We start from the raw sequence: 115,343 nt of genomic DNA, 5'->3' as shown, positions 1-115,343 counted from the left end.
ACCACGTCGTAGCCGTGCTCCCGGGGCGGGGCGAAGCCGAACTCCCGCTCCAGGGCGTCCAGCAGGTCCTTGCCGGGCCGCTCGAAGATGCCCATCGTGCGGTCGCCCTGCACGTTGGAGTGCCCGCGCACCGGGCACACCCCGGCGCCCGGGCGGCCGACGTTGCCGCGCAGCAGCAGGAAGTTCACCACCTCGCGGATGGTGGGCACGGCGTGCTTGTGCTGCGTGAGGCCCATGGCCCAGCAGACCACGGTCCGCCGGGACTCCAGCACCATCCGCAGTGCCTGCTCGATCGCGGAGCGCGTGAGGCCCGTCGCGGCCAGCGTCTCCGCCCAGTCGGCGGCGCGCGCGGCCTTCGCGAACTCGTCGTAGCCGTGCGTGTACGCCTGGACGAACTCCTCGTCGACCGCGCCCTCGGTCTCGATGATCAGCTTGTTCAGCAGCCGGAAGAGGGCCTGGTCGCCGCCGAGGCGGATCTGCAGGAAGAGATCGGTGAGCGCGGCGCCCCTGGTGAGGCCCTTCGGCGTCTGGGGGTTCTTGAAGCGCTCCAGGCCCGCCTCCGGCAGCGGGTTGACCGTGATGATCCGTGCGCCGCCCGCCTTGGCCTTCTCCAGCGCGGAGAGCATCCGGGGGTGGTTGGTGCCCGGATTCTGCCCGGCGACGATGATCAGATCCGCCTTGTACAGGTCCTCCAGCAGCACGCTGCCCTTGCCGACGCCCAGCGTCTCGCTGAGGGCCGAGCCCGAGGACTCGTGGCACATGTTGGAGCAGTCCGGCAGGTTGTTCGTGCCGAACTCCCGGACGAAGAGCTGGTAGAGGAACGCGGCCTCGTTGCTGGTGCGGCCCGAGGTGTAGAAGACCGCCTCGTCGGGGGAGGAGAGCGCCGCCAGCTCCTCGGCGACGATGTCGAAGGCGCGCTCCCAGGACACCGGCTCGTACCGCTCGGCGCCCTCCGCCAGGTACATGGGCCGGGTGAGGCGGCCCTGCTGGCCCAGCCAGTAGCCGCTGCGGGTGGCGAGGTCCCCGACCGGGTGCGCGGCGAAGAACTCCGGCGTCACACGGCGCAGCGTCGCCTCCTCGGCGACCGCCTTCGCGCCGTTCTCGCAGAACTCCGCGGTGTGCCGGTGCTCCGGCTCCGGCCAGGCACAGCCCGGGCAGTCGAAGCCGTCCTTCTGGTTCACCCGCAGCAGGGTGAGCGCGGTGCGGCGCACGCCCATCTGCTGCTGCGCCATCCGCAGTGAGTGCTTGATGGCGGGCAGGCCCGCGGCGGCGTGCTGCGGCTGAGCGACCTCGGGGGCGTCCTGAACCGGATCGCCCTTGGGCGGCTTACTGGCCATCTGGGGTCCCTTTCGAGCGTGTACGGCGCACCGTGGGTGCACCTTTGATCGTGCCACGGGGCACTGACGTGCCGGTGCGGCGGACCCCCCCGGGCCCCCGCTTCCGGTACGCCGCGGGCGGCGGCCGCGCCCCTGCCGGGGCGGGCGGAGCCGGGGTGGCCCGGAGTGTCAGTGGTCCGTGGCAGGATCGGACTCGTGGCAGAGAAAGCATCGAAGAAGAGCAAGAAGCCGACCGAGACGTCGTCCGGCCAGGCGGCCGAGCGGACCCGCCCCCGTCTGATGCTCATGGACGGGCACTCCCTGGCCTACCGTGCGTTCTTCGCGCTGCCCGCGGAGAACTTCACCACGGTCACCGGCCAGCCGACGAACGCGATCTACGGCTTCGCCTCGATGCTGGCGAACACTCTCCGTGACGAGGCGCCCACCCATTTCGCCGTGGCCTTCGACGTCTCCCGCAAGACCTGGCGCTCGCAGGAGTTCGCGGAGTACAAGGCGAACCGCACCACGAGCCCCGACGAGTTCAAGGGCCAGGTCGAGCTGATCGGCGAGCTGCTCGACGCGATGCGCGCGGAGCGCTTCGCGATCGAGGGCTTCGAGGCGGACGACGTCATCGCCACCCTCGCCACCCAGGCCGAAGCGGCCGGCTTCGAGGTCCTGATCGTCACCGGCGACCGCGACTCGTTCCAGCTGATCAGCGAGCACACGACCGTCCTGTACCCCACGAAGGGCGTCTCCGAGCTCACCCGCTACACGCCCGAGAAGCTCGCCGAGAAGTACGGGCTCACACCCTCGCAGTACCCCGACTTCGCCGCCCTGCGTGGCGACCCTTCGGACAACCTCCCGGGCATCCCGGGCGTCGGCGAGAAGACCGCCGCCAAGTGGATCAACCAGTTCGGCTCGTTCGCCGAGTTGGTGGAGCGCGTCGAGGAGGTCAAGGGCAAGGCCGGGCAGAACCTCCGTGACCACCTGGAGGCCGTCAAGCTCAACCGCCGCCTCACGGAGCTCAGCCGCACCGTCGAGCTTCCCAAGACCGTCGCCGACCTGGAGCGCGCCGCCTACGACCGCAAGGCCGTGGCGATGGTCCTGGACACCCTGGAGATCCGCAATCCCTCGCTGCGCGAGCGGCTGCTCGCCGTCGACCCGGGTGCCGAGGAGGCCGAGGCCGCCCCGCCCGCCGAGGGCATCGAGCTGGACGGCTCGGTGCTCGCCTCCGGTGAGCTGGCCCCCTGGCTCGCCGAGCACGGCAACGCCGTCCTGGGCCTGGCCACCGTCGACACCTGGCAGCTCGGCACGGGTGCGGTCGCCGAGGTCGCGCTGGCCGCCGCCGGCGGCGCCGCGGCCTGGTTCGACCCCGCCCAGCTCGACGAGGCCGACGAGAACGCCTTCGCGCACTGGCTCGCCGACCCCGGCAAGCCCAAGGTGCTGCATGACGCCAAGGGCGCCATGCGGGTCTTCGCGGAGCACGGCTGGCGGATCGAGGGCGTCAGCATGGACACCGCCCTGGCCGCCTACCTCGTCAAGCCCGGCCGTCGCACCTTCGCCCTCGACGCCCTGTCCCTGGAGTACCTCGGCCGGGAGCTGGTGCCCGCCGCCGAGGCCGAGGGCCAGCTCGCCTTCGGCACCGACGACCACGCCGAGGCCGAGGCCCTGATGGTGCAGGCGCGCACCATCCTCGACCTGGGCACCGCCTTCGGCGACCGCCTCAAGGAGGTGGGCGCCGCCGGCCTGCTCACGGACATCGAGCTGCCCACCTCGGCCCTGCTGGCCCGCATGGAGCGGCACGGCATCGCCGCGGACCGCCCCCACCTGGAGGCCATGGAGCAGACCTTCGCGGCGGCCGTGCAGCAGGCCGTGAAGGAGGCGCACGCCTCCGTCGGCCACGAGTTCAACCTCGGCTCGCCCAAGCAGCTCCAGGAAGTGCTCTTCGGCGAGCTGGCCCTGCCGAAGACGAAGAAGACCAAGACCGGGTACACCACCGACGCCGACGCGCTCGCGTGGCTGGCCGCCCAGACCGACCACGAGCTGCCGGTCATCATGCTGCGCCACCGCGAGCAGGCCCGGCTGCGGGTCACCGTCGAGGGCCTGCTCAAGTGCATCGCGGCGGACGGCCGCATCCACACCACCTTCAGCCAGACCGTCGCGGCGACCGGCCGCCTGTCGTCCACCGACCCCAATCTGCAGAACGTCCCCGTCCGGCTGGACGAGGGCCGCGCCATCCGCCGCGGATTCGTCGTCGGTGAGGGCTTCGAGTCGCTGATGACCGCGGACTACAGCCAGATCGAGCTGCGCGTCATGGCCCACCTCTCCGAGGACGAGGGCCTCATCGAGGCGTTCACCTCCGGCGAGGACCTGCACTCCACCGTCGCCTCGCAGGTGTTCGGCGTGGCCACCACCGAGGTCGACGCGGAGATGCGCCGCAAGATCAAGGCGATGTCGTACGGCCTGGCGTACGGCCTGTCCGCCTTCGGCCTGTCCCAGCAGCTGGGGATCGACGCGGCCGAGGCCCGCGCGCTGATGGAGACCTACTTCGAGCGCTTCGGCGGCGTGCGGGACTACCTGCGCCGCGCGGTCGACGAGGCCCGTGCCACCGGATACACGGAGACGATGCTCGGCCGCCGCCGTTACCTCCCCGACCTCAACAGCGACAACCGCCAGCGCCGTGAGATGGCCGAGCGCATGGCGCTCAACGCCCCCATCCAGGGCACCGCCGCGGACATCGTCAAGATCGCGATGCTGAAGGTGGACGGCGCGCTGACGGAGGCCGGGCTGAAGTCCCGCATGCTGCTCCAGGTCCACGACGAGGTGGTCCTGGAGATCGCGCCCGGTGAGCGGGACGCGGCGGAGGAGATCGTCCGCCGCGAGATGTCCTCCGCAGTCGCCCTGCGGGCCCCCCTGGACGTCTCCGTCGGCGTCGGCCCCACCTGGGAGTCGGCGGCCCACTGAGCCCTGCCCCGGCAGGGGCGTGGGGAACTGCGCGACATGCCACGACGGACGGGTTGGGTCGTCACCGTCCTGAGGGGCCGTTCCGGTTGTGCCCGGGGCCTGGGTGGGTGGTTGGTTGTGCGCGCGGTTCTTCGCGCCCCGCTTCCGGGGCGAATCCTCGCTTCGAAGGAGCGGGGAACTGCGCGACCCGCCACCGCCCACCGCACCGCCGCCCACAAGCCGAACCACCGCCCGCGGCAAAACCCTCCGCACTCTGACATGCGAGTGCCGCGCATGTAGGCAACTGGTGAAATTCGGGCACGAACGGCTGCCCGCACACAGGAAGTTGCCGTAGGGTCACGAGGGCTGACCGTGCGGGGGAGCGCACGGCAGGACGACCACCGATGGAGGGGTGCACGGAATGGCGGCGCATTTCGGCAGGAGGCTTCGCAGGGGAGCGGCCACCACCGCTGTGGCTGCGGCCGCAGTGGCGGCCCTCTCCGCGTCCCAGGCCCCCAGCCTGACCGACGACGCCCACCACGGCCAGACCTCGGAGTCCACCACGCCCCCTGACGGCTCGTCGGCGACGGGCGACTCCCCGTACTACACGGATCTGCCGCCGCTCAACAGCCCCACGCCGCCCCCCTCCACGGACCACCCGCCCGCCACGGGCAGCCCCGAGGCCGGCATACCCGCCACCGTCCTGGACGCCTACAAGAAGGCCGCCGCGGCGATGCGGTCGTCACAGCCCGGCTGCAACATCCCCTGGGAGCTGCTCGCCGCGATCGGCAAGGTGGAGTCCGGCCAGGCACGCGGCGGCAGGGTCGACGCGAACGGCACCACCCTCAGCCCCATCCTGGGCCCGGTGCTCAACGGCAACGGCTTCGCCGAGATCACCGACACCGACGACGGCGCGCTCGACGGCGACGCCGTCCACGACCGCGCGGTCGGCCCGATGCAGTTCATACCCTCCACCTGGAACCAGGGCGGCCCCGACCACACCGGCTGGGGCGCCGACGGCAACGGCGACGGCAAGAAGGACCCCAACAACGTCTACGACGCCGCACTCGCCGCGGGCCGCTACCTCTGCGCGGGCGGCCGCGACCTGGCGAACACCGCCGACCTCCACCGGGCGATCCTCGCCTACAACCACTCGCAGGACTACCTGAACACCGTCCTGTCCTGGTACGAGTACTACCGCAAGGGCACGCACGAGGTCCCGGACGGCACCGGCGTCCCGCCCGGCGACCGCAGCGACCACACACCGGACACCTCCACCCCGCCTGCCGACGACACCCCGAGCAAGCCCGAAGAGCCGAGCAAGCCGAGCAAGCCGAGCAAGCCGAGTCCCCCCAGCACACCCGACAAGCCCGGTGGCGCGGACGACGGCACCTCTCCTGGCCCGACGGACCCCGCCACCCAGGACCCCGGCGGGGACACGGGCGACCAGACGCCCACCGACACTGTCACCCACATCGAGAACGCCGGCACGGGGACGCTCTCCGCCACCGCGGGCGACACCTTCGCCCAGCGCATCAAGGCACGTACCGAGAACGGCCAGAACAACCCGGTGAGCCGGGTACGGGTGCGCTTCACCCTCGTCGGTGACACGGACACCACCTTCGACGGCGGCGAGACCGTCGCCACCGTGCAAACCGACGCCAACGGCATCGCCACCGCGCCCGCCCTGAAGGCAGGCCAGCAGGCCGGTGACTTCATCGTGCGCGCCACCGTCGTCGGACGCGCGGTGCCCGCCCTGGACTTCAAGGCCACCGTCACCGAGCGCCAGGCCGACAAACTCACGAGGACCAGTGACACCGACCTGATCTGCACGCCCGGCGGCACCTTCGAGGACGACGTGCAGGTCAAGGCCACCTACAAGGGGGCCGTGGCACCGGGCGTCGCCGCGACCGCGACCCTCATCAAGTCCTCGCCCCTGCCGGACGAGATCGACAAGGGCCCCTACTTCGAGGACGACGCCGGCAAGCCGATCCGGGCCCTGAAGGACCTCAAGACCGACGAGAACGGCCTGCTGAAGCTCCCCAAGCTGCACGCCGACGACACCACCGGCACCTTCGTCCTCCGCATCACCACGACCGGCGGCGCCACCCTCGACATCCAGCTGACCGTCCAGCAGGCGGACGACCAGCCCCCGCAGCAGTCGGGCGGCGGCTCGGGCGCTTAGGGGCTCAGCGCCCGGGGGAGACGGCCCTCGCCTTGGAGGCCACGGCCCGCACCTGTGCGGAGGCGCGGCGCGGGTGCGGTGCCGGTGCGGAGGCGCGGCGCGGGTGCGGTGCCGTGCGGGTGGTGCCGCGCCCGTGCGGGTGCGGCGCCGTGCGCGGGACATCGGGTGGCCGTCGGGGGATGGCACGGGGTGGCAGTAACGAGGTGGCAGTCGCGTTCCGGTGTGTGAACGCGTGGGGTACGTCGGGCACGCCCGGGTGCGTCCGGAGCAGCGTGATCCGGCGCGTTCAGCCGCGCGCCCGCGCATTGGTGTGCCGGGTCGGCTCCGCATGCGTCGGATCCTCCGGCCACGGATGTTTCGGATAGCGCCCGCGCAACTCCGCCCGTACCGCCCGGTACCCCTCCCGCCAGAAGGACGTCAGGTCCGCGGTGACCGCCGCGGGCCGGCCCGCCGGCGACAGCAGGTGCACCAGTACCGGCACCCCGGCGATCACCGGCGTCCTGGCCAGGCCGAACATCTCCTGGAGCTTCACCGCGAGCACCGGCTGCCGCGGATCCGTGTAGTCGACCCGGATCCGGGACCCGGTCGGCACCACGAGGCGTTCCGGGGCCAGCTCGTCCAGCCGGGCCGCCTCGCCGGACGCCCAGGGCAGCAGCCGTCGCAGGCACGCGCCGGCGTCGATCCGGCCCAGGTCGGCCCGGCGCCGCGCCCGGCCGAGCTCGGGTTCCAGCCACTCACCGGCCCGCGCGAGCAGCGCCTCGTCCGACACATCGGGCCACGCACCGCTCACCGGCACCGGCCCCGCACCGGTGCCCGGGGCGTCCCCCTCCGGCGGTGAACCGCCCGCCACGCGCGCGTGTGGAACGTCGTCCGCCACGCGTGCGTGCCCCCCGCCGGGACGCCCTTCGCCGTCCTCCCGCGCCGCCGAGCGATGGTGCAGAAAGGCCAGCCGCATACGCAGCTCCCGCGCCTCGCGCGTCCAGTGCAGCAGGTCCAGGCCCTCCTGGGCCAGGCCCGTCAGGAGCGCCGAGCGCAGCAGCTCGGGCGCGGGGTCGCGCAGTGGGCGGGCGGCCAGTTCGACGGCGCCCAGCCGGTCGACCCGGCGGGCCACCACGTCGCCGTCCGCCCAGCGGACCTCCTCGGCCGCCCGGTGCAGGGCCGAGGCCGCGCGCCGCGCGGTGTCCTCGCCGACCGGCGCGGCGAGCCGCACGCGCGCGTGTGCCCGGGCCACGGGCCGGTCCGCCACGGCCACCGCGAGCCACGGGACGCCCCGCAGCGCCGAGCCATCCGCCGGCTCCGCCCCGGTGCCGGACACCATCAGGTAGGTGCCGTCGCCCCGGTCCCGCGCCAGCCGTTCGGGAAACGCCAGCCCCACGACGAGCCCGGCGGCCCGATCGTCCCCGATCTCCTGCCCGGGCGCGTCACCGCGGCCGTCCGCACGCCCGCGGCCCACGGGCGCGTCGTTCCCACGCCCGCGGGCCCCGCCCTGGTCGGCCCCGCGCCTGCGGCCCCCGGTCGGAACGCCCCCGGGTTCTGGCGGGTGGGCCCGGCCGTCGTCCCGGGGTCCCGCGGCGCCCGCTCGGTCGCCCCGGGGCCCGTCCCCGTCCCGGGCGCCCACGGCGTCGTACGCCTCGCCTCCCGGCCTCGTGCCGGCGTCCCGCAGCGCTCCCCGCGCCGCCGTGGCCAGCCGGTCCGCCTCCCGGCGCCACCGGGCGGCATAGCCGTCCCCGGACGCCTCCCGGCCGTGCCGGGCCGCCCGCCAGGCCGCCGTCAGGTCGTCCCCATAGGCGCGCGGCGGCTCCTCGCTCAGCAGCGCGACGATCTCCGCCGCGCGCCGTACGCCGACCTCGCGCGCCCCGTCCAGCAGGGCGCGGGCCAGCCGGGGATGAACCCCGATCCGGGCCATCCGGGCGCCGCGCTCGGTCGCCCGACCCCCGTCGCCGACCGCGCCGAGGGCCCTCAGAGCCTCCTGGGCCGCCGCCAGGGCGCCCGCGGGAGGCGGGTCGAGCAGTGCGAGGCCCGTGGCGCCGGGATCGCCCCAGCACGCCGCCTGCAGCGCGAACGCGGTCAGGTCCGCGACCTTGATCTCCGGTGCGGGGAACCGCGGCAGCCGGCCGTGCTCCGCCTCCGCCCAGGAGCGGTACACCGCCCCGGGCCCCTCGCGGCCCGCGCGCCCCGCCCGCTGGCGCGCCGAGGCCTGCGAGGCGCGCACCGTGGTGAGCGCGCTCAGCCCGCGCGCGTGGTCGGTGCGCGGCTCCCTGGCGAGCCCCGAATCCACCACGATCCTTACCCCCGGCACCGTCAGGCTCGACTCCGCCACCGACGTGGCCAGCACCACCCGCCGTCCGGCACCGCCCGCGAGCACCGCGTCCTGGACCGCCGCCGGAGAACGTCCGTGCACCTGGAGCACCTCGGTCCCGGGCAGCTCGCCCAGCAGCCCCGCCACCCGGCCGATCTCCCCGACGCCCGGCAGGAAGCAGAGCACGTCCCCGTCCCGCTCCGCGAGCGCCCTGCGCACCACCGTCGCCACATGCGCCAGCAGCGCCGGATCCACCCGCATGCCGTGCGGCGGCCGCACCGGCCCCCGGGGCGGCGCCCACACCACGTCCACGGGATGCGGGTCCCCGTCCGCCGTGAGCACCGGCGCGCCGCCCAGCAGCTCCGCCCAGCCCTCCGCGTCGGTCGTCGCGGACGCGGCCACCAGGTGCAGCTCCGGGCGGAGCGCCGCCCGCACGTCCAGCAGGAACGCGGCCACCGTATCCGCGTCCAGGTGTCGCTCGTGGCACTCGTCGAGCACCACCGCGTCGACGCCGGACAGCTCCTGGTCGCGCTGGAGGCGCTGCATCAGCACACCGGTCGTGACGACCTCCACGCGCGTGTGCGGCCCGATGACGCGCTCCCCGCGCACCGCGAACCCCACACTCCCGCCGGTCCGCTCCCCGAGCAGCCACGCCATCCGCCGCGCCGCGGCACGGGCCGCGATACGGCGCGGCTCGGCGACCACCACCCGCCGCGGCGGGGCACCGTCCCCCAGCAGCCCGGCCAGCGCCAGCGGCACCAGAGTGGTCTTGCCGGTACCCGGCGGCGCACACAGAACAGCGGCACCGGGCCCGTCCAGAGCGGCCCGCAACGAAGGCAGCACTTCACGGACGGGCAGCCGCTCCAGAGCCTCGACTCGCATCACACCCCCAGTCTCCCGAACGACCCCAAGGCCACCCCACCCCCACCCGGCTGCGGGGTGGGTCACGCCGGTAGGGGCGCGGGGACCTGCGCGACGAGCCACGGCGAGTGGGTGAGCCTGCGATGCTCCCGCAGGGGGCACCCCTGGTCAGTGGGGCGCCGATGGGCGGTTGGCGCTGCGGGGTGGGTCACGCCGGGGGAGGGGCGCGGGGACCTGCGCGACGAGCCACGGCGAGCGGGTGAGCCTGCGACGCTCCTCAGGGGGCACCCCTGAACAGCCACAGCCCCACGAACGCGGCGCGCGACACGCACCCCGGCCCCGCTCCCCGCCGACCGGAACGGCCGCCGGGCCCCCGGCGGCCGCCCTCAGCGCTCACACACGAATATCGCCGTCCCCGGAATCAGATTCCCCCGCAGCGGCGACCACCCGCCCCACTCCTGGCCGTTCCACGCCGGCCACTCCGGCTCCACCAGGTCCACCAGCTTGAACCCGGCGCCGACCACGTCCCGCACCCGGTCACCGAGCGTCCTGTGGTGCTCGACGTAGACCGCACGGCCGGCGTCGTCCTGTTCCACGTACGGCGTCCGGTCGAAGTAGGACGCGCTGACGGACAGGCCCTCGGGCCCCGGCTCGTCCGGGAAGGCCCAGCGGATCGGGTGCGTGACCGAGAAGACGAACCGGCCGCCGGGCCGCAGCACCCTGTGCACCTCCGCGAGCACCCGCACCGGCTCCGCCACGAACGGCAGCGCCCCGTACGCCGAGCACGCCAGGTCGAAGGAGCCGTCCGCGAAGGGCAGCGCCGCGGCGTCCGCCTGCACCAGGCGCACCCCACCGCCGGAGCCGCCGGACGCGCCGGACGCCCCGGGCATCGTGTCCGCGAGCCGCAGCGCGTGCTGGAGCTGCCGGTGCGAGAGGTCCAGGGCGACGGGCCGCGCACCCTGCGCGGCCAGCCACCGCGAGCACTGGGCGGCGCCGGCGCCCACTTCGAGCACCCGGCGGCCCGCCAGCTCCGCCACCGGGCCCAGCAGCCCGGCCTCGGCCTCGTCGAGACCCTCGGGACCCCAGACGAACCGGTCGTCGCCGAGGAACGCACCGTGGTCGCGCTGGTACTCGTCGGCGTTCCGGTCCCACCAGCCGCGGTTGGCCCGGCTGCTCTCCGCGGCCGAGGCGGACCGGCGGGTGGCCTCCGGCTCCGTCTCGGACTCCGTCCCGGCCGGCCACGGCCCGGGTCCCCATGAGCCGGATGGCCCGGAATCGCCCCTCGGAGAGGGGTCCGCGGGTCCCGTCAGATCGCGCTCTTGGATGATCGGCTCCATCGTCGTATTCTCCGGTCGAGCCCGCTGCCGGTCCCGCCGCGCGACCCGCCGGGGCGGCGCCCTTCGGCGCGCCGCGCGACCCGTGTGGCCTGAGGCAACAGGATGTGTGCCGGGTATGTGGCGATCCGCCCCGGGTATGCCTCTTCGTGCATTGACCCTGTCCGGCTGCCCCCGTATGCTACAAGTTGCGCTGCGGGCCTGCGCGCCTCAGACAGAGCAGGCTGCGCTCGCATCTGTTGTATGTCCCCTCGGTTGTCGAGGCGCATTCTGGCTCTTCCGGTTCCCGGCGACCCGGCAGGGAGACGGGATCCGCGCCTCCTAAGCTGTCCGGCTTCTTCAGAGCGAAACGGGCTCCCGGCGCAAAGCAGTACCTACGACTTCAATGTCCGTACCGGAGCCCTTTCCCACATGACGAGCAGCACCGAGACCACCGCCACCACCCCGCAGGTAGCGGTCAACGACATCGGTAACGAGGAAGCCTTCCTCGCCGCGATCGACGAGACGATCAAGTACTTCAACGACGGCGACATCGTCGACGGCGTCATCGTGAAGGTCGACCGGGACGAGGTCCTGCTCGACATCGGCTACAAGACCGAGGGCGTCATCCCGTCCCGCGAACTCTCGATCAAGCACGACGTCGACCCGAACGAGGTCGTCGCCGTGGGCGACGAGATCGAGGCACTTGTCCTCCAGAAGGAGGACAAGGAAGGGCGCCTGATCCTCTCGAAGAAGCGCGCCCAGTACGAGCGTGCCTGGGGCACCATCGAGAAGATCAAGGAAGAGGACGGGATCGTCACCGGTACCGTCATCGAGGTCGTCAAGGGTGGTCTCATCCTCGACATCGGCCTCCGCGGCTTCCTGCCGGCCTCCCTGGTCGAGATGCGCCGAGTCCGAGACCTGCAGCCCTACGTGGGCAAGGAGCTCGAGGCCAAGATCATCGAGCTCGACAAGAACCGCAACAACGTCGTCCTCTCCCGCCGTGCCTGGCTGGAGCAGACCCAGTCCGAGGTGCGCCAGACCTTCCTCACCACCCTCCAGAAGGGTCAGGTGCGGTCCGGTGTGGTCTCGTCGATCGTCAACTTCGGTGCCTTCGTGGACCTGGGCGGCGTCGACGGCCTGGTGCACGTCTCCGAGCTGTCCTGGAAGCACATCGACCACCCGTCCGAGGTCGTCGAGGTCGGCCAGGAGGTCACGGTCGAGGTCCTGGACGTCGACATGGACCGCGAGCGCGTCTCCCTGTCGCTGAAGGCGACCCAGGAAGACCCGTGGCAGCAGTTCGCCCGGACCCACCAGATCGGGCAGGTCGTCCCCGGCAAGGTCACCAAGCTGGTGCCGTTCGGTGCGTTCGTCCGCGTGGACGAGGGCATCGAGGGCCTGGTCCACATCTCCGAGCTGGCCGAGCGCCACGTGGAGATCCCGGAGCAGGTCGTCCAGGTCAACGACGAGATCTTCGTCAAGGTCATCGACATCGACCTGGAGCGCCGCCGCATCAGCCTCTCGCTGAAGCAGGCCAACGAGTCCTTCGGCGCCGACCCGGCCTCGGTCGAGTTCGACCCGACGCTCTACGGCATGGCCGCGTCCTACGACGACCAGGGGAACTACATCTACCCCGAGGGCTTCGACCCGGAGACGAACGACTGGCTGCCCGGCTACGAGCAGCAGCGTGAGGCCTGGGAGACGCAGTACGCCGAGGCCCAGCAGCGCTTCGAGCAGCACCAGGCGCAGGTCATCAAGTCCCGCGAGGCGGACGCGCAGGCCGCGGCCGAGGGCGGCGAGCAGTCCGCTCCGGCTTCGTCCGGCGGTTCCTACTCCTCGGAGTCGCAGGACAACTCCGGCGCGCTCGCGTCGGACGAGGCCCTTGCCGCGCTCCGCGAGAAGCTGGCCGGAGGCCAGAGCTGATCTCCCCCAGAGGGGGTACCGTCAGCCGCTGGATCTGAGCTGATACGGACAACCGTGCGCTGGGGCCCGCATCCGACCGGGATGCGGGCCCCAGCGCTTCGCTGTGTGGTGCCGCGTGCGGCGACAGCCCGCGCTCCCGGCGGGTCCCGGACGGGCACTCCGGTGGTCAGTCCGTCATGTCGATGTTCGTCAGGCCGTTGCCGCCCGTCACCGTGTTGCTGCCGTAGACCGTGGTCCGGCAGTCGTCGCTCTGGTTGGTGACGTCGATCGCGAGCCGGTCGGTGCCGGAGGCACCCGTCAGGTCGGAGGCGTTGCCGCGGAACACCGTGCCGCAGCCCCAGCCGTCCTGCTGGCTGTGGGTCTGGTAGCCGTCGTTCGTGGTGTGCGTGCCCTTGTTGTTCTCGACGAGGACGTCGTCGCCCTTGACGTCGACCCAGGAGTCGTCGTAATTCGCGCCGGTCAGGCCGCTGCCGTCGAAGGTGTTGCCGGACACCACCGCACCCGTCGTGCCCTCCTTGATGTCGACGTTCTCGCCGCCCACCCCGGGGCCGATGGTGTTGTCCAGGATCTGCACGCGGTCGCTCTTGTCGTCCAGCGTGTTGGCCGTGCCCACGTAGACGCCCTCGCCCATGCCCCGGCCGTCGTGGCCGGTGTCGTAGATCTTCGAGTTCCTGATGACGCCGTCACTGCTCGAATCGCGGAAGTGGACGCCCTCCATGTCGAGGTCGTGCACCGTCACCGAGTCGATGACGACGCCCTGGGCGGAGTCGATCACGATGCCCTTCTGGCCGCCCGTGACGGTGATCCCCTCGACCGTCCAGTGCGAGGCGCCGCTCAGGTGCAGCCCGTAGCCGCCGCCCGCGGTCAGCACCGCCTTGGCGGAGCCGGTGAGGGTGATCGGCGCAGCCGGCGTGCCCGCCGCGCTGGTCTTGAAGTTTCCGGTGTACGTGCCGTCCGCCAGGTGGATCGTGTCACCCGGCGAGGCGTCGCCGAGCGCCGTCTTCAGCTCGGCGGCCGTGGTGACCTCGATGGTCGCTGCCGTCCGGTCCGCAGCGGCGGCGAGCGCCACGGGGGCGCCCGCCGCGGTGGCCGTGGCGAGGGCGGTGACGAGCGGCAGGAGCAGCTTTCGGGTGCGCATGTACGTGGCCTTCCCGTCTGCGTTCTCGTGGGGGATCGATGGGCGGAGCAGGGTCCCATGGGCCGTCGGGGACCGGTCCGCCTCCTGGAGAGGCTGTTCTTGTACGTGAAAACTGAGCGTATGCGTGAACCCGGGTGGTGGTGACCGCATGGGTGTTGCATGTTCGCGTCAAGATCTGGACCGGACGGAGCGCACTCCGTCTGCCGCGCCGGGGAATGCCCCGGCGGCGCCGTGCGTTCGGTAGGGCAGATACGAGGAGGAGCAGTCATCGTGCTTGATCCGCAGGGTTTGTACACGTGGGAGCCGAAGGGCCTGGCCGTCGTCGACATGGCCCTCGCCCAGGAATCGGCCGGGCTGGTCATGCTGTACCACTTCGACGGCTACATCGATGCGGGTGAGACGGGCGCCCAGATCGTCGAGCGCCTCCTCGACTCCCTGCCCCACCAGATCGTCGCCCGTTTCGACCACGACCGCCTGGTGGACTACCGCGCCCGGCGGCCCCTCCTGACGTTCCGTCGGGACCAGTGGACCGACTACGAGGTGCCCACCCTCGACGTGCGCCTCGTGCAGGACGCCACCGGAGCGCCGTTCCTGCTGCTCTCCGGCCCCGAGCCGGACGTCGAGTGGGAGCGCTTCGCCGCGGCCGTCGAGCAGATCGTGGAGCGCCTCGGCGTCCGCCTCGCGGTGAACTTCCACGGCATCCCGATGGGCGTCCCGCACACCCGCCCCGTCGGCCTCACGCCGCACGGCAACCGCACGGAGCTCGTCCCCGGCCACCGCAGCCCCTTCGACGAGGCCCAGGTTCCCGGCAGCGCCGAAGCCCTTGTGGAGTACCGGCTCTCGCAGGCCGGCCACGACGTCCTCGGCGTGGCCGCCCATGTGCCGCACTACATCGCACGCTCCGCCTACCCGGACGCCGCCCTCACCGTCCTGGAGTCCATCACCGCGGCCACCGGCCTGGTGCTGCCCGGCATCGCGCACGCCCTGCGCACCGAGGCGCACCGCACCCAGACCGAGATCGACCGTCAGATCCAGGAGGGCGACGACGAGCTGGTCTCCCTGGTCCAGGGCCTGGAGCACCAGTACGACGCCGCCGCGGGCGCCGAGTCCCGCGGCAACATGCTCGCCGAGCCGGTCGACATCCCCTCCGCCGACGAGATCGGCCAGGAGTTCGAGCGCTTCCTGGCGGAGCGTGAGGGAGACGGGTGAGCGGGCGGTCTTCGGCCGCCTGAGCCGGTGCGGGGCGCCCTGAGCGGTAAGGGGGCCTGGGGCGGTGCGGGCTCCTGAGTCCATACGGGTGCGTGGGCCCGTACGGGTGCGTGGGCCCGTACGGGCGCCTGCGCCGGTTCGCGGCCGGGGCGTCCGCCCGTCCGGGCCCGTCGGCGGGGAGTGCGTGGAAGCCGCAGGAACCGCACGCACGGAGCCGGGCTCCCGCCGATAGGCGCCCGGCTCCGTTCTCTAAGCTTCGGGTCATGCTGAGAGTGGGCCTGACCGGTGGCATCGGCGCCGGCAAGAGCGAGGTGTCACGGCTGCTGGTGGAGCACGGCGCCGTGCTGGTGGACTCGGACCGTATCGCCAGGGAGGTCGTCGAGCCGGGCACCCCCGGCCTGGACGCGGTCGTGGCGGCCTTCGGCCCCGATGTGCTGACCGCCGACGGCTCCCTGGACCGGCCCAAGCTCGGCGCCATCGTCTTCGGGGACGCCGAGCGGCTGGCCGCGCTCAACGCGATCATCCACCCTCTGGTACGGGCGCGCTCCGCGGAGCTGGAAGCCGCGGCACCGGCCGACGCCGTCGTCGTCCATGATGTGCCGCTCCTGGCAGAGAACGGCCTTGCCCCGCTGTACGACCTGGTGATCGTCGTCGATGTCTCCCCCCAGACCCAGCTCGACCGCCTGGTACGGCTGCGCGGGATGTCCGAGGAGGACGCCCGGGCCCGGATGGCCGCACAGGCGACCCGCGAGCAGCGACTGTCCCTCGCGGACATCGTGATCGACAACGACGCCCCGCTGGACGCCCTGCGCACCCGCGTCCACGAGGTCTGGCGGGAACTGGACCGGCGGGCGCGAACCGGGGCACCCGGGGACGGCGCGGAATAGCGTCCACACGCGCCGGTGTTGAAGCGCCCAGTGAGGGAAGGAGTGAGCCGTGCCCGAGAGCAGCGGATTCACCGGACGTACTCCTGAGACGAATGTCATCGACTTCCGTGCCGCGGAGCAGCTCCTGGCGGCACGCGACCCGCGGGGCGCGGTGAAGCTCCTCGACCCCGTGATCGCCGCCCACCCCGAGAACACGGCCGCGCGCCTGCTGCGCGCGCGGGCCTTCTTCGCCGCCGCCCAGCTCCGTTCCGCCGAGTTGGAGTTCGGCGTCGTCCTGGAGCGCGAGCCCGACAACGCCTTCGCGCACTTCGCGCTGGCCCGCACCTATGAGCGTGCCGGACGGCCTGAGCGGGCCCAGCGGCATTTCAGACTCGCCGCGGCCCTCGACCCCCGGCCGCAGTACGTGAAGGCGGCCCGGTTCGACTCCTGAGAGCCAGGCTCCGGCCGGGGTGTTCAACGGGTTCCCCGGGGGAGCCATCCGATCCCGGCTGGGGAATCACCCCGCCTCGGGCGGGGACCCATCCGGGACCGGTCGGGGGAATCCCCGGAATCCCCGGAATCCCCGGAATCCCGGAATCCCGGAATCCCCCAACGACTGAGGGGCTCGGGGAGCCGCCCTGCCCGGCGGCTCCCCGAGCCCCTCGTCTCCCGTCCACCCGCCGTGGGCCGCGGGTCAGTGGTGCGCCGGCGGCTCGTACGGCGGGACGTCGGGGCCCGGCTGGAAGTGCGGCCCCTGCCGGATGTGCCGGATCACCATCACCAGGTCCACCACGACGATCAGCCAGAGGATGGCGCAGGCGGCCGCCCAGCCCGGAAGGTCCGCCGCCGCGAACGCCGCCGTGCCGCCGGTCGTCCAGATCAGGCCCCAGATGCTCAGCCAGAAGCGCAGCCGCAGCGGGCTGCGTGCGGTCATCGGCTCACTGCCGCTCCGTATCACGATCACCCTCCTCCCTCGGACCCGGCCGAGGAGCGTGGTGCTCTGCCTCACAGTGTGCTGCGCGCACCGGGGCGGCACCAAACCGACGCCGTCACGGACGGCGAACGGGGAACCACGCCGCGGAACCGCTCGTTGGGATAGGCGGAAGACGCCGGTGAACAGGCACCGGGCGGTCCGGCTGAGGAGGCGGTAGCCGAATGAGCGGCACGATGCGGAAGGGCTACGAGGGGACGGGCCCCGGCGCGATCACGCCCGACGGCTGCGCGGTGGATCTCTACGGCCGCCTGCCCGTCGGCGACGAGCCGGACGTGATCGCGTCGGCCGTTCCGCCGGGCGCCAGAATCCTGGAGCTGGGCAGCGGCGTCGGTCGGGTGACGCATCCGCTGGTCGAGCGTGGCTTCACGGTCACCGCGGTGGACGAGTCGGCCGAGATGCTGGCCCGCGTCCACGGCGCGCGCACGGTCTGCTCACCCATCGAGGGCCTTGACCTCGGTGAGAGGTTCGACGTCGTGATGCTCGCCTCCTTCCTGGTGCACGCCGGCGACGTCGCGGTCCGCCGCGGCCTGCTCGCCACCTGCCGCCGCCATGTCGCCGAAGACGGCTGTGTCCTCATCCAGCGCGAGGGCGAGGACTACCACACCAACATCCCGCGCGAACGCGTCGACCCCAGCGGCTTCACGATCCGCATAGCCTCCGCGGAACCGGTGGGGGACGGGGTGAACTCCGTCCATGTGGAGTACATATTCCCCGACGCCACCTGGACCCAGACCTTCCTCGCCCGTCCCCTCACCAAGGAGGCCTTCGAGGCCGCACTCACCGAGGCCGGGCTGAAGGTCGACCGCTACCTGACGGAGGACCGGACCTGGGTACGGGCGGTCCCCGCGCCCTGAGCGGGTGGAGGCGGCGCGCCGAGCCCGACCCCTGCGGTACCCCGGCGCCCTCGGGGCGCTGCGTCGCCACCGTCCCGGAGGGGCAGTCTCCGTCGCCTCCTGCGGGGGCAGTCTCCGTCGCTCCTGTGGGGGGAGTCTCCGTCGCTTCTGCGGGGGTGTCTCCCACGCCCGTAAGGCAGGGGGGACAGCGGGTGGCTCGTTTCTCGCGCAGTTCCCCGCGCCCCCTCCGGGGTGCGGCGCGCGCGTGAGACGGGCCGGTCCTGGGAGCCCACCGGCACCGCCACGGCCACCGGGCACCGCCCGAGCCCGGCGCACATCCGTCGAGCAGGGGACTGCCGGATCTGCCCGACCGCTACGCCCTGCCGGCGGGACCGCCCCCGAGACCGCCCATTCCACGGCCGAGACTGCGCAGACGCTCCATCTCGCGGCGGTCCCGCTTCGTCGGGCGCCCGGCGCCACGGTCCCGCACACCGGCGGGCGCCACGGCCTCGCGGGGCGGGGGCGGCGGGCTGTTGTCGACGTAGCACTCCGCGGCCAGCGGCGCGCCGACCCGCTTCCTGATCACCCGCTTCACCACGACGATCCGCTCCCGCCCAGCGTGCCGCAGCCGTACCTCGTCGCCCACCCGCACCGCGTACGCGGGCTTGACCCGCTCGCCGTTGACCCGGACATGCCCGCCTCGGCAGGCGGTGGCCGCCATGGAACGGGACTTCACCAGCCGTACGGACCAGATCCAGCTGTCCACCCGCACCGGACCCGACGCCTCGGCCACACCCGTGGCCCCCTTCGTGGGCGACGCCGCCGCACCGCTCGACGCTTCTGAAGCCATGTCCTGACCTTAGCCGCCCGTGGGGGCGGGCGCGGAACGCTTTCCGGCGGCAGGAGCAGCTCTCGGGTGCGGGGTGCTGGCGGTGCTGGCGGCGATCGGCGGTGCTGGCGGCGCAGCACGGCGGTGCTGGCGGTGCACGGCGGTGCTGGCGGTGCACGGCGGTGCTGGCGGTGCACGGCGGTGCTGGCGGTGCACGGCGGTGCTGGCGGTGCACGGCTGTGTCCGGTGGCGCCTGGGCGGTGTCCGGCCGTGTCCGGGACTCGGAACACCGCGGTTCAGGGGCCGGGGGTCCGCGGCTCAGGGGGCCGGGTCCGCGCGGGCCCCCGGGCTTCCGCAGCGCAGGAGTGGCAGGGACCACGCCGCGCTCCCGACGCCCCGGGAGGCGCCGCCCGTACCGTTGACGCATGGACCCCATCGCCGCACAGGAGCCCCCGAGCCCGAGCCAGGCCGGGAGCCGGAGCCAGGCCGGGAGCCCGGGCCCGGCCGGTCCTGCGGATGCCGGGCGGGCGCTGCGGGCCCTGGACGAGCGCATCACCGGGTGCAGGGCGTGTCCCCGGCTCGTCGAGTGGCGCGAGGAGGTCGCCCGCACCAAGCGCGCGGCGTACGCGGACTGGGAGTACTGGGGACGTCCCGTCCCCGGTTTCGGCCCCCCGGACGCCGCCCTGCTGATCGTCGGCCTGGCCCCGGCCGCACACGGCGCCAACCGCACAGGCCGGATGTTCACCGGGGACAGCTCCGGCGACGTGCTGTTCGCGGGCCTGCACACGGTGGGCCTCGCGTCCAGCCCCACCGCAGTGCGCGCCGACGACGGCCTGACGCTGCACGGCGTCCGCATCACCTCCCCCGTGCACTGCGCGCCGCCCGCCAACAAACCCACCCCGCAGGAGCGGGACACCTGCCGTCCCTGGCTGGAGACCGAGCTGCGCACGCTCCGCCCGACCCTGCGCGCCGTGGTCGTGCTGGGCGCGTTCGGCTGGCAGGCGGCACTCCCCGCGTTCGCCGCGGCGGGATGGACGGTGCCCCGCCCCCGTCCCACGTTCGGCCACGGGGCCAGGGTCACCCTGACCGCGGAGGACGGCGGCCCGCCCCTCGACGTGTTCGGCTGCTTCCACGTCAGCCAGCGCAACACGTTCACGGGCCGGCTGACCCCTGCCATGCTCCGTCAGGTCCTGAGTGACGGGGCGCAAGCGGCGGGCCTGCACGCCGTCCGCCGCCCCGAGCGCTGACGGACGACGTCCTGGCGCCCGGCGTCGTCGGCCTCCCGAGCCCCGAACCCTGACATGCCGGGCACCGCACCGTGCCCCTCGAGATCGGCAGGACCAAAGGCCTGCGGACCGGGACGGACCCGGTCAGAATTGACGGCGGCGGTGCCACCGAGGAGTGCCCGCCACCGAACCACGACTGAGACCGGACCACGACAGACCGAACCACGACTGGGACCGAACCACGACTGGGACCGGATTACGACTGAGGGGGGCACATGGACGCGGAGTTGGCCGCACTGGCCGCTGCCGGAGCGACCACACTGGTGCAGCAGATGGTGGGCGACGGCTGGGCACAGGTACGGGATCGCCTCGCGCGGCTCTTCTCTCGGGGGAGCGGGGAGGAAGCGGAGCAGGAGGAGGCCGTCGGCGCCGTCCGGGGCGAGCTGGAGCTCTCGCGTGAGGAGCTGGTCGCCGCCCGCGAGTCCGGCGACCAGGACGCCGCGGACGACGTGGAGGCGGCGTGGCGCAGCCGTCTGCGGCGCGCGCTGCGGAGCGACCCGGAGTTCGCCGCGGAACTCCGCGCCGTCGTCGACGAACTGACGCCGCGGAGCCGGCCCGCCCAAGGCGGCAACACGTACAACACGTACAACACCGTCAGCGGCGGAGTGCAGCACGGGCCCGTCATCCAGGCGGGCCACGTACGGTCCCTGCACATCGGCACGTCTTCCCAGCAACCGCCCCAGGGGTAAGAGGGTCTCACCGCCGGGGCCGGGGCCGGGGCCGGGGCCGGGGCCGGAGCCGGGGCCGGGGCCGGAGCAGAAGTCGAAGCCGAAGACGCCGTCGCCGCCGATGCCTTCGCCAACGGCGCCGTCCCACCGGCGTCCTCCCGACCCCGCCCCGCCGCCGCGGCGCAGAAATGGACCACCCCCACCGCTCCGCGGTGGTACAACGCCACGATGAACGACGATGCCTTCCTCGACCACGTCGCCGACCGCCTCGCCGCCCTGCCGGCCGTCGAGGCGGTCACCCTCGGGGGCTCGCGCGCCCAGGGCACCCACAGGCCCGACAGCGACTGGGACCTCGCCGTCTACTACCGGGGGCAGTTCGACCCGGACGCCCTGCGCGCCCTCGGCTGGCCCGGCGAGGTGTCCGAGGTGGGCGGCTGGGGCGGCGGGGTCTTCAACGGCGGCGCCTGGCTGACCATCGACGAGCGCAGGGTGGACGTGCACTACCGGGACCTCGACGTCGTCGAGCACGAGTTGGCGGAGGCCCGCGAGGGCCGCTTCCACTGGGAGCCGCTGATGTTCCACCTGGCCGGCATCCCCAGCTACCTGGTCGTCGCCGAGCTGGCCCTCAACCGTGTGCTGCGCGGCAGCACCCCGCACCCCGACGGCTACCCGGAGCCGCTGCGCCGCACCGCCCCCGGCGAGTGGCGCGGCAGGGCCGGCCTCACCCTCCAGTACGCCCGCCACAACAGCGCTCCCCGTGCCCAGCTCACCGAGGTCGCGGGCGCCCTCGCCACCGCCGCCATGCAGACCGCCCACGCCGTCCTCGCCGCCCGCGGCCAGTGGGTGACCAACGAGAAGACGCTGCTCCAGCGGGCGGGGCTGCGGCGGATGGACGCCATCCTCGCCTCCCTGGAGAGCGACCCCGAGGCGCTCGGCCGGGCGATCGGCGAGGTCCAGGTGCTCTTCCAGGCGGCGGCGGACGGCTCTTCGTAGCCGACGGCATCGCGGTATCCGATGGCACCGCGGCCGATGGCACCGCGGTCGACGGCACCGCGGTCGACGGCACCGCGGTCGACGGCACCGCAGTGTGGCCGACGGCCTCGTGGTGTGGCCGACGGCATCGCGGGGTCGACCAGGGGTGTCCCCAGCGTGGCCGTCAGGAGTGCCCGTCCTCCCCGGCCCCGCCGGCAGCACAGGGCGGCCCCCACCGCGTCATGCGCGGCGGAGGCCACTCCCGTGCCTACGCGGACGGTGGTACGCGGCGCCTTACTCGCCCGCGGGCTTGGGCAGCGTGCACCCGTCAGCGCTCAGGTCGAGCTTGTTCCCGGTCCCGATGCAGGCCGGGATGGTGTAGGTCTCCTCGGCGTAGTTGGTGTTCTGGTGGACGGTGACGTTGCCGTCCTCGTCGACCTCGCAGGGGTTGTTGACGGTGCACCGCTGGCCGTCCTCGTTACCCGTGTTGTTGACGGCGATGACCTGACCGGTCCTGTTGTCGACGACCGGGGAGCCGGAGGTGCCGCCGATCGTCTCGCACTCCGGGGTGTAGCGGATGGAGTCCTTCCAGGTCCAGTCGCCCTCCTTCAGCTCGTGGACGAAGCCGTCGATGCTGCAGCTGTAGGTCTCCTTCCAGTAACCGGAGACCACGGTGATGGCCGTGCCCGCGGTCGGGTGCTGGTCGGAGAGAGTGAGCGGCTTGATCCCGTAGCGGCTCTCGATCTGCTGGTACGTGCTGCCGAGCTCGTAGAGCGTGACGTCCGTGTCGGTCATCGTCGAGTACACGACCTTGTCCGCCCGCAGTGTGCCGACGGAGTCGGCGTCCGCGTCGAGCAGGGTGAACGTACGGCTGGACGGCTGGTCGACGATGACCTCGCCCGGCTCGGGGAAGCCCGTCTCCAGGCAGTGCCCGTTGGAGAGCACCAACGCCGGGTCACCGGGCTGGGAGTCGGGCATGCGCACCACCGAGCCCGAGCAGTTGCTGAGCGCCACGGTGCCCGCGAAGTCGACCGCGCGGACGTGGGGGTGGGCGGCGTGGTGCGCGCGTGCGGTGTCCTCGGCGGTGCCCGTGGGCAGGCCGGTGGCCATCGCGGGCGTCGCCCCTGCGCCGAGCAGCAGCAGGGTGCAGAACGCGCCGACAAGAGGCTTTCTCATGTGGGGGGTTCCTCTTCGGTCTGTGGATGCGGTGCGGCGACCGCCTGTTGTTATGTCATGTGCATTCTCGACTCAGGGGAGCCATGTCGACAACAGGGGCGAGCGGACGGGGAGTCGGGCGGGCACGCCGGTACCGTGGGCCGATGAGCACGCGCCCGGCGTCCGAGCCCGCCGACCTCGTCATCACCGGCTGCACGGCCCTGCGGCACGACCCGCGGGGCGAGGTGTACTTCACGGAGGGCACCACCCTCGTGGTACGCGACGGAGTGATCGAATCCGTCACGGCGGACGAGCCACCGGGCAGGGGCCCGGGAGCGGCCCCCGCCGTCCGGTCCGCCCCCGCGGGCACGGGCATCCCCTCGCCGGGCACCGGCACCGGCCCGGTCAGCACGGGTTCCGGCCCGGCCGGCCCCCGACCCGCGCCCCCGCCCGCCACCGAACACATCGACGCCCGGGGACTCGTGGCGCTCCCCGGGCTCATCAACTGCCACACCCACTCGCCGATGGTGGTGCTGCGCGGGCTCGCCGAGGACGTACCGGTCCACGAGTGGTTCAACGACTGGATCTGGCCGGTGGAGAGCCGGCTCACCGCGCGTGACATCACGCTGGGCGCCCGGCTCGCCTGTGCCGAGATGATCCGCGGTGGGGTGACCTGCTTCGCCGACCACTACTTCGGCATGGCCGCCGTCGCCGACGTGGTCGCCGAGACCGGGCTCCGCGCCCACCTGGGCCAGACCTACTTCTCGTCACAGGGGCCCGAAGGGCGCGTCGAATCTCTGGAGTTCGCGCGGGCGCGCGCCGGTGCTGCGGGTGGCCGTATCACCACCGCGCTCGCCCCGCACGCCCCCTACACCGTCTCGGACGCCGACCTCGCCGCCACCGCCGAACTGGCCCACGAGTACGGGCTGCCGGTCCATCTGCACGCCGCGGAGAACCGCGAGCAGACCGAGGCCAGTCTCGCCCGCCACGGGCTCACCCCGATCGAGATCCTGGAACGCACCGGGCTGCTCGGCACCGACGTGCTCATCGCGCACGGCACCGGCATCGTCGAGCGCGACCACGAAGTGCTGGACCGGGCCACCGGCCGGATCGCGGCGGCGACCGCACCGCGCGGCTACGCGAAGTTCGCCTGGGACCCGGCCACCACCCCGATCCGGGTCCTGCGGGAACTGGGCATCCCGGTCGGGCTGGCCACCGACGGTGCCGCCTCCAACAACTCCCTGGACGTCTGGGAGTCCATGGCCCTGACCGCACTGACGCAGAAACAGGCCGATCGCGACCCCAGGGTGCTGACGGCACGGCACGCCCTGCACCACGCCACCCTGCAGAGCGCGGCGGCCGTCGGCCTGGCCGGCCGGATCGGGGAGCTGGCACCGGGACGGCGCGCCGACATCGTGCTGGCCGACCTCAGCGGGCCGCGCACCCAGCCCGTGCACGATCTCGCCGCCACCCTGGTCCACAGCGCCCGCTCCGGCGACGTGGTGACCACGATCGTCGACGGCGAGGTCCTGATGCGCGACCGCGTCCTGCGCACCGTCGACGTCGCGGGCACCGTCGCGGAGCTGAACCGGCGGCTGCCCGAGCTGACCGATCGCAGTCACGGACAGCGCATCCAGGAGTACCGGGAGTACGACGACTGAACGAGCCAGCCGTCCGGTGCCGTACGGGCCGGGCCCATGGAACCTGGCCGTCCGGAACCGTCCGGAACCGTCCGGAACCGTGCGGCTCCGGACGGGCCACCGGCCCCTCGGTCTGGTCCGCCCGGCGGCGGCCGCGCCCGGGGCAGGCCGGACCGATGGGACGGCCCGCCGACGAGGCACCGATGAGTTTCGCCCCCCAGGACGGTCACCCCATGAGAGGTCCCATTTCGTCCAGCAGGAGAGACCATGGCACTCCCGCAGATCGTCACGCGTGACGAATGGCTGGTGGCCCGGAAGGAACTGCTCGCCAAGGAGAAGGCCGCCACCCGCGCGCGTGACGAGCTCAACGCGGAACGGCGCATGCTGCCGATGGTGGAGATCGACAAGGAGTACGTCTTCGAGGGCCCCGAGGGCAAGGCGAGCCTGCTGGACCTGTTCGACGGCCGGGCGCAGCTCATCGTCTACCACTTCATGTTCGGCCCGGCCTGGGACGCGGGCTGCCCGAACTGCTCGGGCTTCGTGGACCAGATCGGCCACCTCGCCCACCTGCATGCCCGTGGCACCACCCTGGTCGCCGTCTCCCGCGCGCCGCTGGCCAGGATCGAGCCGTTCAAGGCCCGGATGGGCTGGACGCTGCCCTGGTACTCGTCGTATGGAGGCGATTTCAACTACGACTTCCATGTGACGCTCGACGAGTCCGTCATGCCGATCTCGTACAACTACCGCACCCCGGAGGAGCACCGCGACGCGGGTACGGCGTACTACGTCGAGGGGGAGCAGCCACTGGAGCTGCCGGGGCTGAGCTGCTTCCTGAGGGACGGCGACCGCGTCTTGCACACGTACTCGACGTACGGCAGGGGAGCCGACACGGTGGGCTCCACCAGCAGCCTCCTCGACCTGACGGCGCTCGGCCGCCAGGAGGAGTGGGAGAAGCCGACGGGCCGGCTCACCGGCCTGGGCGCGCCTGCGGGCAGCGCGGGGGTGCGGTACCACGACGAGTACGAGGAGGGCGTCGGCCGTACTTACCGAGCGACGGACCTGCGCTGAGGCGACGTTCCCGCACCGAGACCACGTTCCTGCGCCGAGCGACAGGCCCGGCCCGGGGCGACGGGCCGCATCCGCGGAACGCCCCCCGCTCACCGGCCGAGCGCTCCACCGGCGCCCCGCTCGCCGGCCCGGGCACTCCACCAGCCCCCCGCTCACCGGCCGGGCGTCCACCCGGGCGCCGGCTCGGGGACGCCGCCGGGGGCGCCGGTCCGGGCCCCCGATGACACCCGGCTACCCTCAGTGACCGCTGACCGCTGACCGCTGACCCCTGACCCCTGACCGGTCACCGCCCCCCCGGCCCTCACGCCGAGAACGCGTCGGACCACGCCGGAGCCGTCCCCGTGATCCGGCACAGCGCCAGATAGAGCGGGATCGGCGGGGTGTACGGCACGCTGCCGTCCGGGCGGTGGATCAGGCAGGGCGGACGGAGCGCGTCCGGTACCACCGCGCCGGTGGTGTAGCGGGCGGGCGCGGGCCACTCCAGGGCCACGTCCGAGTCGGACGGCACGATCCACCACCAGTGCGCCCCGTCGCCGTACACGCACCCCACCCGTGGCAGCCGGTCGAGCACCCGGCGGCCGTACGCGGCCGGTACGGCGACCGCGTCGCAGCCGAGCGGTGCCGTCATCCCGGAGGGCACCGCGAGGCGCGCCCAGGCGGCCCCGCGCGGTTCTCTTCTCCGGGCGAGGCCGACCAGCGTGTCGAGGCTCAGCAGAGCCGGTGTCATGACACCCATTCGGCCCCCGTTCCGCGGACGGTGTCCGCTGCCGGCCCCGAGGGGCGGTTCCCCGCCTCCCGGGGCAGTTCCGCCCAGACCCGCAGCCCGGGACCGGTCTCCTGTGCACCCCAGGCGCTGCAGACGGCCGATACGAGAAGCAATCCCCTCCCGTGCTCCTCTTCGTCCCGGCCGACCGCAGAAGGGTTCGGGTCACCATGTGCCCGCCCCTCGTCACCCACCGCTATGCGTACCTTGCCGTCCTCGTCGCGCAGCTCGCAGACGATCTGCCGGGAGGAGGTGTGCACGATCGCGTTGGTGACCAGCTCGGACACGACGAGCGCGGCCGAGTCGCAGGTGTCCTCACAGACCGCCCAGGCCGCGAGCCAGGCGCGCGTCATCCGCCGGGCCTGCGCAGCAGAGCCCGGATGAGCGGTCAGCTCAAAGCGGAAATGACGCACAACGGCCTCCACCGGGAGCGCCGCAACCACGGCATCGCTACCCGTACCGGTTTCGGTGGCCGTCGTTCTTAACGGCACGGACGGAGTCACGCTTGCCACTATCTCCCCGCCATGAACACTTGGCAAGTGGCACTCTGAAAAGTGCAGAGTGCACTGTGACCTTCCAAGGGCCCGTGGCAGACTGCTCGCATCAGCTCGCGGCGCGGGCGATTCGGCCTGCGCGGGCCTGCCGGGAGGGCGTCCTCCGGGCCCCGGGGCATGACGGGGACCGGACTTGTGCAACGCTGACCAGGTGGAGGTGGGACGTGAGCGAACCGCGGTCTGCACCGACGGTCGGCCAGGTCGTTCTGGGCCGGCGCCTCCAGGACCTGCGTGAGCGCGCGGGTCTCAAGCGTGAGGAGGCCGCGCGAGTGCTGCGCGTGGCGCCCGCCACGGTCCGCCGTATGGAGACGGCGGAGGTGGCCCTCAAGATCCCGTACCTCCAGCTCCTGCTGAAGTCGTACGGCATCGGCGAGGAAGAGGCGGCCGACTTCGTCGCGCTCGCGGAGGAGGCCAACAGGCCCGGCTGGTGGCAGCGCTTCCACGACATCCTCCCCGGCTGGTTCTCGATGTACGTCAGCCTGGAGGGCGCGGCCAGTCTCATTCGATCGTATGAACCACACTTCGTGCCGGGTCTGCTGCAGACCGAGGACTACGCGCGCGCGGTCCTGCAGTCCGGCGCGATCGGCCAGACCCGGCCCGAGGACATCGAGCGGCACGTGGCGCTGCGCATGCAGCGGCAGGAGCTGCTCACCCGGGAGAACGCCCCGCGGCTGTGGGTGGTCATGGACGAGACGGCGCTGCGCAGGCCCGTGGGCGACGCGGACGTGATGCGCGGGCAGGTCGACCGTCTGCTGAAGGCGTCCAGGCTGCCCAATGTGACGCTCCAGATCGCCCAGTTCGCGTCCGGACCGCATCCCGGCACCTACGGGCCCTTCGTGCTGTTCCGATTCGCCGTGCCGGAACTCCCCGACATGGTCTACAGCGAGTACCTGACCGGCGCCGTCTATCTTGACGCGCGTGCCGAGGTGGCCACCCACCTCGAGGTCATGGACCGCATGGCGGCGCACGCCGCCACAGCACATCGCACGAAGGAGATCCTCCGGGATTTCCGCAAGGAGCTGTGAATGCAACAACCCCCCATATACAACGGAATGCCCTCCAGCGACCTGGGCACGGAGGGCTGGCACAAGCCGTGGAGCGGCGGCAACGGCGGCAACTGCGTCGAGGCCATGAAGCTCGCCGACGGCAGAGTGGCCGTCCGGCAGTCGGCCGACCCCGACGGGCCCGCGCTGATCTACACCCTTGGCGAGATCACCGCGTTCATCCTGGGCGCCAAGGCCGGCGAAGCGGACTTCCTGCTCTCCTGACCGGGCACCACACGTCCACAGCCCCCCACAGCACCTCACAGACTCCTGGAGCCCTCGACATGCCCGCGAACGACACCGCCTCCCCCCGCGGCCCGTCGCTCATCGACTCCGGAACGCCGCACCCCGCCCGGATGTGCGACTGGTTCCCCGGCGGCAGGGACACCCACCCGGCCGACCGGAAGAGGGGCAGACAACTCCTCGCCCCCGAGCCTCCTCTGCCGTTGATGGCACGTGTCAACCGAGCCTTCGCGCACCGCGCCACGCGCTGGCCGGCGCCCCAGGGCGTACGGCGGTTCGCGGACATCGGGACGGGGGCCCCGGCCGAGTCCACCCCGCGTCAGGCCGCCCGGCGGGTGGCCCCCGACCCACACGTCGTCTCCTGCGCCGTCGACGGTCGCGACCTCACCGGCCCCGTCGTGGTCGGCGCCTCGCCGCGGCGGCCGGAGCCGGGCGAGCCCGTGACGGGGCAGGACGACGGCCCGGTCCCGGGCCACGCGGGGGCGGCGCGCAAGCCGTGACGGCCGGCCGGCGGCCGAGGGGGCGGCCGCCGGCTCACCGCGTACCGGCCGTGTCTCACACGGACATCGGCCGGTCGAAGGCCCCGATGGGGGAGGGCAACCCGGTCCTGCCCGTCAGGTGGCGGTCCACGGCGGAGGCCACGGCACGGCCCTCGGCGATCGCCCAGACGACCAGCGAGGCGCCGCGGGCCGCGTCGCCCGCCGCGAAGACGCCCGGTACGGCGGTGGCGAAGTCGCGGTCGCGCTCCAGGGTGCCGCGCTCGTCGAGTTCCAGGCCCAGCTGGTCCAGGATCCCGTCGCCCCGCCCGGGACCCGAGAAGCCGAGGGCGAGCAGCGCCAGGTCGGCGGGGAGCTCGCGCTCCGTGCCGGCCCTCGGCCGCCGCTCGTCGTCCACCTCCACCAGGTGCACGGCCCGCACCCGCCCCTCGGCACCGCCCGAGAAGCGCAGGGTGGACGCCGCGAACAGCCGCGCGTCCGCGTCGGCCGACGGCGCGGTGCCGAGCTCGCGGGCCTCCTCATGGGCGGCCGACATCCGGTAGATCTTCGGATACGTCGGCCAGGGCTCCCCGGCCTCGTCGCGCTCGGTGCCCGGCCGCGGATAGATGTCGAGCTGCGTCACCGACCGGGCGCCCTCGCGTATCGCCGTGCCGAGGCAGTCCGCCCCGGTGTCGCCGCCGCCGACGATCACCACGTCCCGGCCCGCCGCGGACAGCGGCGAGACGGCGATGTCGCCCTCCTGCACCCGGTTGGCCGGCGGCAGGTACTCCATCGCCTGGTGGACGCCGGCCAGGTCCCGGCCCGGCACGGGCAGCTCCCGCCAGGCCGCGGCGCCCACCGCCAGGACCACGGCGTCATGGCGCCGGCACAGGTCGGTGGCCTTCACGTCCCGGCCGACGTCCGTGCCGGTATGGAACCTGGTGCCCTCCTCGCGCATCTGCCCGATGCGCCTGTCGACGTGGTGCTTCGCCATCTTGAACGACGGGATGCCGTACCGCAGCAGCCCGCCCGGCCGATCGTCGCGCTCGTACACGGCGACCGTGTGCCCGGCCCTGGTCAGCTGCTGTGCGGCGGCGAGTCCGGCGGGGCCGGAACCGACCACGGCGATCCTGCTGCCGGTCAGCCGGTCAGCCGGTCAGCCGGTCAGCCGGTCAGGGGGCTGCGGGGAGACCAGCCCGTCCTGCCAGGCGCGCTCGGCGATGGCCGCCTCGACATTCTCAATGGTGACGGCGGTCTGGTTGATGGCCAGCACACACCCCGGCTCGCAGGGCGCGGGGCGGAGCAGGCCGGTGAACTCGGGGAAGTTGTCGGTGGCGTGCAGCCGCTCCGCCGCGGCCGCCCAGTCGCCACGGGAGACCAGGATGTTCCACTCCGGGATGAGGTTCCCCAGCGGGCACGCCTGGTGGCAGAACGGGACCCCGCAGTCCATGCACCGCCCGGCCTGCTTGCTGATGATCGGCAGCAGCGCGCCGGGAGTGGCGACCTCGTCCCAGTCGCGCACCCGCTCCTCGACGGGCCGGCGCGGCCAGTCCTGGCGCGGGGTGTTCACAAAGCCCTCGGGGTCGGCCATGGCCACTCCCTCACCCGTGGCCGCGCTGCGGCGCACCCGCACGGCCCGGGGCTGTATATCGGTGGGTTAAGTCTGCCTTGTGGTGCTTTTTCCCGAGCAGCCCGGGCTTACGCGGGGCGGGTGGGGCCGGTTCTCAGGAGCGCTCAGAAGCCGTCCAGGCGGGCCGCCGCGGGTCGTCGGCGCGCACCAGGACGTCGGCCGTGCCGGCCGGGTCCACCTCCTGCTCGTACCGTTCGAAGGCGGGCAGTGTCCACTGCGTCCCGGGGGGAGTGTGCCGGCGCAGGGCGCCCGCGGAGAGCTGGACGTGGACGGTGAGGTCGAACGGGAACCAGTGGTGCAGCAGCAGCGGCCCGTGCAGCAGGAGCAGCCCGCCGGGCGGCAGGGTGACACGCGGACTGCGGGTCGCGCGGTCGGCGACCGGGTCCCAGAGGTCGGGCAGTACCCGGCCGTCGCCGCCCGCCTCCAGCGGACCGAAGACCTCCCGCCACAGCGCGCCCGTGTCGAACCACGCGCCGTAGTACGTGTCCACGTCCTCGCGCCCGTGCTCCAGCCGCAGGGAGGCAGGGCGCAGGAAGTCGGCCACGCCGACCACGAGCGAGGGCCTGCCCAGGATCCGCAGCGCCTCGGCGACCCGCTCGGCCAGCTCTCCGGGCCGGGCCGCGGGCGCACCGTCGAACGCGATCCTCGGCCACGCCCCGCCGTCTTCGGGCTTCAGGCCGGCCAGCCGCTCGGCCAGCCGCTCCGCGAGCCGCTCCCAGGTGATCGCTTCGAATCGCACCCGGCCCATGATGCCTCGCCCGCGCCCGGCGCGGTCGTCCACGGTCGGAGCGTGGCCATGCCGGGCGGACACGGGGGCGCGCACCCGGCCGCGCGTCGCGGCCGCGGCGAGAGAGGCGGAGTCCCGGCGGAGGCGCGCGGCGTCCGGTAGTCTGAACGCGTACACGTCAATTTCTCCGGCGGGGCGGCCACACGATCAGGAGTCCGTCTGCCATGAGGAAGAGCCCGATCGCCGCCGCCGTCGCGGCGCTGCTGCTCGCCGCAGCCCCCGTCTCGCTGGGCGCGGCCGGCACCCCGGGGACCGGCCGTCCCGAGCCCGGCCCCCGCGCCGGGTGTGCCGCCCCGCTGCTGTTCTGCGAGGACTTCGACCACCTCGCCCCCGGCGACGCCCACAGCCCGGACTGGGACACCGTCGCCACGGACGGCACCCTCACCGTCGAGGCCGCCGGGGCGGGCGGGCAGGACCTGCACATCGGCACGGAGGGCAACGGCAGCGCCTTCCTCCGGGTGAACGGCTTCGCACCGCCCCGCAACAGCTTCTGGGGCCGTCTGCGCGTGCGGGTCGACGCGTTCCCCACCGCCCCGGACTGGGCGCACTGGACCCTCGTCGAGGCCACCGGGGACGGCCCGGGCTTCGTCCGGCCGCTGGGCGGCCAGTACGTGCCCGACGTGCGCCGCAACCTGTGGGGCGTGGGGTCCGACGGCGGCCCGACCGGCGACTGGACGGCCTGGCGGGAGTCCGCGCCGGCCAGGGCCGGGGTGTGGCAGTGCCTGGAGTGGCAGCTGGACGCCGCCCGGAACCGGATCGCCGTCTGGATCGACGGCCACGCGCAGCCGGATCTCACCGTCGACACCACGCACCACGGCGGCAACCCCGTGGACTTCGTCTTTCCGCACTTCCGCACGGTCAAGCTCGGCTGGCAGCTCTACCAGGCGAATCCCTCGCCCGCCCGCTTCGACGTCCGGCTGGACGACGTGGCCCTCGGCAGGCAGAGGGTCGGTTGCCGGAACCTCGGCGCACGCTGACGTCCGGCCGCGCCGCGCGGGTGGCGGTGCCTCGCCGCCGTCGTGGCCACGCGTGCGGTTCCCCACGCCCCGGGCACGCCCGGCCGGACCCGTGCAGAAGCCGTCCCGCGACGGGTTTGCCGAGGCGTCCCACGGAGAGTCGGCAAGCAGCGGAAGGCAGACTGGCAACGTAGCCGCGCGGCGCGGCACCGTGGTGTGCCGGACCCGGCGTACCCGCCGCCGCGCCGGCGGACCGGTATGTGGAGGTGTCTATGACCACCGCCGGAGACATCATGCACCGCGGCGCCGAGTGGATCCCGGCCACCGAGAGCCTGGATCGGGCCGCACAGATGATGCGCAACATGAACGTGGGCTCGCTGCCCATCAGCGACTCCAACGAGCGGATGTGCGGCATGCTCACGGACCGCGACATCGTGGTCGGCTGCGTCGCCCGCGGGCAGGATCCGTCCACGACGACCGCGGGCGACCTGGCCCAGGGCACCCCGCGCTGGGTGGCGACCGGCGACGACGTGAGCGACGCGCTCCAGGAGATGCAGAGCCACCAGATCAAGCGCCTGCCGGTGATCGACGAGAACAAGCGCCTCGTCGGCATGATCAGCGAGTGCGACCTGGTCAGCCATCTCTCGGAGGACCAGCTCGCCCAGTGGGCCGGGTCCGTCTACGCGACGTCCTGAGCACTCAGGGGCCGGGCGGCCGCCCGGGGCGCGCGCACGGCGGGAGGACGCCCCCTCCGCCCGGTCACAGCCATCCGGCGCGCCGGAACCCCCGGTACAGCAGGGCGCAGGCGACCAGGATCACGGCCCACACCAGCGGGTAGCCGAACCGCCAGTGCAGCTCGGGCATGTGGTCGAAGTTCATGCCGTAGACGCCGCAGACCATCGTCGGCACGGCGATGACCGCGGCCCAGGCGGTGATCTTCCGCATGTCCTCGTTCTGCTTGACGGTCACCTGCGCGAGGTGCGCCTGGAGGATGGAGTTCAGCAGCTCGTCGAAGGCGGCCGTCTGCTCCACCGCCCTGGCCAGGTGGTCGGCCACGTCGCGGAAGTAGGCGCGGATCTCCGGGGGTATCAGCCGTATCCGCTCGGTCGCGAGCACGGTGACGGGACGGGTGAGGGGCAGCACCGCACGCTTGAGCTCCAGCAGCTCCCTCTTGAGCTGGTAGATGCGGCCGGGATCGGTCCGCGCGCCGTCCTCGGCGAAGACCTCGCTCTCCACCAGGTCGATGTCGTCCTGGACGGCGTCGGTCACGGCCACGTACTCGTCCACGACGTGGTCCGCCACCGCGTGCAGCACCGCGGCCGGACCCTTGGCCAACTGCTCCGGATCGGCCTCCAGGCCCTCGCGGACCGGGCCCAGCGAGCCGTGCCGTCCGTGCCGGACGGTGATGACGAAGTCCTTGCCGACGAACACCATGATCTCGCCGGTGTCCACCACTTCGCTGGTCGCGGTCAGCTCGGCGTGCTCCACGTAGCAGACGGTCTTGAACACCGCGAAGAGGAAGTCGCCGTACTGCTCCACCTTCGGGCGCTGGTGGGCGTCCACCGCGTCCTCCACGGCCAGCGGGTGCAGGCCGAACAGCGCCGCCACGTCCTTGAACTCGTCCTGGGAGGGCTCGTGCAGCCCCAGCCAGACGAAGCCCTCGCCCGCCGAGCGGACCTGCTCGACCGCGTCGACCAGCCCGGGACCGCCGGGCTGCCGGACGCCGTGGTGGTACGTCACGCAGTTCACCACCGCCGAGCCCAGCGGTGAGCGCGCGTGGTGGCTCAGGTCGACGGTACGGGTACGGCCGCGCGTCAGGCGTGCCACCTTACGCAGGCCACCCACGCCGCGAAGGTCCCTGACCCTCCGGAGATTGCCCGCCATCGACATGTACGGCTCCTTGCCTGGACTGTGCTCTCGGCGGGCCAGTCTGCCAGCCCCCGCCGACAGCCGTGACAGCCTGTGGACAACCCCACAACGCCTGCACCCGCCGCCTCATGCCCACCGTCTCGGGTTCACCGTCCGGGTTCACCGTCCCCGGTCTCCGCCGGCCGGTGGCCCTGTGCGCCGGTGGCCCCGGCCGGGGGTCCTGGGTTCCCATGCCGGCCGGCCGGTGCCCCGGTGGCCCCGTGCCTCCCGGCAGGTGGCCGTGCGTGCCCATGCCTCTGGGCCGGTGCCCCCGCCGTCCGGCGTCTCCCGGCCGGGGGCCTTCCGCCCGGCGTGCCGACGGCGAGCGCCCCCGCACGGCAGCCCTCCCGCGCCGCGTCCTCGGGCGGCGCGCCCGCGAGCAGCGCCGCGAGGAAGGCGCCCGTGAAGGCGTCCCCCGCGCCCGTGGTGTCCTTCGGGGTCGCCGGGACGGCCGGCACCCGTGCCCGTACCGCACCGTCCCGCGCCACCAGCGCGCCGTCCGCCCCCTGTTTCGCCACCACCAGGGGGAACGCCCTGCTGAGCTCGGCGGCGGCGTCCGCGGCACCGGACAGCCCGGTCAGCAGCCGTGCCTCGTCCCGGCTCGGCAGCAGGACGTGCACGCCGTCGAGCAGCGACAGGACGCGTCCGACGCCCAGCGCCCGCAGGAACCCCGCCGACGCCGGGTCCACGCTGACCCGCACCCCGCGCGCGTGCGCCGACGTCACCACCGCCGCCAGCAGGTCGCGCCCCGAAGCGGAGAAGAGCAGATAGCCCGACACGTGCACATGGGCGACGCCGTCCAGCGCGGACGGCGGCCAGTCGGCGGGGGAGAGCCGCACGGACGCCCCGCTGTCCGTCAGGAAGGTCCGCTCCGCTGCCGCCGCCCCGTCCACCAGGCACACCACTGTGCCGGTGCGCGCCCCGGGACGCACCACGAGCCGCGGCACGACACCCGCGGCGACCAGCGCCTGGCGGTGCCAGTCCGCCGACTCCGCCCCCACACAGCCCAGCAGCCGCACCGCCGGCCAGCCCCAGTGGGCCGCCCAGCAGGCGACGTTGGCGCCCGCACCCCCCGGCAGCACCCGCACGGTGGCCGCGGTGTCCGTGCCGCGCGCCAGGGGACCGTGGTGCAGGGCCACCACATCGGTGACGACGTCCCCGACGACCAGCAGCTCCCCGGCGCCGCCCGCGCTCACGCCGTCGCCCAGGCCGCCGCGATGCGCCCCGCCAGCCGGACGTTGCCGCGTACGGCCGCCAGATTGGCCTCCAGCGAGGCCCCGCCGGTGTGCCGGACCAGATGGTCCAGCAGGAAGGGCGTGACGGCCTGTCCGGTCACGCCCCGCTCGTCGCACTCCCGCAGCGCGTCGGCCAGCACGCGCGCGTGCAGCGCCGGATCGAGCTGGTCCGACTCCGCCACGGGCTGGGCGACGATCAGCGCGGAATCCGGCCCCGCGAGCGCGTCCTGGGCCCGCATGACCGCCGCGACCTCCTGCGGCGTATCGAGCGTCCAGTCCACCGGGTGGCCCGAGTCGGCCAGGTAGAAGCCCGGGAAGCGGGAGGTGCGGTACCCGGCGACCGCCACGCCCAGCGTCTCAAGTCGCTGGAGGGTCGCCGGCACGTCCAGGATCGACTTCACCCCCGCGCACACCACCGTGATCCTGGTGCGGGCCAGCAGGCCCAGGTCGGCCGACTCGTCCTGCGTCACTGTCCACTCCCGGTGCACCCCGCCGAGCCCGCCCGTCGCGAACACCCGTATCCCCGCGCGGGCCGCGAGCAGCGCCGTCGCCGACACGGTGGTCGCCCCGCTGGCGCCCGTCGCCACCGCCGGCGGCAGATCCCGGTGGCCGAGCTTGCGGATGCCGTCCTCGCCCGCGATCCGCTCCAGCTGCCCGGTGTCGAGCCCGGCATGGGGCCGCCCGTCCAGGACGGCGATGGTGGCCGGTACGGCGCCCTCGTCCCGCACGGCCTCCTCCAGTTCCAGGGCGACCTCCAGATTGCGGGGGCGGGGCAGCCCGTGCGCGATGATCGTGGACTCCAGCGCGACGACCGGGCGCCCGGCCGTGAGCGCCTGCCGAACCTCTTCGGACACCACCAGCACGAAGGTTCTCCTGCCTGTCGGAACTGACCGCGGTGCGCAGCGAAGCGCCTCCTGACATCTTCGGCGGGTGACCCGGCGCGGCAAACCTTGCTCCTGCCGCCCGCGTGGCCGGCGGGGCAGGCCCGTCCACGGGCGGCGGGCTCGGCTCGGAAGCCGTGGTGGGCTGCACCTGTCCAGGGCGGGAAGTCCCGCTCGCCGTGTGGTGCCCTTGCCGACGGGTCCGTACGGCGGGAGCCTGGGCGCATGACAGAGCACGCCGACGGGCCGGACGCATCAGGCGCAACACGCGCGACGGGTGGCTCGCGCGCCGCCGCGGGCACAGCCGCCGCGGGCACGGCCTCCGCGGGCACGGCGGCCGCGGGCAGCCCGTACGGGCCGGGCGCGGCCAGGGGATCGGCGAGCGGGGCCCGGTTCGACCATGTGGTGCTGTGGGTGCGCGACCCCGTGGCGTCCGCGGAGTTCTATGCGACGGTGGTCGGCCTGCCGCCGCTCCGGCTCGCCGAGTTCGTCGACGGGACGGTTCCGTTCCCGTCGGTCCGCCTCAACGAGGAGACGATCTTCGACCTGATGCCCCTGGAGATGGCCCCGCGCATGACGATGGTCCCGGACGCCGCGCGCAGCGCCGGCCACCCCGTCAACCATGTCTGTGTCGCCCTGCCCGCCGCCGCCTTCGAAGCCCTGCGGTCACGGCTCCAGGAGCACGGCGTGCCGTTCTCGGAGATCTCCGAGAACGCGTTCGGGGCCCGGGGCGAGGCCCGCCGCAGCTTCTACTTCCCCGACCGGGACGGGAACGTCCTCGAAGCGCGGCACTACGACCCGCCGGCCGCGCACGGCTGACGCCCCGCCGGGTCCGGCGGGGGATGCACGCACGCGCGCGTGTGGATCGCGTCCCCACGCGCGCGTGCGGCCGTCGCGGCGTCAGACGGGTGTGACACCAGCCAGGGCGCCGTGCGGGTCGAGCACGTACTTGCGGCTCGCGCCCTTGTCGAACTCCTCGTAGCCGCGCGGGGCGTCGGCCAGGCTGAGGACCGTGGCGTTGACGGCCTTCGCGATGTGCACCCGCTCGTTCAGGATCGCGTTCATCAGGCCGCGGTGGTACTTCATCACCGGGCACTGGCCGGTGGTGAACCGGTGGCTCTTGGACCAGCCGAGACCGAGGCGCACCTTCAGGGTGCCCTTGCGGGCGTCGGAGTCGGAGCTGCCCGGGTCCTCGGTGACGTACAGCCCGGGGATGCCCAGGGCCCCTGCCGCGCGCGTGACGCTCATCAGGGAGTTGAGGACGGTGGCGGGGGCCTCCTCGCCCTCCTCGCCCTTCCTGCCGTGCGCCTTCGCCTCGAACCCGACCGCGTCGACCGCCGCGTCCACCTCGGGAACCCCCAGGATCTCGGCGATCTGGTCCTCGAGGCGGCCCTTGGTGAGGTCGACGGTCTCACAGCCGAAGCTCCGGGCCTGCGCGAGGCGGTCCGCGTTGAGGTCGCCCACGATGACCGCGCCCGCGCCGATGAGCTGCGCCGCCGCGGCGGCGGCGAGCCCGACCGGGCCCGCGCCCGCGATGTACACCGAGGAGCCGACGCCCGCGCCCGAGCTCACCACCCCGTGGAAGCCCGTCGGGAAGATGTCCGACAGCATCGTCAGGTCGAGCAGCTTCTCGCGCGCCTGGTCCCGGTCCGGGAAGGGCAGCACGTTGAAGTCCGCATAGGGGACCATGACGTACTCGGCCTGGCCGCCGACCCAGCCCCCCATGTCGACATAGCCGTACGCGCCACCCGGCTGCACCGGGTTCACGTTCAGGCACATTCCGGTCGCGCGCTCCTTGCAGTTGCGGCAGCGACCGCAGGCGATGTTGAAGGGCACCGAGACGATGTCCCCCACCTGGACGAACTCCACGTCCGGGCCGCGCTCGACGACCTCGCCGGTGATCTCGTGCCCGAGCACCAGGCCCTCGGGGGCCGTGGTCCGGCCGCGCACCATGTGCTGGTCGCTGCCGCAGATGTTGGTCGCGAGCACTTTGAGGATGGCTCCGTGCCGGCACTTGCGCCCGGCGTTCTCCGGGGCCACACCCGGCCCGGGCCTGAGTTCCAGCGTCGGGTAATCCGTTTCGTGGATCTCCACCACGCCCGGCTTGATGTACGTGACCGCCTGATTGGTCATGAGACCGCCGTCCCTTCGACTCCCGTGGACCGCACCCCTGTGGGACCGGCCGGGCGCAGGACGGCACCCGGAGGCCTACGTGTGCGTTCCTATGAGGGGGCCCACCGCCCGGGGTGCGCGGGACCGACCGGTTTCCCGCGCGTCCGGCGCCGGGCCGTTCCGACCACCACCGACTTCCCAGACAGGCGCGTTCCACTCAGGCCGCCTCGCGGGAGCCGGGATCGGTTGCCGCGGCTCAGAACAGCGGCTGCGGCAGGACACCCTCCAGGGCCAGCAGCTTCCGCTTGGTCTCCAGGCCCCCGCCGAAGCCGCCTATGCCGCCGTCGCTCTCCACGACCCGGTGGCAGGGCACGACGACCGGCAGCGGATTGGCCCCCATGGCGAGCCCCACGGCCTGCGCGGCACCCGGCTGGCCCACCCGGCGCGCCAGGTCGCCGTAGCCCACCACGGTGCCGCAGGGGACGCCGGTGGCCAGCTCGCGCAGGACCTGGCGGTGGAAGCCGGTGATCAGGGACCAGTCCAGCGGCAGGGTGAAATCGCGCAGCTCACCCGCGAAGTACGCCGCCACCTGGCGGAGGGGCTCGGCGAGCACCGGGGAGCCGGGGTCCTCGCGGGGCTCGGTGCCCAGCCGGGCGGCGAGCCGCGCGAGCGCCGTGTCACGCACCGCGCCCGAGGCGTGGAAGACCACGTGGACCAGGCCCCGCTCGGTCGCCGCGAGCAGCAGGGGGCCGATGTCGGTGCCGGCCACGGTCCACACGACACGGCCCGGCGCCGCCTCGCGGACCGCCCCCTGGGGCGCCTCGTCCGGCGCTCCGGCCCGCGCCCCGTACGGCGTCCCCTCCGGCCGCCCGGCCCGCTCCTCGTACTGGTCGTCGCTCATACGGCCACCGTACGTGACGGCACCGACAACGGGCCGGGAGCGGCCGAGCCGGGCAGGCGCGGGCCGAGCCGGACACGCGCGGCCGAGTCGGGCATGCGGGTCGAGTCGAGCCTGCGGCCGAGCCGGGCACGCGAGGCCGAGTCGGGCATGCGGGTCGAGTCGAGCCTGCGGCCGAGCCGGGCACGCGAGGCCGAGTCGGGCATGCGGGTCGAGTCGAGCCTGCGGCCGAGCCGGGCACGCGAGGCCGAGCCGGACACGCGCCCCTGCCCACGCATCGGGCGCGGTCAGGACGGGCACGACGCCGCGAGGTTGCCGAGCGCCGCCGCGACGGTGTCCGGGTAGTTGGTGATGATCCCGTCCACGCCGTAGCCCGCGACGCGCCGCACCGTGGCCGTGTCGTTCACCGTCCAGGTGTACGCCTCCAGGCGTCGGCCGTGGGCGCCGCGCAGCGCGTGCACGGCCTTGACGTACTGAGCCGTGAGCCTGGTCTGGTCGGGGTTGATCTGGTCCGCGAAGGCCGCGTAGCGGGGCAGCTCGGCGACGGGGGGTGCGCCCAGGAAGCCGGTCTTCACATCCGGCCGCAGGGTGTGCACGGCCCGGACGCTCTCCGCGCTGAAGCTCTGGACGATCAGCCGGTGGGCTACGCGCGCCGGATCCAGCCAGTGCCGCCGGCCGAGCACCTTCAGGATGTCGTTCTCGATGCCCGGGTACAGCTCGGGCGCCTTGATCTCCATCAGCAGCTTCTGGCCGTTGTGCTCGACCCGGCGGAGGTACTGCTCCAGGGTGGGGACCCGGGTCCCCGCGTACCGCTCGTCCTTCCAGGCGCCCGCGTCGAGCCGGGCTATCTCCGCCGCGGTGAAGTCGCCGACCCGCCAGGGCGCACGGTCCGGGAAGACGTCCTCCGCGTCGGTGGTCCGCTTCAGATCGGTGTCGTGGATCACCACGAGCTCGCCGTCCCTGGTGCGCTGCACGTCGTTCTCGACCCAGGCGACGCCGAGCTGCGCGGCCTGGTCGACGGCTTCCAGGGTGTTCTCGGGGGCGTAGCCGGACGCGCCGCGGTGCGCCACGACCACCGGGCGGGAGGGGGCGTCCTGGGCGGCCTGGGCCGGCAGGAGCAGGGCGCAGGTGCCCACCAGGGCGGCGGTCGAGGCTGCGGCGGCGCGAGCGTACATCGGGTACTCCTTGCGTCGTACGAGGGCGTTCGTCGCATCGTGCGAGGACGTTCGGTACGAGCCTGACAGCAGACCGTCGAACGGACACAGGCGAGAGGTGTCCGCAGAGTGAAACGATGGCAACGTGCGAGGCAGCGCCATCTGTGAAGAACCATCACATGGGGCACGCGTGATCAGCCGGGATTCTTTGCCGGAAAATCGTTCATGTGTTCCGGGGCGAGCCGTACTCTCGCCTCACCCCGTGGTCGCATACCGAGCGGTCTAAACGGGGGCGTACGGGCTCTTGGCAGGGGCCACCGGCGCGCGTGAGCGGGCCGGACGCGCGTCAAAAGCACCGGACGCGCGTCGCGGGCACGACAGGATGGAGGGCTGCCCCACCATGTACGCCAAGGTCGACGGCTTCAGCTACGGTCTTCTGACACCGCTGACGGCGTATGTGGCGGCCTGTGCCGGAAGCGCGCTCGGCCTGCGCTGCCTCACCAGGGCCCTGCGCACCGTCCAGCCGGCCCGGGCCGGCTGGCTCGCGCTCAGCTCCGCGGCCTTCGGCACGGGGGTCTGGATCACCCATTTCGTCGCGATGATGGGGTTCGCCGTCGCGCACACGCCGGTCCACTACGCACCGCTGACCACCTTCGCGGGCCTCGGCGTCGCGATCGTGATGGTGGGCACCGGGATCTTCATCGTGGGCTACCGCGGCATCACCGGACCCGCGCTGTTCACCGGTGGCACCGTCACCGGCCTGGGTATCGCCTCCATGCACTACATGGGCATGGCAGGGCTCCGGCTCAGCGGGCGCCTGGAGTACAACACCCTCACCGTCACCGCCTCCGTGCTGATCGCCGTCGTGGCCGCCACCGGCGCGCTCTGGACGGTTGGGCAGGGCAGGGGCCCGCGCTGGAGTGCCGCCGCCGGCCTGGTGATGGGCCTGGCCATGCTCGGGATGCACTACGTCGGCATGGGCGCCGTCCGGGTGCACCTGCACGCCCCCGCCGTCGGCTCCGGCGGCTCGCCCGTGCGGCAGATCGCCCTGATGGCCATCGGCCCCGTGGCGCTCCTCCTGCTGGTCGCCGTGATCCTCCGGCTGGCCCCCGGACGGGGCACGCCGTCCGCACCCGGTGCCCGCGGCACCGGCCGGCTCCCCGTCCTGCCGAGGCAGCGCTCCCGGGGCGCTGAGGAGCCGGCCCGCGTACGGTCCCGGACTCCGTAGAACCGCTGATCAGAGCCGGTTGTCAGTGCGGAGTCGTACCGTGGATGCATGCCGCCCGTATCCAAGATCGAACAGCTCCGGCCGGAGAGCATCGAGCAGCTCCGCCGGGACGGCTCAGCGCCCTTCGAGGTCGTCAGCCCGTACCGGCCCAGCGGCGACCAGCCCACCGCCATCGCGGACCTCGAAAAGCGCGTCCGTGCGGGTGAGAAGGATGTCGTCCTGCTCGGCGCCACCGGCACCGGCAAGTCCGCCACCACGGCGTGGATGATCGAGAAGCTCCAGCGCCCCACCCTCGTCATGGCGCCGAACAAGACCCTGGCCGCCCAGCTCGCCAACGAGTTCCGCGAGCTGTTGCCGAACAACGCCGTCGAGTACTTCGTCTCGTACTACGACTACTACCAGCCAGAGGCCTACGTTCCGCAGTCGGACACCTACATCGAGAAGGACTCCTCGATCAACGAGGAAGTGGAGCGGCTGCGCCACTCGGCGACCAACTCCCTGCTCACGCGGCGTGACGTCGTGGTGGTCGCCTCGGTCTCCTGCATCTACGGCCTGGGCACCCCCCAGGAGTACGTCGACCGCATGGTGTCCCTGAAGGTCGGCGACGAGATCGACCGCGACGACCTCCTGCGCCGCTTCGTGGACATCCAGTACACGCGCAACGACCTGGCGTTCACCCGGGGCACCTTCCGGGTACGCGGCGACACCATCGAGATCTTCCCGGTCTACGAGGAGCTGGCCGTCCGCATCGAGATGTTCGGCGACGAGATCGAGGCGCTCTCCACCCTCCACCCGATCACGGGCGAGGTGATCAGCGACGACCAGCGGCTGCACGTCTTCCCCGCCTCGCACTACGTCGCGGGACCCGAGCGCATGGAGCGTGCGGTCCGGGACATCGAGACCGAGCTCGGCGAGCGCCTGGCAGATTTGGAGAAGCAGGGCAAGCTCCTGGAGGCGCAGCGCCTGCGCATGCGCACCACCTACGACCTGGAGATGCTCCGCCAGATCGGCTCCTGCGCCGGCGTGGAGAACTACTCGATGCACTTCGACGGCCGCAAGCCGGGCACCCCACCGCACACCCTCCTGGACTACTTCCCGGAGGACTTCCTCCTCGTCATCGACGAGTCGCACGTCACCGTGCCCCAGATCGGCGCCATGTACGAGGGCGACGCCTCCCGCAAGCGCACCCTCGTCGAGCACGGCTTCCGCCTGCCCTCCGCGCTGGACAACCGCCCCCTGAAGTGGGAGGAGTTCCAGGAGCGCATCGGTCAGACGGTCTACCTGTCGGCCACGCCGGGCACCTATGAGCTGTCCCGCGCCAAGGGCCAGGTCGAGCAGATCATCCGCCCCACCGGCCTCGTCGACCCGGAGGTCGTGGTCAAGCCCACCGAGGGCCAGATCGACGACCTGGTGCACGAGATCCGCACCCGCAGCGAGAAGGACGAGCGGGTCCTGGTCACCACCCTCACCAAGAAGATGGCCGAGGACCTGACCGACTACTTCGTGGAGCTCGGCATCCGCGTCCGCTACCTGCACAGCGACGTCGACACCCTGCGCCGTGTCGAGCTGCTGCGCGAGCTGCGCTCCGGCGAGTTCGACGTCCTGGTCGGCATCAACCTCCTGCGTGAGGGCCTGGACCTCCCCGAGGTGTCCCTGGTGTCGATCCTCGACGCCGACAAGGAGGGCTTCCTGCGCTCCGGCACCTCCCTGATCCAGACGATCGGCCGCGCCGCGCGCAATGTCTCCGGCCAGGTGCACATGTACGCCGACAAGGTCACCCCGGCGATGCAGAAGGCCATCGAGGAGACCAACCGCCGCCGTGAGAAGCAGCTCGCGTACAACAAGGAGAAGGGCGTGGACCCCCAGCCCCTCCGCAAGCGGATCAACGACATCGTCGCCACCATCGCGCGCGAGGAGGTCGACACCGAGCAGCTCCTCGGCACCGGCTACCGCAAGCCGGGCAAGGACGGCAGGGGTGCCAGGGCCGCGGTGCCCTCCGTGGCTGCGAACGGCGCGGGAGGCAAGGCCGGAAAGGCCGCCAAGGGTGGCAAGGCGGCCCGCGGCGAGGAGACGGTGCCGACCGACCGGCCCGCGGCCGAGCTCGCCGAGCAGATCGAGGAGATGACCGAGCGGATGCGGGCGGCCGCCGCCGACCTCCAGTTCGAGATCGCGGCACGGCTGCGTGACGAGGTCTCCGAGATGAAGAAGGAGCTGCGGCAGATGAAGGAGGCGGGACTGGCCTGACCGCCAGGACGTGTCACGGGCGCGCGACGCCCCGGCGGTCACGCCCCCGTGTCCCGTGGACACCCGGGCGGCTCCGGTGTGTTGCAAGAGCGACACAAAGTCCCGTTCGCGGTGCGGCACTGTCGCGGCTGCTGCGTAGGGTTCTTGGACAACCGCGCAGAACGCGGCCCAGGGGACAGTGCGAGAGGGGAACGAGCGCGTGTCGGTCAACTTGTCCAAGGGACAGGGCATCAGTCTGCAGAAGAACGACGGGGGCACCCTGTCCGCGGTGCGCATGGGACTCGGCTGGAAGGCGGCCCCGCGGCGCGGGCTGTTCGGCTCCCGCACCCGGGACATCGACCTCGATGCGTCGGCCGTCCTGTTCGCCGAGAAGCAGCCGGTGGACGTCGTCTTCTTCCGCCACCTCGTCAGCGACGACGGCTCCGTGCGGCACACCGGCGACAATCTGGTCGGCGGCGTCGGCGAGGGCGGCGACGACGAGTCGATCCTCGTCGACCTCCAGCGCGTCCCGGTCCACATCGACCAGATCGTCTTCACGGTGAACTCCTTCACCGGCCAGACGTTCCAGGAGGTGCAGAACGCCTTCTGCCGCCTGGTCGACGAGACCAACGGCCAGGAACTGGCCCGCTACACGCTCGACGGCGGCGGCGCGTACACCGCACAGATCATGGCCAAGGTGCACCGTTCGGGTCAGGGCTGGCAGATGACGGCCCTGGGCGCCCCTGCCAACGGCCGCACCTTCCAGGACCTGATGCCGGCGCTCCTGCCGCACCTGTAGGGGACGGGCGCCGCATCGCCGCGTCGCCCGGCGACGCGCACACAGGACCGGCCGGCGCGGCCGGAGTGGACCGGAAGGGCCCGCGCCGCGGGCCGTGGGGGCGGGGCGTGCCGGCGGGCGCCGCCCGGACACAGGGGGAGCGAAGACGATGACGGCCGAGCTGGTCAGGGGAGAGAACCATCCCCTCACCCGGACCCGTCTGGAGATCCGGGTGTCGGCCGGCAGTCCGGTCGTGGCGGGAGCCACACTCGGCGACGAGCGGGGCAGGCTGCTCGGCCCCGACCAGCTCGTCCACCCCGGCTCGCCCACGCTGCCGGGACTGGAGGTGTCCCAGCAGGCGGCCGCCGTCCACCGTCTCGCCGTGGACCTGGACGCGCTGAAGGCCGCCGTGCACCGCGTCAGCGTGCTGCTCGCCCTGCCCCGGGACGTGGGCGGCCCGGCCAGGTTCGGCGCGGTGGCCGCTCCCTTCGTCGCGGTGACCGGACTCGACGGCACCGAGATCGCCAACTACACCATCACCGGCCTGGACACCGAGTCCGCCGTCATAGCGGTGGAGCTCTACCGCAGGCAGGGAGCCTGGAAGGTGCGCGCCGTCGGCCAGGGGTACGCCGGCGGCCTCCCCGATCTCCTCGCCGACCAGGGACTCCCCGAGGCAGCCCGGCACGCGGCGGAGATCCACGAGGCGGTGGCACAGGGCATCGCCCGCTCCGTCGCGGCGCCGCCGCTCCGCCCTCCGGCGGGCACCCGGACACGGCCGGCCGGCCAGGGCACCGCGGCGGGCACGGGCACCCAGCCGGCCGTCCCGGTCCAGGCCGGCGTCCAGGCGAGTCCTGCCGGAGGCACCCCGGGCCCCGCCGCGCAGGGCGCACCGGGTGATCCGGGGGAGACCACGAGGACGGACGCGCCCGGCGCGGACCCAGTCGACCACACCGGCCCAGCCCGCCCTGCCGCGGTCCCTTCACCCCCGTCCGCCCCACCGCCGGACCGTCCCGCGCCGCCCGTCGCGGGCGACGCCACCGGTTGGACCATGGACGAGCGGCTGTACAACCAGGTCTGGGGCATGTTCGAGGACCTGGCCCGCAGTATGGCGGCCTACCGCAGCGCCGTCGACTTCGCCGACTCCCGACGGGAGCAGGAGCTGGACAAGGCGTTCGCCGACCCGCGCAACCGCCTCGGGGCCGCCGGCGACGCCGCCCGCGCGGCGGCGGACGAGCGGCACAGGGACCTGATCGAGCAGGCCCGGCAGGCGCTCGACCGGGACCTGGCGCAGCTCACCGCCGAGTCCGAGGTCGTCGAGCCCGCCCTGCCCGCCGCCTACGCCCGCTGGGACAACCCCGTCTGGCAGGTCTACCAGGTCCCCGACGAGCCCTCCATGGCGGTGCGGCTCGGCGATCTGCACCTGCCCGAGAGCGCCGGTCTGCGCATCCCGATGCTGGTACGGCTGCCGCTGGAGCGCGGCCTGTGGATCGACTGCGGTCACACCGGTCCGGAGTTCGCCGTCCTCGTGGGCCCCGACGAGCTGCGCCGGCTCGCCGCGGAGAGCGCTGCCGCCCTCGCGGCACGGCTGCTCGCCGCGCACCCCGCGGGTGAGTGTGCCGTGCACATCATCGACCCCACGGGCTCGGGCGCCGAACCGCTCGGCCCGCTGCTGCGCTCCGGTGTGCTCGGCGAGCCGCCGGCCGCGGGCGCCGCCGGCATCTCGGCCGTGCTCGCCCGGCTGACCCGGCGCGTGGACCTCGTCCAGATGGCGGCTCGGGGCGGCGCGGCCGACGCCCTGCCGCCCGACGTGGACACCGCGCAGCACCTGCTGATCGTCCATGATTTCCCGCACGGCTTCGACGACCGCGCGGTGCACCAACTCCGCTACCTGGCCGACGAGGGCCCCGCCGTCGGCGTCCATCTGCTGGTGATCGGCGCCCGCGAGGACGCCGCCGCGTACGGACCACTGCTCGACCCGCTGTGGCGCTCGCTGCTGCGCCTCACACCGGTGCCCGACGACCACCTGGCCGACCCGTGGGTGGGGCATGCGTGGATCTACGAGCCGCTGCGCGTGCCGCCCGGCAGTCGGGTGCTCCAGCAGGTGCTGACGCAGGTCGCGACGGCCCGTCACCCGTGGAACCGCTGAGCCCCCGCTTTCACCGCCCCTGGAATCGCCGGCTCCCGAACATCACCAGCCCCCACGGAACCACCGGCCCGGGGAACCACTGCTGGTAACCACCGGCCCCGGGGAGCACGGGGTCCCTCACCCCGGCTCCCGTTGAGCATCTCTGCGAGAGCTTCACCCTTGACTTTACCGTTAATTGGGAATACCTGTAGTATTCCTTTAAGTGACGGGGGCTCCGCGCGTCTGGGACCTCCGAGCAGCGACAACGCCAAGAGCTTGACGTGCCGAACTGCCGGAGGCGCAGTGGACGTTTCCCTGACGCTGTGGGTCCTGACCATCGCGGGTCTGGCCGTGCTCATCGCGGCCGACTTCGTCATCGGCCGCACTCCTCACGAAGTGTCCATCAGGGAGGCCGGGGCGTGGACCGCCATCTGGGTGGCCCTCGCGGCGCTTTTCTGTGTCGGGCTGATGGTGTTCGCGGGCGGGCAGCCGGCCGGGGAGTTCGCCGCCGGTTACATCACCGAGAAGTCGCTCAGCGTCGACAACCTCTTCGTCTTCGTCCTGATCATGGCGAAGTTCTCGGTGCCCACCCTGTACCAGCAGCGGGTGCTGCTCCTCGGGGTGCTGATGGCCCTGGTGCTCAGGGCGGCCTTCATCGCGGCCGGTGCCGCGATCATCGCCAGCTTCGCCTGGGTGTTCTACATCTTCGGCGCCTTCCTCGTCTGGACGGCCTGGAAGCTGATCCAGGACGCCCGCAAGGGCGGACACGAGGAGGAGTTCGAGGAGAACCGGCTGCTGAGGTCCCTGGAGCGGCGGTTCGGTGTGGCCGACCGCTACCACGGCACCAGGCTGTGGATCCGCCGGAACGGCAAGCGTGTCATGACGCCGATGCTGGTCGTCATGCTCGCCATCGGCACGACCGATGTGCTCTTCGCGCTCGACTCCATTCCCGCGATCTTCGGCCTCACCCAGGACCCGTACATCGTCTTCACCGCCAACGCCTTTGCGCTGATGGGCCTCAGGCAGCTCTACTTCCTCCTCGGCGGCCTCCTCAGGAGGCTGGTGCACCTGAGCTACGGGCTGTCGATCATCCTCGGCTTCATCGGCGTCAAGCTGATCCTGCACGCCCTCCACGAGACGGGTGTGCCGGCCCCGGAGATCTCCACCCCGATCTCGCTGGGTGTCATCTGCGTGGTTCTCATCGTCACGACGATCACCAGCCTGATGGCCTCCGCACGGCAGGCTCCCACGGAGCCGGCTGAGCGCACAGAGCCCACAGAGCGCACAGAGACCACACGGTCCGCGGAGCCGCCGGGGCCCACGGGACCCACGGGGCCTGCGGAGCCGTCCGGGCCTCAGGAGCCCCGGACGGGCGTGGAGGCGGAGCAGTCCCGGCGGCGCCCCGAGCCCCGTCACGGAACGGGGGCCACGAGGGCGCCCGAGGACCACCCGGAGTCCTGGAGAAGGCGCTGACGCGCCTCAGTACGGTTCCCCGGAGCCGGAGCCGGAGCCGGAGCCGGAGCCGGAGCCGGAGCCGGAGCCGACGGCCTGACCGCCTCTCCTCACTGTGACGCCGACGTGCCTCAGTACGTCACCGTGATGCTCCGCGCCGGGCCGTCCACCCGCACCTCGCCGCCGTACGGGATCACCACCTGCGGGTCCGTGTGGCCGAGGTCCACATCGAAGACGGTCATCATGTCGGGGGCGTACGCAGCCAGCGCGCGCAGCACGGCCTCGCGCTGTAGCCTCCCGTGACGTGCCCTCGCGGCGGCGTCCTGGGGGCGCTCGAAGGACCAGGCCTTGGCGCGGCCCATCAGCAGCGCGGAGAACCGCCGCAGCAGCCCCCGCTCGCCCATGTTGCGCAGCATCCGGAAGACCTCGACGTCACTGGGCAGCTCCTCGGACGTCTCCAGGAACAGCACGCCGCCGTCCAGGAATGCGGGATCGGGAATCTCGCGGTCCGCGGCCAGCAGCCAGGAGACGTTCTCCAGATTGCCGCCCCAGCAGCGGCCGGACACGATCCGCTCGGGGCGGTGCCAGATCCAGCCGCCACCCGGCTCGGTCACCGGCTCGGCGTCGAACGTCCGCGGGTCCTGCCAGGGACGGTTGACGTCGGTGAAGCGGTCCGCGGGCCGCAGCTGGTAGGGGCCGGACGTGAAGAGCGCGGCGCGCAGCGACTCGGCGGTCAGCGGCGCCATCGCGCCCGGGCGGCCCAGCTCGACCATCACGGTGGCGCCGTGGTAGCCCACGATGCCCGAGCCGAAGAGGTACGCGAGGAGGTTGGTGTTGTCGCTGTAGCCGAAGAACGGCTTCGGGTTCGCCCGGAGCAGCGCGCGATCCAGCAGGGGCAGCACGGTGATCTGGTCGTCGCCGCCGATGCTCGCCATGACCGCCTTCACGGACGGGTCGGCGAACGCCGCGTGCAGGTCGTCGGCGCGCTGCCGCGGCGAGGCGCCCATCTTCCGTGTCGTGGGGTACTCGACGGGTTCGAGCCCGAACTCCCTGCGGAGCCGGTCGAGTCCCAGCTCGTAAGGGCGTGGAAAGATCTCCGGCAGGCCCGCGGAGGGGGAGACGACGGCGATCCGGTCGCCGGGGGCGGGCTTGGGCGGCGTGACGAAGCCGTCGGAACCTCTCGCGGTCATGTCCGGAGCGTAGGCGGGCGCCCCAGGCCGGCGCACCACCTTAAAGCCGGCGCGTCACTTCCGAAGCTGGCGCGCCACCGTGGGAAACCGGCGAGCCACCGCGGGAAACCGGCGAGCCACCGCGGGAAACCGGCGCACCACCGCGGGAAACCGGCGCACCACCGTGAAAGCCGGCGCACCACCGTGAAAGTGGGCGCACCACCGTGAAAAGCGGCCGTGCGCAGCGTGATAGACCGTCTCCGGAACGCTGCCGAAAGCCCGGAGGATCCCGTGCCCCGCACCCTCGCCACCGCCCCGATCATGGTCCTGAACGGCCCCAACCTGAACCTGCTGGGCAAGCGCCAGCCGGAGATCTACGGTTCCGAGACGCTCGCGGACGTGGAGGCCCTGTGCGCCCGGACCGCGGCGGCACACGGCGGGACGGTGGACGCCCGGCAGTCCAACCACGAGGGCGAGCTCGTCGACTGGATCCAGGAGGCCCGCGAACACCACGCGGGCATCGTGATCAACCCCGGCGCCTACTCCCACACCTCCGTCGCCATCCTCGACGCGCTGCACGCCTGCGACGGCCTGCCCGTCCTGGAGGTGCACGTCTCCAACATCCACCGGCGCGAGGAGTTCAGGCACCACTCGTACGTCTCGCGCCGCGCCGACGGGGTGATCGCGGGCTGCGGCATCCAGGGCTACGCGTTCGCGGTGGAGCGCATCGCGGCCCTGCTGGCGCCTGCCGCGGCACGCGCGTAGGGCTCCGGCCGGGGGTCGAGCCGAGGCCGGGGCCGCCTACGCCGCCTCCGCCCGGCCGCTGTGTCCGCCCCACGGGCTCCGTGCCTGCCCCGTGCCGCGTACTCCGCGCCCCCCGTGCCGCGTACTCCGCGCCCCCCGTGGCCGCGTGCTCCGCACGTCTCCGCGGCGCCACGGTCCGGAGTGTGGTCCGCACAGAGGCGAATAGTGCCTGGTCAGGGGTCTGCCGCGGGGCGCTCGGGGCCGATTGTCAGTGGGGGGTGCCACGATCGGGGTATGAACGTACTGCTGGGCGTCCTGCTGCTGGTGCTGCCGGCCGTACTGCCTGCCCTGCTGCTGGTTCCGCCCGCCGAGCGCGGGCTGCGCGGGGGTCTGTCGCGGGCGCGCCGGTGCCGGCGGCCGGGGGTGTCCGGCCGCCGGTGCTCACCAGCCGCGTTCGCGCCACTCGGGCAGGTGCGGGCGCTCGGCGCCGAGCGTGGTGTCGTTGCCGTGCCCGGGATAGACCCAGGTCTCGTCGGGGAGCGGATCGAAGATCTTGGTCTGCACGTCATTGATCAGGCTCGCGAAGGCCACCGGGTCCTTGCGGGTGTTGCCGACGCCCCCGGGGAAGAGGCAGTCGCCCGTGAAGACGTGCGGGTGGCCGTGCGGATCGTCGTAGATCAGCGCGATCGAGCCCGGCGTGTGGCCCACCAGATGGCGGGCCGTGAGCGCCACCCGGCCGACGTGCACGGTGTCCCCGTCCTCGACGAGCACATCGGTCGGCACGGGGATTCCCTCGGCGTCATACCGTCCGGCATAGGTGCGCGCCCCGGTCGCCGCGACGACCTCGCCGAGAGCCTGCCAGTGGTCGCCGTGCTGGTGTGTCGTCACGACCGAGGCGATGCCGTCGTCGCCGATCAGTGTCAGCAGGGTGGAGGCGTCGGCCGCCGCGTCGATCAGGAGCTGTTCGTCCGTGGCACGGCAGCGCAGCAGATAGGCGTTGTTGTCCATGGGGCCGACGGCCACCTTGGAGATCATCAGCTCCTGCAGCTCGTGCACATCAGCGGGCCCGCCGACCCGCACCTCTCCGGTGTATGTCATGGCACGCAGCCTACGCAGACAGCGTGGGCCTGGAGGGCAGGGCGGGCATACCCGTCCGCCCGCCGGAGCGGACCCGCCCGCCGGAGCGGATCCGGTGGCCATGGGCGGCCGGATCCGGTCCTGTGGCCGGTTCGCCGCGGCCGGCGGCCGCTCGGCGGCGGCCTACAGCGCTGGCAGTGCGGGAAGGCCCCCGCCGGTGACCTTCAGGCCGGTGCCGTCGCGCCGGCCGCTGAGCCACCCGAGCAGGTCGGCGGGGGAGCCGCTGACGTGTACCGGGCCGCCGGCCGCGCCCGTGCCGGTCTCCCGGGTGCGGTCGCCGTCGGCGGCCAGCGTGGTCGCGGGTACGTCCCGGTGTCCGGCGAAGCGCTGGGCGAGATAGTCGAGGGCTCGCTCGGTGAAGTCCCCGGGGAGCGACTCCAGGGTGTAGCCGATGCCGAGGTCGATATGGTGCAGCTCGACCTCGACCAGGCGCCGGAAGGGCACGCGGGACGCGCTGTCGGTGACGCCGTTGCGCAGCACCACCGTGCGGGACCAGTCCGCGGGTGCCGCGGCGGCCTCCTGGAAGCGGTCCGCAACGGCGCGGAGATCGGCGAGCTGCACGTCCAGGGGGCGCGGCGCGTCCCGCTCCAGGTCCGCCTCCCTCGTGTCGGCGCTCCCGTACATGGGACGGCCGGCCAGGACGTTCACCAGGGCGTCGGCGTTCCTGGCGAGATGGGCGAGGACGTGCCCCCGGGTCCAGCCGGGCAGCAGGGACGGTTCGGCCACGGCCGTGGGGGCGAGGCCGGCGACTGCGCCGAGCAGCCGCTCCGTCGCGTCACGTACAGACTCAAGGTCGCGCACATGATCGATCATGGCTTCGACCATAGCCGTGCCACACGTTCGGGTGAAGCCGGTCGCCCGCCTCCGCAAATCGAATGCACGTGCTATACCCTCGGTCGAGGCATCGGGCATGCTTGGTAGTCCGGGGCAGCATGCGAGTGATGCTCCAGGACATGACAGCTTCTTCCAGCGACCAGGCGACCCCGCCCCTCGCTGACGGCGGCCCCCCATAGCCTGTGGGAGACGGGGGCCCCGCCCTCGTCGTCTTCTCTCAAGAAAGGTGCGGACCGGCGTGGCCGACCGTCTCATCGTCCGTGGCGCGCGCGAGCACAATCTGAAGAACGTCTCGCTCGACCTCCCGCGTGACTCGCTCATCGTCTTCACGGGTCTCTCGGGCTCCGGCAAGTCCTCGCTCGCGTTCGACACGATCTTCGCCGAGGGCCAGCGGCGCTATGTCGAGTCCCTGTCCTCGTACGCCCGGCAGTTCCTCGGGCAGATGGACAAGCCGGACGTGGACTTCATCGAGGGCCTGTCGCCCGCGGTCTCCATCGACCAGAAGTCGACCTCGCGCAACCCGCGTTCCACGGTCGGCACCATCACCGAGGTCTACGACTACCTGCGCCTGCTGTTCGCGCGCATCGGCAAGCCGCACTGCCCGGAGTGCGGCCGCCCGATCACCCGGCAGTCGCCGCAGGCGATCGTCGACAAGGTGCTCGAACTGCCCGAGGGCAGCCGCTTCCAGGTGCTGTCCCCGCTGGTGCGCGAGCGCAAGGGCGAATTCGTCGACCTCTTCTCCGACCTGCAGACGAAGGGCTACAGCCGCGCCAGGGTCGACGGGACGACCCTCCAGCTCTCCGACCCGCCCAAGCTGAAGAAGCAGGAGAAGCACACCATCGAGGTGGTCGTCGACCGCCTCACCGTCAAGGACAGCGCCAAGCGCCGCCTGACGGACTCGGTGGAGACCGCACTCGGCCTCTCCGGCGGCATGGTCGTGCTCGATTTCGTCGACCTCCCCGAGGACGACCCCGAGCGCGAGCGGATGTACTCGGAGCACCTCTACTGCCCGTACGACGACCTCTCCTTCGAGGAGCTGGAGCCCCGCTCCTTCTCCTTCAACTCCCCGTTCGGCGCCTGCCCCGACTGCACCGGCATCGGCACGCGCATGGAGGTCGACCCCGAGCTGATCGTCCCCGACCCGGAGAAGTCCCTCGACGAGGGCGCCATCCACCCCTGGTCGCACGGCCACACCAAGGAGTACTTCGGGCGTCTCGTCGGGGCCCTCGCCGACGCACTCGGCTTCCGTACCGACATCCCCTGGGCGGGCCTGCCGCAGCGCGCGAGGAAGGCCCTGCTGAACGGCCACAAGACGCAGATCGAGGTCCGCTACCGCAACCGCTACGGCCGCGAGCGGGTCTACACGACCCCCTTCGAAGGTGCCGTGTCGTACGTGAAGCGGCGGTACAGCGAGGCGGAGAGCGACGCCAGCCGTGAGCGCTTCGAGGGCTATATGCGCGAGGTGCCCTGCCCCACCTGCGACGGCACCCGCCTCAAGCCGGTCGTCCTCGCCGTCACGGTCATGGGGAAGTCCATCGCCGACATCTCCGCGATGTCGATCAGCGACTGCGCCGAGTTCCTCCGCGGGCTCACCCTCAACGCCCGCGACAAGAAGATCGCCGAGCGTGTCCTCAAGGAGGTCAACGAGCGGCTGCGCTTCCTCGTCGACGTCGGCCTGGACTACCTCTCCCTGAACCGCGCCGCGGGCACCCTCTCCGGCGGCGAGGCTCAGCGTATCCGGCTCGCGACCCAGATCGGCTCCGGCCTCGTGGGCGTGCTCTACGTCCTGGACGAGCCGTCGATCGGCCTGCACCAGCGCGACAACCACCGCCTGATCGAGACCCTGGTCCGGCTCCGCGACATGGGCAACACCCTCATCGTCGTCGAGCACGACGAGGACACCATCAAGGTCGCCGACTGGGTCGTCGACATCGGTCCCGGCGCGGGCGAGCACGGCGGCAAGGTCGTGCACAGCGGCCCCCTGAAGGAGCTGCTGACCAACCAGGAGTCGATCACAGGCGCCTACCTGTCCCGGCAGCGGTCCATCGTGACGCCCGCCGTGCGCAGGCCCGTCGACCCCGCCCGCAGGCTCGTCGTGCGCGGGGCCCGGGAGAACAACCTCCAGGACATCGACGTCGCCTTCCCCCTCGGTGTGCTCACCGCCGTCACCGGAGTCTCCGGCTCCGGAAAGTCCACGCTGGTCAACGACATCCTCTACACCCACCTGGCCCGCGAGCTGAACGGCGCCCGCAATGTCCCCGGCCGGCACACCCGCGTGGACGGCGACGACCTGGTGGACAAGGTGGTGCACGTCGACCAGTCACCGATCGGCCGCACCCCCCGGTCGAACCCCGCGACGTACACGGGCGTCTTCGACCACGTCCGGCGGCTCTTCGCGGAGACCACCGAGGCGAAGGTGCGCGGCTACCAGCCGGGCCGCTTCTCGTTCAATGTGAAGGGCGGCCGCTGCGAGAACTGCTCCGGCGACGGCACCATCAAGATCGAGATGAACTTCCTCCCGGATGTGTACGTGCCCTGCGAGGTCTGCCACGGCGCGCGCTACAACCGCGAGACGTTGGAGGTGCACTACAAGGGCAAGTCGATCTCCGAGGTGCTCGACATGCCGATCGAGGAGGCGCTCGACTTCTTCGAGGCGGTGCCCGCGATCGCCCGGCACCTGAGCACGCTCAATGACGTCGGCCTCGGGTACGTCCGGCTCGGCCAGCCCGCGCCGACGCTCTCGGGAGGCGAGGCCCAGCGCGTGAAGCTCGCCAGCGAGCTGCAGAAGCGCTCGACCGGCCGCACGGTCTACGTGCTCGACGAGCCGACGACCGGCCTGCACTTCGAGGACATCAGCAAGCTGATCACCGTCCTGTCGGGCCTCGTCGACAAGGGCAACACGGTCATCGTCATCGAGCACAACCTCGACGTGATCAAGACCGCCGACTGGGTCGTCGACATGGGCCCCGAGGGCGGCAGCGGCGGCGGCCTGGTGATCGCCGAAGGCACCCCGGAGGAGGTCGCGGGGATCCCCGCCAGCCACACCGGCAAGTTCCTGCGCGACATCCTCGACCCGGAGCAGATCAGCGACGCGACGGCACGCGTGAAGAAGACAACCGTCAAGCGCAACGGCACCCGCAAGCGCTCCAGGTAAGACCCAGCCTCACGCTGAGGGGCTGGGGACACCCAAGCGCCCCGGCCCCTCAGCCCCGCCCACCCCTGCACAAGCCCCCGACCACCGACCGCCGGCCTGAACGCGACCGCAAGGGCCGCGATGAGGGGCGCGGGGACTTTTGCGAGCAACCATCACCGGCCGACGGCCTGAACGCGACCGCGGGCGGCTGGACGAGGGCGCGGGGAACCGCACGAGCGACCGGTCACCGGCCGGTGGTCCCAACGCGACAGCAAGGCCCCGCAGCGAGGGGCGCGCGGACTGCGCGAGCAACCGGCCGCCGACCACCGGCGAGGAGCCAACCGCACCAACCCCGGACAGGGGCGCGGGGAACTGCGCAAGGGCCGGGCGATTAGGCCAGCTCGGAGGCGAACGGCGGCTGAGCCCCCGGCCGGGAACAGGTGAGCGCGGCGGCCCGAGCCGCATACCCCAGGATGTCCCGCCAGGCCCCCTCACCCAGCGCGCCCGCCGCCTCCACGGAGAGCGCACCGTACGCGGCCAGCCGATGCAGCAGCGCTGCGTTCACCGTGTCCCCGGCACCGATGGTGTCGACCACATCGACCCGCTCACCCGGCACCGTGACCTCCCCGCCCCGGGTCAGCACCGTCAACCCCTCCGCACCGTGTGTCACCACCACCGCCGCGGGCCCGGCCGAAAGCCACTCCTTGGGGGTGCCGCCCAGCCAGTCGGCGTCCTCCTGCGACAGCTTCAGCAGGCCGGTGTACGGCAACCAGGAGCGGAAGCGGGCGCGGTAGGCGTCGGCGTCGGGGATCAGGACGGCCCGGATGTTCGGGTCCAGCGCTGTGAAGACCCCCTGCGACGCCGCCGCGCGGAGCAGCCGTTCGTAGGCGCTCGCACCGGGCTCCAGCACCAGCGAACAGGTACCGAACGACACCGCCCGGGTGCCCTCGGGCAGCCCCTCCGGCACCCCCTCGGGCGCCGAGAAGAGCCGGTCCGCCGTCCCCTCCACGTAGAACGAGTACCGGGCGGAGCCGTCCGCCCCCAGCGAGGCCACGGCCAGCGTCGTCGGCTCCGCGCCCCGCTGCACCAGGGACACGTCCACTCCCGCCGCCCGCAGCCCGTCGAGCAGCGCCTCTCCGAAGGCGTCCGACGACACCCGTGAGCAGAACGCGGTGGGGGAGCCGAGGCGGCCCAGGGCGATCGCCGTGTTGTACGGGCCCCCGCCCAGCCGAGGCGCTAGCGGGGCCAGCGGGCCGCCCGCGTCCTGCACCAGGTCGATCAGGGCCTCACCTGCGACGACGATCACGACACGGATCCTTTCACCGGGTCTTGCACGGAATCACTGGGGTCACGGGATTCCCGGGGGCCACCGGGAGCAGAAGCACTCCCGGGACCAGAAGGACTCCCGGGTTGTGAAGGACTCCTGGGTTGCGAACGGCCCCCGGGATCAGAAGGACCCCCGGGATCAGAAGGACCCCCGGGATCAGAAGGACCCCCGGGATCAGAAGGACCCCCGGGATCAGAAGGGCCCCTGGGTGGCAGCCCGGACCGGATGGCATCGGCCTGCGGGCCCCCTTGCGTGCCGGGCCCGCCAACGGCCCCCGTCGCGGCCTGGAGGGCCTGCGCACTCCCCTCCGGGCAGCCGCAGGACGTGCGGTGCACGATGGCGCACGGCAGCCGCACGGTGCGCCCCGGCCGCTCCGGCGCCGCCAGCCGGTCCAGCAGGAGCCGTACCGCGCGGGCGCCCAGCTCCGTGCTGGGCTGGCGCACCGCGGTCAGCCGCGGTTCGAAGAGGTCGGCCCAGGAGAAGTCGTCGAAGCAGGCCAGGGCGATGTCGTCCGGGACACCCAGCCGGCGGGCCCGCAGGGCGCGCAGCGCACCGATGGTCATGGCGTTGTTCGCGGTGACGAGTGCGCTGGGCGGAGCCTCCCCGGACAGGAGTGCGTGCGTAGCACGCTCGGCGCTGGCCGCCTCGGAGTGTCCGCCGGCGACCAGTCCGGGGTCGAGGGCCAGCCCGGCTCGTTCGAGGCCGGCCCGGTATCCGGCGAGCCGCTCGGCGCTGGTGCTCAGCCCCGTCAGTCCCGCGACCAGCCCGATCCTGCGGTGCCCCAGGTCCGCGAGGTGGCCGGTGAGCCGTGCCATGGGCTCCGCACCGTCCGCGCACACCTGGTCGAAGCGCCAGTCGGCGCCCTCGCCGGCGCCGGTGACGAGCCGGTCGAGGAACACGGTCGGCACCCGGTGCCGCGCCAGGTACTCCAGCAGCGCGGACGGCCGTGCGGAGGGCGCCACGATCAGGCCGTCGACCCGGCGCTCGTGGAGTAGTCGTACGACCGTGCGCTCATGCACGGGATCGTCGTGCGGATCGGCGACGAGCAGTCCGTAGCCGTGCTCCAGGGCGCTGGACTCCACGCCCTGCAGGATCTCCGTGAAGTACGGGTTGCTGATCGCGGAGACCGCCAGCCCGATGGACCTGGTCCGCGCGGTGACCAGGGAGCGGGCCAGGGTGTTGTGGGTGTACCCCAGCTCCTCGATGGCCTCCAGGACCGCCCTGCGGGTGTCGGGGCGCACCGGCCTGGTGCGGTTCAGCACATGCGACACGGTCGCCACGGAGACGCCCGCCCGCCGGGCCACATCGACCATCGTCGCCATCGCAGTCACCCCCTCGGCCCGCCGAACGTACCGCATGGGCGGCGCCCGCGTAAACGCTTACGTAATCGCTTACGTCTCCTATGCGCCCTCTATATGAGGCCGCTTTCAGACGCACTCCCTGGGAGGGCTCTTTCCGACGCGCTCCAGGGAGCCGTCTCCTGCCCGCCGGCCTACTCCCAGTCCCAGCCGATCCCCAGCAGCCCGGGCCCTGCCTGCGGCTCCACCAGGTGGACGCATCGGTGGGCGCCGCTCAGCGGGAGGTCCCGTCGGCCGCTGCGTGCCGCGGCGGCGGACCGCTGGGTGAAGCGGTGGCAGCGCACCGGCAGCGTCCCCTCGGCGAAGCGCACCTGGAGCACGTACGGGCCGGCCGAGAGCCCGAAGCCGCGGACGTACTCGTGCGAGGGGCCCGCGGTGCCGTCCTGGAACGCGTAGCGGAACACATGGGTGTCGCCGGGGCGCAGCAGCGTGTCGAAGAGCAACTCGGCGACCACGTCGCCCGTCTCGCGGCTCCACGCCACCCGCCCGATGCGGCAGTTCTCCAGGGCACGCACCGACATCCGCTCAGGGTCGCACCCCGGATCGCCGTGGTGCACCGCCATGTACCGGTCGCCGCCCCGCCCCGCCGCGCGCACCACGAGCTGGGAGTCGCAGCAGCGCAGTTCGCGCCGGGCGCCGATGCGGACCCGTTCGTGGTGGCACAGCGTCTGCAGTTCCCCGTCCTCCGGTGCGCCCAGCTCGGACAGCATCCGCTCCAGCGCCCCGGAGGCCGCCGGCCGGCCGCGGTACGAGGCCCCCGTGGACTCCCGCGCGCCGGCCTCGGGCGCGGGAAGGGCCAGCAGGCGGATCAGCGACTCGCGGGGGAGCCGGAGGATCTCCTCCAGGGCGCGGACCGCCCGCATGGACTCGTCGCGCTGCGGGCGCCGGGCGCCCTGCTGCCAGTAACTCAGGCTCGTCATGCCGACGTTGACGCCACGCCGCGCCAGATGGTGCTGCACGCGCTGGAGCGACAGGCCCCGGGCACCGATCGCCGCGCGCAGGGCCACATGGAACGGGCCGGAGCTCAGGGCCGCCGCCAGCTCCGCCGCGGCGGTGTCCGCCGAGTGTGTGCCGTGCCGCATGCAGGGGGCCTCTCTGTGCTGGTGGACGCCGTCCGGCCGGAGCCGGGCAGGTCTGCTGAAGGTGGGGTACAGGCCGGGGAGACGGCACGGCGACCGGGAGGGAGAGAGCCGGTCGGGGCCCGTACGGCCGTGTGTGTCCGCACACCGTGCCACGGCCCCGGTCCCCCCGCATCCGAAAGTTGTTGACCTGGACGCGACAACGCCCGAAAACCTGGCCACCGCGTCCCAAAACAGCTCCGTCGCCGGTCGTCCGCCGCGCTCCGTTGCCCGAGCGGGCGCGTCAGGGGCCTGAGCGGCGACACGTTGTCGGTGCCCGCCGTTAGGGTGTGAGACATGGCAGACCCCTCCAGCTACCGACCCAAGCCGGGACAGATCCCCGACTCCCCGGGGGTCTACAGGTTTCGCGACGAGCATCGCCGTGTGATCTACGTCGGCAAGGCGAAGAGCCTGCGCCAGCGCCTGTCGAGTTACTTCCAGGACCTGGCGGGCCTCCACCCACGCACCCGCACCATGGTCACCACGGCCGCCTCCGTGGAGTGGACCGTCGTCGGCACCGAGGTCGAGGCCCTGCAGCTGGAGTACTCCTGGATCAAGGAGTTCGACCCCAGGTTCAACGTCAAGTACCGCGACGACAAGAGCTATCCGTACCTCGCGGTCACGCTGAACGAGCAGTTCCCGCGCGTGCAGGTGATGCGCGGCCGCAAGCGCAAGGGCGTGCGCTACTTCGGCCCGTACAGCCACGCCTGGGCCATCCGGGACACGGTCGACCTCCTGCTGCGCGTCTTCCCGGTGCGCACGTGCTCCACCGGCGTCTTCAAGAACGCCGCCCGCACCGGCCGCCCCTGCCTGCTCGGCTACATCGACAAGTGCTCGGCGCCCTGCGTGGAGCGCATCACCCCGGAGGGCCACCGGGAACTCGCCGAGGAGTTCTGCGACTTCATGGCCGGCCGCACCGGCACCTATCTGCGCCGCCTGGAGCGGCAGATGGCCGAGGCGTCCGAGGCGATGGAGTACGAGCGGGCGGCCCGGCTGCGCGACGACATAGAAGCGCTCCGCAAGGCGATGGAGAAGAACGCCGTCGTCCTCGCCGACGCCACCGACGCCGACCTGATCGCCCTCGCCGAGGACGAGCTGGAGGCGGCCGTGCAGATCTTCCACGTCCGCGGCGGCCGGGTGCGCGGCCAGCGAGGCTGGGTCACCGACAAGGTCGAGGAGGTCACCACGGGCGACCTCGTCGAGTCCGCCGTCCAGCAGCTCTACGCCGAGGAGAGCGGTGACGCGGTGCCCAAGGAGGTGCTGGTCCCCGCCCTGCCCGAGCCCGCTGAGCCGGTCCAGGAGTGGCTCGCCGGCCGACGCGGCTCGCAGGTGTCGCTGCGGGTGCCGCAGCGGGGCGACAAGCGTGCCCTGATGGAGACCGTCCAGCGCAACGCCCAGCAGGCCCTCGTCCTGCACAAGACCAAGCGCGCCTCCGACCTCACCACCCGCTCGCGCGCCCTGGAGGAGATCGCCGCCGCCCTGGACCTGGACAGCGCCCCGCTGCGCGTCGAGTGCTACGACATCTCCCACCTGCAGGGCGACGACGTCGTGGCGTCCATGGTGGTCTTCGAGGACGGCCTCGCCCGCAAGAGCGAGTACCGCCGCTTCCAGATCAAGGGCTTCGCCGGCCAGGACGACGTCCGCTCCATGCACGAGGTGATCACCCGCCGCTTCAAGCGCTACCTCGCGGAGAAGGAGCGCACGGGGGAGTGGGCCGGCGAGGGCGCGAGCGAGAGCCCCGCCGAGTCCCTCGCACCCGACCCCGCGGTGAGCGGCCCGGCCGGGGCGAACGGGGCCGCAGGGACCCCTGCGGGCGGCTCGGGAGCCCCCACCGGCGAGGACGGCCGCCCCAAGCGGTTCGCCTACCCCCCGCAGCTCGTCGTCGTCGACGGCGGCAAGCCGCAGGTGGCGGCCGCGCAGCGCGCGCTGGACGAGCTGGGCATCGACGACGTCGCCGTCTGCGGCCTCGCCAAGCGGCTCGAAGAGGTGTGGGTGCCCGGCGAGGAGGATCCCGTGGTACTGCCGCGCAGCAGCGAGGGGCTCTACCTCCTGCAGCGCGTGCGCGACGAGGCGCACCGCTTCGCGATCGCCTACCAGCGCACCAAGCGTGCCAAGCGCTTCCGGGCAGGCCCGCTCGACGACGTGCCCGGCCTCGGCGAGACGCGCAAACAAGCCCTGATCAAGCATTTCGGCTCCGTGAAGCGGCTGCGGTCCGCGACAATCGACCAGATCTGTGAGGTTCCGGGCGTAGGCCGCAAGACCGCCGAGACGATCGTCGCGGCCTTCGCACAGGCGGCTCCCGCCGCCCCCGCCGTGAACACGGCGACCGGAGAGATCATTGAAGACGACGAGCCCGTCTCGACGGGCACCACGGACGACCGACGGGGGCAAGAGACATGAGCGATCACGAAGAACACCGGAAGCACGGCGGCCCGCGGCCCGCCCGCCCGGAAGACCACGACACACCCGAGAACCCCGGCCCCGACGAGGACCCCCACACCCGCGACGGCCGCGACGAGCGCGGCTCCCGCACCGCCCAGCACGAGCACGGCACCCAGCTCACCGCGGTCCCGGCCGCCGAGACGCCCGGCGACGCGGCCATCCCCGAGCTGGTGATCATCTCCGGGATGTCCGGCGCCGGCCGGTCCACCGCGGCCAAGTGCCTCGAGGACCTCGGCTGGTTCGTCGTCGACAATCTGCCGCCCGCGCTGATCCCCACCATGGTGGAGCTGGGAGCCCGCTCCCAGGGCAATGTCGCCAGGATCGCGGTCGTCGTCGACGTCCGCGGCCGCCGCTTCTTCGACAACCTCCGCGAGTCCCTGGCCGACCTGGAGGCCCGGCACGTCACCCGGCGCATCGTCTTCCTGGAGTCCTCCGACGACGCCCTGGTGCGCCGCTTCGAGTCGGTGCGCCGCCCGCACCCCCTCCAGGGCGACGGCCGGATCACCGACGGCATCGCGGCCGAGCGGGAGCTGCTGCGCGAGCTGCGCGGCGACGCCGACCTGGTCATCGACACCTCCAGCCTCAACGTCCACGAGCTGCGCGCCAAGATGGACGCCCAGTTCGCCGGCGACGAGGAGCCGGAGCTGCGGGCCACCGTGATGTCGTTCGGCTTCAAGTACGGCCTGCCCGTCGACGCCGACCTGGTGGCCGACATGCGCTTCCTGCCCAACCCCCACTGGGTCCCCGAGCTGCGCCCCTACACGGGGCTCAACGAGGAGGTCGCCGCCTATGTCTTCAACCAGCCCGGCGCCAAGGAGTTCCTCGACCGCTACGCGGAGCTGCTCCAGCTGATCGCCGCCGGCTACCGCCGCGAGGGCAAGCGCTATGTGACGGTCGCGGTGGGCTGCACAGGGGGCAAGCACCGCTCCGTCGCCATGTCGGAGCGGCTCGCCGCCCGCCTTGCCGCCGAGGGAGTGGAGACCGTCGTCGTCCACCGGGACATGGGCCGCGAATGACCAAACGCTCACCTCGGCCGGGCCGGCTCCGCCAGAGCATGCTGCCGGCACAGGGCGAGAACGGCCGGGCGGGCGTGCGGATCGGCCGCGGTCTCCGCGGGCGGCGCGGGGCCCAGCCCAAGGTCGTCGCGCTCGGCGGCGGCATGGGACTGTCCGCGTCGCTGGCCGCGCTGCGCCGGATCACCGGCGACCTCACCGCCGTCGTCACCGTCGCCGACGACGGCGGCTCCAGCGGGCGGCTCCGCGACGAGCTGGGCGTGCTGCCGCCGGGAGACCTGCGCAAGGCGCTCGCCGCACTCTGCGGCGACGACGACTGGGGCCAGACCTGGGCCAGGGTCATCCAGCACCGCTTCCAGTCCCGCGGCGAGATGCACGGCCACGCGGTCGGCAATCTCCTCATCGTCGCCCTCTGGGAGCAGCTCGGCGACCATGTGCAGGCCCTGGACCTGGTCGGCAAGCTGCTCGGCGCGCACGGCCGGGTGCTGCCGATGTCCGCCGTCCCGCTGGAGCTGCGCGCCCTGGTGCGCGGCCACGACCCGGACCGACCCGACGAGGTCGGCACGGTACGCGGCCAGGCCACCGTCGCCCTCACCCCCGGCGAGGTGCAGACCGTCCACCTGGAGCCGCACGACCCGCCCGCCGTCCCGGAGGCCGTGGCGGCCGTCCTGGACGCCGACTGGGTGGTCCTGGGCCCCGGCTCCTGGTTCACCTCCGTGATCCCGCACCTCCTGGTGCCCGAACTGCTGGAGGCACTGGCCAAGACGAAGGCCCGCCGTGTCCTCTCTCTCAACCTCGCCCCTCAGCCGGGAGAAACAGAGGGCTTCTCCCCGCAGCGTCATTTGGAGGTTTTGGGACGACACGCCCCTAAACTCGCCCTGGACGTGGTGCTGGCCGACGAGGCCGCCGTGCCCGACTGCGGCTCCCTCATCGAGGCGGCGCGCGGGTTCGGTGCCGCGGTCGAGCTGGCGCCCGTGGCCCGGCCCGACGGCAGCCCCAGGCATGATCCTGAGCTGTTGGCCGCCGCGTACGACCGTATTTTTCGGATGCATGGAAGGATCGGCCCATGGCGATGACGGCAGCGGTGAAGGACGAGATCTCCCGGCTCCCCGTCACCCGGACCTGCTGCAGAAAGGCGGAGGTCTCGTCGATCCTGCGGTTCGCCGGCGGGCTGCACCTGGTGAGCGGGCGGATCGTGATCGAGGCCGAGCTGGACACCGCGATGGCGGCGCGCCGGCTCAAGAGGGACATCCTGGAGATCTTCGGGCACAGCTCGGAGCTGATCGTGATGGCCCCCGGCGGCCTGCGCCGCGGCTCGCGCTACGTCGTACGGGTGGTAGCGGGCGGTGACCAGCTGGCCCGGCAGACCGGCCTGGTCGACGGCCGCGGCCGCCCGATCCGCGGCCTGCCACCGCAGGTGGTCTCGGGGGCCACCTGCGACGCCGAGGCCGCCTGGCGCGGCGCGTTCCTCGCCCACGGCTCGCTCACCGAGCCGGGCCGCTCCTCCTCCCTGGAGGTGACCTGCCCCGGGCCCGAGGCGGCCCTCGCGCTGGTCGGCGCGGCCCGGCGGCTGCAGATCGCGGCCAAGGCCCGGGAGGTGCGCGGCGTGGACCGCGTCGTCGTCCGCGACGGCGACGCCATCGGCGCGCTGCTCACCCGGCTCGGCGCCCATGAGTCGGTGCTGGCCTGGGAGGAGCGCCGGATGCGCCGCGAGGTGCGGGCCACCGCCAACCGCCTCGCCAACTTCGACGACGCCAACCTCCGCCGCTCGGCCCGCGCCGCCGTCGCCGCCGGCGCCCGGGTGCAGCGCGCCCTGGAGATCCTCGGCGACGAGGTCCCGGAGCACCTGGCGGCCGCGGGGCGCCTGCGCATGGAGCACAAGCAGGCCTCCCTGGAGGAGCTGGGCGCCCTCGCCGACCCGCCGCTGACCAAGGACGCCGTCGCGGGCCGCATCCGCCGCCTGCTCGCCATGGCCGACAAGCGCGCCCAGGACCTCGGCATCCCCGGCACGGAGTCCAGCCTCACCGAGGAGATGGCGGAGAACCTGGCGGGCTGAGCGGATCGCGGGCGCCGACGGGTGCGCCTGCCTGCCGTGCCGCACCGGCTCGTTCGCTCGAAGCCCCACAGACGTGCGCCCGAGCCGCGGGCGTTGCGCCCCGCAGGGGCGCGTGGCACTGCGCGACCAGCCGCAAGGACCCGTGGCAGGGCACCCGGTCACTGAGGTGGTCAAGGCCGCCACGAACACGTGGACCGTCCTGCCGTGCCGTCCTGTTGCGTCGGCACCGGCGCCACGGGCGGCTGAAGATCCACTGGAGCCGGCCCCCTGCCGAGGCGGTCCCCTGTCGAGGCGAGCCTCTGCCGAGGCGGTCCCCTGTCGAGGCGAGCCTCTGCCGAGGCGGTCCCCTGTCGAGAGCGAGCCCCTGCCGAGGCGAGCCCCTGACGGGAGGGCGAGCCCCTGCCGGGCCCCCGCCGCGAAGGGGGCCCGGGCTCCGACCGGAGCCGCGCGCGCCGCGTTTCCGCCCCCCGTGTGACCGGCGCGCACACCGTGCGCCGGAGCCTCCGCCCTACTGGCGGGTAATGCATGCGACGCCCGGATCAGGGGCCTGTTCGATGTCACTCCGTGGCCCCCGGAGAGGTAGGGTCGTATGCGGTCGGGGACATCCCATACAACTCGCCGGCGTCGAAACCGGCGTACCAACGAGGAGATCGGTTCGTGACGATCCGCGTAGGCATCAACGGCTTTGGCCGCATCGGTCGTAACTACTTCCGCGCGCTGCTGGAGCAGGGTGCAGACATCGAGATCGTGGCTGTCAACGACCTGGGTGACACCGCGACCACCGCTCACCTGCTGAAGTACGACACCATCCTCGGCCGCCTCAAGGCTGATGTGTCGAACACCGCCGACACCATCACGGTGGACGGCAAGACGATCAAGGTGCTGTCCGAGCGGAACCCCGCCGACATCCCCTGGCGCGACCTGGGCGTCGACCTCGTCATCGAGTCCACCGGCATCTTCACCAAGCGTGACGACGCCGCCAAGCACCTCGCGGGCGGCGCCAAGAAGGTCCTCATCTCGGCCCCGGCCAAGGACGAGGACATCACCATCGTCATGGGTGTCAACCAGGACCAGTACGACCCGGCGAAGCACCACGTCATCTCCAACGCCTCCTGCACCACCAACTGCGTGGCGCCGCTGGCCAAGGTCCTCGACGAGAACTTCGGCATTGTCAAGGGCCTGATGACGACGGTGCACGCGTACACGAACGACCAGCGCATCCTGGACTTCCCGCACAAGGACCTGCGCCGCGCCCGCGCCGCCGCGGAGAACATCATCCCGACCACCACCGGCGCCGCGAAGGCCACCGCCCTGGTGCTCCCGCAGCTCAAGGGCAAGCTGGACGGCCTGGCCATGCGCGTCCCGGTGCCGACCGGCTCGGTCACCGACCTGGTCGTCACCCTGGAGCGCGAGGTCACCAAGGACGAGATCAATGCCGCTTACCAGAAGGCGGCCGAGGGCGAGCTGAAGGGTCTGCTGGAGTACACGGCCGACCCGATCGTCTCCTCGGACATCGTCTCCTCCCCGGCCTCCTGCACCTTCGACTCGCTGCTCACCATGGCCGAGGGCACCCAGGCCAAGGTCATCGGCTGGTACGACAACGAGTGGGGCTACTCCAACCGCCTCGTCGACCTCACGGTCTTCGTCGGCGGCCAGCTCTGACCCGTATCCGGTACGGCAGGCACCTCGACGTGTAGGACAGGGTCCGGGCGCGCGCCGGTACAGCGCCGCCCGGGCCCTGTCCCATGTGCGGGGTCCCTGCCGCATATGCCATCGGATGCGCAGCGCCAGCCCAGAGCCTTCCTAGGAGTCCACTCATGAAGACGATCGACGAACTTCTCGGCGAGGGGATCGACGGCAAGCGGGTCTTCGTCCGCGCCGACCTCAACGTCCCGCTCGCCGACGGCACCATCACCGACGACGGCCGCATCAGGGCCGTCCTGCCCACCGTCAAGGCGCTCGCCGACGCCGGCGGAAAGGTGGTCGTCGCCTCCCACCTGGGCCGTCCCAAGGGAGCCCCCGACCCGGCGTTCTCGCTGCTGCCCGCCGCCGAGCGGCTCGGGGAACTGCTGGGCGCGCCGGTGGCGTTCGCCCAGGACACCATCGGCCCCGCCGCCCACGACGCCGTGGACGGGCTGCAGCCCGGCCAGGTCGCCGTGATCGAGAACCTCCGCTTCAACCCCGGAGAGACCAGCAAGGACGACACCGAGCGCGGCGAGTTCGCCGACCGGCTCGCGGCCCTCGCCGACGTCTACGTGGGCGACGGCTTCGGCGCCGTGCACCGGGGTCACGCCTCCGTCCTCGACCTGCCGGCCCGCCTGCCGCACTACGCGGGCTACCTCATCGCCACCGAGGTGGGCGTCCTGAAGCGGCTCACCGAGGACGTCAAGCGCCCGTACGCGGTCGTCCTGGGCGGTGCCAAGGTCTCCGACAAGCTCGGCGTCATCGACCACCTCCTGGAGAAGGCCGACCGCATCCTCATCGGCGGCGGCATGGCGTACACCTTCCTGAAGGCCAAGGGGTACGAGATCGGCTCCTCGCTGCTCCAGGAGGACCAGATCCCGGCCGTCCAGGAGTACCTGCGGCGCGCCGAGGAGCGGGGCGTGGAGTTCCTGCTGCCGATCGACGTGCTGGCGGCGGGCGAGTTCCCCGACCTGAAGACGAAGGCCCCGGCCAACCCGGGCACCTTCGCCGCCGACGCCATCCCCTCCGACCGGATGGGGCTGGACATCGGCCCGGAGACCGGCAAGCTCTACGCCTCGAAGCTCGCCGACGCCGCGACCGTCTTCTGGAACGGTCCCATGGGCGTCTTCGAGCACCCCGACTTCGCCGAGGGCACCAAGGCGGTCGCCCAGGCCCTCGTCGAGTCCCCGGCCTTCACGGTGGTCGGCGGCGGAGACTCCGCCGCGGCCGTCCGCATCCTGGGATTCGACGAGAACGCATTCGGCCATATTTCGACCGGTGGCGGCGCGTCCCTCGAATACCTTGAGGGCAAGACGCTGCCCGGCCTCGCCGCACTGGAGAACTGACACCCCACATGACGAACAACACGACCCGCACGCCCCTCGTGGTGGGCAACTGGAAGATGAACCTCAACCACCTGGAGGCCATCGCCCACGTCCAGAAGCTCGCCTTCGCCCTGGCCGACAAGGACTACGAGGCCGTGGAGGTCGCCGTCCTGCCGCCCTTCACCGACCTCCGATCGGTGCAGACGCTGGTCGACGGCGACAAACTCAAGATCAAGTACGGTGCCCAGGACCTCTGCGCGCACGACTCCGGCGCCTACACCGGCGAGATCTCCGGTGCGATGCTGGCCAAGCTGAAGTGCACCTACGTGACCGTCGGTCACTCCGAGCGCCGCCAGTACCACGCAGAGTCCGACGACACCTGCAACGCCAAGGTGAAGGCCGCCTTCCGGCACGGCCTCACCCCGATCCTGTGCATCGGCGAGGCCCTGGACGTCCGCAAGGCCGGCCAGCAGGTCCCCTTCACGCTGAACCAGCTCGACATCGGCCTCAAGGACGTCCCCACGGAGCAGGCGGAGTCCCTGGTGATCGCCTACGAGCCGGTCTGGGCGATCGGCACCGGCGAGGTGGCCACCCCCGAGGACGCCCAGGAGGTCTGCGGCGCCATCCGGGGCCGGCTGGCCGAGCTCTACTCACAGGACGTGGCCGATAAGATCCGCATCCAGTACGGCGGCTCCGTGAAGTCGGGGAACATCGCCGCGATCATGGCCCAGACCGATGTGGACGGTGCCCTGGTCGGCGGTGCGTCGCTGGACGCGGAGGAGTTCGTCAAGATCGTCCGGTTCCGTGACCAGTAGTATCCGTCCGTGACCGGCGCCACCGCTGGCGGCCGCCGGCGGTGAGTATGCGCGGACACCGATCCGTCGTACCCTTGCGGGGGCCGAGCAGGCAGGGCGCGTCAGCGGCGCTGCCTGGCCCGGCCCCCCGTGTCGTCCATCCGTAACCGAGGAAGTTGGTCCAGCCGTGGTTCTGGGGTTCTCGATCGCCCTGATCATCTTCAGCCTGCTGCTGATGCTGCTGGTGCTGATGCACAAGGGGAAGGGCGGCGGCCTCTCCGACATGTTCGGTGGCGGCATGCAGTCGTCCGTCGGTGGCTCATCGGTCGCCGAGCGCAACCTCGACCGCATCACCGTGGTGATCGGCCTGCTGTGGACCGCGTGCATCGTGGTCCTGGGCATCCTGATGTAGCCGGGCCCCCTGACGTGGTCCCGACATCCGACTCGGCCGCGGCGCACGTATCGTGGCCGTGTCTTATGTCAGGTACGCGTCGCCAGGGGCGGCCTATCATGAGGCTTGCGTCCCGGACTGGGTAACTCCTCTCACTGGACGCGCGTTGGGCCTTACGTAGACTTAAGGGCCCGCAGTGGAGCGGACCGTCGACTCGCTCCGCGGCACCATTACGCAGGGAGTTACGACCGTGGCAAGTGGCAACGCGATCCGTGGAAGCCGGGTCGGGGCGGGGCCGATGGGCGAGGCCGAGCGCGGCGAGTCCGCGCCGCGGCTGCGCGTCTCCTTCTGGTGCTCCAACGGGCACGAGACCCAGCCGAGTTTCGCCAGCGACGCGCAGGTCCCCGACACATGGGACTGTCCACGCTGCGGCTTTCCGGCCGGGCAGGACCGCGACAATCCGCCGGACCCGCCCCGCACCGAGCCGTACAAGACGCACCTCGCCTATGTGCGGGAGCGGCGCAGCGACGCCGACGGGGAGGCCATCCTCGCGGAGGCGCTCGCCAAACTCCGGGGCGAGATCTAGTACTTGAGGTCCGTTGGGGCACGACGCCCCGACGGACCTCTTGCGTTTCCGGGGCGCCGGGCGTCCCTCTTGCCGTGTGCCGTGTGCCGTGTGCCGTGTGCCGTGTGCCGTGTGCCGTGTGCCGTGTGCCGTGTGCCGTGTGCCGTGTGCCGTGTGCCGTGTGCCGTGTGCCGTGTGCCGTGTGCCGGGCGTGTGGCTGTGCGCACGCGTGGTTGTTCGAGCATTCGGCTCGCGTGGACCGGTGTGAGGGGGCGCGTGGTGCTCGGCCAGGGCGCGTGGTGCTCGGCGGAGGCGCGTGGTCGTCTTGGCTCCTGTGCTCCCCGGCCGATTGTCAGTGGTGGCTCCTACGGTTCATCCCAGTGGTGCGACTCGGGCACGGGGCCCGGGCGCCGGCAGGGGGAGGGGGAGTCATGGCGGCTGCCGAGACGTCCGCGGAGGTGGTGGCGCCCGCCTGGCGCGGGGGGTTCGGGCGGCTGTGGGCCGCGGCGGTGCTCTCCAGGTTCGGGGACGCGCTGCGCACCTCCACGCTGCCGCTGCTCGCGGCCTCGCTCACGCACCGGCCCCTGCTCGTCGCGGCCGTGACGGCCTGCGGCTATCTGCCGTGGATCGTCTTCGGCCTGCTCGGCGGGGCGCTCGCCGACCGGGTCGACCAGCGCCGCGCGATGTGGTCGGTGGACGTGCTCCGGGGGCTGATGATGGCGGCCTTCGCCGCCGCGGTGGCGCTGGGCCATGCAGGGGTGGCGCTGCTGATCGCGCTGGCCTTCGCGCTCACCACCCTCCAGACGCTCTTCGACAACGCCGCCACGGCCCTGCTGCCCACCGTCGTCTCCCGAGAGGCACTGGGCCCCGCGAACGGCCGCCTGATGTCCGGCCAGCAGATCGCGGGCGGCCTGCTGGCCCTGCCCCTGGTACCGCTGCTGCTCGCCCTCGGTGTCGCCGTACCGTATATGGCCGACGCCATGACCTTCTTCGTGGCCGCCGCACTCGTCGCGTCCCTGCGCACCAGGCCGCCCGAGCGTGCCCCGCGCCCGGCCGGCCGCACCCTGCGGGCCGACATCGCGGAGGGCCTGCGCGCCCTTCGGCAGGACCGCCCCCTGCGCGGCCTCTGCCTGGCGACGGCCCTGTGCAACATAGGCATGGGCGCCGTCATCGCCACCCTGGTGCTGCTCGCCACCGGCTGGCTGGGGGCGGACAACACCCAGTACGTCGCCGCGATGACGGCCTACACGGTCGGCGCCCTGCTGGGCGGAGCGCTCGCCTCCCGGCTCGCCATCCGCCTGGGGCGCACACGGAGCGTCTGCGCCGCGGGACTCGTCCAGACGGCTGCGCTGGCCGCCATCGGCACACTGCGCAGCATCGCCGTGCTGATCGGGGGTCTGGCCGTCTTCGGCCTGATGGGCATGGTGTGGAACGTGAACCAGGCGACGCTGATGCAGCAGCGCAGTCCCGCGCAGATGCTCGGTCGCATCAGCTCCGCGTTCCGCACGGTCGCCGTCTCCGGGGCCCCGCTCGGCGCGCTGCTGGGCGGCGCCGTCGCCACCGCCTGGGGCCTGAACACCCCGGCGCTCCTCGCCGCGGCGCTGTTCGCGGTGGCGGTGGCCGCCCTCTGGACCGCGGTGCGCCCGGGCGTACCGGCCCGGTCCACCACGTGACCGGGCCGGTACGCGGCCGGATGTGCCGATGAACGTACCGGCGCCATGCACCGGTGGTGTGTACCCACGGTCGTGCACCGGTGGTGTGCACCCACGGTCGTGTACCGGCGCCGTGCACCGGTGGGGTACCCGACACCGCACGGCGGGGCACCGCCGGGGCACCCCACCGGGCGCCGAGTCACCGTGCCGTCGGGGACGACGGACTGTCCGAGCCGTTGCGAACGACGGACCGACCGGGTCGTTGCGGATGACTGACCGTGCCGTTGCGCGGTCTCACCGGGCCGTCGCGCACGCGTGACTGAGTGAAAGGGGGAGCCGTCCGGCTCAGCAGGTGCCGAGGTCCTGCCAGACGCCCCACTCGCCGGTGGTGCCGGGCTCCTCGCCGGTCGTCCACCACTTGGCCTGCCAGAGATGACCGTCGTGCGAGACCTGCGCGCCGCCGGTGTAGACCGCATCGGCGTCCCAGGGATCCGCGGTGCACTGGGAGCCGCTGCCACCGGTGACCGTCAGGGTGTACGTCGCCGTGTGACGGGCCTTGTCGCCGGCTCCGGTGACCGTGACGGTGTACGTGCCCGAAGCGGCGGTGGCGGACGTGCGGAGGGTGAGGGTGGCGGAGCCGCCGGCCGACACCGAGGCCGGGCTGAGGGAGGGGGTGACGCCGGTGGGCGCGCCGCTGACAGAGAGTGCCACCGTCTGCGCCGATCCGGCCGTCGCCGCGGTGCTCACCTTGGTGGTGGCCGAGTTGCCCGCGGTCACCGAACCGGATGCGGGGGAGAGGCTCAGGGAGAAGTCATTGCTCGGTGGTGCCGTGGTCCCGCCGGTGAACGGCTCGAAGATGTGCGAGAAGGCCCAGGTCCCCTGCTCGATCCCGGAGCAGCCGTCCCCCGCGCCGCCGCCCGGGCAGCCTCCGTTGTCGCGCTGCAGCGCCCAGAAGGAGAGCGTGTTGATGCCCTTGGAGACAGCCCAGTTGTAGACCTGGGTGGCGTTGGCCAGGGTGAAGGTCTCGGCCGGGCCGTAGTCGTCGACGCCGGGCATCTCCGTGACGCCGATCATGGCCCACAGTTGGGCGGACGACTTGCCCGGGTAGAGAGTCGCGAGCTGGTCGTGCAGACCCTGGGCCGCCGTCTGGGTGTCGTTCGCCATGTTGTGTGGGTCGGCGCCGTCGTAATAGTCGAACGTCATGATGTTCGCGACGTCGACACGCGCACCGTTCTGCACGGCGTTGCGCAGCACCGCAAGGCTGTTGGAGGCGAGCCCGGTGGTCGTCGTCGGCAGGGTGTAGGAGATCTGGAGCGGCCGGCCGTTGGCCGCGGCCCAGTCCTCGACCTGCTTGATCGCCTTGTTCCGCCGGTCGATCCCGGCGGTGTTGTCCAGCGAGTCGACCTCGATGTCCATGTCGAGGCGGGAGATGTCGTAGGTGGTGATGACCTTCTCGTAAGCAGCGGCGATCTTGCCGACGTCGGTGCAGCTGTCGGCTATCTCGGTGCCCGTGGTGTCCGCGGTGTACCCGCCGAACGAGGGAATGACATCGCCGCCCCGGGCCTGGATGGTCTTGATGTCGTCGCCGAAGGTGGCCGAGGAGATCGGCGAACTCGTGTCACCGCTCCAGTACGGGGTGCAGGAGCCGGCGGACGGCGTCTGGATGAACGCCATCGTCAGGTGCTTGGCGCCGGACGCCGCGCTGAGCTCGGCGGGGCTGTCGCCCGTCCACGCCTCGAAGTACGGGGCGAAGACATGGGAGGGGAGCGGCGTGGCAGCCTGGGCGGGGCCGGCGCTCAGCGCGGTCAGGCCCGCACCGGCCACGGCGAGGGCCGCCGCCGTGAACAGGGCTCTGAGCGATCGAACACGTCTCATGACCGTCCTAGGTGTGAGGTGACGGAGGCCATCGACTCCGTCGTGACAGGCAGGGACGAACAAGGGAGTAGCCCGCGGCCTGAGACCGCGTCAATGGTCCGCACCACACTAGGACTAGACCAATTTCCGCGCCATACCCCCGGAGAGACCCGGAGCCGGTGTTCCCGCGCGGGCCAGCCCCCCGCCCGTGCGCCCGCGACCTCTGTGCCATGCCGCGCACCGATTGCGCGACCTGCGACACCTATAGTGTTTTGGCCGAGAGACGGTCGGGGGACAGGGGTCTCGGACGGGCGGGGCAAGGGTACGTACGGCTGGTACGAGAGAAGGCTGAAGTCCGACATGAACGCTGATAGCCGAGCCAGGCTGAACCAGATGCCCGAGTGGACGGCTCTGGGCAAGCACCGGGAGGAGCTCGGGGAGGTGGGGCTGCGCGAGCTGTTCGACGCGGACCCGGACCGCGCCACCAGGTACACCCTCCAGGTCGGCGATCTGCACATCGACTACTCCAAGCACCTTGTGACCGACGAGACCCTGCGGCTGCTGCGCGACCTGGCCGCCGCCACCGACGTGGCCGGTCTGCGCGACGCGATGTTCCGTGGGGACAGGATCAACACCACCGAGGACCGCGCCGTGCTGCACCTCGCGCTGCGCGCGCCGAGCGACACGGTGATCGAGGTGGACGGGGAGAACGTCGTCCCCAAGGTGCACGCCGTGCTCGACAAGATGACGTCCTTCGCCGACCGGGTCCGCTCGGGCGCGTGGACCGGCCAGACCGGAAAGCGCATCAAGAACGTCGTCAACATCGGCATCGGCGGCTCCGACCTCGGCCCCGCCATGGCCTACGAGGCGCTGCAGACCTTCACCGACCGTGACCTGAGGGTCCGCTTCGTCTCCAACGTCGACGGTGCGGACCTCCACGAGGCGGTGCGGGACCTGGACGCCGCCGAGACGCTGTTCATCATCGCCTCGAAGACCTTCACCACCATCGAGACGATCACCAACGCCACCTCGGCCCGCAAGTGGCTGCTGGCGGAGCTGGGCGCCGGCCAGGAGGCGGTCGCCAAGCACTTCGTGGCGCTGTCGACCAACGCCGGGAAGGTCGCGGAGTTCGGCATCGACACGGAGAACATGTTCGAGTTCTGGGACTGGGTCGGCGGCCGCTACTCGTACGACTCGGCCATCGGCCTCTCCCTGATGATCGCGATCGGCCCCGACCGCTTCCGGGAGATGCTGGACGGCTTCCACCTGGTCGACCGGCACTTCCGCGCCGCGCCGCCCGAGCACAACGCCCCGTTCCTGCTGGGCCTGCTGGGCATCTGGTACGGCAACTTCCACGGTGCGCAGTCCCATGCGGTCCTGCCGTACTCCCACTACCTGTCCAGGTTCACCGCGTACCTGCAGCAGCTGGACATGGAGTCCAACGGCAAGCACGTGGACCGGGACGGGAAGGAGGTGCAGTGGCAGACCGGTCCCGTCGTCTGGGGCACGCCCGGCACCAACGGCCAGCACGCGTATTACCAGCTGATCCATCAGGGCACCAAGCTGATCCCGGCCGACTTCATCGGCTTCGCCCAGCCCGTGCCCGAGCTGTCACCCACGCTGGCCGCCCAGCACGACCTGCTGATGGCCAACTTCTTCGCCCAGACCCAGGCCCTGGCCTTCGGCAAGACACCGGAGGAGGTGCGCGCCGAGGGCGTCGCCGAGGAACTGGTGCCGCACAAGACGTTCAAGGGGAACCGCCCGACCACGACCATCCTGGCCAAGGAGCTGACGCCCTCGGTCCTCGGGCAGCTCGTCGCGCTCTACGAGCACAAGGTGTTCGTCCAGGGGGCGGTCTGGAACATCGACTCGTTCGACCAGTGGGGCGTGGAACTGGGCAAGGTCCTCGCCAAGCGGGTGGAGCCCGCTCTCACGGAGGGCGCCGACGTGCCGGGCCTGGACGCGTCCACCAAGGCGCTGGTGGGCAAGTACCGGGAGCTGCGCGGGCGCTGAGCGGGCCCCTGAGCCGCTGAGGCGGATGCCACAGTCCCCGTGCCGCCGCGCGCAGGGTGAGCCCCTGGGCCTCGGCACCACGGACGCACCGCGGCCCGGAGCGGTTCGCCGCTCCGGGCCGCGGTGACGTGAGAGGCGCCGCGCGGGCGCCGGCCGGTCAGCTCACCGGATCGGAGATGCCGGTGATGACCTGGTCGACGTTGCTGTAGCGCACCGCGACGGTGCTGGTGTCGCTGCCCCACTTCAGGTCGACGTGGAGGTAGACGGTGCCCGCGGCGGTCTCGTCATAGACGGCCGTGGCGCTGTCCGGGACGTCCTGCGCGTGCAGGATGCCGTTCGCGTGGTTGGCCTCCTGCCAGCCCCTGACGTCCGCCTGCGCGGTGGGGGAGAGGTACTCGGCGGTCAGCTTGTCGGCGGTGGCGTAGTCGTCGGCGCGAACGGCGTCGATGTAGGCGTTGTAGAAGGTGTCGACGCGCTGCACGGCGCCCGCGGTCGCGGTGGCGCTGTGCGCGGTGGCCACGCCGGCCGCGGCGTGGTGGGCGTGGCCACCGGCGGCCAGCGCGGGCGCGGCGACGGCGAGCGGCAGGACGGCGGCGGTGATACCGACGGTGAGTGCGGTCCTGCTGATTATGCGGTTCCTGAACATGAGGTTTCTCTCCATCCCCGTTTATCAACGCGTTCAGTCTTTTCGGTGGCCGGTTGAAAACGTATCACGTCTGATCAGGGGAAACGGCCGTCGCTCTGCCGCATATTCGTGGCGAATGCTGCGGCTTGGAAATAATTCTTTTCTCCGCACAACCCTTTTGCCGTGTCGCGAGTCCGACCGGGCCTGTCCTCCCCTCAACACCGGTCCACGCACTGCCCGATCGGGCACCTGATGGCAATCGGGCGCCACGGTCACCCCAGGTCGGGAGGTCGGGTGAGTTGTCCTCGGCGTGGTACACGACAGGGACGCCGAACTTCTTCCGGTGGTTGCCGGCGGGGAGATCGAGGTTCTTGTTCGGACGGCTGTCAATCGGACTGCTGCCATTCGGACCGCTGTCATGCGCGTATTCCACGATCTCCCAGCCCTTGCTCGGGAGTTCTTCCTCGCGGCAGTTTCATGGCGTGCGGGGTCGCAAGGGTTCCTCCTGAAAACGCCGCCATTCCGGCCGGGGTCTTGAATCGCACCGTGGGCGGCGCGTCATGGCACGGAACGGCCGGCGCACGGGACACGCCTGATGAGGTCCCCGACGGCGACTTCATCGATGGCTCGGATCAGCCGCCGGCCGCGTCGATCGTGGTCACCCCGCGAGTCGACGGGCGAGATCGACGAGATCGGCCAGCCGCAGCACCCGTCCGTCAAAGCCCGGCAGCGGAACGTGCAGCGGCTCGGTCCAGCGGACGGGGATCGCCCCCAGTCCGTAACGGGCACCGGCGAGACCACCGGTGACCGCGGCGACGGTGTCGGTGTCACCGCCGAGGTCGATCGCCGCGCGAAGCGCGTCCTCGAAGCCGGCCGTGCTGCGCAGGGCCCAGACGGCCGACCCCAGGCAAGGCCAGACGGCGCCGTTGAACTCCGTCGCCCGGTCGGGGTGCCAGTCGGGGGCAAGGACCGTGGCGAACCGCCGGCGGTGGTCGGGATGGACACGAGCCAGAATGCCCGGAAGCGCATCGAAGGGATCGGCGTCCGCCAGGAGGACACGGATGAGTTCATGGAAGATGGCGGTGCCTTCCCAGGCGGCGCGGTCGCCATGGGTCAGGGCGGCGAGGCGCCGGGCGGCATCCATCGTGGCCGATCGGCCGGCATGTGCGAAGTGGACCGCAGACGTCGATGCCCTCATCAGTGAGCCATTGCCGGCCGCTCGCTGGTTGACCTGGAAATGCGCGGCGGCGGCCCGGTCCCATGGCATGCCATTGGTCAGGACGTCTTCGGTCTGCAAGCCGATGTCCTTGGGTCCGGATGCCGCCCACCGCTGGAAGCGGGCGAAGACATCCGGCAAGTCCAGTCCGCGCTGCTGCAGCAGTGATTCCGCGACGACAACGGCCATCTGTGTGTCATCGGTGGCCTCGCCCGGCTCCCAGCCACCACCTCCGCACATCTCGCCACCCGCCCCTGGCAGGGGAAATCGGGCAGAGAAGGCACCTTGGGGACCAAACTCGAAAGGTGCTCCCAGCGCGTCACCCACCGCTGAACCGACAACGGCTCCCGCGATCCGCTCCATGCGCCTCACCCGCGCAGGCTACCCGCCGGTCCGGGCCGCCGGGGAAGCGCATCTCCGCCGAGCTATGTACATCGTTGTAAATCAGCTTCTACGCTGTCGCTGCCCCGGCTCCTCCTCCCACCCCGCTGACGGGAGTCCCCATGACGATCCTCTGCCGGCGCCGCAGAGCACCTGCGTGCCGCCCGCACCGCCCGCGTTCCTCGGCCCCCACCGTCCTGCTGCTCCTCCTCGTCTTCGCCCTGCTCGGCCTCTGCGTGCCCGCCGCGTCCGGCGTGCCCGCCGCGTCCGGCGTGCCCGCCGCGTCCGGCGTGCCCGCCGCGTCCGGCGTGCCCGCCGCGTCCGGCGTGCCCGCCGCGTCCGGCGTGCCCGCCGCGTCCGGCGCAGCTGCCGCCTCCCCCGCCTCCCCCGCGTCCGCCGTGCCCACCACCTCCGCCGCGACCGGCACGCTCCTGCGGGATGGCACCGGGCTGTACCCGAGGGCCGTACGGCTGGCGCACAGCGGGGCCGCCGATGGGCGTGTCCTCGCGTCCGTCGTGACGTTCGACGGGAACAACGGCCTCGGTGCCGTGTACGAGAGCACCGACGACGGCGGGACGTTCCGTCAGGTCGGGACGGTCGCCGATCCGGCGGCGTCCGGCGGCAGGGGGCTGTGCTGCGCCACCTTGTACGAGCTCCCGCAGCGGGTCGGCGGCCTGCCCGCCGGCACACTCCTGTGGGCCGCGTCCGTCGGGCAGGACACACCCGACCGCAGGATGTCCATCCGCGTCTTCAAGAGCACCGACGTCGGCCGCAGTTGGTCGTACCTGTCCACCGTCGCCACGGCACCGAACGACCGGGGGCTGTGGGAACCGGAGTTCTCCGTCGACGCCCGGGGCGACCTGGTCTGCCACTACTCCGACGAGACCGACGGCGTGCACAGCCAGAAGCTCGTGGCCGCCCGGTCCAGGGACGGTCTGACCTGGACCGGTCACCACGACACCGTGGCCGGCGCCCTCGGCTCGGACCGGCCCGGCATGGCCGTGGTGCGGAGGCTGCCGGACGGCAGGTACTTCATGACGTACGAGATCTGCTCGGCCGCGGGCCAGTACCAGTGCGTCGTGCACTACCGGACCTCACCGGACGGCTGGGACTGGGGCGATCCCGCGTACCTCGGCATCCGGCCCGAGACCGCGGACGGCACGTACTTCAAGCACGCGCCGACGGTCGCGTGGGCGCCCGAGGCGGGCAACCCGCAGGGGAAACTGCTGCTGGTGGGCCAGGTGATGTACAACCGGGACGGCACGGTGGCCGCCGGCAGCGGGCGCACCATCTGGACCAACAGCGCGAGCGGCACGGGCGCCTGGCAGGAGGTGGCCGCGCCGGTGGCGGTCGGCTCGACCACCGTCGACTACTGCCCCAACTACAGTTCCGCGCTGCTGCCCTCCGCGGACGGCACCAGGGTGCTGGAGATCGCCACGGACTATGACGGCACCGTGTGCAAGCCGTACTTCAACACGGGCACCAGCGGCCCTGTGGGTGGCTGAGCCGAGCATGCCGGAGGGGCGGTGCGCTCGGCGCACCGCCCCTCCTCATGTGCGGCCCACCCCCGGCCCCGGGGGATGCGTGTCCGTCCGCCGCGGGTTCCGTAGTGGCTGGGCGCGCCATTGCCCGCGCCCTTCGGGGCCCGGGCAATGGCGGGGGCGAAGGGCCGCCCCCTACCGTCAGGGCGAAGCCGGGGGGTACAGCCCGCGCGGCAGACGGGCCGCCGCCGCGCTGTCCAGCAGCCACAGCGTGCGGGACCTGCCGTACGCGCCCGCCGCGGGCGCCTGCACCTCGCCCGCCCCGGACAGGGCGATCTCCGCCGCCCGCGCCTTGTCCTCGCCCGCCGCCAGCAGCCAGACCTCACGGGCCGCGCGGATCGCCGGGAGGGTCAGGGTGATCCGGGTGGGCGGAGGCTTGGGTGCGCCGTGCACGCCGACCACCGTGCGCTCCGTCTCCCGGACCCCGGGCAGCTCCGGGAACAGGGACGCCACATGCGTGTCGGGGCCCACGCCCAGCATCAGCACGTCGAAGCCCGGCACCGGCCCGTGATCCTCGGGCCCCGCCGCGGCGGCCAGCTCCTCGGCGTAGGCCGCGGCCGCCGCGTCGGCGTCCGTACCGTGCGGCCCGTCCGACGCCGGCATCGGGTGCACCCGCGCCGGGTCGAGCGGCACCGAGTCGAGCAGCGCCTCGCGGGCCTGGGTGACATTGCGCTCCGGATCGCCGTCCGGCAGGAACCGCTCGTCGCCCCACCACAGGTCGAGGTGGGCCCAGTCCACCGCGTCCCGGGCGGGCGCGGCGGCGAGCGCGGCCAGCAGGCCGTTGCCGTTGCGCCCGCCCGTGAGCACGACCGAGGCCGTGCCACGGGCGGACTGGGCGTCCACGATCCTGGTGATCAGACGGGCCGCCGCGGCCTGCGCCATCAGCTCCTTGTCGCGGTGGACGACGAGCTGAGGTGCCCTGCTCACTTGGCGGCCGCCCGCTTCGCCGGGGACTTGGCCGACTTCTTCGCCGGGCCCTTGGCCGGCTCCGCCGGCTGGGCGACGGCCTCCGACGACCCGTCGGAGCCCGCCGAGCCGGCCTCCGCCGGACCGGCGCCCCCGCCGGGGTTGCCGTCGGAGTTCTCGCCGGGCTCCCCGAGCCGGTCCACGCCGTACCGCAGCGCCGAGGCGTAGGTGTCGTCGGGATCGAGCCGGCGCAGCTCCTCCGCGATCAGCTCGGACGTCTCACGCCGCTGCAGCGCCACCGCCCGGTCCGGCTGGCCCTGGATGGACAGGGTCGCCAGCGAGCCGTCGTGCCGGTGCAGGACGATCGGGCCGCTGGTGGTCTCCATCCGGACACCGCTCAGCCCCGGACCGGGGGACAGCGCACGCTTCACCGGTACGTCGAGCCGGTCCGCCAGCCACATGGCCAGCAGCTCCACGCTCGGGTTGAACTCCTCGCCCGTCACCTCGGCACTGTGGACCCGGCAGGTGACCTGGTCCAGGGCCGCGGCCAGCATCGAGCGCCAGGGCGTGATGCGGGTCCACGACAGGTCCGTGTCGCCCGGCGTGTACGTCTCGGACCTGGCACCCAGCTCCTCCAGGGGTGCCTCCGCGGCGTAGGTGTCCGTGACCCTGCGCTGCGCCAGCGCGCCCAGCGGATCCTTGGCGGGGTCGAGCGGCGCGTTCACCGGCCACCAGACGACCACGGGGGCGTCCGGCAGCAGCAGCGGCAGCACCACCGACTGGGCGTGGTTGACCACCTCGCCGTACAGCCGCAGCACGACCGTCTCACCGGTGCCCGCGTCCGCGCCCACCCGGACCTCGGCGTCCAGGCGGGAGTTCGTACGGTCCCGGGGCGAGCGCGAGACGCGCTTGACCACCACGAGTGTGCGGGACGGATGCTCACGGGACGCCTCGCTCGCCGCCTTCAGCGAGTCGTAGGCGTTCTCCTCGTCGGTGACGATGACCAGGGTGAGGACCATGCCGACAGCCGGACTGCCGATGGTGCGGCGGCCCTGCACCAGGGCCTTGTTGATCTCGCTGGCCGTGGTGTTCGTCAGGTCGATGTTCATGGCCGACGCCAGCTCCGTCCGTCTCGTTCGAGCATTTCGTCCGCCTCGACGGGTCCCCAGGTGCCCGCGGGATACTGCGGCGGCCTGCCGTTCTTCTCCCAGTACTCCTCGATCGGGTCGAGGATCTGCCAGGACAGCTCGACCTCCTCGGTGCGCGGGAAGAGGTTGGCGTCGCCCAGCAGGACGTCCAGGATGAGCCGCTCGTACGCCTCCGGGCTGGACTCGGTGAACGACTCTCCGTAGGCGAAGTCCATCGACACGTCCCGGACCTCCATCGAGGTGCCGGGGACCTTCGAGCCGAACCGCACCGTCACGCCCTCGTCCGGCTGCACCCGGATGACCAGGGCGTTCTGGCCCAGCTCCTCCGTGGCGGTGTGGTCGAAGGGGGAGTGCGGGGCGCGCTGGAAGACCACGGCGATCTCGGTGACGCGGCGGCCCAGGCGCTTGCCGGTGCGCAGGTAGAACGGCACGCCCGCCCAGCGGCGGTTGTCGATCTGGAGCTTGACCGCGGCGTAGGTGTCGGTCCTGGAGTGCGGGTCGATGCCCTCCTCCTGGAGGTAGCCGATGACCTTCTCGCCGCCCTGCCAGCCGGCCGCGTACTGTGCGAGCACCGTGTCCTTGCCGAGGTCCCCCGGCAGCCGCACGGCGCCCAGCACCTTGGTCTTCTCGGCGGCCAGCGCCTGCGCGTCGAAGGAGGCGGGCTCCTCCATCGCGGTCAGCGCGAGCAGCTGCAGCAGGTGGTTCTGGATGACGTCACGGGCGGCGCCGATCCCGTCGTAGTAGCCCGCGCGGCCACCGATGCCGATGTCCTCGGCCATGGTGATCTGCACATGGTCGACGTAGCTGCGGTTCCAGATCGGCTCGAAGAGGGTGTTCGCGAAGCGGAGCGCCAGGATGTTCTGGACGGTCTCCTTGCCCAGGTAGTGGTCGATGCGGAACACCTGGTCGGGCGAGAACACCTCGTGGACGATGGCGTTCAGCTCCCGCGCCGAGGCCAGGTCGTGCCCGAACGGCTTCTCGATGACGGCCCGCCGCCACGAGCCGTTCGCCTGGTCCGCCAGGCCGTGCTTCTTGAGCTGCTGCACGACGTTGGGGAAGAACTTCGGCGGCACCGAGAGGTAGAACGCGAAGTTGCCGCCGGTGCCCTGGGCCTCGTCGAGTTCCTTGATGGTGTCGCGCAGCTGCTCGAAGGCCGCGTCGTCGTCGAAGGTGCCCTGGACGAAGCGCATGCCCTGGATGAGCTGCTGCCAGACCTCCTCACGGAACGGCGTGCGGGCGTGCTCCTTGACCGCGTCGTGGACCTCCTGGGCGAAGTCCTCGTGCTGCCACTCGCGGCGCGCGAAGCCCACCAGGGAGAAGCCCGGGGGCAGCAGGCCGCGGTTGGCCAGGTCGTACACGGCCGGCATCAGCTTCTTGCGGGACAGGTCACCGGTGACCCCGAAGATCACCAGGCCGGACGGCCCCGCGATGCGCGGGAGCCGCCGGTCCGCGGGGTCACGGAGCGGATTCGCCCCGGTGACGTGGGTGTCGGTAGCACTGGACACCGTGCTCAGCCCTCCGCGGGGGTGAGGCGGTTCAGCTCCGCCTCCGTCGACTTGAGGAGGTCGGTCCAGGACGTCGCGAACTTCTCGACGCCCTCGTCCTCCAGGACCCGGACCACGTCGTCGTACGAGATGCCCAGCCGCTCGATGGCGTCCAGGTCGGCGCGGGCCTGCTCGTAGCTGCCTGCGACGGCGTTGCCGGTGATGTCGTCGCCGTGGTGCGCGACCGCGTTCAGTGTGGCCTCCGGCATGGTGTTCACCACGCCGGGCGCGACCAGGCCCGCCACGTACAGGGTGTCCGGGTAGTCCGGGTTCTTCACGCCGGTGGAGGCCCACAGCGGACGCTGGTGGTGCGCGCCGGCCCGCTCCAGGGCGGCCCAGCGGTCCGAGCCGAAGGCCTCCTCGTACGCCTGGTAGGCCAGCCGGGCGTTGGCGACGGCTGCCTTGCCGCGCAGCGCCTTGGCCTCGTCGGTGCCGATCTTCTCCAGGCGCTTGTCGACCTCGGTGTCCACCCGGGACACGAAGAACGACGCCACGGAGCGGATCTTGGACAGATCGAGGCCCGCGGCCTTGGCCTTCTCCAGGCCCGCCATGAACGCGTCCATCACGGCGCGGTAGCGGTCCAGCGAGAAGATCAGCGTGACGTTGACGCTGATGCCGCGGCCGATGGTCTCGGTGATCGCCGGCAGGCCCTCCTCGGTCGCCGGGATCTTGATGAAGGTGTTCGGCCGGTCCACCAGCCAGGCGAGCTGCTTGGCCTCGGCGATGGTGGCCGGGGTGTTGTGCGCGAGCCGGGGGTCGACCTCGATCGAGACCCGGCCGTCCTGCCCGCCGGTCGCGTCGAAGACCGGCCGGAGGATGTCGGCGGCGTCCCGGACGTCCGCGGTGGTGATCATCCGGACGGCCTCCTCGACGGTGACCCGCCGGACGGCGAGGTCGGCGAGCTGCTGCTCGTAGCCGTCGCCGGAGGAGATGGCCTTCTGGAAGATCGTCGGGTTCGTGGTGACGCCCACGACATGCTGCTGGTCGATCAGCTCGGCGAGGTTGCCGGACGTGATGCGCTGGCGCGACAGGTCGTCCAGCCAGATCGCCACGCCTTCGTCGGAGAGGCGCTTGAGTGCGTCTGTCATGGAATCTGCATCTCCTGCTCTGAGATTTCTTCGATATCTCGTGTTACACCAGCGTCAGCGCTGGGCGGCGGCAAGGGATTCCCGTGCCGCGGCGGCCACCGCCTCGGCCGTGAATCCGTACTCACGGAACAGCACCTTCGCGTCCGCCGAGGCTCCGAAGTGCTCCAGCGAGACGATCCGGCCCGCGTCACCGACGAAGCGGTGCCAGCTCAGGGCGACCCCTGCCTCCACGGCCACCCGGGCCTTCACCGACGGCGGCAGCACCCGGTCCCGGTACCCCTGGTCCTGCTCTTCGAACCACTCGATGCAGGGCATCGAGACCACCCGGGTGGGCACGCCCGCGGCCTGCAGCTCCTCGCGCGCTCCCACCGCCAGCTGCACCTCGGAGCCGGTGGCGATCAGCACCACCTGGGGGGCGCCGCCCTCGGCGTCCAGCAGCACGTAGCCGCCGCGCGCCGTGTCCTCGTTCGGCTCGTACACGGGCACGCCCTGGCGGGTCAGCGAGAACGCGTGCGGGGCGCCCTTGCCGTACACCTTGGTGTGCCGGCGCATGATCTCCCGCCAGGCGAGCACGGTCTCGTTGGCGTCGGCGGGCCGCACCACGTGGAGGTTCGGAATCGCGCGCAGCGACGCCAGGTGCTCCACCGGCTGGTGGGTGGGGCCGTCCTCGCCGAGGCCGATGGAGTCGTGCGTGTACACGTACGTCACCGGCAGGTGCATCAGCGCGGACAGCCGCACCGAGTTGCGCATGTAGTCGGAGAACGTCAGGAAGGTGGCGCCGAAGATGCGGGTGTTGCCGTGCAGCGCTATGCCGTTCATCGCCGCGGCCATCGCGTGCTCGCGGATGCCCCAGTGAATGGTGCGGCCGTAGGGGTCCGCGGACGGCAGCGGGTTGCCCTCCGGCAGGAACGAGGAGTTCTTGTCGATCGTGCTGTTGTTGGAGCCCGCGAGGTCCGCCGAGCCGCCCCAGAGCTCGGGGACGGCGGCGCCCAGCGCCTGGATCACCTTGCCGGACGCGGCGCGGGTGGCCAGCGAGCTGCCCGGCTCGAAGACCGGCAGGCTCTCCTCCCAGCCGACCGGCAGTTCGCCCGCGGAGATCCGGTCGAACTCGGCGGCGCGCTCCGGGTTGGCCGTGCGCCAGGCGGCGAACTGCTTCTCCCACTCGCCCCTGGCCTCGCGGCCGCGGTCCAGGGCGCGCCGGGTGTGCGCGAGGACCTCCTCGGAGACCTCGAAGGACTTCTCGGGGTCGAAGCCCAGCACACGCTTGGTGGCCGCGACCTCGTCGGCGCCGAGCGCGGAGCCGTGCGCGGCGCCGGTGTTCTGGGCGTTGGGCGCGGGCCAGGCGATGATCGAGCGCATCGCGATGAAGGACGGCCGCTCGGTCTCCGCCTTCGCGGCCTCCAGGGCCGCGTACAGGGCCTCGGGGTCGAGGTCGCCGTTCTCCTTGGGCGAGACGCGCTGGACGTGCCACCCGTAGGCCTCGTACCGCTTCTCGGTGTCCTCGGAGATCGCGGCCTGCGTGTCGCCCTCGATGGAGATGTGGTTGTCGTCCCAGAGCAGGATCAGATTGCCCAGCTTCTGGTGGCCGGCGAGCGAGGAGGCCTCGGCGGAGATGCCCTCCTGGAGGCAGCCGTCACCGGCGATGACGAAGATGTGGTGGTCGAACGGGGAGGTCCCGGGCGCGGCCGCGGGGTCGAACAGGCCTCGCTCGTACCGGGCGGCCATCGCCATGCCCACGGCGTTGGCGACACCCTGGCCGAGCGGGCCCGTGGTGGTCTCCACGCCGGCCGTGTGGCCATACTCCGGGTGCCCGGGGGTCTTCGAGCCCCAGGTGCGGAACGACTTGAGGTCGTCCAGCTCCAGGCCGAACCCGGCCAGGTAGAGCTGGATGTAGAGGGTCAGGGACGAGTGACCCGCGGACAGCACGAAGCGGTCACGGCCGGTCCAGTCCGGATCCGCCGGGTCGTGCCGCATCACCTTCTGGAAGAGGGTGTACGCGGCCGGTGCCAGGCTCATCGCCGTACCAGGATGGCCGTTGCCGACCTTCTGTACGGCGTCGGCAGCCAGGACACGGACGGTGTCCACGGCTCGTTGGTCCACCTCGGTCCAGTCGAGGTCTGTGGTGGTCGGCTTGCTGCTCACCCTGAGTCAGGGCTCCTCTCCACATGTCGAGTGCCGGCCTCTTCAGGTGCGCCGGACGCAGTCGAGCCTACCCCGGTACCAGGTCGCTCCTTTCGCCCCATTCGGCCAGGCCGTGGCCGGGTGCGGCCGGGTGCGGCCGGGGCCTCCCGCCCCGCGCAGAGAGGGCCGCCCGCCTCGCACGGAGGGCGCTGCCGCCCCGCATGGAGGGCGCCGTCCGTCTCGTACGAAGGGTGCCGGGCGTGACCGGCCGGCGGTGTCGGCGGTGGTCGTCGTGGTGTCAACACGACCGACCCCCGCGAAGGGCGGGAGAGGGGCAACGTCTAGAGTGGCGTGGTACGCGCGAGCCTTCTCCGGGACCACACAAGCCCAGAGGCTTGCTGGAAATGTCTCTGTCAGGGGTGTGCGTGACGGCCGTTGAATCCCGTTCACCGGGTGGGGGCACCTCCCATGCCGTGACGGCTGCGGAGGAGTTCGGTCCGGCTGAGGTCCACCGGCCGTTCGGGGCCCGGGTCAAGGCGTTCGTGGCGCTGACCAAGCCGCGGATCATCGAGCTTCTTCTGATCACCACGGTCCCGGTGATGTTCCTCGCCGCGCAGGGCGTGCCCGACCTCTGGCTGGTGGTCACCACCTGCATCGGCGGATACCTCTCCGCGGGCGGCGCCAACGCCCTCAATATGTACATCGACCGCGACATCGACGCCCTGATGACACGCACGGCACAGCGCCCGCTCGTCACCGGCATGGTCTCGCCCCGCGAGGGCCTGGTCTTCGGCCTGTCGCTCGCGGTCGTGTCCACCCTGTGGTTCGGCTTCCTCGTCAACTGGCTCTCCGCCTGGCTGGCGCTGGGCGCGCTGCTCTTCTACGTCGTCGTCTACACGATGATCCTCAAGCGGCGCACCTCCCAGAACATCGTCTGGGGCGGCATCGCGGGCTGCATGCCCGTCTTCATCGGCTGGTCCTCGGTGACCGACTCGCTCTCCTGGGCGGCGGTCATCCTCTTCCTGGTGATGTTCTTCTGGACACCGCCGCACTACTGGCCGCTGTCGATGCGGGTGAAGGAGGACTACGCGCGCGTGGGCGTGCCGATGCTCCCCGTGCTCGCCTCCAACCGTGTCGTCGCGAAGCAGATCGTCCTCTACAGCTGGGTGATGGTGATCGTCTCCCTTCTGCTGACGCCGCTCGGCTACACCGGCTGGTTCTACACCTCCGTGGCCCTGGCCACCGGCGGCCTGTGGCTCTGGGAGGCGCACGGCCTGCTGAACCGGGCGAAGGCGGGCGCGGTGGGCGCGAAGCTCAAGGAGATGCGGCTGTTCCACTGGTCGATCACCTACGTCTCCCTGCTCTTCATCGCCGTGGCGGTCGACCCGTTCCTGCGGTGAGGCGGGCTTCCGGCCTGGTGGCCGGAGCGCCCCTGGCGGTATGACCCCGCCCACCACCCCGTTGTTAACTCACCGGTAGCATCCTGCGTATGGCAGAGACAGAGCAGGTGGACGACGGCGGTACGGACGGCGGCGCCACCGCCGGACAGGGCGGTGGGCGCTGGAGCGCCGCGGGACGACGGGCCGCCCTGGACGCCCGGAGGGTGTCCAGGCTGGCCGGGGAGATCAGCGCCTTCGCTGGCGCGCACGGCGGTGCCGAGGGGCAGATCGCCTATGTGGGACGCAAGGGTGCCCGGATCGTGCTGGTCGGCGCGGACGGCCGCTGGGGCGATCTGATGGCCCCCAGCCATGCGCTGGCGCGGCAGGCCGTGGAGAAGGCCGGCATCACCGTCCACGAGAGCTTCGACGGGGACCTCGCGGCCAAGGTCCGCACGGGGCCCTACGAGTGGGTGCGGATGGCGGGGATCCAACTCGGCGGATCGCTCCGCGGGCCGTCACCGTCCTGAGGGGGGCGATCCGTACGCCGGGGCCGCGCCGGCCCACCCGAGGGGCGCGGGGAACGGGCACGACCAGCCCCGACGAGACGGTCGGGCCGTCACCGGCCCGAGGGGGCTGTCTCCGCCGCGCCCCGGAGGAGGCTGTTTCCGTCCGGCACGGCCGGGCTGCCGGCCGGTGGGTGGTCGCTCGCGCCCGCACGGCGCAGCCTCACAGGGGGCGCCCCGCGGCAGTGGCCGCTCGAAGAGCGGATCCTCACACCGTCGACAACCGTGCGTCCTGCTGAACCGGCACATCAGCCACCGCCACCGGCCGCTCGCGCATCGCCAGCAGCACCCGCAGCACCGCGATCCACACCAGCGCGGACCCCAGCATGTGCAGGCCCACCAGGGCCTCCGGCAGGTCCAGGAAGTACTGCGTATAGCCGATCACGCCCTGGGCGAGCAGGACCACGAACAGGTCGCGGGTGCGGTGCAGCGGGCCCACGGGGGCGTCGACCGCCTTGAGGACGAACCACAGGGCGAAGGTCAGCGTCACCACGACCCACGCCAGGACCGCGTGCAGCTTGCTGACGTCCTCCCAGCTCACCGGCATCCGCTCCACGGCGCTGGAGTCCCCGGCGTGCGGACCGGCACCGGTCACGACCGTGCCCACGGCGATCAGCAGCACCGCCGCCGCCACCAGCACCCACACCAGCTGGACCACCGACTTGCCGACCAGCGGACGGGGCGCCGCGTCGCCCTCGCGGGTGCGCTGCCACATCACCGTGGCCACCGCGAGCAGGGCCGAGGTGAGCAGGAAGTGGCAGGCGACCGTGTACGGGTTGAGGCCCACCAGGACGACGATGCCGCCGAGCACCGCATTGCCCATGACCAGCCAGAACTGCGCCCAGCCCAGCCGGGTCAGGGACCGCCGCCGGGGCTCGGCGGCGCGCGCGGCGATGATCGCCCAGCCGACGGCGGCGCACAGCACGTACGTCAGCATCCGGTTGCCGAACTCGATCGCGCCGTGGAAGCCCATCGCGCGCGTGGTGGTCAGCGAACCGTCGGTGCACTCGGGCCAGGTCGGGCAGCCCAGACCGGAGCCGGTCAGCCGTACCGCGCCGCCCGTGCACACGATGACCACCGTCATGACGAGGGCGGCGAGGGCCGCACGCTGCACGGTCCTGGGGGACGGGGTCCAGCGCTCGGCGATGAAGGCGAGCGGATTGCGCACGGCACGAAGCGCGTCGTCTCGGGTCACTTGGGGCACGGCCCTATCGTAGGCGGCCGCTTGTGCACGCCTTCACGAGGGCCCGGTTCCGCGAGCCCCCCGGGGTGACGGGCCCCGGTGCGCCCCGCGGAAGGCGGGCGCCGTCTCACTCCCAGCGGAAGAACGCCGCCGCGGCGCCCAGCCCGAGCACGGCCCACACTCCGAGGATCCCGAGGTCGCCCCAGGGCATCGCGGCACCGTGCTGGAGCACGTCACGCAGGCCGTCCGCGAGCGCCGACAGCGGCAGCAGACCCAGCGCCGCCTGCGCCGCGTCCGGGAACCTGTCGAGCGGCACGAGGACGCCCCCGCCGGCCAGCAGGAGCAGGAAGACCAGGTTGGCCGCGGCCAGCGTCGCCTCCGCCTTCAGGGTGCCCGCCATCAGCAGGCCGAGCCCCGAGCAGGCCGCGGTGCCCAGCACGAGCAGCAGCACCACGGCGGCCGGGTTCCCGTGCGGGGACCAGCCCAGCGCGAGGGCGATGACCGTGAGCAGGATCACCTGAAGCACCTCGGTGACCAGTACCGAGAGCGTCTTCGCGGTCATCAGCGCCCAGCGCGGCAGCGGCGAGGTGCCCAGCCGCTTCAGGACGCCGTACCGCCGCTCGAATCCGGTGGCGATCGCCTGGCCGGTGAACGCGGTCGACAGCACCGCGAGCGCCAGGATGCCGGGCGTGAGGAAGTCCACGGCCGGGCCGGCACCGGTGTCGACGATGTCGACCGAGCTGAAGAGCACCAGCAGGAGGGTGGGGATCACCACGGTCAGCAGGAGCTGCTCGCCGTTGCGGAGCAGCATCTTCGTCTCCAGCGCCGCCTGCGAGACGATCATCCGCGGCAGCGGCGCCGCCCCGGCCCTCGGCGTGTACGTACCGGCACTCACCCGCGCGGCTCCTTGCCCGTCGGTTCCAAGCTGTGCTGTCCCGGGGAGCGATCCCAGGCCCCCCGGCCCGAGCGTGTTGCGTACCCGTTCACCCGCGCAGCTCCTTGCCCGTCAGCTCCAGGAAGACGTCCTCCAGGGTGTGGCGTTCCACGGAGATCTTCTCCGGCATGACGCCGTGCTGGGCGCACCAGGAGGTGACGGTGGCCAGCAGGTGGGGATCGACCTTGCCGGTCACCCGGTAGGAGCCGGCGGTGAGCTCCTCGACGGCTGCGTCGGCGGGCAGCGCCTTGAGGAGGGACGCCACGTCGAGCCCGGGGCGCCCGGTGAAGCGCAGGGTGTTCTCGGCTCCGCCGCGGCACAGCTCGTCGGGGGAGCCGTGCGCTATGACGCGTCCCGCGTCGATGATCGCGACGTCGTCGGCGAGCTGCTCGGCCTCGTCCATGTAGTGCGTGGTGAGGATGACGCTCACGCCGTCGGCGCGCAGCTCCCGTACCAGGTCCCAGGTGGCGTGCCGGGCCTGCGGGTCGAGGCCCGCGGTGGGCTCGTCCAGGAAGACCAGCTCGGGGCGGCCGACCACGGCCATGGCGAGCGCCAGGCGCTGCTGCTGGCCACCGGAGAGCCGCCGGTAGGTGGTGCGGCCGCAGGAGCCGAGCCCCAGCCGCTCGATGAGGGCGCCGACGTCCAGCGGATGGGCGTGCAGCCCGGCCACGTGGCGGAGCATCTCCTCCGCGCGTGCGCCCGAGTAGACGCCGCCGGACTGCAGCATCACACCGATCCGGGGCCGCAGCTCGCGGGCCTGGCGGCGCGGGTCGAGACCGAGGACGCGCACCGTGCCGGCGTCCGGCCTGCGGTAGCCCTCGCAGCTCTCGATGGTGGTGGTCTTGCCCGCCCCGTTGGGGCCGAGGACGGCGGTGATGCCCGGCGCCGCGGTGAGGTCGAGACCGTCGACGGCGGTCCTGGTGCCGTACCGCTTGACCAGGCCGTGCACGTGGACCACCGGCTCGCTTCGCATGGCGGAAGTCTAGGGACGCCCCGCGCGCGGGGAACCGGCGGGGCGGTACGCGACCGCGCACGCCGGGGTGCGCACCGGCGGTCACCGGACCGTACCGGCGGTGAACGCCCTGCCGGGGCGCCGGACGTTCCCCCTGGTCGCCCGCGTGATCGGCTTAGGTTCACCTAAGTGACGCAAGGCACCCCGATCGGCCGATCACCGGGTTGTCAGCCTCTGAAGAATTACGCAACAATAGCGTTGTGAAAAACGGCGCAGGCTTGGAGGGGGACCCCCCTCAGGAGGAGCTCGCGGCTGGGTTGCGTGCGGACCGCTCCACACGCGACCGAGTCGCGCGCTCCATCCTGGACCACGGCCCGTCGACCGTGGCCGACCTCGCGAGCCGCCTGGGCCTCACCCAGGCTGCCGTCCGCAGGCACCTGGACGCGCTGGCCGCGGACAACGTCGTACAGCCCCGTGAGCAGCGGGTCTACGGCGCGCGCGGCCGCGGCCGCCCCGCCAGGGTCTTCGCGCTCACCGACTGCGGCAGGGACGCCTTCGACCAGTCCTACGACAAGCTCGCCGCGGACGCGCTGCGCTGGATCGCGCAGAGCGCCGGTGGCGGCGCCGCCGGGGAGGCCGCCGTGGCGGCCTTCGCGCGTGACCGCAGCGAGTCGCTGGCCGAGGCGTACCGTGCGGCCGTCGAGGCCGCCGCGCCCGAGGAGCGCACCGAGGCCCTGGCCAAAGCGCTCACCGCCGACGGGTACGCTGCTACGGCGCGCAGCGCACCCGGCCGGAGCCAGGGCGAGCAACTGTGCCAGCACCACTGCCCCGTCGCCCATGTGGCGGAGCAGTATCCGCAGCTGTGCGAGGCCGAGACGGAGATTTTCTCGCGTCTGCTGGGTACCCACGTGCAGCGGCTGGCCACCATCGCCCACGGCGACGGCGTCTGCACGACGTTCATTCCGGGCGACCCCGGCCAGGCGCCCCGCTCGTCGGAGAACCACGCGTCGAAGCACAACGACCCATCATCTGCAAGCACGGCCGGGAGGAACCCCGCATGACTCTCCCCACGGAGACCGCCCACCCCGAGCTGGAAGGCCTGGGCAAGTACGAATACGGCTGGGCCGACTCCGATGTCGCCGGTGCCGCGGCCAAGCGTGGCCTGAACGAGGACGTCGTCCGGGACATCTCCGGCAAGAAGTCCGAGCCCGAGTGGATGACCAAGCTCCGCCTCAAGGGCCTCAGGCTCTTCGAGAAGAAGCCCATGCCGAGCTGGGGCTCCGACCTCTCCGGCATCGACTTCGACAACATCAAGTACTTCGTGCGGTCCACGGAGAAGCAGGCGGAGAGCTGGGAGGACCTGCCCGCCGACATCAAGGCCACCTACGACAAGCTCGGCATCCCCGAGGCGGAGAAGCAGCGCCTGGTCGCCGGCGTCGCCGCCCAGTACGAGTCCGAGGTGGTCTACCACCAGATCCGTGAGGACCTGGAGCAGCAGGGCGTCATCTTCCTGGACACGGACACCGCCCTGAAGGAGCACCCGGAGCTCTTCAAGGAGTACTTCGGCACGGTCATCCCGGCCGGCGACAACAAGTTCGCGGCGCTCAACACCGCCGTCTGGTCCGGCGGCTCCTTCATCTACGTGCCGAAGGGCGTGCACGTGGAGATCCCGCTCCAGGCCTACTTCCGCATCAACACCGAGAACATGGGCCAGTTCGAGCGGACGCTGATCATCGTCGACGAGGACGCCTACGTCCACTACGTCGAGGGCTGCACGGCGCCGATCTACAAGTCGGACTCCCTGCACTCCGCGGTCGTCGAGATCATCGTCAAGAAGGGCGCCCGCTGCCGGTACACCACCATCCAGAACTGGTCGAACAACGTCTACAACCTGGTCACCAAGCGCGCGGTGGCCTACGAGGGCGCGACCATGGAGTGGGTCGACGGCAACATCGGCTCCAAGGTCACGATGAAGTACCCCGCGGTCTACCTGATGGGCGAGCACGCCAAGGGCGAGACCCTCTCCATCGCCTTCGCGGGCGAGGGGCAGCACCAGGACGCGGGCGCCAAGATGGTCCACATGGCCCCGAACACCTCGTCGAACATCGTCTCGAAGTCGGTGGCGCGGGGCGGCGGCCGGACCTCCTACCGGGGTCTGATCGAGATCGGCGAGGGCGCCCCCGGAGCCAAGTCCAACGTGCTCTGCGACGCCCTGCTCGTCGACACGATCTCCCGCTCCGACACCTACCCCTACGTCGACGTCCGCGAGGACGACGTCTCCATGGGCCACGAGGCGACCGTCTCCAAGGTCTCCGAGGACCAGCTCTTCTACCTGATGAGCCGCGGCCTCTCCGAGGACGAGGCGATGGCGATGATCGTGCGCGGCTTCGTCGAGCCGATCGCCAAGGAGCTGCCCATGGAGTACGCCCTGGAGCTCAACCGGCTGATCGAACTCCAGATGGAAGGCGCGGTGGGCTGACGAGGCCCGCGGTCCCCGCACACAAACCCGGGCTCAGTCGCTGAGCCCCGCGAGCGCCGCCGAGGAGCGGCCCCGGCCGGAGCGGGGCGCCACCGGGCGCCCCGCTCCGGCAGCCGCCCCCGGCGGACGAGCACGACGAGGCAGAAAGCGAGCAATACGACAGCCATGGCTGAGGCCCAGAACTCCCAGGACCTGCGTGAGGCCCCGGTCCAGGGGAGCACCCCGCCGGTGGGCTCCACCACGACCGGCGCCATCGCGGTGGCCGGAGAATCGACCGTCGCCACGCGAATGAGCGCGCGCCCGTCCTTCGACGTGGCGGACTTCCCCGTGCCGCACGGCCGGGAGGAGGAATGGCGCTTCACCCCGCTCGACCGGCTGCGCGGGCTGCACGACGGCACGGCCAAGGCCACCGGGTCGGGTGTCAAGCTGGAGGTCAGCGCGCCGGACGCCGTCACGGTCGAGACCGTCGGCCGGGACGACGAGCGGCTCGGCAGGGCCGGCGTCCCCGTGGACCGCGTCGCGGCCCAGGCCTACTCCTCGTTCGAGAAGGCCTCCGTCGTCACCGTCCCCAAGGAGACGGTGCTGGAGGAGCCGGTGCGCATCACCGTCCACGGAGAGCGTCTGGACGGCGCCGCGGCCACGGTCTACGGCCAGCTCGTCATCGAGGTGGGCGCCTTCGCCGAGGCGCTGGTGGTCATCGACCACACCGGCGACGCGGTGCTCGCCGCCAACGTCGACTACATCCTCGGCGACGGCGCGAAGCTCACCGTGGTCTCGGTCCAGGACTGGGACGACAAGGCGGTGCACGTCGGCCAGCACAACGCCCTGGTCGGCCGGGACGCCTCCTTCAAGTCCGTCGCCGTCACCTTCGGCGGCGACCTGGTCAGGCTGCACCCCCGGGTGACCTACGGCGGTCCCGGCGGCGAGGCCGAGCTGTTCGGGCTCTACTTCACCGACCGGGGCCAGCACCAGGAGCACCGCCTCTTCGTCGACCACAACACCCCGCACTGCAAGTCCAACGTCGTCTACAAGGGCGCCCTGCAGGGCGACGACGCCCACGCCGTCTGGATCGGTGACGTGCTCATCGAGGCCGCCGCCGAGGGCACCGACACCTACGAGATGAACCGCAATCTCGTCCTCACGGACGGCGCCCGCGTCGACTCGGTGCCCAACCTGGAGATCGAGACCGGTGAGATCGTCGGCGCCGGGCACGCCTCCGCCACCGGCCGCTTCGACGACGAGCAGCTGTTCTACCTGATGGCGCGCGGTATCCCGGAGATCGAGGCGCGCCGCCTCGTGGTACGCGGCTTCTTCGCCGAGCTGGTCCAGCAGATCGGCCTGCCGGACATCGAGGAGCGCCTGATCGCACGGATCGAAGAGGAGCTGGAGGCGTCCGTCGCATGACCGAATTCGTCCGAGTCTGTGAGCTGGGCGAGCTGGAGGTCGACACCCCCAAGCGGGTGGAGATCGAGGGCACGCCGGTCGCCGTCGTCCGCACCGAGAGCGAGGTGTTCGCGATCCACGACATCTGCTCGCACGCGAACGTCTCGCTCTCCGAGGGCGAGGTGGAGGACGGCCAGATCGAGTGCTGGCTGCACGGCTCCTGTTTCGACCTGCGCACCGGCAAGCCCTCCAGCCTGCCCGCCACCCGCCCCGTCCCCGTTTACCCCGTAAAGATCGAAGGAGACGGCGAAGCCGCCGCTGTGCTCGTCTCCCTCACCCAGGAGTCCTGAAGGCCATGGCAACGCTTGAAATCCGAGACCTGCACGTCACCGTCGAGGCCGAGAACGCCACGAAGGAGATCCTCAAGGGCGTCGACCTCACCGTGAAGCAGGGCGAGACGCACGCCATCATGGGCCCGAACGGCTCCGGCAAGTCCACCCTCGCCTACTCGCTCGCGGGTCACCCCAAGTACACCGTCACCGGCGGCACCGTCACGCTCGACGGCGAGGACGTGCTGGCGATGACCGTCGACGAGCGCGCCCGCGCCGGGCTGTTCCTGGCGATGCAGTACCCCGTCGAGGTCCCCGGCGTCTCCGTCTCCAACTTCCTGCGCACCTCCGCCACCGCCATCCGCGGCGAGGCACCCCGCTTGCGGACCTGGGTGAAGGAGGTCAAGGAGACCATGGAGCGGCTCCAGATCGACCCGGCCTTCGCCGAGCGCAACGTGAACGAGGGCTTCTCGGGCGGCGAGAAGAAGCGCCACGAGATCCTCCAGCTCGAACTCCTCAAGCCGCAGATCGCCATCCTCGACGAGACCGACTCCGGCCTGGACGTCGACGCGCTCCGGGTGGTCTCCGAGGGCGTCAACCGCGTCCGCGAGACCGGCGAGGTGGGCACCCTGCTGATCACCCACTACACCCGCATCCTGCGCTACATCAAGCCCGACCACGTGCACGTCTTCGCCGGCGGGCGGGTCGTCGAGTCCGGCGGTGCCGAGCTCGCCGACAAGCTCGAGAACGAGGGCTACGAGGCGTATGTGAAGGGAGGCGTATCCGCGTGACAGAGGCCCGCCAGGGGCTTGCCGGCCTCCTCGACACCGAGGCGCTCCGCAAGGACTTCCCCATCCTGGACCGCCTGGTCCATGACGACCGGAAGCTCGTCTATCTGGACAACGCGGCGACCTCGCAGACCCCCCGCCAGGTCCTCGACGTCCTCGACGAGTACTACGAGCAGCACAACGCCAACGTCCACCGCGGCGTGCACGTCCTGGCCGAGGAGGCCACCGCCCTCTACGAGGGCGCCCGCGACAAGATCGCCGCCTTCATCAACGCCCCCAGCCGCGACGAGGTCGTCTTCACCAAGAACGCCTCGGAGTCGCTGAACCTCGTGGCGAACCTGCTCGGCTGGGCCGACGAGCCCTACCGCGTCGACCACGACACCGAGATCGTCATCACCGAGATGGAGCACCACTCCAACATCGTTCCGTGGCAGCTGCTGTCGCAGCGCACCGGAGCGAAGCTGAAGTGGTTCGGCCTGACCGACGACGGCCGTCTCGACCTCTCCTCGATCGACGAGATCATCACCGAGAAGACGAAGATCGTGTCCTTCGTGCTGGTCTCCAACATCCTGGGCACGGTCAACCCGGTCGAGCAGATCGTGCGGCGCGCCCAGGAGGTCGGCGCGCTGGTCATGATCGACGCCTCGCAGGCCGCCCCGCACATGCCGCTGGACGTCCAGGCGCTGGGCGCCGACTTCGTCGCCTTCACCGGCCACAAGATGCTGGGCCCGACCGGCATCGGGGTGCTCTGGGGCCGCCAGGAGCTGCTGGAGGACCTGCCTCCGTTCCTGGGCGGCGGCGAGATGATCGAGACGGTCTCGATGCACTCGTCCACCTATGCCCCCGCCCCGCACAAGTACGAGGCGGGCACGCCCCCCATCGCGGGGGCCGTCGGCCTGGGCGCGGCGGTGGACTACCTGACCGCGATCGGCATGGACAAGATCGCCCAGCACGAGCACGTCCTCACCCGGTACGCGGTGGAGCGGCTCGGGGAGGTTCCCGGCCTCACGATCGTCGGCCCCACCACGGCCGAGGACCGCGGCGCCGCCATCTCCTTCACGCTCGGCGACATCCACCCGCACGACGTGGGCCAGGTCCTCGACGAACTGGGCATCGCCGTCCGCGTGGGCCACCACTGCGCCCGCCCGGTCTGTCTGCGGTACGGAATTCCTGCGACCACCCGAGCGTCGTTCTATCTGTACTCCACGCCGGCGGAGATCGATGCCCTGGTCGACGGCCTGGAGCACGTACGGAACTTCTTCGGCTGAGAGGCTGGCTGCCACGGTGAAGCTCGATTCCATGTACCAGGACGTCATCCTGGACCACTACAAGAACCCGCACGGCCGAGGCCTGCGGGACGGCGACGCCGAGGTCCACCACGTCAACCCGACCTGTGGGGACGAGATCACGCTCCGGGTGAAGTACGACGGCGACCGGATCGCCGATGTGTCGTACGAGGGCCAGGGCTGCTCCATCAGCCAGGCCAGCGCCTCCGTGCTGAACGAACTCCTGGTCGGCAAGGACCTGGCGGAGGCGCGGAAGATCCAGGGCGTCTTCCTGGAGCTGATGCAGTCCAGGGGCAGAATCGAGCCGGACGACGCGATGGAGGAGGTGCTGGAGGACGCGGTCGCGTTCGCCGGCGTCTCCAAGTACCCGGCCCGGGTGAAGTGTGCGCTGCTGAGCTGGATGGCATGGAAGGACGCGACGGCCCAGGCTTTCGCGGAGGAGGCGAAGACCGCATGAGCGAGAACGACACGCTGGCCAAGCCGGCCTCGGAGGAGGAGCTCCGCGAGGCGCTGATGGACGTCGTCGACCCCGAGCTGGGCATCGACGTCGTCAATCTCGGCCTGATCTACGGCATCCACATCGACGAGACGAACGTCGCCACGGTCGACATGACACTGACGTCGGCGGCGTGTCCGCTGACCGATGTCATCGAGGACCAGGCACAGGCGGCCACGGACGGCATCGTCAACGAGTTGAAGATCAACTGGGTCTGGATGCCGCCGTGGGGTCCCGACAAGATCACCGACGACGGCCGGGAGCAGTTGCGGGCGCTGGGCTTCAACGTCTGAGGAGCGCCCCGTAAGGGGCGCGGACCGCGGACACTGCGCGGGGGCGCGCCCCGGCCCACCCAGGGGCGCCTCCCGTGTCCGGCCACCGGCCGGCGGGCTGCGCCCCTGCCGGGGTGTTGTGCGCCTCCGTGGGGCCGCTGTGCGGTGCTTACTCCCTGTGTACGCTCGTACGCATGGGATATCTGCTGCTCACAGGGGCCATAGCCGCCGAGGTGGCCGGTACGACGGCGATGAAGTACAGCGCGGGCTTCAGCAAGCTCGGGCCCTCGCTCGTCACCGTCGTCGGCTACCTCGTCGCGTTCTATCTGCTGGCCCAGACGCTGAAGACGGTGGAAGTCGGCACCGCCTACGCGATCTGGGCCGGGATCGGCACGGCCACGATCGCCTCGATCGGCATGGTCTTCCTGGGAGAGACCGTGAACGCGGCCAAGCTCGCCGGTATCGTGCTGGTCATCGCGGGCGTGGTGCTGCTCAACACGGGCGGCGCGCACTGATGGCCAGACGCCACGATCCCGAGCGCCGGCAGCGCATCATCGACGCCGCGATCCGGGTGGTCGGCAGGAAGGGCATCGCAGGCCTCAGTCACCGTTCGGCCGCCGCCGAGGCCGATGTGCCGCTCGGCTCCACCACCTATCACTTCGCGACCCTCGACGAACTCCTCGTCGCCGCGCTGCGGCAGACCAACGAAGGCTTCGCCAAGGTGATGCACGGCCGCGGCGCCCTACAGGACCCGCGCACCGACCTCGCCGGAGAACTCGCCGGGATGATGGGGGAGTGGCTGTCCGGCGACCGGGCGGGCGCGGAGCTGGAGTACGAGCTGTACCTGGCCGCCCTGCGCCGCCCCGCCCTGCGGCCGGTCGCCGCGGAGTGGTGCCAGGGCTTCGCCGACCTGCTCGCCCAGCGCACCGACCCCCTCACCGCCCGGGCCCTGACCGCGCTCATGGAGGGCATCTGCCTCCAGGTGCTGCTGACCGACCGGCCCTACGACGAGGAGTACTCGCGGACCGCGCTCAGCAGGGTGCTGCGCACGGACGGCTGAGTCCCGAAGGCGGCTCCTGTGTGCGGTCCGTGGCGCGGTCACGCCGGCCACGGTCACGCCGGGCCGGTCTCACGCCGCGCCGCGGGCACGACCGGCGGTGGGCCTGCGTGCCGTGCGCACGCCGGTCCCGGTACATGCTGCGCCTCGGGCCCGGCAGTTCGCTGACCGGACCCTGAGACGCCCGGCCGGCGGGTTCGCGTCGCCGGTGCGGGACGGGCTAAGTTGCCAGCATGACCGACACGACTGCTCCTCGCACCACGGGCGCCGTTGCCGCGGGCCTGGCCACCGTCGCCGCCGATGGCACCGTCCTCGACACCTGGTACCCCGCTCCCGAGCTGGCCGCCGAGCCCGGACCGGCCGGCACGGAGCGGCTGACCGCCGAGCGGGCCGTGGAGCTGCTGGGGGCGGGCGCCGCGAAGGCGGTCGGTCCCGACCCCCGCCGCGGGGTGGACGTCATCGCCGTCCGCACGGTCATCGCCTCCCTGGACGAGAAGCCGCTCGACACCCACGACCTCTACCTCCGGCTGCACCTGCTCAGCCACCGTCTGGTGAAGCCGCACGGGCAGAACCTGGACGGCATCTTCGGCCTGCTCGCCAACGTCGCCTGGACCTCGCTCGGCCCGGTCGCGGTGGGCGACCTGGAGAAGGCCCGCCTGAACGCCCGCGCGGAGGGCCTGCACCTCCAGGTGACGTCCGTGGACAAGTTCCCCCGGATGACGGACTACGTCGCGCCGACGGGGGTCCGCATCGGCGACGCGGACCGGGTGCGGCTCGGGGCGCACCTCGCCGAGGGCACCACCGTGATGCACGAGGGGTTCGTGAACTTCAACGCCGGCACGCTGGGCGCCTCCATGGTGGAGGGGCGGATCTCCGCGGGGGTCGTCGTGGGCGACGGCTCGGACATCGGCGGCGGTGCGTCCACGATGGGCACGCTCTCCGGTGGCGGCAGTGTGATCATCACCATCGGCGAGCGGTGCCTCATCGGGGCCGAGGCGGGTGTCGGCATCGCCCTCGGCGACGAGTGCGTGATCGAGGCGGGGCTGTATCTCACCGCGGGCACCCGGGTCACCCTGCCCGACGGCCAGATCGTCAAGGCGCGCGAGCTCTCCGGGGCGTCCAACATCCTCTTCCGGCGGCATTCGGTGACCGGCACGATCGAGGCCAGGCCCAACAACGCCGTGTGGGGCGGGCTGAACGAGGTTCTGCACCAGCACAACTAGGGCACGACGGGGGCCTGTCTGACAGGCGCGTCGGATCAGCCCGCGTCCTCTGGTGCCGTGCGTCGCAGGGCGGAGGGTCGCCCTCGTGCGTATGGGGGCACCTCCCAGGCCCCCGGGCCTGGACTCCCCCAGGCCCCCGGAGCCTGGGGGAGCCCGTGGGCGTGTCCGAGAACGCGGCGAGGTGCGGTGCCGGGGGCGCCTCCCACGCCCGCACGGCAGCGGGAGCCGCGGGCCGGCGGGAACCGTCAGAGGCCCCAGGCCGCCCGTCCCCGCGGTGGCGCGAAGGCCGAGAGCCGCGTGATGCGCGGGGTGCCGGTGCGTCGCGGCGGGTGGAACCGGGGCGAGCACGGCGCCGAACCGGTGGCCGGGGTGCCGCGGCGCGCGGGACGGCCGTGGGGCGGGTCCGTCCGCGGCTGACCGGCGCCGTGCCGCTCGGCGAAGTGCCGTGCGGCGCCCGCACCGGCAGCCGGCGCCGCGGAGGCCCGCAGCCGACGGCGTCCGGGACACCCGCAGCTCGCGCGCCGGGCCGCGCCGCCGGCAACCTTAGGATGAGCCGCATGCCGGACGCGTCGCCCCACCCCCAGCCGTTCGCCCCGCGGACCGACCCCGCGGCGATCGAGGATCTCCGTGCGCGGCTGCGTGCCACGCGCTGGCCGGACGCGCCCGAGGACGCCGGATGGTCGCTCGGGGCCGACCTCGCCTACCTCCGCGAGCTGGTCGCCTACTGGGCGGACGGGTTCGACTGGCCGGCGCAGGAGGCGGCGCTCGCCCGGCTCCCGCGCTTCCGCGTCCCGCTCGGCGGCATCGGCATCCACTTCGTGCACGTCCGGGCCGCCGCGCCGGCCGGGCCCGCCCTGCCGCTGGTCCTCAGCCACGGCTGGCCGGACTCGTTCTGGCGCTACACGAAGGTCATCCCGCTCCTCACCGATCCCGGCGCGCACGGCGCCGACCCCGCCGACGCGTTCGACGTGGTCGTGCCCGACATGCCGGGCTACGGATACTCCGACCGCCCCACGGGACCGCCGCTCGACTCCATCGCCGTCGCCGGCCTGTGGGCCGAGCTCATGGACGTCCTCGGCTACGCCCGGTTCGGCGCGGCGGGCGGGGACATGGGCAGCCACGTGAGCCGCTACCTCGCGCTCGACCATCCCGACCGGGTCGTGGCCGTGCACCGCACGGACGCCGGCCTGCCCGTCCTCACCGGCGATCCGGCGGACCTCGCACCCGAGGAACGCGCCTGGTTCGAGGACGCCGCGGCCTGGGGCCGGACCGAGGGTGCCTACGCCGCCGTGCACCGCACGAAGCCCCAGACCGCCGCCGTCGGGCTCACCGACTCGCCCGCCGGGCTCGCCGCGTGGATCGTCGAGAAGCTCCGGGCGTGGAGCGACTGCGACGGAGACGTCGAACGGCGCTTCACGAGGGACGAGATCCTCACGAACGTCATGATCTACTGGCTCACCGGAACGATCGGCTCCGCGATGCGCATGTACCGCGCGAACGCCGCGATCCCGCCCGCACAGCTCACCCGCCGGGTCGAGGTGCCGTCCGGGTTCTCGCTGTTCCGCGGCGACGTCGTCCGCCCGCCGCGGGCGTGGCTGGCACGCACGGCGAACGTGGTGCGCGTGACCGAACCCGAGCGCGGCGGGCACTTCGCGCCGTTCGAGGAGCCCGAGCGGTACGCGGAGGAGCTACGCGCGTTCTTCCGCCCCTACCGGACGGCGGCGACGGGCTGAGGATCCCGCCGTGCGCCGGCGCCCCCGGCGACTGCCTCATACCCGCCCCGCCGGTGTGACCGGGAGCGTCACCGTCGCCGGGCGCAGGCCGGGGGCGGTGGCGGTGAGGCGGAGGGGGCCGGGGTGTTTGGCGGGGCGGAGGATGGCCAGGGCCTTGCCGTGCCAGGTGTGGCGGCGGGGTCGCCGGAAGCTGTCGACGTTGTGCGGGTTGCCGCTCGCGACCGCGGCCAGGGAACCGGCTCCTTCGACCTCGAACGTCACCTTGTGGACGGCGTCGGGGACCGCCCTGCCGCGGTCGTCGACCACCGTGACCAGGACGTGTGCCAGGTCGTCCCGGCCGGTGGTGAGGGACCGCACGTCGGGGGCGAGCCGCAGCGCGGCCGGCGCGCCCACCGTCGTGAGCGTGGTCCGCCCGATCTCCCTGCCGTTCCTGCCGGCGATCGCCGTCAGCTCACCGGGCGCGTACGGCACGGTGAACGTGGCCGTGCCCCGCTCGGGCGCCCGCGCCGCGCCCCCGGGAAAGTCGGCGCCGTCCCGCAGCAGCCGGACGCTGTCGCCCGGCGTGTACACGTGCACCGTCATCGGGTGGCCCAACGGCACGTCCCACGTCCAGCTCTCCAGCTCGTCGTAGTAGCCCCACCACACCGCCAGCTGCTCGGAGCCCTCCGGCACCGGCCGCTGTACCAGCAGCTCCACGGGGCTGAGCCCCAGCACCGCGGCACGCCAGTGGTTCTGCGGCTTGCGCTGCCCGATCAGGTCGATGTCGCCGCAGTTCGCCTGGAAGAACGGGTACGGGTAGCCGTAGCCGCCGTAGGCGCGGTACAGCGTCCGGGCCAGGCCCCAGCCGGGGTTGACGCTCGGGTCGCCGATCGTCGCGGCCGTTCCCGCGTCGGCCACCGGCGTCTTGCCGAGGCCGGACTCCCCGAGGTAGTCCCAGGCGGCCCAGACCCAGTTACCGATGGCCCAGGCGTGGTCGCCGGCGAACGTCTCGTCCTCCCAGACCGTCGCGGGGAAGCCCTCGCTCTGCGTCATCGGCTTGTCCGGGTGGACGTCGTGGATGCCCCCGTAGCCCTGGCCGTTGGCGTTGTAGTGCACGTCCCCGATGTCCACATAGTTCCAGGACGGGTCACCCGCCCCGGGGGTGGAGCCGCCGCCGAGGGTGATCGGGCGGGTGCGGTCGAGGGTGCGCAGCAGCTTCGCCATCTCCGCGCCGCGCTGCCCGTTCGTCCGGTCCGTGATCTCGTTGCCCAGCGACCAGATCACCACACTGGGGTGGTTGCGGTCCCTGAGCACCATCCCGGTCAGGTCACGCTGCCACCACTCGGCGAAGTGCACCGAGTAGTCCTGAGGGTTCTTGCCGGTGTCCCACATGTCCACGAACTCGTCCATCACCAGCATGCCCAGCCGGTCGCAGGCGTCGAGGAGTTCGGGCGTCGGTGGGTTGTGCGCGGTGCGGATCGCGGTGAAGCCCGCCGCCTTGAGGATCTCCACCCGCCGCTCCTCCGAGCGGCGAAGCGCGACCGAGCCCATCGGACCGTGGTCGTGGTGGACGCAGCCGCCGCGCATCGTGATCCGCTCTCCGTTGAGCAGGAACCCGGACGTGCCGTCCCATGCCAGCGAGCGGAACCCGAACCGGGTGCCCACCGTGTCGACCACCCTGTCGTCCACCAGCACCTCGGCGCGCGCCGTGCAGAGGTGCGGCGCGTCCGGGGACCACAGGGCCGGCCGCCGCACCGGCACGTCCAGCGACGCGACCGCCGTGCCGCCGGGACCGACCGCTCCGACGGACACCGTCCTCGCCGCGACCGCGTGCCCCCGCGGATCCAGCACCGTGACCCGGACCCGTGCGGCGTCGGCACGGGCGCCGAGATTCGCGACGGAGACGTCCACATGCGCGAGAGCGCGCTCCTCGCCGACCACGGGCGTCGTCACGGAGACCCCCCACAACGGGATGCGCACCGGGCCCGTGACCGTCACCCAGGTGTGCCGGTAGATCCCGGAGCCCGCGTACCAGCGGCTGTTCCGGCCGCTGTTGTCGACCCGCACCGCGAGCACGTTCGGCCCGGTGCGCCTCAGATGCGGGGTCAGGTCGAAGGCGAACGAGGTGTAGCCGTACGGGTGGAAGCCGAGGTGGACGCCGCCCAGCCAGACGTCCGCGTTCTGGTACACGCCGTCGAACCGCAGCTCGACGTGGGGCTCGTCCCGGGCCCCGTCCGCGGCCGGGTCGCGGGTGTCGCCGCCGAGCAGGTCGGCCAGGTGGAACTCCTTGCGGTACCAGCCCACTCCGCCGACCGTGTACCCGGTAGAGCCGCCGCCGTCGCTCCTCGCGGTGTCGAACGGGCCGATCACCTGGGGAGCGGCGGGCACCGCCGGGTCCGGTTCCCTGAACACCAGCAGGCTGGGATCGCTCGTCGCCCCGCCGTCGTCGGAGGTGGCGTAGGGCAGGTCCTCGATGCTCCAGTCGTGCGGGAGGTCGAGCGTCCGCCAGGAGGTGTCGTCGAACGACGGCTCCTGCGCGCCGTCCGCGTCACCGCGGAAGAAGCGCCAGCCCTCGTCGAACGAGCGCTCCCGCGCGGGCCCGGCCGCGGGCGGTGGGACGGCGTCCGACGGGCCGGCGGCCGCTGCCGCGGTCGCCCCGAGGGCCACCGGGGAGGCGGCCCCGGCCGCTGCCACGGCGCCCGCCGCGGCACTGATCCGCAGCGCCTGACGCCGGGTCACGCCGTCCGCGCCGCCGGCAGGGCGCCGCGGTATGCCCTTGTCGTCCGGCCGGGACGTGTTTCCGTCGGGCGGCAGGAGCGTGTTCTCGTCGTCCGGCCGGTATGCGTTCCCGTCGCGCCGGGACGTGCTCCCGTCGTGGCGCACCGGCGTGTTGCCATCGTCCCGCCGTGCCGCGGTCTCGTCGTCCGGACCGGATGCGGGCCCGTCGTCCTGCCCGTGCGCGTCCTCGGCCCGTCGCTGTGGACTCATGCGTCTCCCACTCTCCGGATGTTCGATATCTCGAACGGCGCTCGAAATGTCGGCGCTGGTGCCAGGCGGGAGTATGGAGCAACGCACAGCGGTGTCAAGGGAGCCGGCGGCTTCCGGGGGCCGGCGTCAGCTTGCGGCCGTGGGCGCGCCGTCCGCCGTCCGCTCGGCCGCGGGCGCCGAGTACCAGCGCCAGTCGGTGAGGCGGGGACGGCCCGGCAGGGCGGTGCGGCCGGCGGCCCACAGCAGGGCGGGCCAGGGCTCGGCGATGTCGGCCGGTACCTGCGGGAAGAGCCGGGCCAGGATACGGGCGCACAGGTCGGCGGGCGGGTGCCACTCGGCGCCCAGGCCCAGGGCGACGTCGTGCATGTGCACCAGCGTCTCGACCACGCCCATCGCGGCGAAGCCCTCGGGATCCGAGCGGCCGTACACGTGGTGCGCACGCTTCTGGGGCGGCGTGGTCCGCAGCATCGAGACCAGCAGCGCCGCACTGGCCTGGAGCACCCCCCGCAACCCGGCGACACCCGCGGCGCGGTCCGCGAAGACGATGTTCTCCGGCCCGCCCGGGCGCAGCTCGTGCCAGTGGAACGGCAGGGGGCGGGTGAGGGACATGGCCTCCGAGCCCAGCTGGACGGCGTAGTAGAACATGCAGTCGCCCACGTGCTCCACCGTCTCCCAGCAGTCCCACTCCAGGGCCCCCGCGGTGGTGTGGAAGTCCTCCTCCCGCGCCTTCCCCAGGGCCTCGACGGCCAGCCGCACCACCTGCTCCACATCGGCCGCGGTGACCGGACCGATCGTTGCCCCACCCGCAGTGGTCACGCGTTCCCCCATCTCCGTCATTCCATCTCCGTCATGCCCGGACCGTACCAACGCACCGGCGCACGCCGCCCCTCGTTTTCCGGCCCTCGCGGACCGCCCGAGGCCGTCCGCCGTCGGCTCGGACCGCCGGGCGCCCGGGCCCGGCTTCGGCGGCATCGTGCCCAGCCGCGCCCACCGGTGCCGTCCCCCCGTCGCCGCCATTCCGCCCGTCGGCGCCGTGCCCCCAGGGGGGTCGCGCCCGCCCGCCGGCCCCGGGCATCCCGCGTCAGGGGGCCACCGTGGCACGGGCCCCGGCGCCCGCCTCCTCCGCGCCGCCGGTCAGCGCCGCGTAGGCGGCGAGCAGCGCGTCCGTCGCCTCCGGACCGGCGGGCCGCAGCGGTGCGCGCACCGGGCCGGACGGCAGGGACAGGGCGGCGAGCAGGGCCTTGGCGGTGACCGTGCCGGGCAAGCCGGCCGCCATCATCGTCTCGATCAGCGGGAGCGCACGGCGCTGCGCCGCGGCGGCGCCCGCGGTGTCGCCCGCGTCGAACGCGTCCAGGATCCGGCGGAGCCCGCCCGGCGCGACGTTGGCGACCGTCGACACATAGCCCGCGCCGCCCACCGCGTACAGCGGCAGGATGAACTCCTCGCACCCCGTGTAGCAGGCCAGCTCGGTGCGGGCCATGACCTTCTGGGTGCCGAGGAGGTCGTACGCGCAGTCCTTGACGGCGACGATGCGCCGGTGGCCGGCCAGCCGGAGCATGGTGTCCGGCGCGATCCGGGTGCCCGTGCGGCCCGGGATGTCGTAGAGCATCAGCGGCAGCCCGCAGGTGTCGGCGATGTCGCGGAAGTGGGCCTCCACCGCGTCCTGCGGGGGCCGGCTGTAGTACGGCGTGACGACCAGCAGCCCGTCGGCGCCCGCCTTCTCGGCGGCGCGCGCCAGCTCCACCGTGTGCAGCGTGTCCGCGCTGCCGACGCCCGCGACGACGGACGCCCGGCCTCCGACCGCCTCGGTCACGGCCCGCACCAGCGCGGTCTTCTCGGCATCGGTGGTCGTGGGGGACTCGCCGGTGGTGCCGGACAGCACCAGACCGTCGCAGCCGCAGGCCAGCAGCCGGTCGGCCAGGCGCTGGGCCCCGTCCAGGTCCAGCACCCCCTCGGGCGTGAACGGCGTGACCATGGCGCACAGGGCACGCCCGAACGGCGCGGCCCGTCCGCCGGGCGAGGCGGCCGGGCCGCGCGGCGGGGGCTCCCGGCGGGGTTCGTGGGTCATATCAGGAGTGTCGACTCGGTGCCGGGGGAGTTCCACTCAAATCCGCTACGGGGTGGGGGTGGGCAACGCTACGACGAGCCCCGGCGGCGGGCGTCGGGTGGCGGGGTGGGTTCCGGGCGGCGGGGGCGGCGGCGCGTGACGGGTGGCCCCGGGCGCCCGTGGCGGGTGGCGCGTGACGGTCGCCCCGCGGGCCCCGGTCGTGGGGCGACCCCGCGGGCGGAATGCGCTGCCCGCCCGGTGGGTTGCCCCCGTGGGTGGAGGGCGTCGTGCGGACGTCCCCGGAAGGCGGCGGGATGACCGAGCGGCAGACGGAGACACGGACCGGTACGCGGGCGGAGCCGGGGACGGAGCCGGGACCGGATAGAGCCTTTCCGGCGCGCCCGGCGGATGTCACGGTGGCCCCCGCGGCAGTGGTGACGCCGGCCGGGATCGAGCGCGTCGACCTGGGCGAGGTGCCGTACACCCGGGCCGTCGCCGCGATGGCCGAGTGGGTGGACCAGCGGCGCGCCGGACAGATCGGCGACCGGCTGGTGCTGCTCTCGCACCCGCCCGTGATCACGTACAGCGCCCGGACGCCCCGCGCGGAGCTGCCCGTCGACTCGCAGGTCCCGCTGGTCCCGGTGGACCGCGGCGGCCAGGCCACCTACCACGGCCCCGGCCAGCTCGTCGGGTACCTGGTGCTGAACCTCCGTGAGCGCGGCCCCGCGGACATCGTGCGCTGGCTGGAGAACGGCCTGGTCGAGGCGTGCGCGGCGCTCGGTTTCGAGACGGTGCGGCGTGACACCCCGAAGGGGGCGCAGAGCCTGGTCGGGGTGTGGACGCCCGGCGGCGCGAAGCTGGTGTCCATCGGCATGCGCATCCGCGGTGGCATCACCAGCCACGGGTTCGCGCTGAACGTCAGCCCGGACCTCGCGGAGTTCGCGAAGTTCACGGCGTGCGGGCTGCCGGACGTGGCCATGACGTCCCTCGCCGAGCTGGCCGCCGCGCAGGGCAGGCCGGCACCGTCCGACCGCGCGGTCAGGAACGCGGTGGCCACGGCACTGGGCGCGGCCTGAGACGACCGGCCGGGTCCGGCCCGCGGTACCTCATCCGGTACGGGTCCGGTGCACGGCGCCTTCTCCGGTACGGGCCCGGTGCACACGCCTTCTCCGGTACGGGTCCGGTGCACGGCGCCTTCTCCGGTACGGGCCCGGCTCACGCGCCCTGTCCGGTACGGGTCCGGCTCACGCGCCCCGCTCGGTACGGGTGGGCCATGCCCCCGTCCGGCCCACGCCCCGGCGCGGAACCCGGCTCACGCCCCGCCCGGCACGAAGGCCGCCGCGAGCCGGTAGCGGCGCACGGTCGAGCTGGTCATACCGGGAAAGTTCTGCACTCGCCGCCACTGGGGCGTGGCCGGGCCGATGCCGTCCCCGGGGGACGCCAGCGCGTCGATGTGGGCCTGCTCGCTCACCCACTCGGCGTAGTTGATCACGCGGGTGCCGTCCGTCGCCAGGTGGAAGTGCGCGGAGATGCCGCCCGGCGGCACCGGTCCGCCGGCAAGCGCGTCGAAGACGGCGTCCACCCAGGCGCGCTGCCGGTCCGGGTCGGGTCCGTTGAAGCCCACGTCCACGATCACGACCACTCCGGCGGGTGTGCCGCTGCCGTCCGCGGCAGGGGCCGAGACCCCGCCGCTGCGGTATCTGCGGGTGCGGGCCGGCCCCAGCCGCTCGATGCCGGGCACGGCCCGGTCGATGTCGGCGTTGCGCTGGTCGCGGCCGTTGCCGGGGCTGGAGACGAACGCGGCGTGGGACTCCTCGTCCCGCCACTGCGAGTGGTGCAGCAGCGTCGCACCGTCCGTGCCGGCGTACACCGTGTACGAGAACAGGCCCTCGTGCGGCCACGGCCGGCTCTCCCAGGCACCGGCGATCGCGGCGACGGTGGCCTCTTGGCGTTCGGGCGTGCCGACGCCCCAGGTACTGAAGAGGGCGAGTCCGACGTCGGGCCTGGCCGGGTCGGGGAGCGTGTCGGTGCGCAGCGTCATGGCCGCCCTCCATACGGGTGATGTGCCGTCGTTCCGAGCCCCCAGCCTCCGACTTCAACCTGACTTGAGGTCAAGGCCGGCCGGAGGCGGACTCGGCCCACGGCGGCGCCTCCCGCCCCCGGAAGCACCGTGTCCTGGTGCGCGCGGGCCGCCGTCTCGTGACTCCGGTGCACGTATGCCATCCGCTCACGCATCTGCTGTTTCCGGGCCTCCGACAAGTTGAGTCGACTGGACAAGAATAGTTTTCGGTGGAAGGGTGGAACACATGCTGGACGTGACAGTGATCCAGGACCCCGCGGCGGCCGCGGTCTCGTTGGACCCCACGCGGGTCAGACTGCTGGCCGAGCTCGCGGCGGGGCCCGCCTCGGCCGCCATGCTCGCGGGGCGGATCGGCGTGCCCAGGCAGAAGGTGAACTACCACCTGAAGACGCTGGAGCGGCACGGCCTGGTGGAGCTGGCGGGTGAGCGCCGCAAGGGCAATGTCACCGAGCGGCTGATGCGGGCCACCGCGGCGTCGTACGTGATCTCGCCGGTCGCCCTCGGAGCGGTGCAGCCGGACCCGGGCCGCGCCCGTGACCAGCTCTCCGCGCGCTGGCTGCTCTCGCTCGCCGCCCGGCTCGTCCGCGACGTCGGCACCCTCGTCGTGGGCGCCGGCAGGGCCCGCAGACGGCTGGCCACCTTCGCGCTCGACGCCGAGGTGCGGTTCGCCTCCGCCGCCGACCGGGCCGCCTTCGTCGAGGAGCTGACCCAGGGCGTGAGCGCGCTCGTCCGCAAGTACCACGACGGGACGGCGGAAGCCGGCCGGGACCACCGGGTGGTCGTCGCCCTCCACCCCACCGTCAAGGAGGACGCGGCCGGGCAGCCCCCGGCCCCCGGGCGGCTCCCGGCGGACCCGGACAGCCCGGCCGCCGTCACCGGGGCACCACGCGAGGCCTGAGCAGCCCCGCCCGCACCACACCCGAACAGCCGCCCGCACCACACCCGAGCAGCCGCCCGCGCGACACCGCAGCGCGCCCGTCGTGCACCGCCCGTCCTGCGGCGGTCGTCCCGCAGCACACGAGTCGTCCCGCAGCACACGAGCCGAGAACGCAAGGAGTACCACCATGGCCAGGGAATTCGAGATCGTCCGCGAGTTCGAGGTGGACGTCCCGCCCGAGGAGGTGTGGGAGGCCGTCACGACCGGCACCGGCGGCTGGTTGTGGCCGATGGAGTACGAGCCGCGCGAGGGCGGCGCCGCGCCCTTCGGCGGCACCGTCACCCGCTGGGACCCGCCGCACCGGCTCACCACCCGGGTCACGGACGCCGAGGGCGTCTCCGGCCAGACGCTGAACGAGCTGGACAACACCATCGAGGCGCGCGACGGCGGACGAGGCGCCTGGGTGCGCTATGTGCACAGCGGCATCTTCACCGACGACTGGGACAACCAGTACGACGGCGCGAACAAGCACACCGACTTCTACCTCCACACGCTGCGCCAGTACCTGGCGCACTTCGCAGGACGGCCGGTCGCGTTCGCCACGGTGAACGGCCCGGAGGCGTCCAGCGCACCGGACGCCTTCGCGGCGGTCGGCCGGGCGCTGGGCCTCGCCGACGACGCGGTGGAGGGCACCAAGGTCCGCGCCCGGGGCCCCGAGCCCCTCGACGCGGTGGTCGACTACCGCAGCCCGCACTTCATCGGGCTGCGCACCGGCACCGCGCTCTACCGCTTCTTCGGCCGCAACCAGTGGGGCGCCCCGGTGGGCGTCAGCGTCCACGACTTCACGGAGGGCGCCGATGCCGGGCGCAACGCCACCGCCTGGGAGGACTGGCTCGGCCGCGTCTTCGGATAGAGCGGTACGGGTCCGTGCGGGGCGCTCCGGCCTCTGTACGGGGCGCTCCGGCCTCTGTGCGGCCGCCGGATCCGCGACCGCGCGCCGGACCAGCGCGCGCCGTCGGACCAGTGCACGGCGCCGGACCCGCGCACGGGGCGCCGGCCCGGCCCCCGGCCCGGCCGCGGGCGTCGGACAGTCCCGGTGCGATCACCGGGAAGCGAGATACGCAAGGAGATGGATTACATCGAACGCATGGCACCCGCCCCGGATATGCCCGGAAAGGTCGGCCGCCGCCATGACGACGAGTGCGCAGGATCACATCGGCGTGGTGAACGTGGTCCACCAGGATTTCCGGCGCTCCGGCGCCAAGGACTTCGCCGGAGCCCGGTCACCGTGGGCCGACGAACCGACGGTCGATCTCGGCGGCGTCAATCCGGACGCCGGGGGCCTTGTCGCCGCCGATGCGCTGAAGGACGCGGTGCGCCGGCGAATATCGGTGAGCGCGCCGCCCGTCACCACGAATACCCTTGCTGTCAGTGGGCTTGCTCTGCACGCCGGTCGAAATAATCGGCCATGTGCAATTCCAGGTCACCTTTTTCCTGCAAGCCGTGCTCCCGCATCTGGGCCCACGTGGCCTGAGTCCTCTCGTACTGGACCGTGCGGAAGAACGCGGATTCCGAGGCCATCAGGTCCTGCGGGTCAGGCAGGCCGGCCCTTGAGTTGATCAGCAGCTTCGCCTCCCGCAGCACGGTGGCGTCGAAGCTCGCCACTCGCCGGGCCAACTTCTCCACGAACTCGTCGAGCTCCGCGTCCGGGACGGACCGGTTGACCCAGCCGTAGCGTTCGGCGGTGTCGGCGTCGAACGCATCAGAGGCCATGACGATCTCCAGGGCCCGTGACCTGCCGACCAGGCCGGGCAGGCGCTCCAGCGCCCCGCCGCCCGGCAGCACGCCCATACCCAGCTCCGGCTGGTGCAGCACCGCGTTCTCCTTGCTGGCGAAGCGGAGGTCGGTGGCAAGCGCGAACTCGCTCCCCACCCCCCGCGCCCTCCCTCGGAGCACGGAAACACTGAGCACAGGGAGCGCCGCGAGTCGCGTCGTGAAGTCCGGCCAGGCGTGCAGGCCGTTGCCCTGGTCCTGAAGGAAGTACCCAGGATCGCCCAGCATGTCGAAGTGCGCGATGAAGAAATCCGGATCAGCACTGTCGAAGACGACCACCTTGGCTGTGGGATCGCCCTCCAGCCGCGTCAGCAGCTGGTGCAGAGCCTTCACCGTGCCCGCGTCAAGGGCGTTCACCGGCGGATTGTTGAAGGTGGCGCGCCAGTAGCCGGGCGCGGTCTCCCTGACGCGGAGGGGTTCGATGGTTTCCATTCCACCAGCCTCGCACGGCAAAGTACAGAATTACAACTCAGCCCTCCGGGCTGCCTGGCTCCTCAGAGGCCGCCTCGGACCGGGGGTACTGTGTGGTGCACCGAGTAGTGATATAAGAGCTGCGCTAAGGAGTGCACCGTGGCCAGGGGGCAGACAGGGGCGAACGCCGCAAGGTGCTCGATCGAACGCACCCTTACCATCGTCGGCGAGAAATGGACTTTGCTGGTCCTACGCGAGGTCTTCTACGGCGCGGAGCGGTTCGACGACATCCAGCGCGCGCTCGGCTGCTCGCGGGACATCCTCTCCCGACGGCTCTCCACTCTCGTCGAGGCCGGCATCCTGACGCGGTCGAACTACCGGATACAGGGGGAACGTACACGGCCCGCCTACGGGCTGACCGAGCAAGGCAAAGAGCTGTTGCCGGTCATGATTGCGCTCATGCAGTGGGGGGACAGGTACGTCGCACCTGCCGAGGGGCCGTCGATGTTGGTGCGCACGAAGTCCGACAACCGACCGGTACGGGTCGAGATCACCACAGGCGGCCCTCATCAGACCGTCTCAGCGGACGAGGTGACCTACATCCCGGGACCCGGCCATGCGGGACGTCTCACCCCGTCGTCCGGTAACTGACCTGGCCTGTCACCTTCGCGGGGCTTCGCCGCCGCGACGCCATCAAGCCCCGCGCCACCCACCGCCTGCACCCGCACAAGCACCGCCACAGGCCCGTCGTCCCGACAAACCTGGACCCGGGATGAGGGCGACCTGCGACGGGTCACCGCGGACCACATCAAAACCCAGGTCGACCGGAGAACAGGAAGCGCGGCCTGCGGGCTGCTCGGCATCTTCCGCGCCCTCAAGCAGGAACGAGTGATCTTCCGCGACCCCACAGCAGGGCTCCAAGCGCCGGGCGGCGTGCACCTCCCTCTGTCCCTCTCCAGCGACCGCTTGGCCGGCGTGCTCGACCGGCTGGACGGCCCGGCTGCCCGGCTCATCGTCGGCCTGGTGGCCATCCACGCCGTCCGCGTCACCGAAGTCGCCCGACTCCGCCTGGCCGATGCCGACCTCGCCCACCGCACCCTCGCCGTCCACCGGCGCCAGCACATCCACAACGTCTACCTCGATGACCTGAGTGCTCACCTGATCACCGAGTGGCTACACGAACGCAACCGCCGCTGGCCGACGGCCCCCAACCCCCACGTACTCATCACCCCCCAGACCTACAGTCCTTCCCCCGCAAGGAGCGTGGCACCGCATGAGCCGGGCCATACGCGGTGGCCTCCTGCGTCGCCACCGCGATTTCCGCCTGCTGTGGTGCGGCGAGACCGCCGGCAGATTCGGCGCGTCGGTCACCGGGGTGGCGATGCCGCTGGTCGCCGTCTCCACCCTGCACGCGAGCGCGTTCGAGGTCGGCCTGCTGAGCGCCACCGCCTGGGCACCATGGCTGCTCATCGGTCTTCCGGTCGGTGTCTGGGTGGACCGGCTGCGGCGCAGACCAATCATGCTGACCGCTGCCTCGATCTCCCTCTTGTTCTTCGCCTGCGTCCCGGTCGCCGCATGGCTGGGCTGGTTGAGCATCGGAGCGCTGCTGGCGGTCGCACTGCTGACGGGCACGGCGGCAGTGTTCTTCCAGACCGCCTACAGCGCCTATCTCCCCAGCATTCTGGAGCCTGACGACCAGCCCGAGGGCAACGCCAAACTGCACGGTAGCGCTTCCGCCGCGCAGATCGCCGGGCTCGGCTTTGGCGGTCTGATCGCGCAGTTGGCAGGGGCCGTGAACGGACTGTTTGCCAACGCCGCGACATTCCTCGTCTCCCTCCTCTGCCTGGCCGACATCCGCCACCGCGAGCCACGCGTCGCCAGGACCGAACGCCGCCCCGAGACCCTGGTCAGGGAAGTCTGCGAAGGCCTGCGGCTGATCAGGGGCGACCCCTGGTTCCGCACCTTTGCCCTCTTCGGGGCCGCGTCCAACCTGGCCCTGATGGGATACCAGTCGATTCAGGTGGTCTTCCTGGTCCGCAGCGTGGGCCTGGCCCCCGGCCTGGTCGGCACACTCATCGCGGCGGCCAGCGCCGGAGGCGTGGCCGGGGCCTTCGTCGCCCGCCGGGTCGCCGACAGGATCGGCACAGCCCGCGCCACGCTGCTGTTCGAACTGGGAATGCCCGTGCTCGCTCTGCTCATCCCGCTGACCGTCGGCGGGGCCGGGACCCTGCTCTTTGCGGCAGGAGGGTTCTGTGTCGCCGCAGGCGTCGTCGGCGGCAACGTCATCAAGGCCAGCTTCCAGCAACGCTACTGCCCGCCGGATCTCCTCGGCCGCCTCACCGCGAGCACGGCGTTCCTCAGCTACGGGACGATCCCCCTCGGAGCACTGCTCGGCGGGACGCTCGGAACCACGCTCGGGACCCGCACAGCAATGGCGATCATGACAGCGGGCATCCCACTCGCCGCCCTAATCCTTTTCTTCTCCCCGATCCGGCGATCACGAGACCTGCCGACCTTCCGGCAGCCAACGAGCAACTCCGAAGTCCCCCTGAATCCCGATGACGAACCTGTCCTGCCTCGTCAGTGACCACGGCCGCACCTGGAGATTGCGAGAGTCCCCGCGAGGCCAACTATCGATCCTCGTCACACTTGCTCGCCACGACAGAAAGAACCTGTGCCGAACGATCACCGTACTGCCCTGACCTGGTTATTCACGGGACTGCGGACGGAGCAAATTTCAAAGATTCCCATCAATTCCTCCAACCCGTATTCGAAGCGGGTAAATCCAACCGTGCCTGCGCGAGTTCCGCGCTTCCGGCGCTCCAGATTCCGCGAACCCGCGCGCTTTCACCTTTGCAGTACTGCTGAAATTGAATGCGTGATGTCGGGCCGCGCGGTTGAGCGCTTGGGTCGGGGAGTGCTGCTCTCAGATCCGCTTGGAAGACGGGAGAGAGGGGTAGCCCGCGAGGCGATCGTCGGTCCACGCGGCATGGCGTCTGCGGAGCTCGGCCGCAGTCAGGTCGGTGCGACCGAGATCGTGGTAGTTCGGGAGCCACGTCTCCACAGAGTGGTGCGAGTTGGTGAGGGCGAACAAGTCCCACAGCGCCATAGCGGGCACTGCCTGGCCGGCAGTCTCCTCGTACGCGGCTAGGAATGTCTCAGCTGTGACCGGGCCGTGCAGCAGGGCGAGGTCGAGTCGACACCAGCTCACGTCGAAGCCGCGCGGTGCCAACGATGCCCCTGACCAGTCGACGACGCCGGTGAGTTCGTCCTCCTGCCACAGGACGTTGCCCGACCAGTAGTCGTAATGAGTCAGGACCGGTGCTTCTTCGGCGAGACGATGACCATGGGACGCCAGGATCGTTGAGGCGGGAGCGGCGGCACTGGCACGGGCGGACGATACCGTTGCGGCTTCCATTCCATCGCGCAATCCGGTGAGCTCAGCAAGTGGGACGCCGTGGAGACGTGCCAGGGTGCGCCCAAGCTGGGCCGCTGCCACGTCGGGGGATGCTGGTGTGATGTCCGAGCGGCCGGGGAGACGGGTGATCAAGGTCGCAGGTTCGCTGAAGCGCTGTCCGTCGGGGTCGGCGCCCAGCAGCCGAGGAGCCCAGCCACCCAGTCCGTCAAGCGCCGCCAATACGCGTGCTTCCCGAGCAGCAGCGCGGTCACCAGGCGGAAAGCGACGCAGCACCATCTCCCCTGCCGGGTCCACGGTTTCCAGCAGATGAGTGGCGGCGTGAGTGCCGCCGACCAGTCGCTGTACGGTGCGCACGGAGGCATTGGGGCCAGCGATTTCGGCCGCCCAGGTGAGGGCAGCGGCAGACGGTTGCGACTTGATCACCAGGCCAGTGTGCACGGCCGCCGTCGTGCGAGGCCACCGGTTTCTGCTCGCACTCAGAACACGATGCAGGCGCGACGGAGTGCTACTGCACCTTGAATTCGTGATGTC

95 protein-coding genes and 3 pseudogenes (1 of these 98 cut by a window edge) are annotated in these 115,343 nt (G+C 72.2%); 56 read left to right on the top strand and 42 right to left on the bottom strand.

Going from position 1 to position 115,343, the window contains the following annotated elements:
- Positions 1–1,337, bottom strand: the 5' portion of a protein-coding gene (locus tag ACSMXW_RS06100) for an FdhF/YdeP family oxidoreductase (protein ID WP_485804438.1). Its footprint begins 943 nt before the window's first position; 1,337 of the gene's 2,280 nt are visible here — the first part of the coding sequence; the start codon lies at positions 1,335–1,337; the stop codon falls past the left edge of the window.
- A gap of 195 nt (positions 1,338–1,532) precedes the next feature.
- Between ACSMXW_RS06100 and polA the strand changes: the two genes are divergently transcribed.
- Together polA and ACSMXW_RS06090 are read left to right on the top strand one after the other, a co-directional pair.
- A complete protein-coding gene (polA, locus tag ACSMXW_RS06095; RefSeq protein WP_485804437.1) occupies positions 1,533–4,280 on the top strand; it encodes a DNA polymerase I in 2,748 nt (915 codons plus the stop codon).
- Between the two features lie 400 nt (positions 4,281–4,680).
- A complete protein-coding gene (locus ACSMXW_RS06090; protein ID WP_485804436.1) occupies positions 4,681–6,444 on the top strand; it encodes a lytic transglycosylase domain-containing protein in 1,764 nt (587 codons plus the stop codon).
- A gap of 286 nt (positions 6,445–6,730) precedes the next feature.
- On the opposite strand, the gene ACSMXW_RS06085 is transcribed toward ACSMXW_RS06090, so the two are convergent.
- Complete coding sequence (locus tag ACSMXW_RS06085; RefSeq protein WP_485804435.1) at positions 6,731–9,628, bottom strand: ATP-dependent RNA helicase; 2,898 nt, start codon at positions 9,626–9,628, stop codon at positions 6,731–6,733.
- A 362-nt stretch (positions 9,629–9,990) separates the two neighbouring features.
- Positions 9,991–10,941: a class I SAM-dependent methyltransferase gene (locus ACSMXW_RS06080; RefSeq protein WP_485804434.1), complete on the bottom strand. Its 951-nt coding sequence runs from the start codon at positions 10,939–10,941 to the stop codon at positions 9,991–9,993.
- 408 nt (positions 10,942–11,349) lie between these two features.
- On the opposite strand from ACSMXW_RS06080, the gene rpsA reads away from it, so the two are divergent.
- Entirely contained in the window at positions 11,350–12,840 is a 1,491-nt protein-coding gene (gene rpsA / locus ACSMXW_RS06075) for a 30S ribosomal protein S1 (RefSeq protein WP_485804433.1), read from the top strand.
- A 166-nt stretch (positions 12,841–13,006) separates the two neighbouring features.
- Here the strand turns inward: rpsA and ACSMXW_RS06070 are convergent, their stop codons facing one another.
- A complete protein-coding gene (locus ACSMXW_RS06070) occupies positions 13,007–13,978 on the bottom strand; it encodes a right-handed parallel beta-helix repeat-containing protein (RefSeq protein WP_485804432.1) in 972 nt (323 codons plus the stop codon).
- A 270-nt stretch (positions 13,979–14,248) separates the two neighbouring features.
- On the opposite strand from ACSMXW_RS06070, the gene ACSMXW_RS06065 reads away from it, so the two are divergent.
- The 3 genes from ACSMXW_RS06065 (at position 14,249) to ACSMXW_RS06055 (ending at position 16,504) form a co-directional block, all read left to right on the top strand.
- On the top strand, positions 14,249–15,187 hold the full coding sequence (locus ACSMXW_RS06065; RefSeq protein WP_485804431.1) for a PAC2 family protein: 939 nt from the start codon (positions 14,249–14,251) through the stop codon (positions 15,185–15,187).
- Between the two features lie 263 nt (positions 15,188–15,450).
- Entirely contained in the window at positions 15,451–16,074 is a 624-nt protein-coding gene (coaE, locus tag ACSMXW_RS06060; RefSeq protein ID WP_485804430.1) for a dephospho-CoA kinase, read from the top strand.
- Between the two features lie 49 nt (positions 16,075–16,123).
- Positions 16,124–16,504, top strand: coding sequence for a tetratricopeptide repeat protein (locus tag ACSMXW_RS06055; RefSeq protein ID WP_485804429.1), 381 nt, complete (start codon positions 16,124–16,126; stop codon positions 16,502–16,504).
- A 243-nt stretch (positions 16,505–16,747) separates the two neighbouring features.
- Here the strand turns inward: ACSMXW_RS06055 and ACSMXW_RS06050 are convergent, their stop codons facing one another.
- Positions 16,748–17,008 carry a DUF6343 family protein gene (locus ACSMXW_RS06050; protein ID WP_485807841.1) on the bottom strand — a complete coding sequence of 87 codons (261 nt, stop codon included), beginning with the start codon at positions 17,006–17,008 and terminating at the stop codon, positions 16,748–16,750.
- Between the two features lie 200 nt (positions 17,009–17,208).
- Between ACSMXW_RS06050 and ACSMXW_RS06045 the strand changes: the two genes are divergently transcribed.
- The gene (locus tag ACSMXW_RS06045; protein ID WP_485804428.1) at positions 17,209–17,901 is read left to right on the top strand and encodes a class I SAM-dependent methyltransferase; all 693 of its coding nucleotides are present in this window, start codon (positions 17,209–17,211) and stop codon (positions 17,899–17,901) included.
- Positions 17,902–18,253: 352 nt separating this feature from the next.
- On the opposite strand, the gene ACSMXW_RS06040 is transcribed toward ACSMXW_RS06045, so the two are convergent.
- A complete protein-coding gene (locus ACSMXW_RS06040) occupies positions 18,254–18,730 on the bottom strand; it encodes an RNA-binding S4 domain-containing protein (protein WP_485804427.1) in 477 nt (158 codons plus the stop codon).
- A gap of 404 nt (positions 18,731–19,134) precedes the next feature.
- Here ACSMXW_RS06040 and ACSMXW_RS06035 point away from each other — a divergent pair, with 404 nt between their 5' ends.
- The 3 genes from ACSMXW_RS06035 (at position 19,135) to ACSMXW_RS06025 (ending at position 21,656) form a co-directional block, all read left to right on the top strand.
- Complete coding sequence (locus ACSMXW_RS06035) at positions 19,135–19,956, top strand: uracil-DNA glycosylase (RefSeq protein WP_485804426.1); 822 nt, start codon at positions 19,135–19,137, stop codon at positions 19,954–19,956.
- 254 nt (positions 19,957–20,210) lie between these two features.
- Positions 20,211–20,684 carry a hypothetical protein gene (locus ACSMXW_RS06030; protein ID WP_485804425.1) on the top strand — a complete coding sequence of 158 codons (474 nt, stop codon included), beginning with the start codon at positions 20,211–20,213 and terminating at the stop codon, positions 20,682–20,684.
- A gap of 207 nt (positions 20,685–20,891) precedes the next feature.
- A complete protein-coding gene (locus ACSMXW_RS06025; RefSeq protein WP_485804424.1) occupies positions 20,892–21,656 on the top strand; it encodes a nucleotidyltransferase domain-containing protein in 765 nt (254 codons plus the stop codon).
- A 273-nt stretch (positions 21,657–21,929) separates the two neighbouring features.
- On the opposite strand, the gene ACSMXW_RS06020 is transcribed toward ACSMXW_RS06025, so the two are convergent.
- Positions 21,930–22,811: a S1 family peptidase gene (locus tag ACSMXW_RS06020; protein WP_485804423.1), complete on the bottom strand. Its 882-nt coding sequence runs from the start codon at positions 22,809–22,811 to the stop codon at positions 21,930–21,932.
- A 143-nt stretch (positions 22,812–22,954) separates the two neighbouring features.
- Between ACSMXW_RS06020 and ACSMXW_RS06015 the strand changes: the two genes are divergently transcribed.
- Both ACSMXW_RS06015 and ACSMXW_RS06010 read left to right on the top strand, forming a co-directional pair.
- Positions 22,955–24,451 carry an amidohydrolase gene (locus ACSMXW_RS06015; RefSeq protein WP_485804422.1) on the top strand — a complete coding sequence of 499 codons (1,497 nt, stop codon included), beginning with the start codon at positions 22,955–22,957 and terminating at the stop codon, positions 24,449–24,451.
- Between the two features lie 246 nt (positions 24,452–24,697).
- Positions 24,698–25,498, top strand: a complete 801-nt coding sequence (locus tag ACSMXW_RS06010) for a DUF899 domain-containing protein (protein WP_485804421.1) — start codon at positions 24,698–24,700, stop codon at positions 25,496–25,498.
- Positions 25,499–25,799: 301 nt separating this feature from the next.
- On the opposite strand, the gene ACSMXW_RS06005 is transcribed toward ACSMXW_RS06010, so the two are convergent.
- The gene (locus tag ACSMXW_RS06005) at positions 25,800–26,234 is read right to left on the bottom strand and encodes a hypothetical protein (RefSeq protein ID WP_485804420.1); all 435 of its coding nucleotides are present in this window, start codon (positions 26,232–26,234) and stop codon (positions 25,800–25,802) included.
- On the bottom strand, positions 26,222–26,614 hold the full coding sequence (locus ACSMXW_RS06000) for an ATP-binding protein (RefSeq protein WP_485804419.1): 393 nt from the start codon (positions 26,612–26,614) through the stop codon (positions 26,222–26,224). Before ACSMXW_RS06000 ends, ACSMXW_RS06005 begins: the two co-directional genes overlap by 13 nt.
- Before the next feature lie 365 nt (positions 26,615–26,979).
- On the opposite strand from ACSMXW_RS06000, the gene ACSMXW_RS05995 reads away from it, so the two are divergent.
- Genes ACSMXW_RS05995 through ACSMXW_RS05985 form a run of 3 tightly spaced genes read left to right on the top strand, consistent with a single transcriptional unit; the run spans position 26,980 to position 28,601 of the window.
- Positions 26,980–27,840, top strand: a complete 861-nt coding sequence (locus ACSMXW_RS05995; protein WP_485804418.1) for a helix-turn-helix domain-containing protein — start codon at positions 26,980–26,982, stop codon at positions 27,838–27,840.
- Positions 27,841–28,083, top strand: coding sequence for a DUF397 domain-containing protein (locus ACSMXW_RS05990; RefSeq protein WP_485804417.1), 243 nt, complete (start codon positions 27,841–27,843; stop codon positions 28,081–28,083).
- Positions 28,084–28,142: 59 nt separating this feature from the next.
- Positions 28,143–28,601, top strand: coding sequence for an SAM-dependent methyltransferase (locus ACSMXW_RS05985; RefSeq protein ID WP_485804416.1), 459 nt, complete (start codon positions 28,143–28,145; stop codon positions 28,599–28,601).
- A gap of 55 nt (positions 28,602–28,656) precedes the next feature.
- On the opposite strand, the pseudogene ACSMXW_RS05980 reads toward ACSMXW_RS05985, so the two are convergent.
- Positions 28,657–30,168, bottom strand: a pseudogene (locus ACSMXW_RS05980) (glutamate synthase subunit beta).
- Between the two features lie 133 nt (positions 30,169–30,301).
- Positions 30,302–30,955 (bottom strand): nucleoside/nucleotide kinase family protein, encoded by a 654-nt coding sequence (locus ACSMXW_RS05975; RefSeq protein WP_485807840.1) that lies wholly within the window; start codon positions 30,953–30,955, stop codon positions 30,302–30,304.
- A 203-nt stretch (positions 30,956–31,158) separates the two neighbouring features.
- Here ACSMXW_RS05975 and ACSMXW_RS05970 point away from each other — a divergent pair, with 203 nt between their 5' ends.
- Together ACSMXW_RS05970 and ACSMXW_RS05965 are read left to right on the top strand one after the other, a co-directional pair.
- Positions 31,159–31,971, top strand: coding sequence for a hypothetical protein (locus tag ACSMXW_RS05970; protein ID WP_485804415.1), 813 nt, complete (start codon positions 31,159–31,161; stop codon positions 31,969–31,971).
- A gap of 251 nt (positions 31,972–32,222) precedes the next feature.
- Positions 32,223–32,645 (top strand): CBS domain-containing protein, encoded by a 423-nt coding sequence (locus ACSMXW_RS05965; RefSeq protein WP_485804414.1) that lies wholly within the window; start codon positions 32,223–32,225, stop codon positions 32,643–32,645.
- Between the two features lie 64 nt (positions 32,646–32,709).
- Here the strand turns inward: ACSMXW_RS05965 and corA are convergent, their stop codons facing one another.
- From corA to ACSMXW_RS05950, 3 genes are all read right to left on the bottom strand, one after another.
- Positions 32,710–33,840: a magnesium/cobalt transporter CorA gene (gene corA, locus ACSMXW_RS05960; protein ID WP_485804413.1), complete on the bottom strand. Its 1,131-nt coding sequence runs from the start codon at positions 33,838–33,840 to the stop codon at positions 32,710–32,712.
- A 125-nt stretch (positions 33,841–33,965) separates the two neighbouring features.
- A complete protein-coding gene (locus ACSMXW_RS05955) occupies positions 33,966–35,066 on the bottom strand; it encodes a carbohydrate kinase family protein (protein WP_485807838.1) in 1,101 nt (366 codons plus the stop codon).
- Positions 35,051–35,956, bottom strand: coding sequence for a pseudouridine-5'-phosphate glycosidase (locus ACSMXW_RS05950; RefSeq protein ID WP_485804412.1), 906 nt, complete (start codon positions 35,954–35,956; stop codon positions 35,051–35,053). Before ACSMXW_RS05950 ends, ACSMXW_RS05955 begins: the two co-directional genes overlap by 16 nt.
- Before the next feature lie 420 nt (positions 35,957–36,376).
- Between ACSMXW_RS05950 and ACSMXW_RS05945 the strand changes: the two genes are divergently transcribed.
- Complete coding sequence (locus ACSMXW_RS05945; RefSeq protein ID WP_485807836.1) at positions 36,377–36,793, top strand: VOC family protein; 417 nt, start codon at positions 36,377–36,379, stop codon at positions 36,791–36,793.
- 81 nt (positions 36,794–36,874) lie between these two features.
- Here the strand turns inward: ACSMXW_RS05945 and fdhA are convergent, their stop codons facing one another.
- The 4 genes from fdhA to ACSMXW_RS05925 all read right to left on the bottom strand — a co-directional run bounded on the left by fdhA (position 36,875) and on the right by ACSMXW_RS05925 (position 40,159).
- Positions 36,875–38,107, bottom strand: coding sequence for a formaldehyde dehydrogenase, glutathione-independent (fdhA, locus tag ACSMXW_RS05940; protein ID WP_485804411.1), 1,233 nt, complete (start codon positions 38,105–38,107; stop codon positions 36,875–36,877).
- 235 nt (positions 38,108–38,342) lie between these two features.
- The gene (locus ACSMXW_RS05935) at positions 38,343–38,987 is read right to left on the bottom strand and encodes a methylated-DNA--[protein]-cysteine S-methyltransferase (protein ID WP_485804410.1); all 645 of its coding nucleotides are present in this window, start codon (positions 38,985–38,987) and stop codon (positions 38,343–38,345) included.
- Positions 38,984–39,244: a hypothetical protein gene (locus ACSMXW_RS05930; protein ID WP_485804409.1), complete on the bottom strand. Its 261-nt coding sequence runs from the start codon at positions 39,242–39,244 to the stop codon at positions 38,984–38,986. Before ACSMXW_RS05930 ends, ACSMXW_RS05935 begins: the two co-directional genes overlap by 4 nt.
- Positions 39,245–39,271: 27 nt before the next feature.
- Positions 39,272–40,159: a glycerophosphodiester phosphodiesterase gene (locus ACSMXW_RS05925; protein WP_485804408.1), complete on the bottom strand. Its 888-nt coding sequence runs from the start codon at positions 40,157–40,159 to the stop codon at positions 39,272–39,274.
- A gap of 379 nt (positions 40,160–40,538) precedes the next feature.
- On the opposite strand from ACSMXW_RS05925, the gene ACSMXW_RS05920 reads away from it, so the two are divergent.
- From ACSMXW_RS05920 to ACSMXW_RS05900, 5 genes and pseudogenes are all read left to right on the top strand, one after another.
- Entirely contained in the window at positions 40,539–41,366 is an 828-nt protein-coding gene (locus ACSMXW_RS05920; RefSeq protein ID WP_485804407.1) for an MHYT domain-containing protein, read from the top strand.
- A gap of 48 nt (positions 41,367–41,414) precedes the next feature.
- Positions 41,415–43,610 (top strand): excinuclease ABC subunit UvrB, encoded by a 2,196-nt coding sequence (gene uvrB / locus ACSMXW_RS05915; protein ID WP_485804406.1) that lies wholly within the window; start codon positions 41,415–41,417, stop codon positions 43,608–43,610.
- 199 nt (positions 43,611–43,809) lie between these two features.
- Positions 43,810–44,388 (top strand): TerD family protein, encoded by a 579-nt coding sequence (locus ACSMXW_RS05910; protein WP_485804405.1) that lies wholly within the window; start codon positions 43,810–43,812, stop codon positions 44,386–44,388.
- A gap of 148 nt (positions 44,389–44,536) precedes the next feature.
- Positions 44,537–46,513 (top strand): TerD family protein, encoded by a 1,977-nt coding sequence (locus tag ACSMXW_RS05905; protein WP_485804404.1) that lies wholly within the window; start codon positions 44,537–44,539, stop codon positions 46,511–46,513.
- A gap of 282 nt (positions 46,514–46,795) precedes the next feature.
- Positions 46,796–47,755 (top strand): annotated as a pseudogene (locus tag ACSMXW_RS05900) (TerC family protein); the annotation flags it as partial.
- Between the two features lie 320 nt (positions 47,756–48,075).
- Here the strand turns inward: ACSMXW_RS05900 and ACSMXW_RS05895 are convergent.
- The gene (locus ACSMXW_RS05895; protein WP_485804403.1) at positions 48,076–49,134 is read right to left on the bottom strand and encodes a S66 family peptidase; all 1,059 of its coding nucleotides are present in this window, start codon (positions 49,132–49,134) and stop codon (positions 48,076–48,078) included.
- Between the two features lie 270 nt (positions 49,135–49,404).
- On the opposite strand from ACSMXW_RS05895, the gene aroQ reads away from it, so the two are divergent.
- Positions 49,405–49,878 carry a type II 3-dehydroquinate dehydratase gene (gene aroQ, locus ACSMXW_RS05890; RefSeq protein WP_485804402.1) on the top strand — a complete coding sequence of 158 codons (474 nt, stop codon included), beginning with the start codon at positions 49,405–49,407 and terminating at the stop codon, positions 49,876–49,878.
- A gap of 420 nt (positions 49,879–50,298) precedes the next feature.
- Here the strand turns inward: aroQ and ACSMXW_RS05885 are convergent, their stop codons facing one another.
- On the bottom strand, positions 50,299–50,955 hold the full coding sequence (locus ACSMXW_RS05885; RefSeq protein WP_485804401.1) for an MBL fold metallo-hydrolase: 657 nt from the start codon (positions 50,953–50,955) through the stop codon (positions 50,299–50,301).
- Positions 50,956–51,117: 162 nt separating this feature from the next.
- On the bottom strand, positions 51,118–51,807 hold the full coding sequence (locus ACSMXW_RS05880; RefSeq protein WP_485804400.1) for a maleylpyruvate isomerase family mycothiol-dependent enzyme: 690 nt from the start codon (positions 51,805–51,807) through the stop codon (positions 51,118–51,120).
- Between the two features lie 259 nt (positions 51,808–52,066).
- Here ACSMXW_RS05880 and uvrA point away from each other — a divergent pair, with 259 nt between their 5' ends.
- Positions 52,067–54,982, top strand: a complete 2,916-nt coding sequence (gene uvrA, locus ACSMXW_RS05875) for an excinuclease ABC subunit UvrA (RefSeq protein WP_485804399.1) — start codon at positions 52,067–52,069, stop codon at positions 54,980–54,982.
- A gap of 370 nt (positions 54,983–55,352) precedes the next feature.
- On the opposite strand, the gene ACSMXW_RS05870 is transcribed toward uvrA, so the two are convergent.
- The 3 genes and pseudogenes from ACSMXW_RS05870 to ACSMXW_RS05860 form a co-directional block, all read right to left on the bottom strand.
- Complete coding sequence (locus tag ACSMXW_RS05870; protein WP_485804398.1) at positions 55,353–56,267, bottom strand: carbohydrate kinase family protein; 915 nt, start codon at positions 56,265–56,267, stop codon at positions 55,353–55,355.
- Positions 56,268–56,593: 326 nt separating this feature from the next.
- Positions 56,594–57,610 (bottom strand): annotated as a pseudogene (locus tag ACSMXW_RS05865) (LacI family DNA-binding transcriptional regulator); the annotation flags it as partial.
- Between the two features lie 170 nt (positions 57,611–57,780).
- The gene (locus ACSMXW_RS05860) at positions 57,781–58,728 is read right to left on the bottom strand and encodes a hypothetical protein (RefSeq protein ID WP_485804397.1); all 948 of its coding nucleotides are present in this window, start codon (positions 58,726–58,728) and stop codon (positions 57,781–57,783) included.
- A 333-nt stretch (positions 58,729–59,061) separates the two neighbouring features.
- Here ACSMXW_RS05860 and uvrC point away from each other — a divergent pair, with 333 nt between their 5' ends.
- The 10 genes from uvrC to ACSMXW_RS05810 all read left to right on the top strand — a co-directional run bounded on the left by uvrC (position 59,062) and on the right by ACSMXW_RS05810 (position 70,706).
- A complete protein-coding gene (gene uvrC, locus ACSMXW_RS05855; RefSeq protein WP_485804396.1) occupies positions 59,062–61,164 on the top strand; it encodes an excinuclease ABC subunit UvrC in 2,103 nt (700 codons plus the stop codon).
- Positions 61,161–62,222 (top strand): RNase adapter RapZ, encoded by a 1,062-nt coding sequence (gene rapZ / locus ACSMXW_RS05850; RefSeq protein ID WP_485804395.1) that lies wholly within the window; start codon positions 61,161–61,163, stop codon positions 62,220–62,222. Before uvrC ends, rapZ begins: the two co-directional genes overlap by 4 nt.
- Entirely contained in the window at positions 62,219–63,295 is a 1,077-nt protein-coding gene (locus ACSMXW_RS05845; protein ID WP_485804394.1) for a gluconeogenesis factor YvcK family protein, read from the top strand. Before rapZ ends, ACSMXW_RS05845 begins: the two co-directional genes overlap by 4 nt.
- A complete protein-coding gene (whiA, locus tag ACSMXW_RS05840; RefSeq protein ID WP_485804393.1) occupies positions 63,286–64,275 on the top strand; it encodes a DNA-binding protein WhiA in 990 nt (329 codons plus the stop codon). The genes ACSMXW_RS05845 and whiA overlap by 10 nt, the downstream gene beginning before the upstream one ends.
- Positions 64,276–64,932: 657 nt before the next feature.
- Positions 64,933–65,937, top strand: coding sequence for a type I glyceraldehyde-3-phosphate dehydrogenase (gap, locus tag ACSMXW_RS05835; protein WP_485804392.1), 1,005 nt, complete (start codon positions 64,933–64,935; stop codon positions 65,935–65,937).
- Between the two features lie 155 nt (positions 65,938–66,092).
- Positions 66,093–67,304, top strand: a complete 1,212-nt coding sequence (locus ACSMXW_RS05830) for a phosphoglycerate kinase (RefSeq protein ID WP_485804391.1) — start codon at positions 66,093–66,095, stop codon at positions 67,302–67,304.
- An 8-nt stretch (positions 67,305–67,312) separates the two neighbouring features.
- Complete coding sequence (gene tpiA / locus ACSMXW_RS05825) at positions 67,313–68,098, top strand: triose-phosphate isomerase (RefSeq protein WP_485804390.1); 786 nt, start codon at positions 67,313–67,315, stop codon at positions 68,096–68,098.
- Positions 68,099–68,264: 166 nt separating this feature from the next.
- Positions 68,265–68,489 carry a preprotein translocase subunit SecG gene (gene secG / locus ACSMXW_RS05820; protein ID WP_189929985.1) on the top strand — a complete coding sequence of 75 codons (225 nt, stop codon included), beginning with the start codon at positions 68,265–68,267 and terminating at the stop codon, positions 68,487–68,489.
- A gap of 229 nt (positions 68,490–68,718) precedes the next feature.
- Positions 68,719–69,054 (top strand): RNA polymerase-binding protein RbpA, encoded by a 336-nt coding sequence (locus ACSMXW_RS05815; RefSeq protein ID WP_078066843.1) that lies wholly within the window; start codon positions 68,719–68,721, stop codon positions 69,052–69,054.
- Positions 69,055–69,464: 410 nt separating this feature from the next.
- Positions 69,465–70,706, top strand: a complete 1,242-nt coding sequence (locus ACSMXW_RS05810; protein WP_485804389.1) for an MFS transporter — start codon at positions 69,465–69,467, stop codon at positions 70,704–70,706.
- Between the two features lie 324 nt (positions 70,707–71,030).
- On the opposite strand, the gene ACSMXW_RS05805 is transcribed toward ACSMXW_RS05810, so the two are convergent.
- The gene (locus ACSMXW_RS05805; RefSeq protein ID WP_485804388.1) at positions 71,031–72,560 is read right to left on the bottom strand and encodes a glycosyl hydrolase family 18 protein; all 1,530 of its coding nucleotides are present in this window, start codon (positions 72,558–72,560) and stop codon (positions 71,031–71,033) included.
- A gap of 339 nt (positions 72,561–72,899) precedes the next feature.
- Here ACSMXW_RS05805 and pgi point away from each other — a divergent pair, with 339 nt between their 5' ends.
- A complete protein-coding gene (gene pgi / locus ACSMXW_RS05800) occupies positions 72,900–74,552 on the top strand; it encodes a glucose-6-phosphate isomerase (protein WP_485804387.1) in 1,653 nt (550 codons plus the stop codon).
- A 157-nt stretch (positions 74,553–74,709) separates the two neighbouring features.
- On the opposite strand, the gene ACSMXW_RS05795 is transcribed toward pgi, so the two are convergent.
- Positions 74,710–75,198 (bottom strand): hypothetical protein, encoded by a 489-nt coding sequence (locus tag ACSMXW_RS05795; RefSeq protein WP_485804386.1) that lies wholly within the window; start codon positions 75,196–75,198, stop codon positions 74,710–74,712.
- A 637-nt stretch (positions 75,199–75,835) separates the two neighbouring features.
- The gene (locus ACSMXW_RS05790) at positions 75,836–76,756 is read right to left on the bottom strand and encodes an ADP-ribosylglycohydrolase family protein (RefSeq protein WP_485804385.1); all 921 of its coding nucleotides are present in this window, start codon (positions 76,754–76,756) and stop codon (positions 75,836–75,838) included.
- A 140-nt stretch (positions 76,757–76,896) separates the two neighbouring features.
- Here ACSMXW_RS05790 and ACSMXW_RS05785 point away from each other — a divergent pair, with 140 nt between their 5' ends.
- A complete protein-coding gene (locus tag ACSMXW_RS05785) occupies positions 76,897–78,279 on the top strand; it encodes an exo-alpha-sialidase (RefSeq protein WP_485804384.1) in 1,383 nt (460 codons plus the stop codon).
- A gap of 177 nt (positions 78,280–78,456) precedes the next feature.
- Here ACSMXW_RS05785 and pgl read toward each other — a convergent pair whose 3' ends face one another.
- From pgl to tkt, 5 genes are read right to left on the bottom strand one after another with little or no spacing between them, the layout of a single operon-like run.
- A complete protein-coding gene (pgl, locus tag ACSMXW_RS05780; RefSeq protein WP_485804383.1) occupies positions 78,457–79,242 on the bottom strand; it encodes a 6-phosphogluconolactonase in 786 nt (261 codons plus the stop codon).
- The gene (opcA, locus tag ACSMXW_RS05775) at positions 79,239–80,330 is read right to left on the bottom strand and encodes a glucose-6-phosphate dehydrogenase assembly protein OpcA (RefSeq protein ID WP_485804382.1); all 1,092 of its coding nucleotides are present in this window, start codon (positions 80,328–80,330) and stop codon (positions 79,239–79,241) included. Before opcA ends, pgl begins: the two co-directional genes overlap by 4 nt.
- Positions 80,327–81,874, bottom strand: a complete 1,548-nt coding sequence (zwf, locus tag ACSMXW_RS05770; RefSeq protein WP_485804381.1) for a glucose-6-phosphate dehydrogenase — start codon at positions 81,872–81,874, stop codon at positions 80,327–80,329. Before zwf ends, opcA begins: the two co-directional genes overlap by 4 nt.
- 5 nt (positions 81,875–81,879) lie before the next feature.
- The gene (gene tal, locus ACSMXW_RS05765; protein WP_485804380.1) at positions 81,880–83,001 is read right to left on the bottom strand and encodes a transaldolase; all 1,122 of its coding nucleotides are present in this window, start codon (positions 82,999–83,001) and stop codon (positions 81,880–81,882) included.
- Positions 83,002–83,055: 54 nt separating this feature from the next.
- Complete coding sequence (gene tkt / locus ACSMXW_RS05760) at positions 83,056–85,143, bottom strand: transketolase (RefSeq protein ID WP_485804379.1); 2,088 nt, start codon at positions 85,141–85,143, stop codon at positions 83,056–83,058.
- Between the two features lie 383 nt (positions 85,144–85,526).
- Between tkt and ACSMXW_RS05755 the strand changes: the two genes are divergently transcribed.
- Positions 85,527–86,522, top strand: a complete 996-nt coding sequence (locus tag ACSMXW_RS05755) for a heme o synthase (protein WP_485804378.1) — start codon at positions 85,527–85,529, stop codon at positions 86,520–86,522.
- Between the two features lie 89 nt (positions 86,523–86,611).
- A complete protein-coding gene (locus ACSMXW_RS05750; protein WP_485804377.1) occupies positions 86,612–87,028 on the top strand; it encodes a hypothetical protein in 417 nt (138 codons plus the stop codon).
- Between the two features lie 244 nt (positions 87,029–87,272).
- Here ACSMXW_RS05750 and ACSMXW_RS05745 read toward each other — a convergent pair whose 3' ends face one another.
- The 3 genes from ACSMXW_RS05745 to ACSMXW_RS05735 form a co-directional block, all read right to left on the bottom strand.
- Positions 87,273–88,268 (bottom strand): COX15/CtaA family protein, encoded by a 996-nt coding sequence (locus tag ACSMXW_RS05745; RefSeq protein WP_485804376.1) that lies wholly within the window; start codon positions 88,266–88,268, stop codon positions 87,273–87,275.
- Positions 88,269–88,374: 106 nt separating this feature from the next.
- Positions 88,375–89,142 (bottom strand): ABC transporter permease, encoded by a 768-nt coding sequence (locus ACSMXW_RS05740; RefSeq protein WP_485804375.1) that lies wholly within the window; start codon positions 89,140–89,142, stop codon positions 88,375–88,377.
- Positions 89,143–89,230: 88 nt separating this feature from the next.
- The gene (locus ACSMXW_RS05735) at positions 89,231–90,154 is read right to left on the bottom strand and encodes an ABC transporter ATP-binding protein (RefSeq protein ID WP_485804374.1); all 924 of its coding nucleotides are present in this window, start codon (positions 90,152–90,154) and stop codon (positions 89,231–89,233) included.
- A gap of 257 nt (positions 90,155–90,411) precedes the next feature.
- On the opposite strand from ACSMXW_RS05735, the gene ACSMXW_RS05730 reads away from it, so the two are divergent.
- From ACSMXW_RS05730 to ACSMXW_RS05675, 12 genes are all read left to right on the top strand, one after another.
- On the top strand, positions 90,412–91,194 hold the full coding sequence (locus ACSMXW_RS05730; protein ID WP_485807834.1) for a helix-turn-helix transcriptional regulator: 783 nt from the start codon (positions 90,412–90,414) through the stop codon (positions 91,192–91,194).
- On the top strand, positions 91,191–92,612 hold the full coding sequence (gene sufB, locus ACSMXW_RS05725; protein ID WP_485804373.1) for a Fe-S cluster assembly protein SufB: 1,422 nt from the start codon (positions 91,191–91,193) through the stop codon (positions 92,610–92,612). The genes ACSMXW_RS05730 and sufB overlap by 4 nt, the downstream gene beginning before the upstream one ends.
- Positions 92,613–92,777: 165 nt before the next feature.
- Positions 92,778–94,016, top strand: a complete 1,239-nt coding sequence (gene sufD / locus ACSMXW_RS05720; protein ID WP_485804372.1) for a Fe-S cluster assembly protein SufD — start codon at positions 92,778–92,780, stop codon at positions 94,014–94,016.
- Entirely contained in the window at positions 94,013–94,345 is a 333-nt protein-coding gene (locus tag ACSMXW_RS05715; RefSeq protein WP_485804371.1) for a non-heme iron oxygenase ferredoxin subunit, read from the top strand. The genes sufD and ACSMXW_RS05715 overlap by 4 nt, the downstream gene beginning before the upstream one ends.
- A gap of 5 nt (positions 94,346–94,350) precedes the next feature.
- Positions 94,351–95,115 carry a Fe-S cluster assembly ATPase SufC gene (sufC, locus tag ACSMXW_RS05710; RefSeq protein ID WP_485804370.1) on the top strand — a complete coding sequence of 255 codons (765 nt, stop codon included), beginning with the start codon at positions 94,351–94,353 and terminating at the stop codon, positions 95,113–95,115.
- Positions 95,112–96,380 (top strand): cysteine desulfurase, encoded by a 1,269-nt coding sequence (locus tag ACSMXW_RS05705; RefSeq protein WP_485804369.1) that lies wholly within the window; start codon positions 95,112–95,114, stop codon positions 96,378–96,380. Before sufC ends, ACSMXW_RS05705 begins: the two co-directional genes overlap by 4 nt.
- Before the next feature lie 16 nt (positions 96,381–96,396).
- On the top strand, positions 96,397–96,855 hold the full coding sequence (sufU, locus tag ACSMXW_RS05700; RefSeq protein ID WP_485804368.1) for a Fe-S cluster assembly sulfur transfer protein SufU: 459 nt from the start codon (positions 96,397–96,399) through the stop codon (positions 96,853–96,855).
- The gene (locus ACSMXW_RS05695; protein ID WP_212910807.1) at positions 96,852–97,187 is read left to right on the top strand and encodes a metal-sulfur cluster assembly factor; all 336 of its coding nucleotides are present in this window, start codon (positions 96,852–96,854) and stop codon (positions 97,185–97,187) included. Before sufU ends, ACSMXW_RS05695 begins: the two co-directional genes overlap by 4 nt.
- Before the next feature lie 173 nt (positions 97,188–97,360).
- Entirely contained in the window at positions 97,361–97,681 is a 321-nt protein-coding gene (locus ACSMXW_RS05690; RefSeq protein ID WP_485804367.1) for a DMT family transporter, read from the top strand.
- The gene (locus tag ACSMXW_RS05685) at positions 97,681–98,226 is read left to right on the top strand and encodes a TetR/AcrR family transcriptional regulator (RefSeq protein WP_485804366.1); all 546 of its coding nucleotides are present in this window, start codon (positions 97,681–97,683) and stop codon (positions 98,224–98,226) included. The genes ACSMXW_RS05690 and ACSMXW_RS05685 overlap by 1 nt, the downstream gene beginning before the upstream one ends.
- 230 nt (positions 98,227–98,456) lie before the next feature.
- Complete coding sequence (gene dapD / locus ACSMXW_RS05680; protein ID WP_485804365.1) at positions 98,457–99,446, top strand: 2,3,4,5-tetrahydropyridine-2,6-dicarboxylate N-succinyltransferase; 990 nt, start codon at positions 98,457–98,459, stop codon at positions 99,444–99,446.
- Positions 99,447–100,003: 557 nt separating this feature from the next.
- A complete protein-coding gene (locus ACSMXW_RS05675) occupies positions 100,004–101,179 on the top strand; it encodes an epoxide hydrolase family protein (RefSeq protein ID WP_485804364.1) in 1,176 nt (391 codons plus the stop codon).
- A 36-nt stretch (positions 101,180–101,215) separates the two neighbouring features.
- On the opposite strand, the gene ACSMXW_RS05670 is transcribed toward ACSMXW_RS05675, so the two are convergent.
- The 3 genes from ACSMXW_RS05670 to dapA all read right to left on the bottom strand — a co-directional run bounded on the left by ACSMXW_RS05670 (position 101,216) and on the right by dapA (position 106,214).
- Positions 101,216–104,146 carry a glycoside hydrolase family 2 TIM barrel-domain containing protein gene (locus ACSMXW_RS05670; RefSeq protein ID WP_485804363.1) on the bottom strand — a complete coding sequence of 977 codons (2,931 nt, stop codon included), beginning with the start codon at positions 104,144–104,146 and terminating at the stop codon, positions 101,216–101,218.
- Positions 104,147–104,272: 126 nt separating this feature from the next.
- Complete coding sequence (locus ACSMXW_RS05665) at positions 104,273–104,983, bottom strand: hypothetical protein (protein WP_485804362.1); 711 nt, start codon at positions 104,981–104,983, stop codon at positions 104,273–104,275.
- Positions 104,984–105,227: 244 nt separating this feature from the next.
- A complete protein-coding gene (gene dapA / locus ACSMXW_RS05660) occupies positions 105,228–106,214 on the bottom strand; it encodes a 4-hydroxy-tetrahydrodipicolinate synthase (protein ID WP_485804361.1) in 987 nt (328 codons plus the stop codon).
- A 395-nt stretch (positions 106,215–106,609) separates the two neighbouring features.
- Between dapA and lipB the strand changes: the two genes are divergently transcribed.
- Complete coding sequence (gene lipB / locus ACSMXW_RS05655) at positions 106,610–107,269, top strand: lipoyl(octanoyl) transferase LipB (protein WP_485804360.1); 660 nt, start codon at positions 106,610–106,612, stop codon at positions 107,267–107,269.
- Positions 107,270–107,505: 236 nt separating this feature from the next.
- Here lipB and ACSMXW_RS05650 read toward each other — a convergent pair whose 3' ends face one another.
- Entirely contained in the window at positions 107,506–108,234 is a 729-nt protein-coding gene (locus tag ACSMXW_RS05650) for an antibiotic biosynthesis monooxygenase (protein ID WP_485804359.1), read from the bottom strand.
- 265 nt (positions 108,235–108,499) lie between these two features.
- On the opposite strand from ACSMXW_RS05650, the gene ACSMXW_RS05645 reads away from it, so the two are divergent.
- Together ACSMXW_RS05645 and ACSMXW_RS05640 are read left to right on the top strand one after the other, a co-directional pair.
- A complete protein-coding gene (locus ACSMXW_RS05645) occupies positions 108,500–109,171 on the top strand; it encodes an ArsR/SmtB family transcription factor (protein WP_485804358.1) in 672 nt (223 codons plus the stop codon).
- Between the two features lie 166 nt (positions 109,172–109,337).
- Positions 109,338–110,063: an SRPBCC family protein gene (locus tag ACSMXW_RS05640; RefSeq protein WP_485804357.1), complete on the top strand. Its 726-nt coding sequence runs from the start codon at positions 109,338–109,340 to the stop codon at positions 110,061–110,063.
- Positions 110,064–110,578: 515 nt separating this feature from the next.
- Here ACSMXW_RS05640 and ACSMXW_RS05635 read toward each other — a convergent pair.
- Positions 110,579–111,415 (bottom strand): enoyl-CoA hydratase/isomerase family protein, encoded by an 837-nt coding sequence (locus ACSMXW_RS05635; protein WP_485804356.1) that lies wholly within the window; start codon positions 111,413–111,415, stop codon positions 110,579–110,581.
- A 138-nt stretch (positions 111,416–111,553) separates the two neighbouring features.
- Here ACSMXW_RS05635 and ACSMXW_RS05630 point away from each other — a divergent pair, with 138 nt between their 5' ends.
- Positions 111,554–112,045, top strand: coding sequence for a winged helix-turn-helix transcriptional regulator (locus ACSMXW_RS05630; protein WP_485804355.1), 492 nt, complete (start codon positions 111,554–111,556; stop codon positions 112,043–112,045).
- Positions 112,046–112,087: 42 nt separating this feature from the next.
- Here the strand turns inward: ACSMXW_RS05630 and ACSMXW_RS05625 are convergent, their stop codons facing one another.
- The gene (locus tag ACSMXW_RS05625; protein WP_485804354.1) at positions 112,088–112,552 is read right to left on the bottom strand and encodes a hypothetical protein; all 465 of its coding nucleotides are present in this window, start codon (positions 112,550–112,552) and stop codon (positions 112,088–112,090) included.
- 115 nt (positions 112,553–112,667) lie between these two features.
- Here ACSMXW_RS05625 and ACSMXW_RS05620 point away from each other — a divergent pair, with 115 nt between their 5' ends.
- Positions 112,668–113,981, top strand: coding sequence for an MFS transporter (locus ACSMXW_RS05620; RefSeq protein ID WP_485804353.1), 1,314 nt, complete (start codon positions 112,668–112,670; stop codon positions 113,979–113,981).
- 339 nt (positions 113,982–114,320) lie between these two features.
- Here the strand turns inward: ACSMXW_RS05620 and ACSMXW_RS05615 are convergent, their stop codons facing one another.
- Entirely contained in the window at positions 114,321–115,235 is a 915-nt protein-coding gene (locus tag ACSMXW_RS05615) for a phosphotransferase family protein (protein WP_485804352.1), read from the bottom strand.
- Positions 115,236–115,343 lie beyond the last annotated feature (108 nt).

The organism is Streptomyces sp. DSM 116793 (assembly GCF_057320905.1).
Note: the sequence above shows the minus strand (reverse complement) of the source record. Positions and strands in the feature narration are given on the sequence as shown.

Excerpts from the sequence above, each read along its gene's own strand:
- whiA (WP_485804393.1), top strand. The coding sequence starts at position 63,286 with ATGGCGATGACGGCAGCGGTGAAGGACGAGATCTCCCGGCTCCCCGTC.
- ACSMXW_RS05635 (WP_485804356.1), bottom strand. The coding sequence starts at position 111,415 with ATGGAAACCATCGAACCCCTCCGCGTCAGGGAGACCGCGCCCGGCTAC.
- ACSMXW_RS06030 (WP_485804425.1), top strand. The coding sequence starts at position 20,211 with ATGGACGCGGAGTTGGCCGCACTGGCCGCTGCCGGAGCGACCACACTG.
- rapZ (WP_485804395.1), top strand. The coding sequence starts at position 61,161 with ATGAGCGATCACGAAGAACACCGGAAGCACGGCGGCCCGCGGCCCGCC.
- ACSMXW_RS05785 (WP_485804384.1), top strand. The coding sequence starts at position 76,897 with ATGACGATCCTCTGCCGGCGCCGCAGAGCACCTGCGTGCCGCCCGCAC.
- ACSMXW_RS05965 (WP_485804414.1), top strand. The coding sequence starts at position 32,223 with ATGACCACCGCCGGAGACATCATGCACCGCGGCGCCGAGTGGATCCCG.
- ACSMXW_RS05685 (WP_485804366.1), top strand. The coding sequence starts at position 97,681 with ATGGCCAGACGCCACGATCCCGAGCGCCGGCAGCGCATCATCGACGCC.
- ACSMXW_RS05790 (WP_485804385.1), bottom strand. The coding sequence starts at position 76,756 with ATGGAGCGGATCGCGGGAGCCGTTGTCGGTTCAGCGGTGGGTGACGCG.
- ACSMXW_RS05735 (WP_485804374.1), bottom strand. The coding sequence starts at position 90,154 with ATGCGAAGCGAGCCGGTGGTCCACGTGCACGGCCTGGTCAAGCGGTAC.
- dapD (WP_485804365.1), top strand. The coding sequence starts at position 98,457 with ATGACCGACACGACTGCTCCTCGCACCACGGGCGCCGTTGCCGCGGGC.
- ACSMXW_RS05990 (WP_485804417.1), top strand. The coding sequence starts at position 27,841 with ATGCAACAACCCCCCATATACAACGGAATGCCCTCCAGCGACCTGGGC.
- ACSMXW_RS06070 (WP_485804432.1), bottom strand. The coding sequence starts at position 13,978 with ATGCGCACCCGAAAGCTGCTCCTGCCGCTCGTCACCGCCCTCGCCACG.
- ACSMXW_RS05650 (WP_485804359.1), bottom strand. The coding sequence starts at position 108,234 with ATGACGCTGCGCACCGACACGCTCCCCGACCCGGCCAGGCCCGACGTC.
- ACSMXW_RS05640 (WP_485804357.1), top strand. The coding sequence starts at position 109,338 with ATGGCCAGGGAATTCGAGATCGTCCGCGAGTTCGAGGTGGACGTCCCG.
- tpiA (WP_485804390.1), top strand. The coding sequence starts at position 67,313 with ATGACGAACAACACGACCCGCACGCCCCTCGTGGTGGGCAACTGGAAG.
- sufB (WP_485804373.1), top strand. The coding sequence starts at position 91,191 with ATGACTCTCCCCACGGAGACCGCCCACCCCGAGCTGGAAGGCCTGGGC.
- ACSMXW_RS05885 (WP_485804401.1), bottom strand. The coding sequence starts at position 50,955 with ATGACATACACCGGAGAGGTGCGGGTCGGCGGGCCCGCTGATGTGCAC.
- uvrC (WP_485804396.1), top strand. The coding sequence starts at position 59,062 with ATGGCAGACCCCTCCAGCTACCGACCCAAGCCGGGACAGATCCCCGAC.
- ACSMXW_RS05675 (WP_485804364.1), top strand. The coding sequence starts at position 100,004 with ATGCCGGACGCGTCGCCCCACCCCCAGCCGTTCGCCCCGCGGACCGAC.
- ACSMXW_RS06045 (WP_485804428.1), top strand. The coding sequence starts at position 17,209 with ATGAGCGGCACGATGCGGAAGGGCTACGAGGGGACGGGCCCCGGCGCG.
- ACSMXW_RS05620 (WP_485804353.1), top strand. The coding sequence starts at position 112,668 with ATGAGCCGGGCCATACGCGGTGGCCTCCTGCGTCGCCACCGCGATTTC.
- ACSMXW_RS05970 (WP_485804415.1), top strand. The coding sequence starts at position 31,159 with ATGAGGAAGAGCCCGATCGCCGCCGCCGTCGCGGCGCTGCTGCTCGCC.
- opcA (WP_485804382.1), bottom strand. The coding sequence starts at position 80,330 with ATGAACATCGACCTGACGAACACCACGGCCAGCGAGATCAACAAGGCC.
- sufC (WP_485804370.1), top strand. The coding sequence starts at position 94,351 with ATGGCAACGCTTGAAATCCGAGACCTGCACGTCACCGTCGAGGCCGAG.
- ACSMXW_RS05695 (WP_212910807.1), top strand. The coding sequence starts at position 96,852 with ATGAGCGAGAACGACACGCTGGCCAAGCCGGCCTCGGAGGAGGAGCTC.
- dapA (WP_485804361.1), bottom strand. The coding sequence starts at position 106,214 with ATGACCCACGAACCCCGCCGGGAGCCCCCGCCGCGCGGCCCGGCCGCC.
- ACSMXW_RS05795 (WP_485804386.1), bottom strand. The coding sequence starts at position 75,198 with ATGTTCAGGAACCGCATAATCAGCAGGACCGCACTCACCGTCGGTATC.
- ACSMXW_RS06040 (WP_485804427.1), bottom strand. The coding sequence starts at position 18,730 with ATGGCTTCAGAAGCGTCGAGCGGTGCGGCGGCGTCGCCCACGAAGGGG.
- ACSMXW_RS06015 (WP_485804422.1), top strand. The coding sequence starts at position 22,955 with ATGAGCACGCGCCCGGCGTCCGAGCCCGCCGACCTCGTCATCACCGGC.
- sufD (WP_485804372.1), top strand. The coding sequence starts at position 92,778 with ATGGCTGAGGCCCAGAACTCCCAGGACCTGCGTGAGGCCCCGGTCCAG.
- ACSMXW_RS05830 (WP_485804391.1), top strand. The coding sequence starts at position 66,093 with ATGAAGACGATCGACGAACTTCTCGGCGAGGGGATCGACGGCAAGCGG.
- ACSMXW_RS05975 (WP_485807840.1), bottom strand. The coding sequence starts at position 30,955 with ATGGGCCGGGTGCGATTCGAAGCGATCACCTGGGAGCGGCTCGCGGAG.
- ACSMXW_RS06080 (WP_485804434.1), bottom strand. The coding sequence starts at position 10,941 with ATGGAGCCGATCATCCAAGAGCGCGATCTGACGGGACCCGCGGACCCC.
- ACSMXW_RS06005 (WP_485804420.1), bottom strand. The coding sequence starts at position 26,234 with ATGGGTGTCATGACACCGGCTCTGCTGAGCCTCGACACGCTGGTCGGC.
- fdhA (WP_485804411.1), bottom strand. The coding sequence starts at position 38,107 with ATGACCAATCAGGCGGTCACGTACATCAAGCCGGGCGTGGTGGAGATC.
- pgi (WP_485804387.1), top strand. The coding sequence starts at position 72,900 with ATGAACGCTGATAGCCGAGCCAGGCTGAACCAGATGCCCGAGTGGACG.
- uvrB (WP_485804406.1), top strand. The coding sequence starts at position 41,415 with ATGCCGCCCGTATCCAAGATCGAACAGCTCCGGCCGGAGAGCATCGAG.
- ACSMXW_RS05750 (WP_485804377.1), top strand. The coding sequence starts at position 86,612 with ATGGCAGAGACAGAGCAGGTGGACGACGGCGGTACGGACGGCGGCGCC.
- ACSMXW_RS05810 (WP_485804389.1), top strand. The coding sequence starts at position 69,465 with ATGGCGGCTGCCGAGACGTCCGCGGAGGTGGTGGCGCCCGCCTGGCGC.
- ACSMXW_RS05905 (WP_485804404.1), top strand. The coding sequence starts at position 44,537 with ATGACGGCCGAGCTGGTCAGGGGAGAGAACCATCCCCTCACCCGGACC.
- ACSMXW_RS05985 (WP_485804416.1), top strand. The coding sequence starts at position 28,143 with ATGCCCGCGAACGACACCGCCTCCCCCCGCGGCCCGTCGCTCATCGAC.
- ACSMXW_RS05715 (WP_485804371.1), top strand. The coding sequence starts at position 94,013 with ATGACCGAATTCGTCCGAGTCTGTGAGCTGGGCGAGCTGGAGGTCGAC.
- ACSMXW_RS05895 (WP_485804403.1), bottom strand. The coding sequence starts at position 49,134 with ATGACCGCGAGAGGTTCCGACGGCTTCGTCACGCCGCCCAAGCCCGCC.
- ACSMXW_RS05920 (WP_485804407.1), top strand. The coding sequence starts at position 40,539 with ATGTACGCCAAGGTCGACGGCTTCAGCTACGGTCTTCTGACACCGCTG.
- ACSMXW_RS05935 (WP_485804410.1), bottom strand. The coding sequence starts at position 38,987 with ATGAGCGACGACCAGTACGAGGAGCGGGCCGGGCGGCCGGAGGGGACG.
- ACSMXW_RS06010 (WP_485804421.1), top strand. The coding sequence starts at position 24,698 with ATGGCACTCCCGCAGATCGTCACGCGTGACGAATGGCTGGTGGCCCGG.
- ACSMXW_RS06025 (WP_485804424.1), top strand. The coding sequence starts at position 20,892 with ATGAACGACGATGCCTTCCTCGACCACGTCGCCGACCGCCTCGCCGCC.
- rpsA (WP_485804433.1), top strand. The coding sequence starts at position 11,350 with ATGACGAGCAGCACCGAGACCACCGCCACCACCCCGCAGGTAGCGGTC.
- ACSMXW_RS06000 (WP_485804419.1), bottom strand. The coding sequence starts at position 26,614 with ATGACGCGCGCCTGGCTCGCGGCCTGGGCGGTCTGTGAGGACACCTGC.
- ACSMXW_RS05860 (WP_485804397.1), bottom strand. The coding sequence starts at position 58,728 with ATGCGGCACGGCACACACTCGGCGGACACCGCCGCGGCGGAGCTGGCG.
- corA (WP_485804413.1), bottom strand. The coding sequence starts at position 33,840 with ATGTCGATGGCGGGCAATCTCCGGAGGGTCAGGGACCTTCGCGGCGTG.
- ACSMXW_RS05690 (WP_485804367.1), top strand. The coding sequence starts at position 97,361 with ATGGGATATCTGCTGCTCACAGGGGCCATAGCCGCCGAGGTGGCCGGT.
- ACSMXW_RS05665 (WP_485804362.1), bottom strand. The coding sequence starts at position 104,983 with ATGACGGAGATGGGGGAACGCGTGACCACTGCGGGTGGGGCAACGATC.
- ACSMXW_RS05845 (WP_485804394.1), top strand. The coding sequence starts at position 62,219 with ATGACCAAACGCTCACCTCGGCCGGGCCGGCTCCGCCAGAGCATGCTG.
- coaE (WP_485804430.1), top strand. The coding sequence starts at position 15,451 with ATGCTGAGAGTGGGCCTGACCGGTGGCATCGGCGCCGGCAAGAGCGAG.
- ACSMXW_RS05805 (WP_485804388.1), bottom strand. The coding sequence starts at position 72,560 with ATGAGACGTGTTCGATCGCTCAGAGCCCTGTTCACGGCGGCGGCCCTC.
- ACSMXW_RS05645 (WP_485804358.1), top strand. The coding sequence starts at position 108,500 with ATGCTGGACGTGACAGTGATCCAGGACCCCGCGGCGGCCGCGGTCTCG.
- ACSMXW_RS06090 (WP_485804436.1), top strand. The coding sequence starts at position 4,681 with ATGGCGGCGCATTTCGGCAGGAGGCTTCGCAGGGGAGCGGCCACCACC.
- ACSMXW_RS05670 (WP_485804363.1), bottom strand. The coding sequence starts at position 104,146 with ATGAGTCCACAGCGACGGGCCGAGGACGCGCACGGGCAGGACGACGGG.
- ACSMXW_RS05755 (WP_485804378.1), top strand. The coding sequence starts at position 85,527 with ATGTCTCTGTCAGGGGTGTGCGTGACGGCCGTTGAATCCCGTTCACCG.
- ACSMXW_RS06035 (WP_485804426.1), top strand. The coding sequence starts at position 19,135 with ATGGACCCCATCGCCGCACAGGAGCCCCCGAGCCCGAGCCAGGCCGGG.
- tal (WP_485804380.1), bottom strand. The coding sequence starts at position 83,001 with ATGACAGACGCACTCAAGCGCCTCTCCGACGAAGGCGTGGCGATCTGG.
- ACSMXW_RS05925 (WP_485804408.1), bottom strand. The coding sequence starts at position 40,159 with ATGTACGCTCGCGCCGCCGCAGCCTCGACCGCCGCCCTGGTGGGCACC.
- ACSMXW_RS06020 (WP_485804423.1), bottom strand. The coding sequence starts at position 22,811 with ATGAGAAAGCCTCTTGTCGGCGCGTTCTGCACCCTGCTGCTGCTCGGC.
- ACSMXW_RS05880 (WP_485804400.1), bottom strand. The coding sequence starts at position 51,807 with ATGATCGATCATGTGCGCGACCTTGAGTCTGTACGTGACGCGACGGAG.